Source organism: Paraburkholderia sp. EG286B (assembly GCF_040965655.1).
Classification (GTDB): domain Bacteria; phylum Pseudomonadota; class Gammaproteobacteria; order Burkholderiales; family Burkholderiaceae; genus Paraburkholderia.
The window spans coordinates 1-115,343 of the sequence record NZ_JBFRCF010000015.1 but is presented as its reverse complement, the minus strand read 5'-3'; the positions used below and the strand labels follow the sequence as shown (position 1 = coordinate 115,343).

Annotated in this window: 92 protein-coding genes and 1 pseudogene (1 of these 93 running past the window's edge); 48 read left to right on the top strand and 45 right to left on the bottom strand. The window is 66.1% G+C overall.

Translation table 11 applies throughout. From position 1 onward, the window contains the following. Positions 1-142, top strand: partial view of an MFS transporter gene (locus AB4Y42_RS29065; protein WP_368690274.1) — the 3' end only. Its footprint begins 1,043 nt before the window's first position; only the last 142 of its 1,185 coding nucleotides appear in the window; its start codon lies off the left edge, out of view; the stop codon is at positions 140-142. Between the two features lie 112 nt (positions 143-254). Further along, positions 255-1,412 carry an MFS transporter gene (locus tag AB4Y42_RS29060; protein ID WP_368690273.1) on the top strand — a complete coding sequence of 386 codons (1,158 nt, stop codon included), beginning with the start codon at positions 255-257 and terminating at the stop codon, positions 1,410-1,412. Positions 1,413-1,987: 575 nt separating this feature from the next. Here AB4Y42_RS29060 and fahA read toward each other — a convergent pair. After that, entirely contained in the window at positions 1,988-3,301 is a 1,314-nt protein-coding gene (gene fahA, locus AB4Y42_RS29055) for a fumarylacetoacetase (RefSeq protein ID WP_368696049.1), read from the bottom strand. Next, the gene (gene hmgA, locus AB4Y42_RS29050; RefSeq protein WP_368696048.1) at positions 3,298-4,647 is read right to left on the bottom strand and encodes a homogentisate 1,2-dioxygenase; all 1,350 of its coding nucleotides are present in this window, start codon (positions 4,645-4,647) and stop codon (positions 3,298-3,300) included. Before hmgA ends, fahA begins: the two co-directional genes overlap by 4 nt. 244 nt (positions 4,648-4,891) lie before the next feature. On the opposite strand from hmgA, the gene AB4Y42_RS29045 reads away from it, so the two are divergent. Further along, positions 4,892-5,719, top strand: coding sequence for an EAL domain-containing protein (locus tag AB4Y42_RS29045; RefSeq protein WP_342919268.1), 828 nt, complete (start codon positions 4,892-4,894; stop codon positions 5,717-5,719). A 42-nt stretch (positions 5,720-5,761) separates the two neighbouring features. Here the strand turns inward: AB4Y42_RS29045 and murB are convergent, their stop codons facing one another. Beyond that, positions 5,762-6,808: a UDP-N-acetylmuramate dehydrogenase gene (gene murB / locus AB4Y42_RS29040; protein ID WP_368696047.1), complete on the bottom strand. Its 1,047-nt coding sequence runs from the start codon at positions 6,806-6,808 to the stop codon at positions 5,762-5,764. Between the two features lie 278 nt (positions 6,809-7,086). Between murB and AB4Y42_RS29035 the strand changes: the two genes are divergently transcribed. Continuing rightward, the gene (locus AB4Y42_RS29035; RefSeq protein ID WP_028209548.1) at positions 7,087-7,572 is read left to right on the top strand and encodes a YajQ family cyclic di-GMP-binding protein; all 486 of its coding nucleotides are present in this window, start codon (positions 7,087-7,089) and stop codon (positions 7,570-7,572) included. 84 nt (positions 7,573-7,656) lie between these two features. Here the strand turns inward: AB4Y42_RS29035 and AB4Y42_RS29030 are convergent, their stop codons facing one another. The 8 genes from AB4Y42_RS29030 to queG all read right to left on the bottom strand — a co-directional run bounded on the left by AB4Y42_RS29030 (position 7,657) and on the right by queG (position 14,912). Continuing rightward, on the bottom strand, positions 7,657-8,145 hold the full coding sequence (locus AB4Y42_RS29030; protein WP_368696046.1) for an SRPBCC family protein: 489 nt from the start codon (positions 8,143-8,145) through the stop codon (positions 7,657-7,659). Next, complete coding sequence (locus AB4Y42_RS29025; protein ID WP_368616805.1) at positions 8,138-8,461, bottom strand: ArsR/SmtB family transcription factor; 324 nt, start codon at positions 8,459-8,461, stop codon at positions 8,138-8,140. The genes AB4Y42_RS29030 and AB4Y42_RS29025 overlap by 8 nt, the downstream gene beginning before the upstream one ends. Before the next feature lie 86 nt (positions 8,462-8,547). After that, positions 8,548-10,347, bottom strand: coding sequence for a methyl-accepting chemotaxis protein (locus tag AB4Y42_RS29020; RefSeq protein ID WP_368696045.1), 1,800 nt, complete (start codon positions 10,345-10,347; stop codon positions 8,548-8,550). 201 nt (positions 10,348-10,548) lie between these two features. After that, entirely contained in the window at positions 10,549-11,169 is a 621-nt protein-coding gene (plsY, locus tag AB4Y42_RS29015) for a glycerol-3-phosphate 1-O-acyltransferase PlsY (protein WP_368696126.1), read from the bottom strand. Positions 11,170-11,381: 212 nt separating this feature from the next. Then, positions 11,382-11,873 (bottom strand): Cys-tRNA(Pro) deacylase, encoded by a 492-nt coding sequence (gene ybaK, locus AB4Y42_RS29010; protein WP_368696044.1) that lies wholly within the window; start codon positions 11,871-11,873, stop codon positions 11,382-11,384. Positions 11,874-11,927: 54 nt separating this feature from the next. After that, positions 11,928-12,902, bottom strand: coding sequence for a site-specific tyrosine recombinase XerD (gene xerD, locus AB4Y42_RS29005; RefSeq protein WP_368696043.1), 975 nt, complete (start codon positions 12,900-12,902; stop codon positions 11,928-11,930). A 10-nt stretch (positions 12,903-12,912) separates the two neighbouring features. Next, complete coding sequence (locus AB4Y42_RS29000) at positions 12,913-13,398, bottom strand: methylated-DNA--[protein]-cysteine S-methyltransferase (protein ID WP_368696125.1); 486 nt, start codon at positions 13,396-13,398, stop codon at positions 12,913-12,915. 116 nt (positions 13,399-13,514) lie between these two features. Next, positions 13,515-14,912 (bottom strand): tRNA epoxyqueuosine(34) reductase QueG, encoded by a 1,398-nt coding sequence (gene queG, locus AB4Y42_RS28995; RefSeq protein WP_368696042.1) that lies wholly within the window; start codon positions 14,910-14,912, stop codon positions 13,515-13,517. Positions 14,913-14,929: 17 nt separating this feature from the next. On the opposite strand from queG, the gene tsaE reads away from it, so the two are divergent. Both tsaE and AB4Y42_RS28985 read left to right on the top strand, forming a co-directional pair. Then, a complete protein-coding gene (gene tsaE, locus AB4Y42_RS28990) occupies positions 14,930-15,520 on the top strand; it encodes a tRNA (adenosine(37)-N6)-threonylcarbamoyltransferase complex ATPase subunit type 1 TsaE (protein ID WP_368696041.1) in 591 nt (196 codons plus the stop codon). Next, on the top strand, positions 15,502-17,049 hold the full coding sequence (locus tag AB4Y42_RS28985; RefSeq protein ID WP_368696040.1) for an N-acetylmuramoyl-L-alanine amidase: 1,548 nt from the start codon (positions 15,502-15,504) through the stop codon (positions 17,047-17,049). The genes tsaE and AB4Y42_RS28985 overlap by 19 nt, the downstream gene beginning before the upstream one ends. A gap of 84 nt (positions 17,050-17,133) precedes the next feature. On the opposite strand, the gene AB4Y42_RS28980 is transcribed toward AB4Y42_RS28985, so the two are convergent. Then, the gene (locus AB4Y42_RS28980) at positions 17,134-18,042 is read right to left on the bottom strand and encodes an EamA family transporter (protein WP_368696039.1); all 909 of its coding nucleotides are present in this window, start codon (positions 18,040-18,042) and stop codon (positions 17,134-17,136) included. A gap of 210 nt (positions 18,043-18,252) precedes the next feature. Here AB4Y42_RS28980 and AB4Y42_RS28975 point away from each other — a divergent pair, with 210 nt between their 5' ends. Both AB4Y42_RS28975 and trxA read left to right on the top strand, forming a co-directional pair. Further along, a complete protein-coding gene (locus AB4Y42_RS28975) occupies positions 18,253-19,134 on the top strand; it encodes a pirin family protein (protein ID WP_342919278.1) in 882 nt (293 codons plus the stop codon). Positions 19,135-19,240: 106 nt separating this feature from the next. After that, complete coding sequence (gene trxA / locus AB4Y42_RS28970) at positions 19,241-20,089, top strand: thioredoxin (protein WP_368690260.1); 849 nt, start codon at positions 19,241-19,243, stop codon at positions 20,087-20,089. A 50-nt stretch (positions 20,090-20,139) separates the two neighbouring features. Here the strand turns inward: trxA and AB4Y42_RS28965 are convergent, their stop codons facing one another. Continuing rightward, complete coding sequence (locus AB4Y42_RS28965) at positions 20,140-21,678, bottom strand: mannose-1-phosphate guanylyltransferase/mannose-6-phosphate isomerase (RefSeq protein WP_368696038.1); 1,539 nt, start codon at positions 21,676-21,678, stop codon at positions 20,140-20,142. Between the two features lie 733 nt (positions 21,679-22,411). On the opposite strand from AB4Y42_RS28965, the gene AB4Y42_RS28960 reads away from it, so the two are divergent. Further along, a complete protein-coding gene (locus AB4Y42_RS28960; protein ID WP_368690258.1) occupies positions 22,412-23,146 on the top strand; it encodes a Crp/Fnr family transcriptional regulator in 735 nt (244 codons plus the stop codon). A 90-nt stretch (positions 23,147-23,236) separates the two neighbouring features. On the opposite strand, the gene tcdA is transcribed toward AB4Y42_RS28960, so the two are convergent. Beyond that, positions 23,237-24,109 carry a tRNA cyclic N6-threonylcarbamoyladenosine(37) synthase TcdA gene (gene tcdA, locus AB4Y42_RS28955; protein ID WP_368696037.1) on the bottom strand — a complete coding sequence of 291 codons (873 nt, stop codon included), beginning with the start codon at positions 24,107-24,109 and terminating at the stop codon, positions 23,237-23,239. Positions 24,110-24,276: 167 nt separating this feature from the next. Between tcdA and pdxH the strand changes: the two genes are divergently transcribed. The 3 genes from pdxH (at position 24,277) to AB4Y42_RS28940 (ending at position 27,856) form a co-directional block, all read left to right on the top strand. Beyond that, a complete protein-coding gene (pdxH, locus tag AB4Y42_RS28950; RefSeq protein WP_342919282.1) occupies positions 24,277-24,918 on the top strand; it encodes a pyridoxamine 5'-phosphate oxidase in 642 nt (213 codons plus the stop codon). 194 nt (positions 24,919-25,112) lie between these two features. After that, a complete protein-coding gene (locus AB4Y42_RS28945; RefSeq protein ID WP_368696036.1) occupies positions 25,113-26,327 on the top strand; it encodes a class I SAM-dependent methyltransferase in 1,215 nt (404 codons plus the stop codon). A gap of 119 nt (positions 26,328-26,446) precedes the next feature. Further along, a complete protein-coding gene (locus AB4Y42_RS28940; RefSeq protein ID WP_368696035.1) occupies positions 26,447-27,856 on the top strand; it encodes a DUF72 domain-containing protein in 1,410 nt (469 codons plus the stop codon). A gap of 81 nt (positions 27,857-27,937) precedes the next feature. Here AB4Y42_RS28940 and msrA read toward each other — a convergent pair whose 3' ends face one another. Continuing rightward, on the bottom strand, positions 27,938-28,486 hold the full coding sequence (gene msrA, locus AB4Y42_RS28935; RefSeq protein WP_368696034.1) for a peptide-methionine (S)-S-oxide reductase MsrA: 549 nt from the start codon (positions 28,484-28,486) through the stop codon (positions 27,938-27,940). A 180-nt stretch (positions 28,487-28,666) separates the two neighbouring features. On the opposite strand from msrA, the gene AB4Y42_RS28930 reads away from it, so the two are divergent. Beyond that, positions 28,667-29,179: a flavin reductase family protein gene (locus AB4Y42_RS28930; RefSeq protein WP_069267771.1), complete on the top strand. Its 513-nt coding sequence runs from the start codon at positions 28,667-28,669 to the stop codon at positions 29,177-29,179. Positions 29,180-29,210: 31 nt separating this feature from the next. On the opposite strand, the gene AB4Y42_RS28925 is transcribed toward AB4Y42_RS28930, so the two are convergent. Next, a complete protein-coding gene (locus tag AB4Y42_RS28925; protein WP_028202039.1) occupies positions 29,211-29,717 on the bottom strand; it encodes an Lrp/AsnC family transcriptional regulator in 507 nt (168 codons plus the stop codon). Between the two features lie 130 nt (positions 29,718-29,847). Here AB4Y42_RS28925 and kynB point away from each other — a divergent pair, with 130 nt between their 5' ends. From kynB to kynA, 3 genes are read left to right on the top strand one after another with little or no spacing between them, the layout of a single operon-like run. Beyond that, positions 29,848-30,492 (top strand): arylformamidase, encoded by a 645-nt coding sequence (gene kynB / locus AB4Y42_RS28920; RefSeq protein ID WP_368696033.1) that lies wholly within the window; start codon positions 29,848-29,850, stop codon positions 30,490-30,492. Between the two features lie 35 nt (positions 30,493-30,527). Further along, positions 30,528-31,778 carry a kynureninase gene (kynU, locus tag AB4Y42_RS28915; RefSeq protein ID WP_368696032.1) on the top strand — a complete coding sequence of 417 codons (1,251 nt, stop codon included), beginning with the start codon at positions 30,528-30,530 and terminating at the stop codon, positions 31,776-31,778. A gap of 10 nt (positions 31,779-31,788) precedes the next feature. Further along, on the top strand, positions 31,789-32,757 hold the full coding sequence (gene kynA / locus AB4Y42_RS28910; RefSeq protein ID WP_368690250.1) for a tryptophan 2,3-dioxygenase: 969 nt from the start codon (positions 31,789-31,791) through the stop codon (positions 32,755-32,757). Positions 32,758-32,833: 76 nt separating this feature from the next. Here the strand turns inward: kynA and purM are convergent, their stop codons facing one another. Further along, positions 32,834-33,907 carry a phosphoribosylformylglycinamidine cyclo-ligase gene (gene purM, locus AB4Y42_RS28905; protein ID WP_368690249.1) on the bottom strand — a complete coding sequence of 358 codons (1,074 nt, stop codon included), beginning with the start codon at positions 33,905-33,907 and terminating at the stop codon, positions 32,834-32,836. Positions 33,908-34,192: 285 nt separating this feature from the next. Here purM and hda point away from each other — a divergent pair. From hda to panB, 6 genes and pseudogenes are all read left to right on the top strand, one after another. Further along, positions 34,193-34,870, top strand: a pseudogene (gene hda / locus AB4Y42_RS28900) (DnaA regulatory inactivator Hda); the annotation flags it as partial. A gap of 662 nt (positions 34,871-35,532) precedes the next feature. Then, on the top strand, positions 35,533-36,219 hold the full coding sequence (locus tag AB4Y42_RS28895) for an HAD family hydrolase (RefSeq protein WP_368690248.1): 687 nt from the start codon (positions 35,533-35,535) through the stop codon (positions 36,217-36,219). Next, positions 36,216-37,850: a polynucleotide adenylyltransferase PcnB gene (gene pcnB, locus AB4Y42_RS28890; protein ID WP_368696031.1), complete on the top strand. Its 1,635-nt coding sequence runs from the start codon at positions 36,216-36,218 to the stop codon at positions 37,848-37,850. Before AB4Y42_RS28895 ends, pcnB begins: the two co-directional genes overlap by 4 nt. A gap of 72 nt (positions 37,851-37,922) precedes the next feature. Beyond that, the gene (folK, locus tag AB4Y42_RS28885; RefSeq protein ID WP_368690246.1) at positions 37,923-38,462 is read left to right on the top strand and encodes a 2-amino-4-hydroxy-6-hydroxymethyldihydropteridine diphosphokinase; all 540 of its coding nucleotides are present in this window, start codon (positions 37,923-37,925) and stop codon (positions 38,460-38,462) included. Continuing rightward, positions 38,459-39,151, top strand: a complete 693-nt coding sequence (locus AB4Y42_RS28880) for a deoxynucleoside kinase (RefSeq protein WP_368690245.1) — start codon at positions 38,459-38,461, stop codon at positions 39,149-39,151. Before folK ends, AB4Y42_RS28880 begins: the two co-directional genes overlap by 4 nt. Before the next feature lie 66 nt (positions 39,152-39,217). Then, entirely contained in the window at positions 39,218-40,033 is an 816-nt protein-coding gene (gene panB, locus AB4Y42_RS28875) for a 3-methyl-2-oxobutanoate hydroxymethyltransferase (protein WP_368696030.1), read from the top strand. Positions 40,034-40,117: 84 nt separating this feature from the next. On the opposite strand, the gene pabB is transcribed toward panB, so the two are convergent. The 7 genes from pabB to hrcA form a co-directional block, all read right to left on the bottom strand. Further along, entirely contained in the window at positions 40,118-42,025 is a 1,908-nt protein-coding gene (gene pabB, locus AB4Y42_RS28870; RefSeq protein ID WP_368696029.1) for an aminodeoxychorismate synthase component I, read from the bottom strand. Positions 42,026-42,080: 55 nt separating this feature from the next. Beyond that, entirely contained in the window at positions 42,081-43,214 is a 1,134-nt protein-coding gene (gene dnaJ, locus AB4Y42_RS28865) for a molecular chaperone DnaJ (protein WP_342919295.1), read from the bottom strand. Between the two features lie 294 nt (positions 43,215-43,508). After that, entirely contained in the window at positions 43,509-45,467 is a 1,959-nt protein-coding gene (gene dnaK / locus AB4Y42_RS28860; RefSeq protein ID WP_368696028.1) for a molecular chaperone DnaK, read from the bottom strand. Positions 45,468-45,717: 250 nt separating this feature from the next. Further along, positions 45,718-46,305 carry a nucleotide exchange factor GrpE gene (gene grpE / locus AB4Y42_RS28855; protein WP_342947694.1) on the bottom strand — a complete coding sequence of 196 codons (588 nt, stop codon included), beginning with the start codon at positions 46,303-46,305 and terminating at the stop codon, positions 45,718-45,720. Between the two features lie 547 nt (positions 46,306-46,852). Beyond that, a complete protein-coding gene (locus AB4Y42_RS28850; protein WP_368690241.1) occupies positions 46,853-47,260 on the bottom strand; it encodes an RNA-binding S4 domain-containing protein in 408 nt (135 codons plus the stop codon). Between the two features lie 47 nt (positions 47,261-47,307). After that, positions 47,308-48,375, bottom strand: a complete 1,068-nt coding sequence (gene hemH, locus AB4Y42_RS28845) for a ferrochelatase (RefSeq protein WP_368696027.1) — start codon at positions 48,373-48,375, stop codon at positions 47,308-47,310. Between the two features lie 197 nt (positions 48,376-48,572). Continuing rightward, positions 48,573-49,592: a heat-inducible transcriptional repressor HrcA gene (hrcA, locus tag AB4Y42_RS28840; protein WP_028202023.1), complete on the bottom strand. Its 1,020-nt coding sequence runs from the start codon at positions 49,590-49,592 to the stop codon at positions 48,573-48,575. 261 nt (positions 49,593-49,853) lie between these two features. Between hrcA and AB4Y42_RS28835 the strand changes: the two genes are divergently transcribed. Together AB4Y42_RS28835 and recN are read left to right on the top strand one after the other, a co-directional pair. Beyond that, entirely contained in the window at positions 49,854-50,765 is a 912-nt protein-coding gene (locus tag AB4Y42_RS28835) for an NAD kinase (RefSeq protein WP_028202022.1), read from the top strand. A gap of 96 nt (positions 50,766-50,861) precedes the next feature. Then, complete coding sequence (recN, locus tag AB4Y42_RS28830) at positions 50,862-52,541, top strand: DNA repair protein RecN (protein ID WP_368696026.1); 1,680 nt, start codon at positions 50,862-50,864, stop codon at positions 52,539-52,541. 55 nt (positions 52,542-52,596) lie between these two features. On the opposite strand, the gene glnE is transcribed toward recN, so the two are convergent. Continuing rightward, positions 52,597-55,416 carry a bifunctional [glutamate--ammonia ligase]-adenylyl-L-tyrosine phosphorylase/[glutamate--ammonia-ligase] adenylyltransferase gene (glnE, locus tag AB4Y42_RS28825; protein WP_368696025.1) on the bottom strand — a complete coding sequence of 940 codons (2,820 nt, stop codon included), beginning with the start codon at positions 55,414-55,416 and terminating at the stop codon, positions 52,597-52,599. A 325-nt stretch (positions 55,417-55,741) separates the two neighbouring features. Here glnE and AB4Y42_RS28820 point away from each other — a divergent pair, with 325 nt between their 5' ends. From AB4Y42_RS28820 to aroG, 4 genes are all read left to right on the top strand, one after another. Continuing rightward, the gene (locus AB4Y42_RS28820; RefSeq protein ID WP_368696024.1) at positions 55,742-60,217 is read left to right on the top strand and encodes a YhdP family protein; all 4,476 of its coding nucleotides are present in this window, start codon (positions 55,742-55,744) and stop codon (positions 60,215-60,217) included. 69 nt (positions 60,218-60,286) lie between these two features. Continuing rightward, positions 60,287-61,120: a carbon-nitrogen hydrolase family protein gene (locus AB4Y42_RS28815; RefSeq protein ID WP_368690371.1), complete on the top strand. Its 834-nt coding sequence runs from the start codon at positions 60,287-60,289 to the stop codon at positions 61,118-61,120. 149 nt (positions 61,121-61,269) lie between these two features. Beyond that, on the top strand, positions 61,270-62,736 hold the full coding sequence (gene tldD / locus AB4Y42_RS28810) for a metalloprotease TldD (RefSeq protein WP_368696023.1): 1,467 nt from the start codon (positions 61,270-61,272) through the stop codon (positions 62,734-62,736). 426 nt (positions 62,737-63,162) lie between these two features. After that, positions 63,163-64,236 carry a 3-deoxy-7-phosphoheptulonate synthase AroG gene (aroG, locus tag AB4Y42_RS28805; protein WP_368690235.1) on the top strand — a complete coding sequence of 358 codons (1,074 nt, stop codon included), beginning with the start codon at positions 63,163-63,165 and terminating at the stop codon, positions 64,234-64,236. A 57-nt stretch (positions 64,237-64,293) separates the two neighbouring features. Here the strand turns inward: aroG and AB4Y42_RS28800 are convergent, their stop codons facing one another. Continuing rightward, a complete protein-coding gene (locus AB4Y42_RS28800) occupies positions 64,294-65,229 on the bottom strand; it encodes a glycosyltransferase family 2 protein (protein WP_368690234.1) in 936 nt (311 codons plus the stop codon). A gap of 456 nt (positions 65,230-65,685) precedes the next feature. On the opposite strand from AB4Y42_RS28800, the gene AB4Y42_RS28795 reads away from it, so the two are divergent. Further along, positions 65,686-66,852, top strand: coding sequence for a glycosyltransferase (locus tag AB4Y42_RS28795; protein ID WP_368696022.1), 1,167 nt, complete (start codon positions 65,686-65,688; stop codon positions 66,850-66,852). Between the two features lie 54 nt (positions 66,853-66,906). On the opposite strand, the gene AB4Y42_RS28790 is transcribed toward AB4Y42_RS28795, so the two are convergent. Then, the gene (locus AB4Y42_RS28790) at positions 66,907-68,154 is read right to left on the bottom strand and encodes an oligosaccharide flippase family protein (protein WP_368690232.1); all 1,248 of its coding nucleotides are present in this window, start codon (positions 68,152-68,154) and stop codon (positions 66,907-66,909) included. 340 nt (positions 68,155-68,494) lie between these two features. On the opposite strand from AB4Y42_RS28790, the gene AB4Y42_RS28785 reads away from it, so the two are divergent. After that, on the top strand, positions 68,495-69,811 hold the full coding sequence (locus tag AB4Y42_RS28785) for a glycosyltransferase (protein WP_368696021.1): 1,317 nt from the start codon (positions 68,495-68,497) through the stop codon (positions 69,809-69,811). A 63-nt stretch (positions 69,812-69,874) separates the two neighbouring features. On the opposite strand, the gene AB4Y42_RS28780 is transcribed toward AB4Y42_RS28785, so the two are convergent. Beyond that, positions 69,875-71,038, bottom strand: coding sequence for an acyltransferase family protein (locus AB4Y42_RS28780; RefSeq protein ID WP_368696020.1), 1,164 nt, complete (start codon positions 71,036-71,038; stop codon positions 69,875-69,877). Between the two features lie 313 nt (positions 71,039-71,351). On the opposite strand from AB4Y42_RS28780, the gene AB4Y42_RS28775 reads away from it, so the two are divergent. The 3 genes from AB4Y42_RS28775 (at position 71,352) to AB4Y42_RS28765 (ending at position 75,400) form a co-directional block, all read left to right on the top strand. Beyond that, positions 71,352-72,749, top strand: coding sequence for a hypothetical protein (locus AB4Y42_RS28775; RefSeq protein ID WP_368690229.1), 1,398 nt, complete (start codon positions 71,352-71,354; stop codon positions 72,747-72,749). Further along, positions 72,746-73,975, top strand: coding sequence for a glycosyltransferase (locus AB4Y42_RS28770; RefSeq protein ID WP_368696019.1), 1,230 nt, complete (start codon positions 72,746-72,748; stop codon positions 73,973-73,975). Before AB4Y42_RS28775 ends, AB4Y42_RS28770 begins: the two co-directional genes overlap by 4 nt. 285 nt (positions 73,976-74,260) lie before the next feature. Next, a complete protein-coding gene (locus AB4Y42_RS28765; RefSeq protein WP_368696124.1) occupies positions 74,261-75,400 on the top strand; it encodes a polysaccharide biosynthesis/export family protein in 1,140 nt (379 codons plus the stop codon). A gap of 90 nt (positions 75,401-75,490) precedes the next feature. Here the strand turns inward: AB4Y42_RS28765 and AB4Y42_RS28760 are convergent, their stop codons facing one another. Next, on the bottom strand, positions 75,491-76,201 hold the full coding sequence (locus tag AB4Y42_RS28760; protein ID WP_368690226.1) for a putative colanic acid biosynthesis acetyltransferase: 711 nt from the start codon (positions 76,199-76,201) through the stop codon (positions 75,491-75,493). A 226-nt stretch (positions 76,202-76,427) separates the two neighbouring features. On the opposite strand from AB4Y42_RS28760, the gene AB4Y42_RS28755 reads away from it, so the two are divergent. Further along, the gene (locus AB4Y42_RS28755) at positions 76,428-77,096 is read left to right on the top strand and encodes a hypothetical protein (RefSeq protein ID WP_368690225.1); all 669 of its coding nucleotides are present in this window, start codon (positions 76,428-76,430) and stop codon (positions 77,094-77,096) included. Between the two features lie 58 nt (positions 77,097-77,154). On the opposite strand, the gene AB4Y42_RS28750 is transcribed toward AB4Y42_RS28755, so the two are convergent. From AB4Y42_RS28750 to AB4Y42_RS28720, 7 genes are all read right to left on the bottom strand, one after another. Beyond that, the gene (locus AB4Y42_RS28750; protein WP_368696018.1) at positions 77,155-78,549 is read right to left on the bottom strand and encodes a glycosyltransferase WbuB; all 1,395 of its coding nucleotides are present in this window, start codon (positions 78,547-78,549) and stop codon (positions 77,155-77,157) included. Between the two features lie 179 nt (positions 78,550-78,728). Next, positions 78,729-79,688, bottom strand: coding sequence for a GDP-L-fucose synthase family protein (locus AB4Y42_RS28745; RefSeq protein ID WP_368696017.1), 960 nt, complete (start codon positions 79,686-79,688; stop codon positions 78,729-78,731). A 4-nt stretch (positions 79,689-79,692) separates the two neighbouring features. Continuing rightward, positions 79,693-80,811, bottom strand: a complete 1,119-nt coding sequence (gene gmd / locus AB4Y42_RS28740; protein WP_368696123.1) for a GDP-mannose 4,6-dehydratase — start codon at positions 80,809-80,811, stop codon at positions 79,693-79,695. Between the two features lie 98 nt (positions 80,812-80,909). Beyond that, on the bottom strand, positions 80,910-83,141 hold the full coding sequence (locus AB4Y42_RS28735; protein ID WP_368696016.1) for a polysaccharide biosynthesis tyrosine autokinase: 2,232 nt from the start codon (positions 83,139-83,141) through the stop codon (positions 80,910-80,912). Between the two features lie 74 nt (positions 83,142-83,215). Further along, the gene (locus AB4Y42_RS28730) at positions 83,216-84,607 is read right to left on the bottom strand and encodes an undecaprenyl-phosphate glucose phosphotransferase (protein WP_368696015.1); all 1,392 of its coding nucleotides are present in this window, start codon (positions 84,605-84,607) and stop codon (positions 83,216-83,218) included. 42 nt (positions 84,608-84,649) lie between these two features. Then, on the bottom strand, positions 84,650-86,167 hold the full coding sequence (locus tag AB4Y42_RS28725; protein WP_368696122.1) for a mannose-1-phosphate guanylyltransferase/mannose-6-phosphate isomerase: 1,518 nt from the start codon (positions 86,165-86,167) through the stop codon (positions 84,650-84,652). Between the two features lie 108 nt (positions 86,168-86,275). Further along, positions 86,276-87,280, bottom strand: a complete 1,005-nt coding sequence (locus AB4Y42_RS28720; RefSeq protein WP_028202002.1) for a GlxA family transcriptional regulator — start codon at positions 87,278-87,280, stop codon at positions 86,276-86,278. 754 nt (positions 87,281-88,034) lie between these two features. Here AB4Y42_RS28720 and AB4Y42_RS28715 point away from each other — a divergent pair. From AB4Y42_RS28715 to AB4Y42_RS28705, 3 genes are all read left to right on the top strand, one after another. Next, a complete protein-coding gene (locus tag AB4Y42_RS28715) occupies positions 88,035-89,867 on the top strand; it encodes a hypothetical protein (RefSeq protein WP_368696121.1) in 1,833 nt (610 codons plus the stop codon). Positions 89,868-90,057: 190 nt separating this feature from the next. After that, the gene (locus AB4Y42_RS28710) at positions 90,058-90,510 is read left to right on the top strand and encodes a GDP-mannose mannosyl hydrolase (RefSeq protein WP_368696014.1); all 453 of its coding nucleotides are present in this window, start codon (positions 90,058-90,060) and stop codon (positions 90,508-90,510) included. A gap of 332 nt (positions 90,511-90,842) precedes the next feature. Then, a complete protein-coding gene (locus tag AB4Y42_RS28705; RefSeq protein ID WP_342919324.1) occupies positions 90,843-91,847 on the top strand; it encodes a helix-turn-helix domain-containing protein in 1,005 nt (334 codons plus the stop codon). A gap of 120 nt (positions 91,848-91,967) precedes the next feature. On the opposite strand, the gene hmpA is transcribed toward AB4Y42_RS28705, so the two are convergent. Next, positions 91,968-93,170, bottom strand: coding sequence for an NO-inducible flavohemoprotein (gene hmpA / locus AB4Y42_RS28700; RefSeq protein WP_368696013.1), 1,203 nt, complete (start codon positions 93,168-93,170; stop codon positions 91,968-91,970). A 265-nt stretch (positions 93,171-93,435) separates the two neighbouring features. Continuing rightward, positions 93,436-94,017, bottom strand: a complete 582-nt coding sequence (locus AB4Y42_RS28695; protein ID WP_368696012.1) for a cob(I)yrinic acid a,c-diamide adenosyltransferase — start codon at positions 94,015-94,017, stop codon at positions 93,436-93,438. Positions 94,018-94,211: 194 nt separating this feature from the next. Here AB4Y42_RS28695 and AB4Y42_RS28690 point away from each other — a divergent pair, with 194 nt between their 5' ends. The 6 genes from AB4Y42_RS28690 to proC all read left to right on the top strand — a co-directional run bounded on the left by AB4Y42_RS28690 (position 94,212) and on the right by proC (position 101,375). Beyond that, positions 94,212-95,627: an FAD-binding oxidoreductase gene (locus AB4Y42_RS28690; RefSeq protein WP_368690218.1), complete on the top strand. Its 1,416-nt coding sequence runs from the start codon at positions 94,212-94,214 to the stop codon at positions 95,625-95,627. Between the two features lie 48 nt (positions 95,628-95,675). Next, the gene (locus tag AB4Y42_RS28685; RefSeq protein WP_028201996.1) at positions 95,676-97,181 is read left to right on the top strand and encodes an FAD-linked oxidase C-terminal domain-containing protein; all 1,506 of its coding nucleotides are present in this window, start codon (positions 95,676-95,678) and stop codon (positions 97,179-97,181) included. Positions 97,182-97,322: 141 nt separating this feature from the next. Beyond that, a complete protein-coding gene (glcE, locus tag AB4Y42_RS28680) occupies positions 97,323-98,411 on the top strand; it encodes a glycolate oxidase subunit GlcE (protein WP_368690217.1) in 1,089 nt (362 codons plus the stop codon). Between the two features lie 18 nt (positions 98,412-98,429). After that, positions 98,430-99,659 (top strand): glycolate oxidase subunit GlcF, encoded by a 1,230-nt coding sequence (gene glcF, locus AB4Y42_RS28675; RefSeq protein WP_368696011.1) that lies wholly within the window; start codon positions 98,430-98,432, stop codon positions 99,657-99,659. Positions 99,660-99,838: 179 nt separating this feature from the next. Further along, the gene (locus tag AB4Y42_RS28670; RefSeq protein WP_368696010.1) at positions 99,839-100,537 is read left to right on the top strand and encodes a YggS family pyridoxal phosphate-dependent enzyme; all 699 of its coding nucleotides are present in this window, start codon (positions 99,839-99,841) and stop codon (positions 100,535-100,537) included. Positions 100,538-100,559: 22 nt separating this feature from the next. Further along, on the top strand, positions 100,560-101,375 hold the full coding sequence (gene proC / locus AB4Y42_RS28665) for a pyrroline-5-carboxylate reductase (RefSeq protein WP_368696009.1): 816 nt from the start codon (positions 100,560-100,562) through the stop codon (positions 101,373-101,375). Positions 101,376-101,448: 73 nt separating this feature from the next. Here proC and ubiA read toward each other — a convergent pair whose 3' ends face one another. From ubiA to recG, 6 genes are all read right to left on the bottom strand, one after another. Next, positions 101,449-102,312: a 4-hydroxybenzoate octaprenyltransferase gene (gene ubiA / locus AB4Y42_RS28660; RefSeq protein ID WP_368696008.1), complete on the bottom strand. Its 864-nt coding sequence runs from the start codon at positions 102,310-102,312 to the stop codon at positions 101,449-101,451. 159 nt (positions 102,313-102,471) lie between these two features. Then, positions 102,472-102,960, bottom strand: coding sequence for a Dps family protein (locus AB4Y42_RS28655; RefSeq protein ID WP_091993121.1), 489 nt, complete (start codon positions 102,958-102,960; stop codon positions 102,472-102,474). Positions 102,961-103,128: 168 nt separating this feature from the next. Next, positions 103,129-103,305, bottom strand: coding sequence for a hypothetical protein (locus tag AB4Y42_RS28650; RefSeq protein ID WP_368606757.1), 177 nt, complete (start codon positions 103,303-103,305; stop codon positions 103,129-103,131). 87 nt (positions 103,306-103,392) lie between these two features. Next, the gene (locus AB4Y42_RS28645) at positions 103,393-104,832 is read right to left on the bottom strand and encodes a catalase (protein WP_368696007.1); all 1,440 of its coding nucleotides are present in this window, start codon (positions 104,830-104,832) and stop codon (positions 103,393-103,395) included. Positions 104,833-105,229: 397 nt separating this feature from the next. Continuing rightward, on the bottom strand, positions 105,230-106,189 hold the full coding sequence (locus AB4Y42_RS28640) for a hydrogen peroxide-inducible genes activator (RefSeq protein ID WP_069268466.1): 960 nt from the start codon (positions 106,187-106,189) through the stop codon (positions 105,230-105,232). A gap of 162 nt (positions 106,190-106,351) precedes the next feature. Further along, the gene (recG, locus tag AB4Y42_RS28635; protein WP_368696006.1) at positions 106,352-108,643 is read right to left on the bottom strand and encodes an ATP-dependent DNA helicase RecG; all 2,292 of its coding nucleotides are present in this window, start codon (positions 108,641-108,643) and stop codon (positions 106,352-106,354) included. Positions 108,644-108,880: 237 nt separating this feature from the next. Between recG and queA the strand changes: the two genes are divergently transcribed. The 5 genes from queA to secF all read left to right on the top strand — a co-directional run bounded on the left by queA (position 108,881) and on the right by secF (position 115,170). Continuing rightward, positions 108,881-109,954, top strand: coding sequence for a tRNA preQ1(34) S-adenosylmethionine ribosyltransferase-isomerase QueA (queA, locus tag AB4Y42_RS28630; RefSeq protein ID WP_368690210.1), 1,074 nt, complete (start codon positions 108,881-108,883; stop codon positions 109,952-109,954). Positions 109,955-110,201: 247 nt separating this feature from the next. After that, positions 110,202-111,401, top strand: coding sequence for a tRNA guanosine(34) transglycosylase Tgt (gene tgt, locus AB4Y42_RS28625; RefSeq protein WP_368690209.1), 1,200 nt, complete (start codon positions 110,202-110,204; stop codon positions 111,399-111,401). A 248-nt stretch (positions 111,402-111,649) separates the two neighbouring features. Beyond that, positions 111,650-111,979, top strand: a complete 330-nt coding sequence (gene yajC / locus AB4Y42_RS28620; protein ID WP_042262488.1) for a preprotein translocase subunit YajC — start codon at positions 111,650-111,652, stop codon at positions 111,977-111,979. A gap of 167 nt (positions 111,980-112,146) precedes the next feature. Beyond that, positions 112,147-114,204 carry a protein translocase subunit SecD gene (secD, locus tag AB4Y42_RS28615; protein WP_368690208.1) on the top strand — a complete coding sequence of 686 codons (2,058 nt, stop codon included), beginning with the start codon at positions 112,147-112,149 and terminating at the stop codon, positions 114,202-114,204. Positions 114,205-114,219: 15 nt separating this feature from the next. Further along, on the top strand, positions 114,220-115,170 hold the full coding sequence (secF, locus tag AB4Y42_RS28610; RefSeq protein WP_069268461.1) for a protein translocase subunit SecF: 951 nt from the start codon (positions 114,220-114,222) through the stop codon (positions 115,168-115,170). A 50-nt stretch (positions 115,171-115,220) separates the two neighbouring features. Here the strand turns inward: secF and AB4Y42_RS28605 are convergent. Next, a partial coding sequence (locus tag AB4Y42_RS28605; protein ID WP_143329487.1) for a transposase occupies positions 115,221-115,343 on the bottom strand: 123 nt, incomplete at its 5' end.

The window sequence follows — 115,343 nt, the reverse complement described above, 5'->3', positions numbered from 1 at the left end:
CGCGGGCGCGCCGCTCACGGCGCTGCCGTGGGTGGGCGTGGTCACGGCTTTCGCAGCGCTCGCGCTCACGCTGGTTTCGGCGCAGATCGACCGGCGCGCGCGCCGTCGCGTAGCGGTTTCCGGGCCGACTTCCTGCGTTTGATGCTTTTCTCGCTGCGGGCATCATCGGGTACGTGTTGCACTGAGGCGCGCGCGCTCAACCTGAGGCACGCCTGCGCCACGATTTTCATGCGCACGTAGTAGCATCTCGGCCGATGAAAACCGTCCTCACCCGCGACTTTCTCGCGCTGATCCTGAGCGTTGCCGTGGTCGGTCTCGGCTCCGGCGCGACGCTTCCGCTCACCGCCCTCGCCCTCACCGATGCCGGCTACGGCACCGCCATCGTCGGCCTGCTCACCGCCGCTCAGGCGCTGGGGGGCCTCGCCGTCGTGCCGTTCACGGCATGGATCTCGACACGCTTCGGCTCGCGCGAGGTGATCGTCGGCTCGGTGCTGACCGTGGCCGTCGCGACTGCGCTGATGCAGGCAAGCGCCAACCTGTGGCTCTGGGCGCTCCTGCGCATGCTCTGCGGCGCGGCGCTCATGCTGCTCTTCACCATCGGCGAAGCCTGGGTCAACGAACTCGCCGACGACTCGAACCGCGGCCGCGTGGTGGGCATCTACGCGACCACGTTCACGCTGTTCCAGATGTCGGGCCCGGTACTCGTGAGCCAGATCGCGGGCTATACGGCGTGGCGCTTCGCGATCTGCGGCGCGATCTTTCTCATCGCCCTGCCGATGCTCGCGGCGATCCGCTCGAATCCGCAGCAAACCGACATGCACGAGCCGCACGGAAGCTGGCGCCACGTGATGCCGAAGATGCCCGCGCTCATCGTCGCCACCGGGTTTTTCGCGCTGTTCGATACGCTCGCGCTCTCGCTGTTGCCGCTCTTCGCGATGGGTCACGGCATCGACACCGAGGTGGCCGTGCTGTTCGCCTCGGTCGTGCTGCTCGGCGACACGACCATGCAATTCCCCATCGGCTGGCTCGCCGACCGGCTCGGCCGCGAGCGCGTGCATGCGCTCATGGGCGTGATCGTCGCGCTGCTGCTGCCGCTGTTGCCCTTCGTCGTCGCTACGCCGTGGCTGCGCTGGCCGCTCCTCTTCGTGCTGGGCGCGGCGGCGGGCTCCATTTATACGCTCGCCATCGTGGCCTGCGGCGAGCGTTTCGAGGGCGTCGCGCTGGTTTCCGCGAGCGCGCTCGTGAGCGCGGCGTGGAGTGCGGCGAGCTTCGGCGGCCCGATCGTCACCGGCGCGCTGATGGAGCATGCGGGCCGCGACGCGATGCTGTGGGTGCTGTTTGCGGGGGCGCTGGTGTTTCTCGGTGCGCTGCGGTGGGAGCGCTTGCGCGGGCTGGCGGGGGTGCGTGCATAAGCGGGTGGCTTACTTGTTATCGTATCGGTATGCCAGCGTTGCCCCTGTGCGGGGCGGCACCTACTTTTCTTTGCAGCGGCAAAGAAAAGTAGGCAAAAGAAAGCCGCTCAAACCGCTAATGCCTGCCACAGTTCACATCTCGACGTACACGGTGAATGGCTCCGGAGCGTCTGTCGCCCCGCACCACCCAAGTGAGTGACAAGGCGCTCATACTTCCGGCGGCGCTACGCGCGCCGAAGGGCATAACCCAACACCGTTGAGACGCGTGCACTATCGCGAAGCCTGAAATGCCTTTTGGTTTCCCATGCAGACCCAACCGCAGCGCGCGTAGCGAGCAGCGGGATGAATGACGGCCTTGTCACTAACCTGGGTGGTGCAAGGTGACAGACGCTCCGGAGCCATTCACCGTGTACGTCGAGATGTGAACTGTGGCAGGCGCTAGCGGTTTGAGCGGCTTTCTTTGCCTACTTTCTTTGCCGCCGCAAAGAAAGTAGGTGCCGCCCCGCACAGGGGCAACCCAGGCATACCGACGCGAAAACAAGGAAAGGCCAACGCCGCACGCAGCCCCAAAAAAATCACTTCAGCGCAGGCAAAATCTTGCCGACGCAGGCACCAAACCCCACACGATAACCATCGCCCTGGCACCAGCCCGCTAGCGTGAGTTCGTCGCCGTCTTCGATGAAGCCGCGCGTGCCGCCGCTCTTCAGTTCGAGCGGATTCTTCGCGTTCCATGTGAGTTCGAGCAGGCTGCCGAACGAGTCCGGCGTCGGGCCCGAGATGGTGCCCGAACCCATCAGGTCGCCCACACGCGTGTTGCACCCCGCCACGGTGTGATGCGCGAGCTGCTGCGCCATCGACCAGTACATGTGGCGGAAATTCGTGCGTGCGATGGTCGTCGCCTCGGCCGCGCCTTCGGGCTGCATCCGCACTTCGAGCGCAATGTCGAACGCGTGGTCGCCTTCGTGCCGCAGGTATTCGAGCGGCTGCGGCTCCTGCACCGGCTGCGCGACGCGGAACGGTTCCAGCGCGTCGAGCGTGACGATCCACGGCGAGATCGTGGAAGCGAAGGTCTTCGCGTTGAACGGACCGAGCGGCACGTACTCCCATTGCTGGATGTCGCGCGCGCTCCAGTCGTTGAGCAGCACCATGCCGAAGATGTGGTCCTCGGCGTCTTCGCACGCAATCGGCTCGCCGAGCGCGTTGCCGCGCCCGACGATGAAGCCCGTTTCCAGCTCGATATCGAGCTTACGGCACGCGCCGAACACCGGACGCTCCTGATCGGGCAGCTTCAACTGGCCGTTCGGGCGGCGCACCGGCGTGCCGCTCACCACCACCGATGACGCGCGGCCGTTATAGCCGATCGGCATCTCGGACCAGTTCGGCAGCAGCGCATTCTTCGGATCGCGAAACATCGAGCCGACGTTCGTCGCGTGTTCCTTCGACGAGTAGAAGTCCGTGTAGCCCGGAATCTGCACGGGCAAATGCAGCTTCGCATCGGCGAGCTTCACGAAGGCGCGCTGGCGCAACGCCGCGTCGTCGCGCAGCGTGGCCGTGTCGCGCGCGAGCAGCGACGAGAGCTGCACACGCACGCTGCGCCACGTCTCGCGGCCAAGGGCGATGAAGTCGTTCAGCGCGGTACGCGCAAAGACGTCTTGCTGCGCATTCGCAGGCAGATGCAGCAGCCCGGCTTCGTGCAGCACCGCCAGGTCGGCCACGAGGTCGCCGATCGCCACGCCCACGCGCGCCGTTGCGTTCTTGGCGTCGCTGAACACGCCGAACGGCAGGTTCTGGATCGGGAAATCGCACTGGGCGTCGTTCGCGCTCTCGACCCAGCTCTTGCGCCTCGCGTCGAGCGTCGCCTTGAGTTCGTCCGTCATGGTGCTGTTCATTGCTGCTCCGGATTGAAGTGTTTCGTGAGGCCTTGCCAGCACTCGTAGTAATGCGCCTGCAGCTGGCTCGTTTCGAGCGCATAACGCGTCGGGCGGATCAGCGTGCGGGTCTCGAACATGAAGGCCATCGTGTCGCCGACCTTATGCGGTTTCGTCGTGTCGGAGATCGATGCCTTCTCGAAGGTCTCGGCGTCGGGCCCGTGACCCGTCATGCAGTTGTGCAGGCTCGCGCCGCCCGGCACGAAGCCTTCGGCCTTGGCGTCGTACACGCCATGCACGAGCCCCATGAACTCGCTCGCCACGTTGCGGTGATACCAGGGCGGACGGAACGTGTTCTCGGCCGCGAGCCAGCGCGGCGGGAAAATCACGAAGTCGATCGAGTCGACGCCCGGCGTGTCCGTGGGCGCATGCAGCACGAGGAAGATCGAAGGATCGGGGTGGTCGTAGCTGATCGAGCCGATGGTGTTGAAGCGGCGCAGGTCGTACTTGTAGGGCGCGTAGTTGCCGTGCCATGCCACCACGTCGAGCGGCGAGTGGCCGATGTCGGCGCGCCAGAGCTGGCCGTTGAGCTTGGTGACGAGTTCGAACTCGCCTTCGCGGTCTTCATACGCGGCAACGGGCGTGAGGAAGTCGCGCGGATTCGCGAGGCCGTTCGAGCCGATCACGCCGAGATCCGGCAGACGCAGGAGCGCGCCGAAGTTCTCGCAGATATAGCCGCGGGCTTCGCCATCGGGCAGATCCACCGTGAAGCGCACCCCGCGCGGGATGACGACGATCTCGAACGGCTCGACGTCGAGCCGGCCCATCTCCGTACGGATCGCGAGACGCCCTTGCTGCGGGACGATCAGCAGTTCGCCGTCGGTGTTGTAGAAAAAGCGATCCATCATCGGCCGGTTCGCCGCGTACAGGTGGATCGCGCAGCCGCTCATCGAGGCCGCCGAGCCGTTGCCCGACATCGTCACCCAGCCGTCGATGAAATCGGTCGGCTCCGCAGGCATGGGCAGCGCGTCCCAGCGCAGCTGGTTGGGCGGCGTGGGCGGCACATCGCCGAAATCGGCGACGAGGCGCGGCGCGCCGTTCACATCGAGACGCGAGGCGACCGGCGCAAACGGCTGATGCACGGCGCCCGGGCGGATCCGGTAGAACCACGTGCGGCGGTTGTGCGAGCGCGGCGCGGTGAATGCGGTGCCCGAGAGCTGCTCGGCGTACAGCCCATAGGCGCAGCGCTGCGGCGAGTTCTGGCCCGCGGGCAGCGCGCCCGCCAGCGCCTCGGTCGCGAACTCGTTGGCAAAGCCGCTCATGTAGCCGTGCTGGACTTCGGTTGGGTGCCGCAAAGGTGCGTTCATTGCTGTCTCTCCACGTTCTCGGGTCATGACATGACGTCACGCGATTTACGGATGGTAAAACCAATTACGATTAGTGAAATTAGGCGTATACCCTGGCGAGCGGCCGGTCGCCTCCAGAACTGGCGCGAATGGTCGATAACGTTATGACCAAACAGTCCATCCGGCGCGGCTGCGGGCTGCTACCATCGGGTCATGCGACCCCGTGTGGGGCTCGCACTTTTCATCCGCTTCCCGCTACATCACCATGATCGCTCCCACCATTCCCGAGCTCGTTGCCCGCGCCGCCGACCATCCGTTTCTCGGCGAGCACCTGGCGATGGGCACTGGCGCGCACGCCAAAGAGGCCGTGGCGCGGCGGCGCGGCGTGGAGCTTTTGAGCGCCTACGAGCCGATTTACGACATCAGCGTGCACAGCGGGGCGCAGTCGCTCACCGCCGATCTCGCAATGGCCTCGCGTTTTGGCGACGAACTCGGCTACCAGGCGGTCACGCTGCGCGAGCAGGACGGCCAGCTCGCGCCCTGCGACGCGTTCAGCGACACGCTCGACGATCCCGACCTCGTCGCGGTCGATCGCATGGTGCGCGCGCTGCACGCCATCAATTTTCTGGGTGGCCAGCAGCACGGGCTACTCTTCCTGCGCGTGCACGAGCGGCTCCTGAAGAGCGTGAAGTACGACCATGGACGGCATTTCTCGAACGTGCTGGTGTCGTTCGGGCTCAATCCCGGACGCATCGTGATCGAGCTGCCGGCGGCGGCGGTCGCGCACCGCACATTCCTCGGCTATCTCACGAAGAGCTATCAGCGGTACGGGTTCAAGGTGGCGGGCAATCTGCCCAATGCCGGGCAGATTCTTTCGGTGTCGGACGTACCTCGGCCCGACTTCGTGAAGATGGATGCGGCGTCCGCGCTGCGCGATTCGATGGTGAAGCCGCTCGTGAGCTATGCGGCGCGGCTGCGCATTCCGCTGATTTTCAACCGCGTGACCGATGCGGCCCAGTTCGAGCAGTTGCAGCAGTACGACGTGCGGTTCGTGCAGGGGCCGGTGTTCGCGGCCCAGGACAAGGTGATTTGACGATGTGATGCAAGCGAGGCGCCGGGCGGCGCCTGAGCGGCCTTAGAGGCTGACGGGTTCCTGCTCCAGCTCCACGCCGAAGCGCGCTTGGACGTCACGCTGGATCGCCTGGGCGAGTTCGAGAATGTCCGCGCCGGTCGCCCCGCCGCGATTGACGAGCACGAGCGCCTGACGCTCATGCACTGCCGCCGCGCGCAGCGCACGGCCCTTCCAGCCGCACCGGTCGATCATCCAGCCCGCCGCGAGCTTCACGCGCCCGTCACCCTGGTGGTACGACACGATCTGCGGCTCGCGCACGACGAGCGTATCGAACTGCTGCGCGTCGATCACGGGATTCTTGAAGAAGCTGCCCGCATTGCCGAGTTCGAGCGGGTCGGGCAGCTTCGCGCGCCGCACCGCGACCACGGCGTCGAACACGGCGCGCGCATGCGGCGCGTCGCCGGCGTTGTGTTGCGCCAGCTCGCGCGCGAGGTCGGCATAGCCCGCGTTGGCTTGCCAGACCTTCGGCAGACGGAACGTGACCGAGGTAATGACGAAGCGATCGCGCCCTTCGCGCTTGAAGAAGCTGTCGCGATAGCCGAAGCGGCAGGCGGCTGCATCGAACTCCACGGCTTTGCCGGTCGCCATCTCGATAGCCCGCACCGCCACGCAGCGCTCGGCCATCTCGAGCCCGTAGGCGCCGATGTTCTGAATGGGCGCCGCGCCCACTGTGCCCGGAATCAGCGCCAGATTCTCGAGACCCGGCATGCCCGCTGCGAGCGTCCACGACACAAAATCGTGCCAGTTCTCGCCCGCAGCCGCTTCCACGTACCAGGCGTGGCCGTCTTCATACGCAACGCGCTTGCCGGTCAGCGCCATCAGCAGCACGAGGCCGTCGAAGTCGCGCGTGAGCACGACGTTGCTGCCGCCACCCAGCACGAGCGTGCGCAAGCCCTGGGCGCGCGGATCGCGCACCGCGGCGACGAGATCGGCCTCGCTTTCGACCCGGCACGCGTAGCGCGCGCGCACGTCGAAGCCGAACGTGTTGTGCGCGCGCAGCGCAAAGCCGGCAGCGAACCACGTAGTGACGGGCGTTTGGGTGACGGACATCGAGGAAGAACGGAACATGGACAGCAGACGAAAAATCGCCGGAAAGGCCGCCGGCGGGCACCTGCGCACCGTGGACTCGCCTCCGGGCGGCGGCAAGCCGCCTTGGGCAAACGCAACGGCGCCGGTAGAATGGCGTCGGTCCGTGATTATAGCGAGTGCGCGAACCGCTGCCTGAAAATGCGTCAGTGGACTGCGAAATACGGCTGCGACCCGCGGGCACCTGGCTTGCATAGCTTTTGCACCGCCGTTTGCGCACCTCGTACTTTTGGGAGAAAGCAATGCCATCGTTTGACGTCGTCAGCGAAGCCAACATGATCGAAGTAAAGAACGCAGTGGAGCAATCCAACAAGGAGATCTCCACACGCTTCGACTTCAAGGGCTCGGATTCGCGCGTCGAGCAGAAAGAGCGCGAGCTGACCGCGTTCGCCGACGACGACTTCAAGCTCGGCCAGGTGAAGGACGTGCTCGTGTCGAAAATGGCCAAGCGCAATGTGGACGTGCGCTTCCTCGACTACGGCAAGATCGAGAAGATCGGCGGCGACAAGGTCAAGCAGGTCATCACCGTGAAGAAGGGTGTGTCGGGCGACCTCGCGAAGAAGATCGTGAGGCTCGTGAAGGACAGCAAGATCAAGGTCCAGGCGAGCATCCAGGGCGACGCCGTGCGAGTGACGGGCGCCAAGCGCGACGACCTGCAAAGCGTGATCGCCATGCTGCGCAAGGACGTGACCGACACGCCGCTCGACTTCAACAACTTCCGCGATTAACGCGGCAAGTCCAGCGTATTGCGGGGCGGCTCAGGCCGCCCCGTTTCGTTTCACACGTCCCCGCGCGCGCTCGCTTTCTCGCGCTCAGTCCGCCGTCACCACGAGCGGCATGAGCACCTCGCCGGTTTCCAGCAGTGTCTTGAGATTCGAGAGGATGCGCGGCCAGCCGCCCGACACCTTCTCGATGAAGATCGATCCCGGCCGCGCCATGTGGTGCGTAATCGTGAGCTTGACCGCGTGCTCCACGGGTTCGATGTCGATCGTGCAGAGCGAATCGCCCTCCGCATGAAGTTCGGCCAGGAACATGTTGCGCCAGCGCAGCACGAGCCGGCGCGGGGGATCGGCTTCGACCACCGCGCCCGAGTCGGCGATCCGGCCGTCGGCGAAGCGCAGCGACCAGGGCGAGCCCGTTTGCCAGTCGCATTCGTGATGCATGCCGAACCAGTAGCGCTCGGTGAACTCGCGGCTCGTGAGCGCCGTCCACAACGCTTCCGGCGTGGTGCGGATGAACGTGACGTAGACGAACGTCGAATTGCCGGGGGCGCTGCCTTGCGTGTGCTTGTCGCTACTCATGGCTGTCTCCTTCGAGTGATCGCTTGAGGTCGACGAGCGCGCCCACGCGCTCGTGCTCGAACTTGCCGATCCAGCGCGCGGCAATCTCGCCGATGGGCACCGGATTGATGAAATGGCGCTTCTCGCGCCCATGCCGCTGCGTCGCGACGAGATTCGCCTCTTCCAGCACCGTGAGATGCTTCGTGACCGCCTGGCGCGAGATGGCCAGCCCCTCGCATAAATCGGTCAGCGTCTGACCGTTTTTCGCATGGAGGCGGTCGAGCAGTTGACGGCGGCTCGCGTCCGCCAGCGCGCGGAATACGGCGTCGTCGTTCATGCATTGATTATGCAACCATATGGTTGCATGTCAAGGTGAAAAAACGGCGCCGCAGCGCCGTCCCATCACTTCAGCGTTAGTCCGTCTCAATCGAGCCTGAACTGGCCGACCGCATCCGCGAGATTGGCCGCCTGGCCGCGCAGCGCCGCCGCGGCAGCCGTCGACTGCTCGACGAGCGCCGCATTCTGCTGAACCATCTCGTCGAGCTGGCTGACCGCCCGGTTCACCTCCTGGATGCCGCGCGTCTGCTCACCGGCGGCATTAGTGACTTCGGAGATGATGGTCGTCACGTTCGCGACATTCGACACGATCTCATCCATCGTCGAGCCCGCGCGGCGCACGAGCTGCGAGCCCGACGTCACGCTGGATACGGTCGACTCGATCAGCGCCTTGATTTCGCGCGCGGCCTGCGCGCTGCGCTGGGCGAGGCTGCGCACCTCGCCCGCCACCACCGCGAAGCCGCGGCCCTGCTCCCCCGCGCGCGCCGCTTCCACGGCCGCGTTCAACGCGAGAATGTTGGTCTGGAACGCGATGCCGTCGATCACGCCGATGATGTCCGCGATCTTCACGGACGCCTTCTCGATGTCGCCCATCGTGTGCACGACGTCGCCGATCACCGAGCCGCCGCGCGAGGCCGCCTGCGAAGCCGTGGCCGCCGTCACGTCGGCCTGCTGCGCCGCGTTCGCCGACTGCGCGACCGTCGCCGTGATCTCCTCCATCGAGGCCGCCGTCTCTTCGAGGCTCGCCGCCGCCGATTCGGTGCGACCCGAAAGGTCGACGTTGCCCGCCGCGATCTCATCGCTCGCGGTACGCACCGATTCGCTCGCGTCGCGGATGTGGCGCATCACGTCGCGCAGCTTGTCCATGAACGCGTTGAACGAGCGCGCGATCTGCGCGACTTCGTCGTTGCCCACGGCGGGCAGGCGCTTCGTCAGATCACCCTCGCCGGTGCTGATCGCGTCCATCGCGTCGCGCACGCGCGAGAGGCGCTGGAACGACACGGCCGTCGCGGCGGCCACGATCGCCGCGGCCGCCACCGCGATCACCACGAGCGCAATGAGCGACGCCGTGAGCAGCGAGCGCATCGCCGCCGTCGCATCGGCGCGGTCGAAAGCGACCACCACGCGCCAGTCGGTGCCCGGAATCGTTTGCGCACGCATGAGCTTGACGTCGCCCTTCACGTCCACCTTCAACGGCTCGCTCGCCGCGAACAGCGCGTTGAGGCGATCGCCGGCCAGCTCGGGCGCGAGTTCCGCGACGGGTTTGAGCGTGAGCTGCGCGTCGGGGTGCGCGACGATCGCCCCGCTCGCGTCGACGAGCATGCCGAAGCTCGCCGGCGTGGGGTGAATCGAGCGGACGTTGGCGATCACGCTGTCCATCGCCACGTCGCCGGAGATCACGCCCTTCACGGCGCCGTCGCGAATCACCGGCTCCGCGAACGCCACCACGAGCTTGCCCGTGCCCACGTCCACATAGGGCGGCGTGACGACCGCCTTGCCCGCCGCGACGGCCTGCTTGTACCAAGGGCGCCCGGTCGGGTCGTAGTCGGGCGGGATGCCGGTGGCGTCGGAGAACTTCGCCGTGCGGTCGGCATAACCCACGTAGACGTTCGTGAAGCCGCCCGCTGCCGCGATCTGCTTGAGCGCCGGCACGGGATCCGGCCCGAGCACGGCGTCCTGGAGCGAGTCGATCATCCGTACATGCGCCGCGACCCAGTCGCCAATGCCTTGGGCGTGGCTCTCTTCGAGCGCCGTGAGCGTGCTGTCGATCGAATCCTTGTTGTGCGAGTTGGCGACGAAATAATTGAGCGCCGTATTCGCGGCAAGCGCGCTCACGACGATGACGACGCATAGCGCGACGATGCGCGCGCGGATGGTGGAAAACATGGGGGGAATGCCGTGTGGAATAGAAGGAGGGAAGCCGTCAAACCTGGTCTGGAACTATCAGGGATTACGGCACGCCACACGGCGTTCTTGAGGGCGCACCCATAGAAGATGTGCCATGAATCGCTTACTTACCGGAAGATGACAGACGATAAGCGAAATTGTCAGACTATTCGAATGCAGTGGCGAAGCCCTTTTTGCGGCCTACTTGCCCGCGTCGGCCGCCTTCTTCTCGCCGATGCGGCTTTCCTTGCCCGCGATGAGCTTGGAGATGTTCGCGCGATGGCGCCAGAACAGCAGCACGCTCATGGCGAGGATGGCGAGCGCGACGACGCGCGGGCCGAACATGAACACGTAGTAGAGCGGCGCAAACACGGCGGCCGCCAGCGCCGCGAGCGACGAGTAGCGTGTGAAGAACGCGACGATGAGCCAGGTGGCGAGCGTGGCGACACCGAGAATCGGATTCACGGCAAGGAGGACGCCGGCCGCGGTCGCGACGCCCTTGCCGCCCTTGAAGCGGAAGAACACCGGATACAGGTGACCGAGGAACACGGCGATCGCGGCTAGCGCGACCGCGGCGTCGCCCAGACCGTAAAGCGGGCCGAAATGCGCGACGAGCCAGACTGCGAGCCAGCCCTTGAACGCGTCGCCGATCAGCGTGAGGATCGCGGCCTTCTTGTTGCCGCTGCGCAGCACATTGGTCGCGCCGGGATTGCCGGAGCCGTAGGAGCGCGGATCGTCGAGGCCCATGAAGGCGCTCACGATCACGGCGAACGAAACCGAGCCGATCAGATAGGCGAGAACGGCGACGAACAGGTTGTACATGCACGAAACCCGGAGGAAGTGGAACGATGCGCGCCGGGCGCTGGCGATGGCGATCGCCGCCCGGCAACGCGCGACGGCGCTCATTCTACCGAAGCGCGGGCGCGCCCTGCCCGCGCAGTCGGCACAAGCACGCACGAACCAGGGTAAATCAGGGAAGCAACGGGAACGGGCGGGACGCTTCGCTCAGCCGGGGGTCGCGCCTTGTTTGACCGTTACTCGACGCTCGCGCACTGCACCGGCTTCGCCTTCAGGAGCGTCGTGAGCACCGCGGGGGCGAGGCTCACGAGATAGCCGCGCCGGCCGCCGTTGAGCCAGATCTCGTCGAGTTCGAGTATGGTCGATTCGACGTACACGGGCATGGCTTTCTTCGTGCCGAAGGGCGACGTGCCGCCCACCAGGTACCCCGAATGACGGTTCGCGACTTCGGGCTTGCAAGGCTCGATGCGCTTCGCGCCGATCTGCCGCGCGAGATTTTTCGTCGACACCTTGCGGTCGCCATGCATGAGGACGATGAGCGGCTTGGCGTGCTCGTCCTCCATCACGAGCGTCTTGACGACGCGATGCTCGTCCACACCGAGCTGGCGCGCGGACTCTTCCGTGCCGCCATGCTCGACGTACTCGTAGGGATGCTCGCCGAATGCGACGCCCGCGCGGCGCAGCATCTGCGTGGCGGGCGTTTCGGACACGTGTTTCGTTTTGCTCATCGGCGCATTGTAATCGCACGGTCCGCAACGACCGCGCCAGACGCGTTCGCCAGGTCACCCGCGCGGATGGTGCTTCTCGTGCAACAGACGCAGCCGCTCGCGGGCCACGTGCGTATAGATCTGCGTGGTGGAAATGTCGCTATGGCCGAGCAGAAGCTGCACGACCCGTAGGTCCGCGCCGTGATTGAGCAGGTGCGTGGCGAACGCGTGGCGCATCGTATGCGGCGAGAGCGGCGCATGCACGCCGGCCGCCGCCGCGTGGCGCTTGATGATGTGCCAGAACTGCTGGCGCGTCATGCCTTCGGCGCGCGCGGTCACGAACAGCGCGTCGGCCGTGCGTGCGCCGAGCAGCGCCGGGCGCGACTCGCGCAGGTAGCGCTCGATCCACGCGTGCGCCTCCTCGCCGAACGGAATGAGCCGCTCTTTCGAGCCCTTGCCGAGCACCCGCACGACACCTTCGTTCAGGCCCACCTCGACGGTCTTGAGCGTGACGAGTTCGGTCACGCGCAGGCCGCTCGCGTACATCAGTTCCAGCATCGTGCGATCGCGCAGGCCGAGCGGCGTCTCGACATCGGGCGCGCCCAGCAGCGCCTCGACCTGCGCCTCGCTCAAGGTGGACGGAAAACGCGGCGCCTGCTTCGCCGAGCGGATGCGCACGGTCGGGTCCGAATGCACGCGCTGCTCGCGCAGCGCCCAGCCGTAATAGCGGCGAAACACCGAAAGGCGCCGGTTCGCCGAGGTGGATTTATCGTCCTTGCGGCGCGCGCTGTAGGCGAGCAAATCGTCTTCGTGGGTCGTGTCGAGTGCATTGGAGCGCTCGCACGCGAGCCATTGCGCAAAGAGGCGCAAATCGCGCCGGTAGGCGTCGAGCGTGTTGCGCGAGAGGCCATGCTCGAGCCACATGGCGTCGCAGAACGTGTCGATGGCGGTCAGGCTCGACGCCAGCGCTTCGGCCGCGGCGGGGTCGAGCGCCTGCTGCGCCTCGTCGGCGGCTTCGTTTGCGGCAAGCGGCGGCGGATTCGTCGTCATCGTCATCGTGTCAGCGCAGTTGAAATCGGTTCGACGTGCATTCGTGGGCGAGCAGCCAGCGCTTCACGTCGCGAAAGAAACCTTCGCCGCCGTGATGCGCGAAGCCGCCGAGGCCGCTCGCCGACACCACGCGATGACACGGAATCACGAGCGGAAAGGGATTGTCGCCGCACGCCTGGCCCACGGCGCGCGGGCTGACGCCGCCGATGCGCTTCGCGAGTTCGCCGTAGGTGAGGACTTCGCCCGCCTCGATTGCGCAGATGCCGTCCCACACGCGCCGCTGGAATTCGGTGCCGAGCGGTGCGAGCGGCAGGTCGAAGCCGGCGTCGGCGTCCTCGAAATACTGACCGATCTGCTCAGCCGCGCGCGCGGCGAGTTCGCAATCCGGCTCGACGCTCGCCGTCTGTCCCGGCAGATAGACGATCTCGCGCAGCGCGGGCCCGACGGTGCGGATGCCGACCTTGCCGAACGGCGCCTCGATCACTGCGTTGAACATCGTCGACTCCCTGGTGCGCGAACGTTGCACGCCATGGTGCCGCGTTGTGCGCGCGATTTCCAGCGCGCCGTCGTTCAGTTTCAGGTCCATGCCAGCCTCTACCGTGTTCATCCGCATCAAGCCGCTTCGAGCGCCCACAGCACGTGCTCGCGCACGACCGCCGACTCGTCGTGCTCGCGCTCGCGCAACGCCTGCACGATCGCGGCGCGCGCGGCGTCGCGAGCGCTATCCGCGCCTTCATGCGTGGCGCGCAGTGCATTGCCCATCGCCACCGCGATATTGCGCGACCAGCTCTCGTAGCCGATGCGCCGTATCGCGCTGCCCTGCATGCGCTCGTCGAACTGCGCCGCGCTCCAGCCGAACAGGTCGACGAGACTCGCGCGATCGAGCCCGTGACGCACGTCGAAATCCGCGACGGGCGCGGCCTTCGCGAACTTGTTCCAGGGGCACACGAGCTGGCAGTCGTCGCAGCCATACACACGATTGCCGATCAGCTCGCGCAGTTCCAGGGGAATACTGCCCTTGAGTTCGATCGTGAGATAGGAGATGCAGCGGCGCGCATCCACGCGATACGGTCCGGTGATCGCCCCCGTCGGGCACGCGTCGATGCAGCGCGTGCAACTGCCGCAATGCGCGCCCGGCGTTTCGGGCGCGGCGCTGGCCGGCTCGTCGGCGTCGGTGGGCAGCGGCACGTCCACGTAGATCTCGCCGAGAAAGAAGAGCGAGCCCGCGTCGCGTTGCAGGAGCAGCGTGTGCTTGCCGCGCCAGCCCACGCCGGCCTTCTGCGCAAGCTCGACTTCGAGCACCGGCGCGGAGTCGGTGAACACGCGAAAACCGAACTGGCCGATCTCGGCCTCGATACGCTCGGCAAGCTGCTGCAGCCGCGCGCGCAAGACCTTGTGATAGTCGCGGCCGCGCGCGTAAATCGACACGACGGCGGCATGCGGGTCGGCGAGACGCGCGTGCTCGCGCAGACGCCAGTCGGCGTGAACGCTCTCGTGGGCAACGTCCGTGCCAACGTCGGTGCCAGCGCTCTCACCGCGATCTGGGCTGCCTTGCGAAGCACTTTCGTGCGTCTTTCCCGCTGCATTCGGCGCGAGCGTATCGATGGGCAAATAGGCCATGCGTGCGGTAATCACGCGTCGCGTGCCGGCCACAAGCTCGGCGGGCCGCGCGCGTTTCATCCCATGTTTGGCCATATAATCCATCTCGCCGTGGCAGCCCGCTTCGAGCCACGCGGCGAGGCCCGCCTCGGCATGGGAAAGGTCGGTGTCACTGATACCGATCGCACCGAACCCCAGCTCGCGCCCCCACGTCCGGATGCGCGCCGCGAGCGCGGCGAGCGCCGCCTCATCGAGCCGCGTGGCCTGCTCGACGGACGGCGCAGACGAATCGCGCGGCGCGTTAGCTCGAGCCTGCGCTCGAGCACCCGCATGTGCGGACGTTGGGTCGAGCGCCTCCGAAGACGCGCGCGCATCCTGCGCGGGGTTGGAAGGGGAATGCGTGGGGTTCATTACGTCATTTTACGAGAATGCCCGACACGCCCGGTCACGACCACGCGCCGCTTTCGCTTGATCCATCCGCCGCCGTTCTCCTCGAGCGCCGTTTCGATCTCGCAGACGCCGACGCCACCGACGCCTTCGGCGCACGCTTTGCGCACGCGCTCGACTCGCTGCGCGCAAATGTTGCACAAAAGAGCGCGCAGCATCACGATGCCCCGCCCTTTCACGGCCTGCATGTGCAGTTGCACGGCGACCTCGGCGCGGGCAAGACCTCGCTCGTGCGCGCCACGTTGCGCGCGCTCGGCCACACGGGCCGCGTGCGCAGCCCCACCTACACGCTCGTCGAACCGTACACGGTTACAACGCCCTGTGGGGAACTCCAGCTTTATCACTTCGATCTGTACCGTTTCAGCGATCCGGCCGAATGGGCCGACTCGGGCTTTCGCGAATATTTCGCGCAAGATGCGGTGTGCCTCGTCGAATGGCCGCAACGCGCGGGCGGCCTGCTTGGCATACCCGATCTCGTGTTCTCGCTGGAGCCGGATGCAAGCGGCGAAGGCCGCGTGCTCACCGCCTACGCATACAGCGCATCAGGAAAGGCATGTCTAGAAAGATGTTAATCAAACCGTTCCGCTCGATCGAATCGGCCGCCACCGCCACGCACAACTGGCGTCGCCGGCAGATTCTGAAGGCGGGCGCCTCCACGCTCGTGCTCGGTCTTGCCGTGCCGCGCCTCGCGTGGGCCACTTCGGTCGTCGGCGTGCGGGTGTGGCCCGCGCGCGACTACACCCGCGTCACGATCGAATCGGACCAGCCGCTGCAGAACACGCAGCAATTGCTGCAGGGCCCCGATCGTCTCGTCGTCGATCTCACCGGACTCGATCTCGACGACGCGCTCAAGAACCTCGTCTCCAAGATCACGCCGAACGATCCGCAAATCCAGGCCGTGCGCGTGGGCCAGTACCAGCCGCACGTGGTGCGCATGGTGTTCGACCTCAAGGGCGGTGTGAAGCCCCAGGTGTTCACGCTTGCCCCTATCGGCTCGTACAAGTACCGGCTCGTGTTCGACCTCTATCCGGCGGTTGCGCCCGACCCGCTCATGGACCTGCTCGCGCAAACCGAGCACAAACAGCAGCAACTCGACGCGCACGAAGCGATGAAGGACAGCGCGCCGCCCTCCACGCCACCGACGCTTGCCGGTCCCAACACGCCGCCCGCGCACGACAACAGCGACGCGTTCTTCGAACGCTACGCGCAGAACGACGCGGGCGCCGCGCCGGGCACGCCGCGTCCGGCGCCCCCCGTGGTTGCGCCGCGTGCGCCGAAGCCTGCCGCGCCGAAGCCGCCCGTCGTCGCCCAGCGCAACAACGACGACGACAGCGCCAGCGCCGACGACAACTATGGCTTCACCACGCCGAAGTCCACCAGGGGCGGCACCACGCGCCTGCTGACGGTCGCGATCGATCCCGGCCACGGCGGCGAGGACCCGGGCGCGATCGGCAGCGCGGGCACCTACGAGAAGCACGTCGCGCTCGACATCGCGAAGAAGCTGCGCGCGAAGATCGACGCCCAGCCCAACATGCGCGCGATGATGACGCGCGACGCCGACTTCTTCGTGCCGCTGAACGTGCGCGTGCAGAAGGCGCGCCGCGTGGGCGCGGACCTGTTCGTCTCGATTCACGCCGATGCGTTCACCACGCCCGAAGCGCGCGGCTCGTCGGTGTTCGCGCTGTCGGAGCACGGCGCGACCAGCGCCGCGGCGCGCTGGATGGCGAACAAGGAGAACTCGTCGGACCAGATCGGCGGCATCAGCGTGCAGACGGCCGACGCCGCCGTGAACCGCGCGCTCTTCGACATGTCGACGACGGCGCAGATCCGCGACTCGCTGCGTTACGGCGGCTTCGTGCTCAACGAGGTCGGCGAGATCAACAAGCTGCACAAGGGCTCGGTCGAGCAGGCGGGCTTTGCGGTGCTCAAGGCACCCGACATTCCGTCGATCCTCGTGGAGACGGCCTTCATCAGCAATCCCGAGGAAGAGACCCGGCTCAACGACGATGCCTATCGCGAGAAGATGGCCAACGCGATTCTCAAGGGCATCAAGCGCTATTTCGCGGCCAATCCGCCGCTTGCGAAGAGCCGCATGACCTGAGCGCCACGTAAGGCATCCAGCGCCTTCAGGACCGCCGCGCAAGCCTTCGGGCTCGCGCGGCGTTTTGCATTCGGAGCAGGATAATTACGAGCGCACGGCCCCGAGGCGCTGCTTGACCCAGCCCCCGAACACGTTGACGGCGAGGCCGCCCATCACGAGCACGGCGCCGCCGATCTCGGCCGCGCTCAACTGTTCGCCGAGCAGCAGCGACGCCGAGGCGAGCCCGACGATCGGCACGAGCAGCGAGAACGGTGCCACCTGGCTGGCGGGATACTTCGAGAGCAGGCGGCTCCAGAGGCTATAGCCGATGAGCGTCGCCACGAACGCGAGATAGACGATCGCGCCCACCGACGTCATGCCGATGCCCGAGAGCGCGGCCACGATGCGCTGCGGGCCTTCCATCCAGTACGAGAGCGCGAGAAACGGCAACGGCGGCACGAGGCTCGCCCACACCACGAGGCCGACGAGATCCACCTTGCCCACCTTCTTCGTGACGATATTGCCGAGCGCCCACATGCAGGCCGCGCACAGCGTGAGCACGAAACCGGCGATGGTCATGCCTTGCGGATTGTTACCCGCAGCACCGCCCATCGACTGCACGCCGATCAGCGCGAGACCGCCCGCGGCGATCAGCAGGCCGATGACGTTCTGCGCGTGAAAGCGCTCACGCAGAAACACCGCCGCAAAGCCGAGCGTGAAGAACGCCTGCGCCTGCAGCACGACCGAAGCGAGGCCCGCGGGCATGCCCACGTACATGGCCGTGAAGAGGAACGCGAACTGGCCGAGCGAGATGGTCGCGCCGTAGGCCAGCAGCCAGCGCAGCGGCAATTGCGGGCGCTTCACGAACAGCACCGCGGGAAACGCCGCCAGCATGAAGCGCAGCGCGCCGAGCAGGAGCGGCGGCACGCCATGCAGCCCCACCTTGATCACGACGAAATTCACGCCCCACGCGAGCACCACCACCAGCGCGAGCAACAAGTCCTTCGGCGACATCCCCTTTCTCCCCTTTTTGCGTCATACCTGTTTTTCGAAGCGGCGATCTTACCGCCTCGCGCCGCGGCGCGCCGTGCCGCCCACGCCGGCCGTTGCCTTGGCCGCACGCCGGGAAAGCCGGCGTTAGAATGAGCGCCAGCCTCGCGCACGGCGTGCCCGCGCGCCGGTTTCGACGATAACCCGCGCCGTACGACTCATCCAGGAAGCATCATGTCCTCATCGATCAAAGCGGTTCTCAAGCCTCATCAACGCGACATCGGCAATCTCTATGTGCGGCGCGTGCTGCCCGCGCTCGCCGCCCGCCTCGTCGGCCCGTTCATCTTCTTCGACCACATGGGCCCCGCCACGCTCGCGCCGGGCTCGGGCGTGGACGTGCGTCCGCACCCGCATATCGGGCTCGCGACGGTCACCTATCTCTTCGACGGCGCGCTGATGCATCGCGACAGCATCGGTTCCAGCCAGAAGATCGTGCCCGGCGACGTGAACTGGATGACGGCCGGGCGCGGCATCGTCCACTCCGAGCGCACGCCCGACGAGGACCGCGCCACCGGCCTCACCATGCACGGCATCCAGACCTGGGTGGCGCTGCCGCTCGACCACGAGGATGCGGAGCCGTCGTTCTTCCATCACGCCGCCGCCACGCTGCCCGAAATCGAGCGCAACGGCGTCACGATGCGCGTGATCGCGGGCACGGCGTTCGGCGCCACCTCGCCGGTCGAGACCTTTTCCGGCACGCTCTACGTCGCCGCAGATTTTGCGCCGGGCAGCGCGTTCGCGCTCGACGCGGAGCACGAAGAGCGCGGCGTCTATCTCGTGGAAGGCGACCTCGCGATCGATGGCACGCCGCTCGAACAGCACACCATGGCCGTGCTGGTGCCGGGCGAAACCGCCACGCTCTCGAGCACGAACGGGGCACGCGTGATGCTGCTCGGCGGGGAAAAGCTCGAAGGCGAGCGCTTCATCGAATGGAACTTCGTGGCCAGCTCGCGCGAGAAGATCGAAGCCGCGAAGGAGGCCTGGACGCGCCAGGAAATGGGGCATGTTCCCGGCGAAACGGAATGGATTCCGCTGCCGGAAAAGAAGCCGCGCTAAAGGCTCACTAACGGCTCACCACCGGCTCGCCGCTTTCGGAGGATGATTGAAACATGGGCGTTTCGTCCCCAACTAGCGACATAACGGTTATCTCAACGAGGACGCAATGGACACCACTCTCGCCACTTTCGAAAAAGACGTGATCGAAGCGTCGGCGCTCGCGCCGGTGCTGGTCGACTTCTGGGCGCCCTGGTGCGGCCCTTGCAAGAGCCTCGGCCCGATGCTCGAAAAGCTCGAGGCCGACTACGCGGGCAAATGGAAGCTCGTGAAGGTGAACGTCGACGAGAACCAGGAGCTCGCCGCGCACTTCGGCGTGCGCAGCATTCCGCACGTCGTGGCGTTCGCGGACCGCCAGGCGGTCGATCAGTTCGTGGGCGTGCTGCCCGAAGGCCAGCTGCGCCAGTTCCTCGACGGCCTGATCCCCGACGGCGCCGACGCCGCGCGCCAGGCCGCGCAGGAAGCGCTGGCCGAAGGCCGCCGCGACGAAGCCTATGAGGCGCTGCAGGCCGCGCTCGCGTTCGATCCGGGCAACGACGAAGTGCGCATGGACCTGATCGAGATGCTGCTCGCCGACAACCGCGCCGACGACGCGCAGAAGGAAGTCGAGCTGCTCTCGCCGAAGACCACGCAGGGCATCGATGCGCGCTTCAACGCGCTCAAGACCCGCCTCGACGCGCTCGACGCCGCCGCCGACCTGCCGCCCACCGACGCGCTCGAAGCCCAGGTCGCCGCCAACCCAGGCGACCTCGAAGCGCGCTTCGATCTGGCGAACGCACTGATCGCGCGGCGCAAGTACGCGGGCGCGCTCGAGCATCTGCTGGAGATCGTGAAACGCGACCGCGCCTTCCGCGACGATGTGGGCCGCAAGACCATGCTTTCCGTGTTCGATCTCGCGGCGCATCAGCCGCAGCTCGTGAGCGAGTGGCGGCGCAAGCTCAGTGCAACGCTGAACTGATATCGAACGGCCGAGGACGCCGCGTGCGTCCTCGCCGTGCGTTCAGTCAGCTACGCCTGCTGAACCCGACCGTACTGGTCGTCGAAGCGCACAATGTCGTCTTCACCGAGATAACAGCCCGACTGCACCTCGATGATCTCGAGCGCCGTCTTGCCCGGATTCTCGAGCCGGTGCGTCATGCCAAGCGGGATATAGGTCGATTCGTTTTCGGAAAGCAGGAGCACCTCGTCGCCACGCGTGACGCGCGCCGTGCCGCGCACCACGGTCCAGTGCTCCGCGCGATGGTGATGCATCTGCAACGAAAGCCGGCCACCCGGCTTTACGACGATGCGCTTGACCTGAAAGCGCTCGCCCTGATCGACCGAGTCGTACCAGCCCCACGGGCGCTCCACGCGCCGGTGCTGCCGTGCCACCTCACTGTGCTGCGCCTTGAGCCTCGTGACCACCGCCTTGACGTCTTGAACGCGCTCCTTCGCGACGACGAGCACGGCGTCCGCAGTCTCCACCACCACCATGCCCCGCACGCCCACGCAGGCAACGAGCCGGCCGTCCGAATGCACGAAGGTATCCGTCGCATCCTCGAACAGCACGCGCCCGCGCGCGACGTTGCCCTTCTCGTCCTTCGCCGAGACCTGCCACAGGGCATCCCAAGCCCCGACGTCCGACCAGCCCGAACGAAGCGGTACGACCACACCCGCGAGCCGCGCGTTCACGCCGACCGACTCCATCACCGCGTAGTCGATCGAATCGGACGGACAGGCGGCGAGCGCATCGCGGTTCAAGTGGACGGTGCCGTCAGCGTCGACGGCGGCATTTTCGAAGGCCGCCGCGCACTGCGCCGCGATGAGCGGCCGGCTGTGCGCGATCGCCGAGAGCCAGACTGATGCGCGCACAACGAAAATCCCGCTGTTCCAAAGATAGTTCCCCGAAGCAACATAGCTTGCAGCGCGCTCGGCATCGGGCTTCTCCACAAAATGCTCGATGCTGCGCGCGCCGCTGCGGCCAAGCGGCAAACCCGCGCCGATGTAGCCGTAGCCCGTTTCGGCACGCTGCGGCGGCACGCCAAGTGTGACGATGGCGCCGCGCGCCGCGTGCGCCACGGCTTCTTCGAGCGCGGCAGCAAACGCGGCGCCGTCGGCGATCAGATGGTCCGCGGGCATGGCAACGAGCACCGGATCGCCATCGCCGATTGCGGCAAGCGCCACCGCCGTCAGCGCGGGCGCCGTGTTGCGCGCGAGCGGTTCAAGCACGAAGCGAGCGGCCATGCCGCTGCGGCCAAGACGGTCGGCGGTCAGATGGCGCAAGTCCTCGCTGCTCACGACGAATGGCGCAGCCTTGCGAACCGCTCGGTGCGCTTCTGGCAGCGAGGCGCCGGCATGCTGAAACACGCCGTCGAGGCGCCGTACAGTCGCCTCGAGCAGCGACTCGCCATCGAGCAGATCGATCAGCTGCTTGGGACAGTGTTCGCGCGAAAGCGGCCATAGCCGCGTGCCGGAACCGCCCGCCAGCACAACGGGCTGAACGACGAGTTCGGCGTCACCTTCGCTGATCGCGGCTATCAGGCCGGCAGATGTCACATCGTTGTTCATTCGCGTCACTCCCCCCGAAGTCATGCACCGAGTCTCGTTATTGATTGGCGTACGGGTGACATTTGAACAATACGTATCGCGCGAATCTGTACGCGCAGCCACATTGAACGCACGGCGCGCCAGGAAATTTGTCCTTGCGGCGCAGGCCTCGTCATCGCGCGGTCATCGTTATGTGCGGCAGCGCACGAAGCGCGAAGTTGGCCGCGCAAGGTGATGTTTCACATCCGAACGTTTTTGCGACAGTGTCGGCAGCCCCCCAACAGAAGCGAATCAAAACCGCAGCGCACCAAAGGCAGGCGCACAACGCGTTCAAGGCGATGGCCCGACGATGTTTCAGCGAGGACTCATTTCCGCGCATCCGTCTGATGAGCGAAAGTAGCTATATAAATCAAGGCGTTGGCGGCATCAAACTCTAGCGACTTCGCAAACGGCGCCGCGCTGGCGCTGTACAAAACTGAAACAATAATGCGCCTTTGCGTCGCCCCGGAAACAGCTCGCGCAGTGCCGAGCCGCAAGCGTTCTCGCTTTTGCGGCTGCTGGCACAGCCCCTGCTAAGTAGAGTTCGCCACACAAGCGTAAATGCCGACAAACGAGATCGCAAAACGCTAATGGGGCTTATGGGGCCGGCGCAACGAACGTATAGCCGAACGGGTAACGGCGACAACAAAAAATTCGGCAGCCGGAAGCAGAAAAAACAGGAGGCGGCATACGCCGCTTTACGCGAGGACCGATCATGTTGACCCTTCAATCCGATCTGCACGGCAATCATCTGCTGGGCGCACTTCCGTCAACCGAGTGGCAGGCGTTGGCGCCGCATCTCGAACTCGTTCAACTGCGCACTGAACAGCTGCTCTGCGATTGCGGCCAGCGTATTCATCACGTGTACTTTCCGACGACCGCCGTCATCTCGATGCTCACGACAATGGAAGACGGCAGTTCCGTCGAAATTGCCGCCGTGGGCCGGGAAGGCATGACGGGCGTACCTGTGCTGACCGGTGGCGAAACGATGCCGAACCGTGTGCAGGTGCAAAGTTCGGGCTTCGCGTACCGCATCAGCGCACAGGCGCTCAAACAGCAGTTTGCGCGCTCGGACCTCCTGCGTCGCGTTACGCTGCTTTACATGCACGCACTGCTCACGCAGATCGCGCAGACGGCCGCCTGCAACCGCCACCACTCGCTGAGCAAGCAGCTGTGCCGGTGGCTGCTGATTGAAGTGGACCGCGTCGACTCCAACGATCTGAGCGTGACGCAGCAACTGATCGCCGACATGCTCGGCGTGCGCCGCGAAGGCGTCACGGAAGCCGCTGGCAAGCTGCACGACGAAGGTCTGATCCATCACAGCCGCGGCAAGATCCGCGTACTCGACCGCAAGCGCCTCGAAGCGCGCGCATGCGAGTGCTACGGTCTCGTGCGCCGCGAGTTCGATCGCCTGCTGCCGCGCCTGCACGAAGCGGAAGCGGTCGAATAAGGCGACCGACGCACGGTTCGCTCGATTTCCAGCGCGATACGAAAGCGTGCCTTTTTCAGGCACGCTTTCTTGCGTTCGCAGCGCTCGGCGTCAACGCCCGCTGGCTTGATGCGCCAACGCGCGCAGCACATACGAAGCCGCCGCGAAACCAAAGCTCGCCGTCACGCACACGCTCGAACCAAAGCCCGCGCAGTTCAGCCCCACCGGACCGTGATGCCCCGGCGACGTGGTGACATGCTCGGCCTCGGCGTCGATATCGCACACAGCCGCCTCGGGATAGATCAGCGGCTCGTCCGAATACACCGCGCTCACCTTGAATTTGGCCTTCGGCCCGCGCGGAAAGCCGTGCTGCTTGCGCAACTGGCCGCGCACCTTGGAGAGCAGCGGGTCCTGGATCGTGAGCGCGAGGTCGTCGATGTGAATCCGCGTAGGGTCGAGCTGCCCGCCCGCGCCACCCACCGTGATGAGCGGCACGCGATGCTCCACGCACCAGGCGATCAGCGCGGTCTTGGTGCGCACGCTGTCGATGGCGTCGATCACGTAGTCGAAGCCGCCGCCCAGCAACGCATCGAAGTTCGACGGCTCGACGAAATCCTCGACGAGGTGCACATCGCAGGCCGGGTCGATGAGCTTGATGCGCTCGGCCATGGCCTCGACCTTGGGCTTGCCGTAGTTGCCGTCGAGCGCGTGGATCTGGCGGTTGGTGTTGCTCTCGGCCACGTTGTCGAGGTCGATCAGCGTGAGCTTGCCGATCGCGCTGCGCGCGAGCGCCTCGGCGGCCCACGAGCCCACGCCGCCAATGCCGATCACGGCGACGTGGGCGCGCTCGAACGCGTCGAGCGCGGGTGCGCCATAAAGCCGCGCGATTCCGCCGAATCGGCGGGCGCGGTCGGCAACATCGTCGGCAGGGCTCGGGGTAAGATCGACGGAGCCGGCGGCAGGGGAAATCGGGGTACTGGACATGACGGTAGGCAATCGTAAGCGGACCGGTCGCATACTGCCGTCGCGGTCCTCACAAGACCCGTATTTTGCCTGAACGCGCCGAACGAGGCCGGGCGCCCCAAGTCGGGCGCCCCAAGTTTGCCCGCCGGTTCGATATACTAGTCCGCATTGAAGCGTCTGCCTAAAAGATGACCTCCCTCGCCGATCTCCGCAAGACCTACTCGCTCGGCTCGCTCGACGCCGCCGACGTCGATCCCGATCCGATCCGCCAGTTCCAGACCTGGTTCGCCCAGGCGCTCGACGCGAAGCTGCCCGAGCCCAACGCCATGACGGTCGCCACGGTCGACGCACAAGGCCGCCCCGCCGCGCGCATCCTGCTCATCAAGGGCGTGGACGAGCGCGGCTTCGTCTTCTTCACGAACTACGAGAGCCGCAAGGGCCGCGAGCTGAGCGCGAATCCGCATGCGGCGCTGCTCTTTCACTGGATCGAGCTGGAGCGTCAGGTCCGCATCGAGGGCAAGGTCGAACTCACGAGCGCCGAGGAAAGCGACGCCTACTTCAACTCGCGCCCGCTCGGCTCGCGCATTGGCGCGTGGGCCTCGGAGCAAAGCACGGTGATCGCGAACCGCGAGACGCTCGAAGCCCGCGAGCGCGAAATCGCAGCGCAGTATGGCGAAACGCCGCCGCGCCCGCCGCACTGGGGCGGCTACCGGCTCGTGCCGGAGGCCATCGAGTTCTGGCAGGGCCGCCCGTCGCGCCTGCACGACCGTATCCGCTACACGCGTGAGAGCGCGAATGCGGCCTGGCGCATCGAGCGTCTCGCGCCCTGAGCGCATGCGCGCGGCGTAACGCATGTTCCGCACTTACCGCACTTGCGCCGCGCCCAGCGGGTTTTCGTCTCACCGCTTTCGTTGTCTGTCGTTGAGTACCTCGCTGTTGCCGTAACGCTGTTGCCAAAAAACCTGCATCGCAATTCGCTTTTGTCATTGGGCTTCAATCGTTCATCTGACACGGAGAGAAACGCATGTTCTGGGAGAAAAAACTCGCACAGTGGGCAGAAGAAGTGCGCAGCAAGGCCGACTTGCCCGCCCGCCTCGTGCTCTGGAGCGGCCAGCAATACGACTTCGGCCACTTCGCCGCGCCTCGGGTCACGCTCAAGGTCAACAGCGCGTCGGCGCTGCCGCTCCTGCTCACGCCGAGCCTCGACAATCTCGGCGAGGCCTACGTGAAGGGCAAGATCGACATCGAAGGCAAGCTCGCCGACATCATCAACATCAGCTATTCGCTCGCGCGCAACACCGTCACGAGCGCCAGCAAGCTCGCGCGCGCGCGCCGCTATTTCACGCATTCGATGTCCACGGACAGGCAGGCCATCCAGTACCACTACGACGTCTCGAACGAGTTCTACAAGCTCTGGCTCGACGAGAACATGGTCTACTCGTGCGCGTACTTCGAAAACGGCGACGAAGACCTCGCTACCGCCCAGCTCAAGAAAATCGACCATATCCTCACCAAGATCCAGGTGACGGAAGGTCATAAGCTGCTCGATATCGGCTGCGGATGGGGCGCGCTCGTGCTGCGCGCGGCGCAGAAGTTCGGCGCGCGCTGCGTGGGCGTGACGCTCTCGCAGAACCAGTTCGATCTCGCCACGGCGCGTGTGAAGGCGGCGGGCCTCGAAGACCGCATCGAAATCCGCCTGCAGGACTATCGCGACATACAAGGCCAGTTCGACCGCATCACGAGCGTGGGGATGTTCGAGCACGTCGGGCGCAAGAATCTGCCAGGCTATTTCCGCAAGGTCCACGACCTGCTCGCCGACGACGGCGTCGCCATGAACCACGGCATCACCTCGTCGGACGCCGAATCGGGCGAAACGGCGCTGGGCGGCGGCGAGTTCATCGACCGCTACGTGTTCCCCGACGGCGAGTTGCCGCACATCGGCCTCGCGCTCCAGGCGGCGCAGCACGGCGGCCTCGAAGCGGTTGACGTGGAAAGCCTGCGCCGTCACTATGCGCACACGCTCGATTTGTGGGCGGAGAATTTCGAGGCGCGTGCCGAGGAAGCGAAACGGCTCGTCGACGACGAGAAGTTCCGCATCTGGCGCGTTTATCTGGCGGGTTGCGCGTACGCGTTCGAGCACGACGACGTGTCGATCTTCCAGATCGTCTGCCGCAAGGCCGGCCGCAGCGCGACAACGCTGCCGTGGTCGCGCCGGTATATGTACGAGAAGCCGCTCTGACGCAGGCGGCGGCGCGGTTCGCCGCGCCGCCAGCGAGTCGACTGTTTGCGCAGTTGCGCCCGGCCCAGGCGGCTTCGCCCCACGACCGCCATCACGACGCCACTGCGCGACGCCACTGCATGAACGAACGCGACGACGGCCACGACCTGTTTGGAGACAGCACACGCGGGCCTGCCAACGACTCCGGCCCGGATGCGGCCCACCCCGCCGCGCACCAGTCCACCCGACCGGCTGCGCGCCGCAACGCGCCGAAAACCGAAGCCCGCGTCGAGCCGCAGCCTGATTTGTTCGGCTTCGCGGCGCCGGCGAGCACACCTGCGACGAAGCCCGCCACCCAGCGCCCTGTCCGCGCCAAGCGCGACGACGACACGGAAATCGAAGCGCGCGAAGACGGCGAGCCGCGCGCAAAACCGCCAAAACCCGCGCCCAACCCCGGCGCCCCGAAGCGCCGCGGCCGCGGCGTGCTGCCCGCCGTAGCCACGCAAGACACGCTCGACGTCGCCGCGGCGCTGCCCTCGGGCGTGCGCCTTGGCACCTCGTCGTGGTCGTTTCCGGGCTGGCGCGGCATCGTCTACGGCGAGGACTACAGCCAGTCGAAGCTCGCCCGCGACGGCCTCTCGGCCTACGGCGCGCATCCGCTGCTGCGCTCGGTGAGCATCGACCGCTCGTTCTACGCGCCGCTCACCGTCACCGATTACCTGCGCTACGCGCAGCAGGTGCCGGACCACTTCCGCTTCATCGTGAAGGCGCCGGCGCTCGTCACCGACGCCAGTGTGCGCGGCGAGCGTGGCGAGCCCGTTTCCGCGAACCCGTGCTTTCTCAACGCGGAGCTGGCCGCGCGCGAATTCGTCGAGCCGTGCCTTGCGGGCCTCGGCAGCAAGGCCGGCGCGCTCGTGTTCCAGTTCCCGCCGCTGCCTGATCAGCTGCTGGCCGACCCGGCGGCATTCGTCGAGCGGCTGACCGCCTTCCTCGCCGCGCTGCCGCCGCTGCCCCAACCGCCCGAGCCCGCCGCGGCCGGCGACGGCCCCTGCTACGCCGTCGAGATCCGCGACGCGATCCTGCTCACGCCGCGCTTCGTACGCACGCTGCGCGCCGCAGGCGTGCGCTACTGCGTCGGCCTGCACGCGCGCATGCCGGACCCGCTGCGCCAGGCCGCCGCGCTCGCACTGATGGACGGCGAAGCGCCGGCCGGCCCGCTGATCGTGCGCTGGAGCCTGCATAGCGGCTTCAAGTACGAGCAGGCGAAGGCGCGCTACGAGCCGTTCGACAAGCTGGTGGACGAAGACCCGCATACGCGCGTCACGCTCGCGGAACTGGCCGCGCGCTACGCGATGGCGGGCCAGCCTGTGCTGATCACGACAAACAACAAGGCGGAGGGATCGGCGCCGCTCACCTGCGCGAAGCTCGCGCGGGCAATTGCGGACGAGATGGAGCGCTTGCGCGGGGAAATGGCGCTGGACGCCGCGTGCGACGCGACGCCGGACGAAACGCCGCCCGGCGCGCAAGCAGAAGAGGAAAAGGAAGACTGAGGCGCGAAACGGCATCGAAACCGGGCATCGAAACCGGGTACCGAAACCCGACATCGAAACCGCCCGCGCGCCTCCTGGCGCTTATTCGGCCTTGAGCCGGTGCGCGAACTTCTGGCGGAACTTCGCGACCTTCGGCGCCACCACGAACGAGCAATAGCCCTGGTTCGGGTGCTGTGCGAAGTAGTTCTGGTGATACGCCTCGGCGGGGAAGTAGTTGCCGTCGAGCGGCAGCACCTGGGTGACGATCTTGCCGTCGTACACGCCTTCTGCGGCCAGCTCGCGAATCGCCTGCTCGGCCATCTCCCGCTGCGCCTCGGAGTGCGTGAAGATCGCCGAGCGGTACTGCGTGCCCACGTCGTTCCCCTGACGGTTCAGCTGCGTGGGATCGTGAATCGCGAAGAAGATGTCGAGAATCTCGCGATACGTGATCTTCGCGGGATCGAACTCCACCTTCACGACCTCGGCGTGGCCGGTGTCGCCGTCGCAGACCTGCTCGTAGCTCGGGTTCGCCACGTGGCCGCCCGCGTAGCCCGACTCCACCGCGTTCACACCCTCCACGCGCAGGTACACCGCCTCCAGGCACCAGAAGCATCCGCCGCCCAGGGTGGCCGTTTCGACTGTCTGACTCATGCTGTTCGCTCCTTTGATCGTGACTGCGGACGCCATCGCGGACCTCACTGCGCGGTGCCCTGCGCGACCCGCCATCCGCCGCTTCCGCTAAAATTGTGACAATTCGCCGATTTTCCACATGACGTTGATCCCGATTTCCGCTCCCGCCGCCGTGCGCGCGGCCCGTGAAGGCCTGCACCGATGACCCGCCGCGCCAGCCCGCCCAACTTCGACGACGGCGCATTCCGCCGCGCGCTTGGCCAGTTCGCCACCGGCGTGACCGTGATCACGACGCGCGCGCCCGACGGCACGCTCATCGGCATCACGGCCAGCTCGTTCAACTCGGTCTCGCTCAATCCGCCGCTCGTGCTGTGGAGCCTCGCCACGCGCTCGGCGTCCATGCCCGTGTTCCGCTCGAACAGCCATTATGTGATCAATGTGCTCGCCGCGTCGCAGCTCGACCTGTGCAAGCGCTTTGCGACCGTGAAGGGCGACCGTTTCGAAGGCGTCTCGCACGCGGCCGGCGACACCGGCATGCCCGTGCTGGACGGCGCGATCGCGTGGTTCGAGTGCCACAACCGCAGCCGCTACGACGAAGGCGACCACGTGATTTTCGTCGGGGAAGTGGAACGCTGCGGCGTGCGCGAGGACGGCACCGACGCTTCGCCGCTCGTCTTCCACGGCGGCGCGTTCCACCAGCTCCAGTCGCTCTGACACGGCGGGGCGCTCGCCCCGTCGTCCTCGTTTATGCCGGCGCGCTCTTCGGCTCGCGCTGCGCGATCAGGTCCACCGGCACGCCCACTTCCACCTTGAGCGTCGTGAGCACGATGTTCGAGCGGATGTCCATCACGCCCGGCGCCTTGTACAGCTTGTTGAGCACGAAGTCCGAGTAGTGCTTGAGGTTGTGCGCGAGCACGCGCAGCAGGTAGTGCGTCTCGCCCGTCACGACGTACGCCCCCACCACCTCCGGCCAGTCGCGCAGCGCCGTGACGAAGCGCTCGTGCCAGCTCTCCTGGTCGTTGCGCATCGACACCTGCACGAACGCCTCCATCTCGAAGCCGAGAATCTCCCGGTTCAAGCTCGCGCGGTAGCGCTCGACCACCCCCTGCTCCTCGAGCAGCCGCAAACGGCGCAGGCACGCCGATGGCGAAAGCGAAATACGCTCCGCCAGATCGAGATTGCTGATCCGCCCCTCGTTCTGCAGCACGGCGAGAATACGGCAATCGGTAGCATCAAGCGAGATTGCGTTCATATTTGGTCTCCATTCCCGTCTTAAGACAAATTATGTGCCAACAACCGAAGTTTGCGGCGTTTTTTTCGCAAGCACATTTCGCGCAGGGTTGCCTATCATTCGAAGCATCAGGAGACGAGACAACTTTGAGATGAGACAGATCAAAGACATTTCCCCGCCGATTCACCCCGCAACGCCCGTCTGGCCCGGCGATACGCCCGTTGGCGTCGAGCGCGTGTGGCGCATGGAGGCGGGCTCGCCGGTCAACGTCGCGCGCGTGACGCTGTCGCCGCACACCGGCGCGCACACCGACGCCCCGCTGCACTACGACGCCCAAGGCGCGCCGATCGGCGAGGTGCCGCTCGACACGTATATCGGCGCGTGCCGCGTGATTCATTGCGTGGGCGCCGCGCCGCTCGTGCTGCCCGAACACGTGGAAGGCGCGTTGCCCGGCATCCCGCCGCGCGTGCTGCTGCGCACCTACGCGCACGCGCCGCTGGACCGCTGGGACAGCAAGTTTTGCGCCGTCGCGCCGGCAACGATCGATCTGCTCGCCGCGCACGGCGTGCGTCTCATCGGCATCGACACGCCCTCGCTCGACCCGCAGGAATCGAAGACGATGGACGCGCATCACCGCATCCGCGCCCATGGCATGGCGATCCTCGAAGGCATCGTGCTCGACGACGTAGCGCCCGGCGACTACGAACTCATCGCCCTGCCGCTGAAGTTCGCGACGCTCGATGCGAGCCCAGTGCGCGCCGTGCTGCGCGAGTTGCCGCCTGCCGCCGCCAACTGAATCCCCTCAAATTAGCCAAACAACGATACGTAGACATGAACGACCGCAACGAAGCCCTGGCAGCCGATCGCGCCGATCCGCTCGCCGCCCTGCGCGAGCAATTCACGCTCGCGGCCGGCACCATCTATCTCGACGGCAACTCGCTCGGCGTGCCGCCCTCGGCCTCGGCTGCGCGCGCGCAGGCCGTGATCGGCGGCGAATGGGGCGAAGGCCTGATCCGCAGCTGGAACACGGCGGGCTGGTTCGCCATGCCCAAGCGGCTCGGCAACAAGCTCGCGAAGCTGATCGGCGTGGCCGACGACGAAGTCGTCGTCACCGACACCATCTCGATCAATCTCTTCAAGGCGCTCTCCGCCGCACTGCGCGTACAGAACGCCCGCGATCCGAAGCGCCGCGTGATCGTCTCGGAGCGCTCGAACTTCCCGAGCGACCTGTACATCGCGCAAGGCCTCATCGAGCAGCTCGACCGCGGCTACGAGCTGCGCCTCGTCGACGATCCTTCGGAGCTGCGCGCCGCGATCCGCGAAGACGTGGCTGTGGCGATGATCACGCATGTGAACTACCGCACCGGTGAGATGCACGACATGCGCGCGCTCACCGAGCATATTCACGCGCAGGGCGCGCTCGCGCTGTGGGATCTCGCGCATTCGGCGGGCGCCGTGCCGGTCGACCTGAACGGCGCGAACGCCGACTACGCCGTGGGCTGCACGTACAAGTACCTGAATGGCGGCCCCGGTTCGCCCGGCTTCGTGTGGGTGCCCAAGCGCCATCAGGATGCGTTCTCGCAGCCGCTCTCGGGCTGGTGGGGCCATAAGTCGCCGTTCGAGATGAACCCTGTCTATCGTCCGGACAACGGCATCGGCCGCTATCTGTGCGGCACGCAGCCGATCGTCTCGATGGCGCTCGTCGAATGCGGTCTCGACGTGTTCCTGCAAACCGACATGCAGGCGATCCGCCGCAAGTCGCTCGCGCTCACCGATCTCTTCATCGAACTGGTCGAGACGCGCTGCAAGGAATACGGCCTCACGCTCGTCACGCCGCGCGCTCATGCAGAGCGCGGCTCGCACGTGAGCTTCGAGCATCCGCACGGCTATGAGGTGATGCAGGCGTTGATCGCGCGCGGCGTGATCGGCGACTATCGCGAACCACGCGTGCTGCGCTTCGGCTTCACGCCGCTGTATCTGCGCTACGTCGACGTGTGGGACGCCGTGGAGACGCTGCGCGACGTGCTCGCCACCAAGTCCTGGCGCAAGCCCGAATTCGCCGAGCGCGGCGCGGTGACCTGAGGAGCGGCAGATGAACGATCACATGCAAGTCCCGGGCATGCCCGACGCGGGTGAAACCGCGAGTGAGACCCAAGGCGCCGCACGTGGCGGCTGCCCGTTCGGACACGGCGCCGCCGCGCCCGCTCCCGCTGCCCAAGCGCCTGAGGCACAAGGCGAAGGCGAAGGCTGGCACGACGCGCAGCTCGACTTCTCGAAGTCGATGAGCTACGGCGACTACCTCGCGCTCGACGCCGTGCTGGGCGCGCAGCATCCGCTCTCGCCCGACCACAACGAGATGCTGTTCATCGTGCAGCATCAAACGAGCGAGCTGTGGATGAAGCTCGCGCTCTACGAATTGCGCGCGGCGCTCGCCAACGTACACCGCGACGCGCTGCCGCCCGCGTTCAAGCAGCTCGCGCGCGTCTCGCGCATCATGGAGCAGCTCGTGCAGGCGTGGAGCGTCCTCTCGACGCTCACGCCCTCCGAATACACGGCCATGCGGCCGTATCTGGGCGCGTCGTCGGGCTTCCAGTCGTATCAATACCGGCAGATCGAGTTCCTGCTCGGCAACAAGAACGTGCAGATGCTCAAGCCGCACGAGCATCGCGGCGAGATTTTCGAGCAGGTGAAAGCGACGCTCGAAGCGCCCTCGTTCTACGACGAAGTGATTCGCCTGCTCGCGCGGCGCGGCTTTGCGATCGCACCCGAGCGCCTGAACCGCGACTGGACCCTGCCGACCGAACACGACGCGACGGTCGAGGCGGCGTGGCTGGAGGTGTACCGCAATCCTTCGGAGTACTGGGATTTGTACGAGATGGCCGAAGAGCTCGTCGATCTCGAAGATGCGTTCCGTCAATGGCGTTTCCGCCACGTGACGACGGTCGAGCGCATCATCGGCTTCAAGCAGGGCACGGGCGGCACGAGCGGCGCGCCGTATCTGCGCAAGATGCTCGATGTCGTGCTGTTTCCCGAGCTGTGGCACGTGCGCACGGTGCTGTAACGCCAGTCGCGGCGCCCAAAAGCAAAAATGCCCGCCAATCGATGGCGGGCATTTTTTGCGCGAGAACGCGTGAGGCTTAGACCACCACGGTCTGCGCTTCGCCTTCCTTGCTTGCGCGCACCACGCCGATCTTCCACACCTGCTCGCCCGCGGCGGCCAGCAGCGACGCAGCGGCGTCGGCTTGATCCGCCGCCACGACCACGGCCATGCCGATGCCGCAGTTGAACACGCGGTGCATTTCCGCATCGGCCACGCCGCCGTGCTTTTGCAGCCACGTGAAGAGCGGCGGCAGCGGCCATGCCGCGTGGTTCAGTTCGGCCGTGAGGCCTTCGCGCAGCACGCGCGGAATGTTCTCGACGAGGCCGCCGCCGGTGATGTGCGCCATGCCCTTCACCGTGATGGTTTCCATCAGCTTGAGCAGCGGCTTCACGTAGATGCGCGTGGGCGCCATCAGCGCGTCGGCGAGCGAACGGCCGTCGAAGTCGGCGGCGAGGTCCGGCTGCGCGCGCTCGATGATCTTGCGCACGAGCGAAAAGCCGTTCGAGTGGATGCCGCTCGAGGCGAGACCGAGCACCACGTCGCCCGCGGCGATCGTGCTGCCGTCGATGATCTTGCTCTTTTCGACCGCGCCCACCGCGAAGCCGGCGAGATCGTATTCACCGTCGGGGTACATGCCCGGCATTTCGGCCGTTTCACCGCCGATCAGGGCGCAGCCCGACAGCTCGCAGCCTTGCGCGATGCCCTTCACGACCGTGGCCGCCGTATCGACGTCGAGCTTGCCGCAGGCGAAGTAGTCGAGGAAGAACAGCGGCTCGGCGCCCTGCACGAGGATGTCGTTCACGCTCATCGCGACGAGATCCTGGCCGACCGTGTCGTGTTTGTTCAGATGAAACGCGAGGCGCAGCTTGGTGCCCACGCCGTCGGTGCCCGAGACGAGCACGGGCTCCTTGTACTTCTTCGGCACTTCGAAAAGCGCGCCGAATCCGCCGATGCCGCCCATCACGCCTTCGCGCAGGGTCTTCTTCGCAAACGGCTTGATGCGATCGACGAGCGCGTCGCCCGCGACCATGTCGACGCCAGCGTCGGCGTAGGAGAGGCCTTGGTCCTGCGACTGTGCCTGATTAGCGGGGCCGGATTTCGGTTGATTCATGGGGAAGCGCCAGAAGGTCGGTAAAATGCGATTTTAACCGATTGACGGCGCCCCGCCGCCGCGGGTGGAGCGAGATTTGGAACGCGCCTCGCTTGGCGCCCCCACAACCGGAAACCGAGTTTTGCCGCACAACACACCGTATTACGCACCGTACCAGCGTCGGGCCGTTATCTGGACCGGGATCGCGCTCGCCCTCGGCATCGTGCTGCAGCGGCCGCGGCCCAGTGATCTCAGCAGATCTCACGAGAGCACGCTTTACTAGAACCGATTCCGTCCAGACACACCGTGCAGCGACAGTTAACGCTCGATCTCGGCACCCCGCCGCCATCGACCTTCGACAACTTCCATATCGGCGCCAACGCCGAGCTGGTCGCGCGCCTGCGCGGTCTGGACGCGGCGCTCATGGCGGGCCCGATCGCCGATCGCACGTTCTATGTCTGGGGCGAGCCCGGCAACGGGCGCAGCCACCTGCTGCACGCACTCGCCGACGAAGCGCCGGCGGGCCACGTACGCTATCTGGGGCCGCAAAGCGCGCTGGCGGCGTTCACGTTCGATCCGCGCGTGACGATCTACGCGGTGGACGACTGCGATTCGCTCTCGGGCGCGCAGCAGATCGCGCTCTTCAACCTGTTCAACGAGGTGCGCTCGTACCCCGCCTGCGCGCTCGTCGCGACGGGCAACGCGCCGCCCATGGGTCTCGCCGTGCGCGAGGACCTGCGCACGCGCCTCGGCTGGGGCCTCGTGTTCCACCTCGCGCCGCTCTCCGACGAAGGCAAGGCGGCCATCCTCAAGCTCGCGGCGCGCGAGCGCGGCATTGCGCTCGCCGACGACGTGCCCGCCTACCTGCTCACGCATTTCCGGCGCGACATGCCGAGCCTGATGGGCCTGCTCGACGCGCTCGACCGCTTCTCGCTCGAACAGAAGCGCGCGGTGACGCTGCCGCTGTTGCGCGCGATGCTCGCGAATGGCGTGGGCGATCTGGTGAGCGTCGCGAGCGCATTGCCGACGGACGACGAACTCGCCGCCGAAGAGCCGGCAGAATCGGACGACACGAGCGACGCGCACGAAGATGAGGCCAGCGCCAACGCGGCGACCCAAACGCCATCCGCTGAAGGCGACGAGCCGCCCGCACCGCCGACGCTCTTCTCCAGCGAGCCGGAAGCCCCCGCCGCCGGGACCGACGACGCCCAGCCCTACGAGGCGCCGAAGGCACCGGCCTTGCAGGCGCGCCCGCCGGCGAGCGTGCCCTTCGACAAGCCGACCGACAACGTCGAAGGCGAATTGGGGGCCAAATATCGTCACGTCGTCCACAAGGAGCTGGGCACCGAACTCAAGGGCGAAGTCGAAGCCGACGTCAGCAACGAGATGAGCGGCGAGCTGCGCGGCGATCTCGATCCGGCGGCCGGCACCGCCGCACCGGAGCCGCAGACAGGCGAGACGCCCGAACAGCCACCGTCAACGCCCGATACGCCGGATACCTCGGATACGCCGCAATCGCAAGAGAACAAGGCGCCCGCCCAGAACGACGTGCCTGCAGGCCCCGAATCCCCCGCGGACCCCGCCGCGCCGACGCCGCCCGCCGGCGGCGGCAACGGCGTCTCCCGCTTCAAGTAAAATGAGCGCCCATGGCTAACCTTGCACTTTTTGATCTCGATCACACCCTGATCCCCACCGACAGCGACCACGAATGGGGCCGCTTCATGGTGAAGCTCGGCATTGTCGACGGCGAGCGCTTCGCGGAGCAAAACGACCGCTTCTACGCCGACTACAAGGCCGGCAAGCTCGACATCCATGCGTACCTCGTCGCCATGCTCACGCCGCTCGCGAAATATTCGCGCGCGCAACTCAAGGAGTGGCACGACCAGTACATGCACGAGGTGATCAAGCCGACCATCCTGCCGAGCGCGGTCGAGCTCGTGAAAAAGCACAAGGAAGCGGGCGACCTCTGCTGCGTGGTCACGGCGACCAACGAATTCATCACGGCGCCCATCGCCGAGGCGTTCGGCGTGGACAAGCTGATCGCGTGCGAGGTCGAAACCGTGGACGGCCATCCGGCCTCGGCCTTCACCGGCCGCCCGACGGGCACGCCGAGTTACCGCGAAGGCAAGATCGTGCGCGTCGAGCAATGGCTCGCCTCGCTCGGCAAGCGCTTTTCGGACTTCGAGCACAGCTACTTCTACAGCGACTCGCACAACGACATTCCGCTGCTCGAAAAAGTCACCGACCCGATCGCCACCAACCCCGACGACACCCTGCGCGCTCACGCGCAACAAGCGGGCTGGCGCATTCTCGATTTGTTCCAAGCCCAGTGATCAAGAAACTCATCCGCAAGCTGTTCGGCCAGGACGACGCCGAAGCGGCGCAAGACACCGAAGCCCCCGCCGCCGATCCGGACACGGCCTCGCAGGAAGGCGCGGCCGCCGTTGCCGGCAGCACCCGCGCGCGCCGCAAGCCGGCCAGCGCGCAGAAGGCCTCGATGCCGCGCGCCGGCAAGGGCGCGCCCGACCCGGCTACGCCCGTCATCCTGTCCGCCGACGTCCACGGCATCAATCCCGCGCTGATCTCGCGCAACGCCGTACGCGTGACCGAAGGCCTGCAGCAGGCGGGCTTCCGCGCGTTCATCGTGGGCGGCGCGGTGCGCGACCTGCTGCTCGGCGTCGCGCCCAAGGACTTCGACGTCGCCACCGACGCCACGCCCGACCAGGTGCAGAAGCTGTTCCGCCGCGCGCGCATCATCGGCCGGCGCTTCCAGATCGTGCACGTGCAGTTCGGCCAGGAAATCATCGAGGTCTCGACGTTCCGCGCGCTCGTGGATGCGCCGCCTGCCGACGCCGAAGCACCCGCTCCGGCGCCCGCGAAGCGCATGCGCCGCGACGAACTCGACCGCAAGACGCACCACGTGGATGCGAGCGGCCGCGTGCTGCGCGACAACGTCTGGGGCGAGCAGCACGAAGACGCCACGCGCCGCGACTTCACGATCAACGCGATGTACTACGATCCGGCCACGCAAACCGTGCTGGATTACCACAACGGCATGGCCGACATGCGCGCGCGCCTGCTGCGCATGATCGGCGACCCGGCCACGCGTTATCGCGAAGACCCGGTGCGCATGCTGCGCGTGGTGCGTTTCGCGGCGAAGCTCGGCTTCGAGATCGAGGAGCACACGCGCGACCCCATCGTGAAGCTCGCGGACCTCATCAACAACGTACCGGCCGCGCGTCTTTTCGACGAAATGCTCAAGCTGCTGCTCTCGGGCCACGCGCTCGAGTGCCTCAAGTGGTTGCGCAAGGAAGGACTGCATCACGGGCTGCTGCCGCTGCTCGACGTCGTGCTCGAACAGCCGCAAGGCGAGCGCTTCATCACGCTCGCGCTGTCGAACACCGACGCGCGCGTGCGCGCAGGCAAACCCGTGTCGCCGGGCTTCCTGTTCGCCACGCTGCTGTGGCACGACGTGCAGCAACGCTGGCAGCAATACACGGCCGAAGGCGAATTGCCCGTGCCGGCGCTGCATCGCGCGATGGACGACGTGATCGACGCGCAAACGGAAAAATTGGCGATTCACCGTCGTTTTTCGTCGGATATGCGCGAGATCTGGGGCCTGCAGCTGCGCCTCGAAAAACGTGGCCGCGGCGCGATCAAGCTGCTGGAACACCAAAGATTTAGAGCGGGGTATGATTTCCTCCTGCTGCGCTGCGAATCGGGCGAGCTGGACGCCGAAGTCGGCCAATGGTGGACGGACTTCATTTCCGGCGACAACGCCGAGCGCGAGACGCTTCTCGCGCAGGGCGGCAAGGAACGCTCGCCGCGCAAACGCCGCCGCCGCGGCGGCGCGAAGAGCCGCAGAACGGGCGAAGGTGCTGTATCGGAAGCCGGCGCAGCCGGTGACGTGCATGAAGCCAGCAGTGCGGACTATGACGGCCACGCCGGTCCGCACGAGGACTGACGCCGTGCGGCGTCGCGGCTTGCCGCGGCGCACAGGCGTCGAACCGCAACACAAGTCGCAGGAAGTGAAGCCATGACGGTTGCCTGGCTGGGAATTGGCGCGAATCTGGGGGATGCGCGCCAGACTCTCAAAGACGCGGTGGTGTGCCTCGCACAACAGCACACCCTCACCGTCGTCGCCAAATCGAGTCTGTACCGCACCGCGCCCATCGACGCGGGCGGCGACGACTATTACAACTGCGTCGTGAAGATCGAGACGAGTCTCGACGTTCACGCGCTGCTCGCCCTGTGCCAGCGCGTGGAGCATCACTTCGGCCGGGAGCGTCCCTTTCGCAACGCGCCGCGCACGCTCGACATCGACATCCTGCTTTACGGCGACGCCATCATCGACGAAACCGACCTCGTCGTGCCGCATCCGCGCATGACGGGCCGCGCGTTCGCGCTCGTGCCGCTCGTCGAGATCGATCCCGAACTCGTGATTCCGGGCAACGGGCCCGCCAGCGCCTTCCTCGCCGCCGTGGCCGACCAGCGCATCGAGAAGGTCAAGCCGTTGTGCCAGTGCATGGGCACGCCCCCCGCGCCGGACACGCCGCCCTCCGGCAACTGCCGATGAGCACGACACCCCTGCCCGTCGTCAGCGCGCGCGCCACGCGGCCAGCCGCGCTCCAGTACATCGTGATCGAAGGGCCGATCGGCGCGGGCAAGACCACGCTCGCGACGCGTCTGGCCGAACGCTGGTCGATGCAGACGCTGTTCGAATCGAACGCCGAGAATCCGTTTCTCGAGCGCGTGTATCGCGACAGCGCGCCCTCGTCGCATGCGCTCGCCGCGCAGTTGCATATCGCCTTGCAGCGCGAGCAGCTTTCGCGCGACGTGGCCGCGCGCCGCGAAGCGGGCGTGCCGCTCGTGACGAATTTCCTTGCCGAGCGCAACGATCTGTTCGCACGCCTCACACTCGCGGAAGACGAACTGCCGCTCTACCGCGCGCTCGCCTCGCGCATCACGTCATCCGCGCCCGCGCCCGACCTCGTCGTCTATCTGCAGGCGAGCCCGGAGGCGCTGTACGCGCGCATCCAGAAGCGGGCGTTGCCGCGCGAGCTGGCTATTTCGAGCGCATTCCTGCGTGCGCTCTGCGACAGCTACAACGATTTTTTCTATCATTACGATCATGCGCCGGTGCTCACCGTCGGCGCGGAGCATCTGGATCTGCCAGGTTCCGATGCGGACCTCGCGCTCGTCGCCGAACGTATCGAGACGATGCGCGGCCGCAAGGAATCCTTCGTCAAGGGCACGTCGCTATAACCGCCTCAACGGCGCGATCGAGCGGCGCAGCCCCTCCCCGTTTTCCCTTTCCCAACGGATTTCCCCATGACTTACCTGCAGGAAACGAGCCGCAGCGCGGTCACCGTGCCCAAACTCCAGGCCATGCGCGACGCAGGCGAGCGCATCGCCATGCTGACGTGCTATGACGCGAGCTTCTCGGCGCTGTGCGACCGCGCGGGCGTCGATACGGTGCTGATCGGCGACTCGCTCGGCAACGTGCTCCAGGGGCACACCACGACGCTGCCCGTCACCATCGACGACATCGCCTATCACACGGCCTGCGTGGCGCGTGCGCAAACCAGGGCGCTGATCATCGCCGACCTGCCGTTCGGCAGCTTCGGCACGCCCGAAGACGCGTTTTCGAACTCGGTGAAGCTCATGCGCGCCGGTGCGCAGATGGTGAAGATCGAGGGCGGCGAATGGCTCGCGCCCACGGTGAAGATGCTGGTGGAGCGCGCCGTGCCCGTGTGCGCGCACATCGGCCTCACGCCGCAGTCGGTGCACGCTTTCGGCGGCTTCAAGGTGCAGGGCAAGAGCGATGCGGCCGCCACGCAGATGATTCGCGACGGCTTGGCGCTGCAGGAGGCAGGCGCGCAGCTCGTGGTGATCGAGGCCGTGCCCGCGGCGCTCGGCGCGGAAGTCACGAAGCAGTTGCGCATTCCGACCATCGGCATTGGCGCGGGCGTGGACTGCTCGGGCCAGGTGCTCGTGCTGCACGACATGCTCGGCATTTTCCCCGGCAAGCGGCCCCGCTTCGTGAAGGACTTCATGACGGGCCAGCCCGATATCGAATCGGCCGTGCGCGCGTATGTGCAGGCCGTGAAGGAAGGCACGTTCCCGGGGCCCGAGCACGTGTTCTGATCCGGCGGCTTTGCTTCGCAGAATGAAAAAAGCGCGCTCCGTCTGGGGCGCGCTTTGTTTTTGTGGTGCGCTACGGCCGTGATCTCATCGAATCAAGCGCGCCGGCACTGCACCGCGCAGCGCGTTCGTGAGCATCAGGGCTTCGGCGTCAAGCACGTCGTCGCGCGTGAGCACACGCTCCTGTGCATCGAACGCTTCTTCGTCGAGCAGCACGCCGCGCATCACGCCCGGCAGCACGCCGGAGGCGAGCGGCGGCGTGAACCACTTGCCGTCGAGCTTCACGAACACGTTCGAGCGGCCGCCTTCGGTCAGCTCGCCGCGCTCGTTGAAGAACAGCATGTCGAAGCCGCCCTGGGCTTCGGCCTCGCGCCAGGCGCGATCGAATTCGGCGCGGCGCGTGGTCTTGCGCAACAACAGCGCGTCGGCGGATTCGACCGGCGCAAAGCCGTGATCCGGCGCGAGCAGCACGCCCACGGTGTCGTGCGCGAGCGCAGCAAGCGGCGCGCTGGTGAGCGTCGCTGTTCCGCTCTTGCCGAGCGCGAGGCGCACCCGGTGCGGCGCGTTCTCGTCTGCAAACGTGGCGCAGGTTTCGTCGATGCGCGTTCGCAACGCTTGAACGTTGCACGGGAAACCGAGCCACGCCGCACTCGCCGCGAGCCGCGCGAGGTGACGTTCCACGTGACGCACGCCGTCAGCGCGCGTCGCGTACATCGTTTCGAAGCATTCGATGCCCGGGTCGGCGTCGGTCAGAAAGCGGGCTTTCAAGCGGCACTCCTCGTATTCGTCGGCGGCCACGCTGTCGAGCACGATGCCCGCACCGACGCCCATTTCGCCGCGCCGCGCGGCGCCCGTGCCCTTCGAGGGCGCATCGAGCGTCAACGTGCGGATCACGACCGAGAGACAAAAGTCGCCGCAAGCCTCGCCTGCCGAGGGCGCTTCGAGCCACCCTATCGTGCCGGTGTAAAGCCCGCGCGGCGCATGTTCGAGCGCTTCGATCAGCTCCATCGTGCGGTGCTTGGGCGCGCCCGTGATCGAGCCGCACGGAAAGAGCGCGCGCATGGCGGCGGCGAATGTCGTGCCTTCACGCAGCGTCGCCTCCACGGTCGAGGTCATCTGCCAGACGGAAGCGTAGGGCTCCACGCTGAAGAGCGCCGGGACGCGCACCGAGCCGGTCTGCGCGACGCGCGAGAGGTCGTTGCGCAGCAAGTCGACGATCATCACGTTTTCGGCGCGGTTCTTCGGATCGTTGGCGAGAAAACGCGCGGCGGCGGCGTCCTGCTCCGCATCGGTGCTGCGCGCGGCCGTGCCCTTCATCGGTTTCGCGCGCAACGTTTCGCCGTGCTTCTCCACGAACAGCTCCGGCGAGCACGAGAGCACCCAGCGGTCGCCCGGCAGCGCGATCAGCGCACCGTAACGCACGCGCTGACGCTCGCGCAAACGCCTGTAGAGCGCGAGCGGCGAACCGTATGCCTCGAAGCCGAGCCGGTAGGTGTAGTTGATCTGATACGAGTCGCCCGCGCGCAAGGCGTCCTGCACGGCGGCGATGTCCTGCTCGAAGCGCTCGCGATCGACACCGATCGTCACGCCCGCCACGCCGGCTGGCCCGGGCGCTTCACCGCCCTCCTGCGCCGCGAGCCACGCATCGGTTTGCTCGCGCGAGAGCCTTTCGCAGCGTTCGAACAATAAAAAACGCAGCGCGGCTTGGCCGTGCTGCGTTTCGATGGATGCGCTCGTGTCACGCTTTGCGAATTCGAGCGTGCGCCCGAACTCGTAGTCGCCGATCACGAGGGCGTGAAGTCCCTTGCCCAGTTCGGCATTCGCTTGCGCGCACACCGCGTCGAGGTCCGCCGCACGCTCGCATGCAAGCTCGCGCACGAACCCCGTATAAAGGCGGCTCGAACGGCTAACCGCCGTCGAGTCGCCGTCGTCGAGCAGCGCGAAAGTTGCAACACTCGTCGCATCTCCCGCCGCGCCGCCAGAATTGACTGCCATTACGCTAACTACCTGCAATTGACCTGCCGCTGCATGGTGACGCCGGAAAAGCGCATCAGTCGAAGAAGCTCTTCACGCGGTCGAACCAGCTCTTGCTTTGCGGGCTGTGGCGCGAACCGCCTTCCACGAGCGACTTCTCGAACTGCTGCAGCATCTCGCGCTGGTGATCGGTGAGCTTGACCGGCGTTTCCACCTGGACGTGCACATACAGATCGCCGGCGATGCTCGAACGCAGGCCCTTGATGCCCTTGCCGCGCAGACGGAACGTCTTGCCCGACTGCGTGCCTTCGGGCACCGTGAACGATGCGCGGCCCGCGAGCGTCGGCACTTCGATCTCGCCGCCGAGCGCCGCCGTGGTGAACGGAATCGGCATCTGGCAGTGCAGGTCGTCGCCGTCGCGCTCGAACACCGCGTGCTGCTTGATGTGGATCTCGACGTACAGATCGCCCGACGGCCCGCCGTTGATGCCAGGCTCGCCGTTGCCGGCCGAGCGGATGCGCATGCCGTCGTCGATGCCCGCCGGAATCTTCACTTCGAGCGTCTTGGTTTCCTTCACCTTGCCTGCGCCGTGGCAGTTCGTGCAGGGTTCGGGAATGTACGAGCCCGTGCCGTGGCACTTCGGGCAGGTCTGCTGGATGCTGAAGAAGCCCTGCGACATGCGCACCGAACCCGAACCGTGGCAGGTCGGACAGGTTTCGGGCTTCGTACCGGGCTTCGCGCCCGAGCCGTGACAGACTTCACAACCGCTCCAGCCCGGCACGCGGATTTGCGTCTCGTAGCCGTGCGCCGCCTGCTCCAGCGTGATTTCCATGCTGTAGCGCAGGTCCGCGCCGCGATACACCTGCGGACCGCCGCGCTGGCCGCCACGGCCGCCCGCGGCCTGGCCGAAGATATCGCCGAAGATGTCGCCGAAAGCGTCCGCGAAACCGCCGAAGCCCTGCGCACCCGCGCCGCCCATGTTCGGATCGACGCCGGCGTGGCCGTACTGGTCGTAAGCGGCGCGCTTTTGCGAGTCCGACAGCATTTCGTAGGCCTCTTTGGCCTCCTTGAAATGCTCTTCCGCATCCTTGTTGTCCGGATTGCGGTCGGGGTGGTACTTCATCGCGAGCTTGCGATACGCCTTCTTGATTTCGTCGTCGCCCGCGTTCTTCGCGACGCCCAGAACCTCGTAGTAATCCCGTTTCGCCATATCGGTTCAACGCCGGCCTCGCGCTTCACGGCGCGCGCCGGCTCCTCTTGAATGCTGGATCTCGTGACCCGTTTGCCGTTCCCCTGAACATCCGCACAGGCGCTTCTCACGCCGCGGCGGCCCCTGAAAGAGAACGGCCTCCATAAAACAAATGTGCCCGGAGAGCCGGTTGGCTCGCCAGGCGCTGCAATGCTGACACGCATCGTAACCGATGCGGCCGCTTTCGTAGCCGCTTTCATCGGATCACGACCGTTCGCTGATCAGGCAGAACGGTCATGACCGCCACGAATCGGCTTAGTCCTTCTTGACTTCCTTGAACTCGGCGTCGACCACGTCGTCGGCGTCGTTCTGCGCGCCTTGCTCGGCAGCACCGGCACCTGCGGCACCCGCGCCGGCGGCACCGGCCGCGCCTGCCTGCTGCGCCTGCATGTCGGCGTACATCTTTTCGCCGAGCTTCTGCGACGCTGCCGACAGCGCCTCGACCTTCGCCTCGATCGTCGCCTTGTCGGCCGACGAGCTCTTCAGCGTTTCTTCGAGGTCCTTCAGTGCGGCTTCGATCTTTTCCTTTTCGCTGGCTTCGATCTTGTCGCCGTACTCGGCCACGGCCTTCTTCGTGCTGTGAACCAGTGCGTCGCCCTGGTTGCGCGCGTCGGCCAGCTCACGCAGACGGTGATCTTCTTCCGCGTTCGCTTCGGCGTCCTTCACCATCTTCTCGATCTCGGCTTCCGACAGACCCGAGTTCGCCTTGATGGTGATCTTGTTTTCCTTGCCGGTGGCCTTGTCCTTCGCGCCCACGTGCAGAATGCCGTTCGCGTCGATGTCGAAGGTCACTTCGATCTGCGGCACGCCGCGCGGTGCGGGCGGAATGCCTTCGAGGTTGAACTCGCCCAGCAGCTTGTTGCCCGCTGCCATTTCGCGTTCGCCCTGGAACACCTTGATCGTCACGGCCGACTGGCTGTCGTCCGCCGTCGAGTAGACCTGTGCGTGCTTGGTCGGGATCGTGGTGTTCTTGTTGATCATCTTCGTCATCACGCCGCCGAGCGTCTCGATACCGAGCGACAGCGGGGTCACGTCGAGGAGCAGCACGTCCTTGCGGTCGCCCGACAGAACCTGGCCCTGGATCGCGGCGCCAACGGCCACGGCTTCGTCCGGGTTCACGTCACGGCGCGGGTCCTTGCCGAAGAACTCCTTGACCTTCTCCTGCACCTTCGGCATACGCGTCTGGCCGCCGACGAGAATCACGTCGTCGATGTCGCCAACCTTCACGCCTGCGTCCTTGATCGCCACGCGGCACGGCTCGATGGTGCGCTCGATCAGTTCCTCGACCAGCGCTTCCAGCTTGGCGCGCGTGAACTTGAGGTTCAGGTGCTTCGGACCCGACGCGTCCGCCGTGATGTACGGCAGGTTGATGTCGGTCTGCTGGCCCGACGACAGTTCGATCTTGGCCTTTTCAGCGGCTTCCTTCAGGCGCTGCAGCGCGAGCACGTCCTTCGAGAGGTCGACGCCCTGCTCTTTCTTGAACTCGCCGATGATGTAATCGATGATGCGCTGGTCGAAGTCTTCGCCGCCGAGGAACGTGTCGCCGTTGGTCGAGAGCACTTCGAACTGCATTTCGCCGTCGACATCCGCGATTTCGATGATCGAGATGTCGAACGTGCCGCCGCCCAGGTCGAACACGGCGATCTTGCGGTCGCCCTTTTCGGCCTTGTCCAGACCGAACGCGAGTGCGGCTGCCGTCGGCTCGTTGATGATGCGCTTGACTTCCAGGCCGGCGATGCGGCCGGCGTCCTTGGTAGCCTGACGCTGGCTGTCGTTGAAGTACGCGGGAACCGTGATCACGGCTTCGGTGACCGGCTCGCCGAGGTAGTCTTCAGCGGTCTTCTTCATCTTGCGCAGCACTTCGGCCGAAACCTGCGAAGGCGCGAGCTTCGAGCCATGCGCTTCGACCCAGGCGTCGCCGTTGTCGTGCTTGACGATCTTGTAGGGCATCAGGCCGATGTCCTTCTGCACTTCCTTCTCTTCGAAGCGGCGGCCGATCAGGCGCTTGACTGCGTACAGCGTGTTCTTCGGGTTGGTGACCGACTGGCGCTTGGCCGGTGCGCCGACCAGCACTTCGTTGTCGTCCATGTAGGCGATGATCGACGGCGTCGTACGGGCGCCTTCCGAGTTCTCGATCACCTTGACCTGATTGCCTTCCATCAGCGCCACGCACGAGTTGGTGGTGCCGAGGTCGATACCAATGATTTTGCCCATTTTTGTCAAATCTCCAGAATTTGGTCGCTGTGCGGACGCCGCTTTCGCGCTGCGCAGGTAACTGCATGCTCGAGCCGCGTTTTCCCTTGTGCGCGGCTGGCGTCCACTTCAATACGGAACTGCTGCCCAAATAAGTGCCGTTACGGCGATTTCAAGGGGTTTGGGCTATGCGTTCCATCATTTTTTTCAATCGCGGGGCCCTTTGGGTACCGTTGGGTGCCTTCAGGCCGCCGCACTGCTTACGTTTTCCTTACTTCGGTGCCGAAACGGTCACGAGCGCCGGACGCAGCACGCGGTCGGCGATCACATAGCCCTTTTGCAGCACGCTGACCACCGTGTTCGCGTCCTGCTCGGACGGCACCATCGAGATAGCTTGATGACGGTGCGGGTCGAACTTCTCGCCCACGGGGTTGATGGCAAGGACCTTGCCCTTCTCCAGCGCGCCGGTGAGCTGCTTGAGCGTGAGCTCGACGCCTTCGTTGACCTTGGCGAGGTCGTCCGAGTTATGGGCGAGTGCGGCTTCGAGGCTGTCCATCACCGGCAGCAGATGCTCGGCGAAGTTTTCGATCGCGAACTTGTGCGCCTTGGCGACGTCTTCCTGCGCGCGGCGGCGCACGTTCTCGGTCTCGGCCTTGGCGCGGACGAAGGCGTCCTGCAATTCGGCGACCTTCGCCTGGGCTTCGGCCAGTGCGGCCTCGGCAAGCGCCGCAGCGTTCTGGTCCACGCCGCCTTGGGCTGCCTGCTCGGCCGCTTCAGCCGCCTGGGGCTGGGCTGCCTGCGACGCCTCGTCCGCGGGCGTGGGGTTCTGGCTCGTCGGGTTCTCTTGCGTGTTTTCCATGTCGCTGAACGTTGAATAGTGAAAAAGGGAACAAAGCTGCGGGCGTCTTTACGCGACCCGCTCTATTGCGCCGACCGTCGTTGCGCCGACGCGACAGAGGCTTCGTACATTGCGACTGCACATGGGTGCCGGATCGCCTGTTTCAAGGGGCTATCGCGGCTTTTTTATGCAGACATCCAAGCCGCGAAATCGCCCGTAACAATCATTACTGCAGCGCCGCAAAAATGAAATTGAGTAAGGGACATCCCTGACCTACACTCAGGAACAGGTGCTGCTCATGGCGCGTTTACCCTGAGCCTGGCACCGCACCGAATGGGCCCACGGTCAGCACATTTTTTAGCGGCATCGCCGCGCATAAAAACGCTAACCGGGCCTTGAAACTGGCTGTTTTGCTGCGATCCCAAGGGGAGTACCGTGAAACTGACCTTTGCCATATCGGTGGTCGCGCTGGTACTCATCGCCGGGACTACGACCATCTGCATGTCGGGCGCCGTGAACGAAAACACGACGGAATACGGGGGTGTGCACGCGACGATGGAAGCGCTCTTCAACCCTCACGCGAAAATTTGTCGATAGTGCGGCGGTCGCGCTTGGTCGGCCTGCCCTGCAACACGGCAGCCGGTTCGCGAAAGAGCCGGCGCCGGTCCTGCTCCGCCGCGCGCCTCTCGCGCCCGGCTTCGGTTTCCGCATAAAGCGTCTGCGCGATGCTGGCGGGGCCGCGCATCTCGCAAATCCCCAGCACCTGCACTTCCCAGACCACGTGATCGATCTCGATTTCGACGAGGTCGCCCACGCGCACGTCCTTCGACGCCTTCACGGCGTCGCCGCCGATGCGCACGCGCCCCTTGGCCACGGCGTCGGAGGCGAGCGAGCGCGTCTTGAAGAAGCGCGCCGCCCATAACCATTTGTCGATGCGCAGGCGCGCGCCAGGTTCGGTCGAAATCTTGTAGTTCATCAGAAGCTTTCCGGATGCGCTGCTCAGTTCACGCTCGACTCGCCCGGTCAGGCCACCGCGCCTGCCGGCGCCGCGGCCTGGACGGGCCAGCCCTGCAGGTGCTGCGCAACAATCTCGCCTAGCGCCGCGATCCACGCCGGCGAGGCATTCAGGCACGCAATGCGGTGAAACTCCTTGCCGCCGCCGTGCAGGAATTCGTCGCGCACTTCCATGCCGATTTCCTCGATGGTTTCCAGGCAGTCCGCCGTGAAACCGGGGCAGAACACGTCCGCCCGCCGCACGCCGCCGGCGCCCAATTCCCGCAGCGTGGGCGCCGTGTACGGCTGGAGCCATTGCGCCCGCCCAAAGCGCGACTGGAAAGTCACCCGGCATTCGACCGGCGTCAGCTCCAGCGCGTGCATGAGGAGCGCGGCCGTTTGCTGGCACTGGTCGTGGTACGGGTCGCCCAGATCGAGCGTGCGGCTCGGCACGCCGTGAAAACTCAGCACGAGCCGGTCGCCCGCCGCGAAATTGGGTTTGCCGTGCGCGTGCCAGTACTGGTGCACCTGCGCCGCGAGCGCCGCGATATACGCCGGATGGTCGTGATAGCCGCGCACCGTGCGGATTTCCGGCTGATTGCGCATGCGGCGCAGCGCGACGAAGGCCGCATCGAACGCCGTGGCCGTGGTCGACGCCGAGTACTGCGGGTACATCGGCATGAGCAGGATGCGTTCCGCGCCCGCCAGCTTGAGCTGGTTCAGCATCGCCGGGATGTCGGGCGTGCCGTAGCGCATCGCGTAATCGACGAGGACCGTGTAGTCGTTGATCTGCAGCAGATGGCGCAGGCCGTCGGCTTGTTTCTGCGTGTGCACGCGTAGCGGCGAGCCTTCGGGCGTCCAGACCGCCGCGTACTTCTTCGCCGAAGAACGGCCGCGAAACGGCAGGATCAGCGCGCGCAGGATGACCTGCCAGATCGGCGCCGGAATCTCGACCACGCGCGGATCGGAAAGAAACTGCGCGAGATAGCGGCGCACGGCGCGCGGGGTGGGCGCGTCCGGTGTGCCCAGGTTGATGAGCAGCACGGCGACGCGATGCGCCGCGGCGGACTGCGAAGGCCGCTCCAGGTCGAAACGCATAGGCGATCAGTGGCGCCGCGCGAATGCGCAGCAACGGTTGCATGAAACAAGCATTATAGCGGGCGGTCCTGGCGGGCCAAACCGCAGCCGCGACGCAGCGACTCGCCGCACGTTGGCCATTCGGCCGATGGCGCGCGCCGCGCCTTTCGGGGATGATCGTCGGAAAGGCGCGGGGTGCCCGATGCCCGCTGCGGCGCTCAGTTCTGGCTCAGCGTGAGCGAGAGCAGGCGCGCGGTGATGTCGACGATCGGAATCACCCTGTTGTAAGCCATGCGCGTCGGCCCGATCACGCCGAGGGTGCCGACGATCTTGCCGTTCACCTCGTAGGGAGCCGTCACCACGCTCATTTCCTCGATCGGCACGAGTTGCGACTCGCCGCCAATGAAAATCTGCACGCCCTGCGCGTGGCTCGAGACGTCGAGCAGCTGCAGGAGACTGGTTTTCTGGTCGAACACGTCGAAGAGCTTGCGCAGGCGCGCCATGTCCGAGGAAAGGTCGGCCACTTCGAGCAGGTTGCGCTCGCCGGAAATGAGCAGGGTATCGCCGCTTTCGGGCTCTTCGGTGCTCGCGGTCACGGCCGCGTGCATGAGCGTGGTCATGTCGCCGCGCAGCGCGTCGATTTCCTCGCGCAGGCGGCGGCGCACCTCGTCGAACGACAGGCCCGCGAAGTGCGCGTTGATGTAATTGGAGGCTTCGATGAGCTCGGAAGGCGTGAAGTCGCGCTGCGTCGCCATGATGCGGTTCTGCACGTCGCCTTCGGGCGTCACGATGATGAGCAGGATGCGCTTGTCGGACAGGCGCATGAACTCGATCTGCTTGAACACGTGGCTGCGCCGGGGCGTCAGCACCACGCCGGCGAACTGCGAGAGGTTCGACAGCACGCTGGCGGCCGCCGCCACCACCTTCTGCGGTTCGCCGGGGCGCAGCGTGGTCTTCACCGCGCGCGTGAGCGCGTCGTCGTCGGAGCTGGGCTCGACGGTGAGCATGGTGTCGACGAACAGGCGATAGCCGCGCGGCGTGGGCACACGCCCGGCCGAGGTATGCGGGCTGGACACGAGACCCAGCTCCTCGAGGTCCGACATGACGTTGCGGATCGTCGCCGGACTCAGTTCCAGGCCGGAATAGCGCGACAGCGTGCGCGAGCCGACCGGCTGACCTTCGGCGATGTAGCGCTCGATCAGCGTCTTGAGGAGGGTTTGTGCGCGGGGATCTAGCATGACTCAAAATTTTAGCCTAATGGCGCTTTGGCCGCGAGTACGCCGCCATGCCGGGCCCGGCGGGCAGGCCCGTAGCGCGGGGCGGCCCGGTTTCGACCGCCGTCGCCGGGCGGATTGCACCGCACATCGCCCAGTACCTGGCGCGTTGTCATCGCCGTGTCACCGGCTTCGGGCTGGAGAGCGCGGCGCGCAAGGCCTGGCGGGCCGCACCCGGCGTGGCGCCAGGTTCTTTTCGTGACCTGACTATGGTGTAATGCCGGCATGCAGATCCAGAAGATCCAGAGCCAGTTCAAGACGGTTGCGCTCGTTGGGCGCAGCAATACGCCAGGCATTGCCGAGCCGCTGACGGCGCTCGCCCAGACCATTTCGAAGCGCGGCTTCGAGGTCGTGTTCGAAGCGCAGACCGCAGAGGAAATCGGCGCGCAAGGCTATCCCGCGCTGCAGCCGGCCGAAATCGGCGCGCGCGCGGACGTGGCCGTGGTGCTCGGCGGCGACGGCACGATGCTCGGCATCGGCCGCCAGCTCGCGCCCTACCGCACGCCGCTCATCGGCATCAACCACGGGCGGCTCGGCTTCATCACCGACATCGCGTTCTCCGAGATGCAGGAAGTCGTGCCGCAACTGCTCGCGGGCTCGTTCGAGCGCGAGGAGCGCTCGCTGCTGGAGTCGCGCATCACGCGCGACGGCGACCCGATCTACCACGCGCTCGCCTTCAACGACGTGGTCGTGAACCGTAGCGGCTTTTCGGGCATGGCCGAACTGCGCGTGAACGTGGATGGCCGCTTCATGTACAACCAGCGCTCCGACGGCTTGATCGTCGCGACGCCCACGGGCTCGACCGCCTACGCGCTCTCGTCGCAGGGACCGATCCTGCATCCGCAGCTGCAAGGCATCGTGCTCGTGCCGATCGCGCCGCACGCGCTCTCGAACCGCCCGATCGTGCTGCCCGACGACTGCAAGGTGAGCATCCAGATCGTGGCGGGCCGCGACGTCAACGTGAACTTCGACATGCAGTCGTTCACGGCGCTGGAGCTGAACGACGTGATCGAGGTGCGCCGCTCGCGCCACACCGTGCCCTTCCTGCACCCGGTCGGCTACAGCTACTACCGCACGCTGCGCAAGAAGCTGCACTGGAACGAGCACCCTTCGCTGCAGGGCGATCCGGAGGACTAACCCCGCGTCTTCGCGTGAAGCGCGCGCGGCCGTTGCCATGCAGCCAGCAGTCCCACGGTAATCAAAGCCAACCCAGAAAAAGCAGAACCAGACGCCATGCTTCGCCATCTCTCGATTCGCGACTTCGTGATCGTCGCCGCGCTCGACCTCGAATTCGACAGCGGCTTCACTGTGTTTTCCGGCGAAACGGGTGCGGGCAAGTCGATCCTGATCGACGCCCTCGCCCTCACGCTCGGCACACGCGCCGACGCGAGCGTGGTGCGCACGGGCGAGGCCCGCGCCGACATCACCGCCGAGTTCGATGTGCCCGCGCATGCCGCGCTTTGGCTCGACGAACAGGCGCTCACGAACGGCGACGGCGAGCACACGGTCATGATGCGCCGCGTGGTGGACAGCGGCGGGCGCTCGCGTGCCTTCATCAACGGCACGCCGGCCACGCTCGCGCAACTGCGCGAGCTGGGCGAAATGCTCGTCGACATCCACGGCCAGCATGCGCACCAGCTACTCATGCGCCCCGACGCGCAGCGCGAACTGTTCGACACGCACGCCGGCCTCACGGATCTCGCCGCCACCGTCACGCGCGCGTGGCGCGAGGCGCGCGACGCGCGTCTCGCCCTGCAAAGCGCCATGTCGCGCGACCGGGAGCTGCAGCTCGAGCGCGAGCGCCTCGCGTGGCAGCTCGCCGAGCTCGACAAGCTCGCGCCGCAGCCGGGCGAATGGGAAGAAGTGAACGCGGAGCACGTGCGGCTTTCGAACTCGGCCAACCTGATCGAAGGCGTGCAAGGCGCGCTCGCGGCGTTATCCGAATCCGACGAGGCGATGCTCTCGCAGCTGAACTCGATCGTCTCGAAGCTGCGCTCTCTCGCCGAGGTCGACGCCGAGCTGAACGACGCGCTCGCCGCGCTCGAACCGGCCGCGATCCAGATCCAGGAAGCGGCGTACTCGCTCTCGCACTACGCGCAGCGTCTCGATCTCGATCCGCAACATCTCGCGCAGGTCGAACGGCGCCTCGACGCGCTGCATTCGACGGCGCGCAAGTTCCGCCTGCCGGCCGAGACGCTGCCCGAAGAACACGCGTCGCGCCGCCAGCAGCTCGCGGCGCTCGACGCCGCGTCCGATCTCGACGGCCTGCGCGCCGCCGGGCAGAGGGCGCAGGACGCCTATCTCGCGCAGGCGCGCCAGCTCTCGAAGGCGCGCGCCAAGGCGGCGAAGGCGCTCGGCGCGGCGGTCACGCAAGGCATGCAGGAACTGTCGATGGCGGGCGGCAGCTTCGAAGTCGCGCTCGTGGCGCTCGGCAGCAGCTCGACCGGCGAGCCGATCGGCGGCGCGCACGGTCTGGAACAGATCGAATTCCGGGTGGCGGGCCATGCCGGCGTGCCGCTGCGTCCGCTCGCGAAGATCGCCTCGGGCGGCGAGCTCGCGCGTATCAGCCTCGCGCTCGCCGTGATCGCGAGCGCGGCGAGCCCCACGCCCACCCTGATCTTCGACGAAGTCGACACGGGCATTGGCGGCGGCGTGGCCGAAGTAGTGGGGCGTTTGCTGCACCAGCTCGGGCACGCGCGCCAGGTGCTGTGCGTCACGCACTTGCCGCAGGTCGCGGCGCGCGGCGATCACCACTTCCAGGTCGCGAAATCCGGCGACGGCAACGGCGGCACGGTCTCGGCCGTCACCCCGCTCGACAAGGGCGGCCGGGTGGAAGAAGTCGCGCGCATGCTGGGCGGGCTGGAGATTACCGCGACGACCAGGCGGCATGCGAAGGAGATGCTGGCCGCTTGAGCGGGACTGCGCCTCACGTGTGAGGCGCGCCCGCCATCGACGCGTAGCGCACGCGCTACGCCTGCCCCCGCTCCCCGAACACGCGCTTCCACAACGCCAGTACGGCCTCACGCTCGCGCTCCACACGCGCCGGATCGACACGCGCCTTCTCCATGCCGTCGAGCCGCAACTGGTGCTGCAGCTTGCGATACAGCCGGTACGCCGAGCCTATCGTCTCGGCCTCCTCCTCGCTCATGAGCCCGAAACGCGACACCTCGCGCAGCAGCGCGATATTGCCCGTGTTGCGGATCAGCTCGGGGTCCTGCGCCGCGTGCAGCAGCACCCAGTACTGGACGAGAAACTCGATGTCCACCATGCCGCCGCGGTCGTGCTTCAGGTCGAAGAGTTCGGTGCGGTTCGGGTGGCCGTCTTCCACGCGCTGGCGCATCGCCACGATCTCGCTGGCGAGCGGCGCGGCGTCGCGCGGCGTGGTCAGCACCTGCACGCGGATCGCCTCGAAGGCGCTGCCGATGGCCGCGTCCCCGGCCGAGAAGCGCGCGCGCGTGAGCGCCTGGTGTTCCCAGACCCATGCCGTGTTCGCCGCGTCCCCTTCGCGCAACTGGTAGCGGCGGAACGCGTCGAGGTCGGTCACGAGCAGGCCCGACTCGCCGTTCGGCCGCAGGCGCAGATCGACGTCGAACAGCGTGCCCGCGCCGGTGGCCGTGGTGAGCCACGTGATGAGGCGGCGCGCGAAGGTCGCGTAGATCTCCGAGGCGCGCTCGTCCTCGTCTTCGTACAGGAAGATGATGTCGAGGTCCGACGCGTAGCCCAGTTCCTTGCCGCCCAGCTTGCCGTAAGCGATCGCCGCGAAGCGCGGCACCTCGCGATGGCGTTTGGCGAACTGCTTCCAGACGGTCTCGATGGTCACGTCGAGCACGGCGTCGGCAAGCTCGGAGAGCCGGTCGCTCACGTGCTCCACCGAGAGCCGCCCCGCCAGGTCGTTGAGCAGGATGCGGAACACTTCGGCCTGGTGCGCGTGGCGCAGCAGGTCCATCTGCTGTTCGACGTCGGCGGCGGCCGCGAGCCGTGCGCGCAGCAGGCGCGAGAACTCGGGCCAGTCGAACGGCGACGCGACCGCCTCGTCGTCGAGCAGTTCGTCGAGCAGTTGCGGATGGCGGATCAGATAGCCCGCCGCCCAGCGCGAGCCGCCCAGCACCTTGAGCACACGGCTGAGCGCATCCGGATATTCGCAGAGCAGCGCGAGATATGCGCCGCGCCGGATCACGGCTTCGAGCAGGTCGAACATGCGCGCGAGCGTGTCGCCGCGGCGCTCGCGCGGCTCGAGCGTACGCGCGGCTTCGAGCGCGCGCTGCGCGACGCTGTCGAAGCGCTCGCGGCTCTTCTCGGGCAACCCCGCGTACCGCGACGACTGCCAGAGCCCGCGCAGGCGCGCGAGCAGCGGCGCGGGATCGTCGATGCCCAGTTCCGCGAGACGTTCGAGCAACGAGTCTTCGGCGCCCTCTTCCATCAGCGCACCGCTCCAGACCCATGCCGCCGCGCCGTCTTCGGACGCGCCGCAGCCGCCCTCGCCGCCCATCTTGTCGGAGAAGATCTGCACGAACTGGCGCTCGACGTTGTCGCGGTGGCCATCGAGCGTCGTCATCAGCGCGGCGTAATCGGCGAAGCCCATCGACTTCGCGAGCGCCGCGCGCTCTTCGGCGTCGACGGGCATGGCGTGCGTTTGCGCATCGTCGCGATACTGCAGGCGATGCTCGAGGTCGCGCAGGAAGTTGTAGGCGCGCGTGAGCTCGCCGCACACCTCCGGCGCGATCAGTCCGCGCGCGGCGGCGTAGCCGAGCACGGCCAGTGTGGGGCGTACGCGAAAACCCGCATCCTGGCCGCCACGGATGAGCTGGAACACCTGGGCGCTGAACTCGATCTCGCGTATCCCGCCGCGCCCGAGCTTGATGTCGTCGGCTTTGTCGGGGCGCATCATCGCGCGCCGCTGCGCTTCCTGGCGAATCTGCACGTGCAGCGAGCGAATCGCGCTGATCACGCCGAAGTCCAGATAACGCCGGTAGACGAAGGGCTTCACGAGCGAATCGAGCTGACGTGCCAGACGCAGCGCGCTGTCGCTCTCGTCCTCGGAAACGAGCCGCCCCTTGATCCACGCATAGCGCTCCCACTCGCGGCCCTGCACGTAGAAGTACTCTTCGAGCATGCCGAGGCTGCACACGAGCGGCCCGGAGTCGCCGTTCGGGCGCAGGCGCATGTCCACGCGGAACACGAAGCCATCGGCCGTCACATCACTCAGCGCAGCGATCAGGCGCTTGCCCACGCGCGTGAAGTAGTCCTGGGTGGCGATGGGCGAGCGCTGGCCGCCCGTGGTTTCGCCGTCGTCCTCGTAGACGAAGATCAGGTCGATGTCGGACGAAACGTTCAGCTCGCGGCCGCCCAGCTTGCCCATGCCCACCACGCCGAGCGTGAGGCGCTCGCCGCCCGGGCCGCGCGGCTCGCCGAAGAGCGTCTCGAGGTCGGCACTCACGCACGCGAGCGCGCGCTGGATCGTGACTTCGGCGAGATCGGTCATGCTGCCGGTCACTTCTGCGACGTCGGCCACGCCGCCGAGATCGCGCTCCATCACCGCGCAGATCACTTCCACGCGCAGCTGGCGCAGGACCGTCTTCAGTTGCTCGTCGTTGAGCGGCGCGCCAGGTGCGGCGTTTGCTGCCGTGAGCAGTTGCTCACTCAACGCGTCGAGCCGCGCGACGATGCGTTCGCGCGAGAGCGGCGCGGCGGCCAGCGCCTCGACCTGCGCCGCGAGGCCAGGGCGCGCGGCGTAAGCACGTGCTGCATAGCGGGAGTAGCTGGAACTCAGAAGAGGGATGTCAGTCATGAAGTGCTGCTTGCCGGGAAGGCCCGCTGTTCGACGTTGTTACGTTGCGCGCGCCTGGGTTGATGACGTTGCCAGTGTGACGATGACGATGCCGATACCGATGGCTCGACTGCGAGGGTTCGCCCTGTGCCACGCACACACCGCCCGCCTGGTCTCGCGGCCCGCCTCGCCGATGCATCGGGCATAGCCGCCACTGCAGTGCAAAAAATCATGCGTGTCTCGCGCCGCGCGGCCATCCCGGCTTCCCCGGATGGGCCTTCTGACGGCCCTCTGTGATACATTTCGTCGTTAGAACGCAACGCTACCATACCCCACCCGCCGCAGCATGTCCGAGCGAAACGATCACGCCGGCCTACCCCAATCTGGACATGCCAGCCAGGCTACCGAGCCAGGGGGTCCGCACCATCATCACCCGGTTCTGCGCCACACACTGCGCGTGCTGGCGATCATCGCGCTCGTCCTGTATTTCATCGTCTCGGTCCTGCTGCTCGGGCTGCGCTACGTCGTGCTGCCGTACGTGGACAACTTGCGTCCGCGCATCGAGCAGCTCGTCTCCTCGAAGATTCACGCCGAGTTCCGCATCGGCAAGCTCGCGCCGCACTGGTCGGGCTTCCAGCCCGGCATCGACGTCACTGATCTGACGATTCGCGACCGCCACGGCAACATCGCGCTCGACGTGCCGCACGCCACGGCCTCGGTGTCGTGGCGCTCGGTCGTGCTGCTCGAACCGCTGCTCTCGAGCATCGTGGTCGAGCAGCCCGACGTGCACATCGCGCGCGAGGACGACGGCACGCTCACCGTGGCGGGCGTGCCGGTGCCCACCGCACACACGGGCAACGCCACCTTCACGACGTGGCTCATGCGCCAGCAGGCCGTCGTGCTGCGCGGCGGCACGCTGCGCTGGCACGACGCCACGCGCGACGTGCCCGACCTCGCGCTCTCGCACATCCGCCTCGCGATCCTCAACGACGGCTACGATCACCGCGTCGCGCTCCAGGCGCCGGCCGAGGGCACCGTGCTGCACGGCCCGCTCGACTTCCGCGCGCACTTCACGCACGCGCGCTACGCGCAGGCCGGCAAGCCGATCAGCTGGACGGGCGACACCTATCTCTCGACCGGCCCCGTCGATCTGCCCACGCTCGCGCGCTACATCAACTTTCCGATCGCCACCTACGCGGGGCGCATCGACAACGCGATCTGGGCGCACTTCTCGAACGGGCGCATCCTTGAGGCGAGCGGCGCGCTGGAAGGCGCAAACGTTTCGTTGCGCACGCGGCCCACGCAGCCGCTGCTCGACATGCCGGTCGCGAGCTTCCACTGGAGTCTCGGCATCCAGCCCGGCGACTACGCGCTCAAGCTGCGCGACTTCCATGCCGAACTGGGCCAGCCGCCGCTCGACGACGGCACGCCGCTCACGCGCTCGCTCGCGCTCACGACGCTCGACGCGCGCTTTCGCCAGCCAACACTCCAGCACGGTCAGCTCATGAGCGTGCGCGGCGACCGCATCGATCTCGGCATCCTCGCCGAGTTCATGCGCGCGCTGCCGTTGCCCGGTCGCGTGCAGGGCGCGCTCGTGCGCTTCGATCCGCGCGGGCTGGTGGCGAACTACGATCTCTCGCTCGAGCGCGCGAAGCCCGAGTCGGGCGAAGCGGCTGCCGAGCAGCGCTCCACCAGCGTCGAGCCGGTCACCCACTATCGCTTCAAGGGCGACCTGCAGGGCATCAGCATGAATGCACAGGAGCCGGGGCCGGGCCTCACGCCGCGCGGCCACCCGCGCGCGGGCCTGCCGGGGGTCGAGAACCTCTGGGGGCACATCGACGCCGACGAGTCGCACGGCAACATCGACCTCGACACGAACAGCGTCGCCATCACGCTACCCGGCGTGTTCGACAATCCGCGCCTCACGTTCGACCGGCTCTACGGCGCGGCCAAATGGACCGTGGCCGCCGAGCGCGAGCCCGGCAACCGGCTGAAGGCGTTCACCGTCGATGTCGCGAACCTGGGCATCGAGAACGCCGACGCGCGCGCGAAGATGACCGCGCACTACACCAACCCCGGCAAGGGACGCGGCGCGCTCGACCTCGTCGCGCATTTCGACGAGGCCAAGGTCAAGGCCATCCCGCGCTACCTGCCCACCGCCATCAGCGAGAAGACGCGCATCTATCTCGGCCACGGCCTGCAGGCGGGCCTGTCGAAGGGCGCGACGATCGAGATCCACGGCGACCTGACCAAATTCCCCTACTCGCGCGACCCCGACGCGGGCCAGTTCCGCATCGTCGCGCCGTTCACGGGCGGGCGCTTCGACCCGTCGCCGTTCCCGCCGCGCAAGATGCGCAACGGCGCGCCGAACGTCTGGCCGGCGTTCGACGGCATCGACGGCATGTTCAAGCTGCACGAGAACAAGCTGCGCTTCGACGTCGATCGCGGCCACTATCGCAACTTCGTGCTGCGCAACGTCAGCGGGCGCATCGAGGAACTGGGCGTCAAGGGTTCCGACATCGTGATCGAGGGGAGCGGGCGCGGGCCGCTCGCGGACCTGCTCGACTACGCGGACAACAGCTCGATCGGCTACATCTCGAAGCACGCCACCGCGAAGGTGCGCGCACAAGGGCAGTCCACGCTCGCGCTCAAGCTCACGATCCCGCGCCATCCGATGCCGAAGGTGCAGCTCGCGGGCGCCATCGGCTTCGAGAACAACACGCTCACCGCGAAGAACGTGCCGCCCGTCTCGAACCTCACCGGACAGGTGCGCTTCACGAACCACAGCGCCAATGTCGACCGGCTCACGGCGCGCTTTCTCGGTGGCGATCTGCGCGCCAGCGGCGGCATGCGCGACGACGGGCACTACAAGGTGGACGTGGCCGGCGACGTCGCGGTCGATGCGGCGCGCGGGCTGAACCTGCATGGCATGGCGGCGGCGGCGCTCGGGCGCCTGTCGGGCGCGGCGCCCTATTCGCTTTCGGTGGCCGGCCAGCGCGGGCGTCTGCCCGACGTGAAGGCCAATGCCGATCTCACCGGCCTCGCGCTCGACCTGCCCGCGCCGTTCGGCAAGGCGGCCGGCACGCCGATGCCGCTGAACTTCGAATTGCAGCCGGGCACCGGCACGCCCGCCGAACCCGCTGTCGGCGCCGATGCCAGGGCCGACGACGCCGCCTTCGAACACGCAGAACTCACGCTCGGACCGCTTGCCGCGCGCTACGTGATGCGCCGCCATCCGGGTCACGTACCGGAAGTCGTGCGCGGCGCGATCGGCATGAACCGCCCGGCCGATCTGCCCTCGGAAGGCGTGGCCGCCGCCGTCGACCTGCCCACCTTCGACGCCGACGCCTGGCGCGCCGTGGTGCAGCAGCTGCGTGGCACCGCAGCGGCCGAGGCCCAGGGCCCGACGTCTGCGAGCGCGGCGAGCGGCGCCCGGGCGGCGGCTCCCCCGCCGCGAACCGCCGCAGAAAGAGCGGCCGAGCGGATGGCTCAAAAACAAAACGCGGCTGCGGGCGCAGCCTCCGAAGCGGCCGTGGCCAACGCCGCGCCTGCCGCGCCGCAAAGCCCGGCATCGGCAACCGCAGCCACCACGGCGGCCGCGCCGAGCGCCGCCTCGTCACCGCTCGCACCCAACGGCGCGGTCAGCCAGTTCCTGCCGTCACGCTTCGCGGTCCACGTCGGCATGCTCACGCTGCTCAAGCGCCACTGGGAGAACGTCGTGCTCGGCGCGTCGCGAACCGGCGAGCGCGGCAACGAATGGCAGGCCAACGTCGCCTCCAACCAGGTCTCGGGCCACGTCTCGTGGAAGCCGGGCGCCGTGCCGGGCGCGCCCGGCACGCTCGAGGCGCGGCTCGCGCGTCTCACCGTGCCCGCCGCCACCGAAAACGACCTGCTCGGCCAGGCGATGTCGCAGCCCGCGCAGAACATGCCGTCGATCGACCTCGTCGTGAACCAGCTGATCGTGCGCGACCGCGATCTCGGCCGCCTCCAGGTGAACGCGCACAACTTCGACGACAACGGCGTGCCGGTCTGGCAGCTCGACCAGCTCGACATCAGCAACCCGGACGCGCACCTCACCGCCACGGAAAACTGGCGCGCGGTGGGCGACACGGCAGCCGGCGACGACTCGGCCGCCGCCGGCATGCACACGCCGCGCCGCACGGCGCTCGACTTCCATCTCGACATCAAGGACGCCGGTGCGCTGCTCCAACGCGCCGGCCGGCCGCATGTGCTCAAGAACGGCTCGGGCACGCTCTCGGGCAACCTGGCATGGCAAGGCGGCCCCACGCGCATCGACTTCCCGTCGCTCAACGGCAACCTCACGCTCGACCTGCGGCACGGCCAGATCCTCAAGGTCGATCCGGGCATGGCGAGGCTGCTCGGCGTGCTGAGCCTGCAAAGCCTCGCGCGCTTCCTGACGACGGACTTCCGCGACATCATCGGCGAAGGCCTGCCCTTCACGAGCGCGACGGCCACCGCGCAGATCCAGAACGGCATTGGCAGCACCAACGATTTCAAGCTCGTCACCGCCCCCGGGCGCGCGACGATGACGGGCAGCGTCGACCTCGCGCACGAAACCCAGGACCTGCGCGTGCACGTGGTGCCGACGGTCAGCGCGGGCGCGGGCGTGGTCGCAGCGGCCATCATCAATCCGCTCTTCGGCCTCGGCGCGCTGATCGGCGACGTCGTGCTCTCGCAAACGCTCGAGCACGCGTTCGCGATGGACTTCGCGATCACGGGCCCGTGGGCCAAACCGCACGTCGAGCGGCTGCATGGCGATCAGGGTAAGATGGACGCGCAGGCGCCGGCCGCAGTGCACTGAATTACGCATGGATGCGCCGCGCCATGGGCACGCGGTATGCGCGCCATGCACCCCGAACCCATTCAAGATCTGCCGATGAGCGCTCCCTCCCTCGACCCGTTTCGCGTCGCCGCGCTGCAGATGGTCAGCACGCCCGATCGCGAGCGCAATCTCGCCGAAGCGGACCAGTTGATCGCCGAGGCTGCCGCCGCGGGCGCGCGCCTCGTGTTGCTGCCCGAATATTTCTGCTTCATGGGTCACAAGGACAGCGACAAGCTGGCGATCCGCGAGCCCCACGGCGACGGCCCCATTCAGCGTTTTCTCGCCGATGCGGCGAGGCGCCATGACGTGTGGGTGATCGGCGGCACCTTGCCGCTGAATGCGCCCGAAGAAACGCGCGTGCTCAATACCACGCTCGTGTTCGATCCGAGCGGCGAGGAACGCGCGCGCTACGACAAGATCCACCTCTTCAATTTCGAAAAAGGCGCCGAATCGTTCGACGAAGCGCGCACGATCCGGCCCGGCGCCGAGGTGCGCACGTTCGAGGCGCCGTTTGGCCGGGTCGGCCTGTCGGTCTGCTACGATCTGCGCTTTCCCGAGCTGTACCGGCGCATGGGAGACTGCGCACTGATGGTCGTGCCTTCAGCGTTCACTTACACCACCGGCCGCGCCCACTGGCAGATCCTGCTACGCGCCCGCGCGATCGAGAACCAGTGCTACGTGCTCGCCGCGGCGCAAGGCGGCACGCATGAGAACGGCCGCCGCACATGGGGCCACAGCATGCTGATCGACCCGTGGGGCGAGATCGTCGACGTGCGCGACGAAGGCGCGGGTGTGGTGGCCGGCGACATCGACCTCGAACGCATCGCTAGCGTGCGCGCGAGCCTGCCGGCGTGGCGGCACCGCGTGCTCGACTGCGCATAATGCACGTCAAGCATGCAACACACGCGACGACTGGCCCCGCGAATGAACCCCATCGAATTCCACGCGAGTTCTCCGTTTAAGGCGCTTGATTACGCAGCACCGCGCCCGAATCTTCATTGACAGACTTTATCGTTGATCCCACAGAGCGCATGAACATCATCGAACCCGGCATCCGCAATCTGGCGACCGCGAAGGACCTGCTCCTCACGCCCTACGGCCTCGACGAGGCAGTGCTCACGCGCACGCTCGGCGAGATCTTCACGCATCGCATCGACTACGCCGACCTCTACTTCCAGACCACGCGCAGCGAGGCCTGGAGCCTCGAGGAAGGCATCGTCAAGTCGGGCAGCTTCAGCATCGACCAGGGCGTCGGCGTGCGCGCCGTGTCCGGCGAGCGCACCGCTTTCGCCTACTCCGACGACCTCTCGCCCGAAGCGATCCGCCAGGCCGCCATCGCCACGCGCTCGATCGCCAAGGCCGGCGGCGGCAAGCAGAAGATCCAGGTGGCGAAGTCGCTCACGGGCATTGCGGGCCGCGATCTGTACCTGCCGTCCGACCCGTTGAGCTCGCTCGACGCCACCGAAAAAGTGAAGCTGCTCGAGCGCATCGAGGAGATGGCGCGCGGGCGCGATCCGCGCATCACGCAAGTCATGGCCGCGCTCGCGGGCGAGTATGACGTGGTGCTCGTTGCCCGCAGCGACGGCGCGCTCGCCGCCGATATCCGCCCGCTCGTGCGCGTGTCGGTCACGGTGATCGCCGAGCAGAACGGCCGCCGCGAGATCGGCAACGGCGGCGGCGGCGGCCGCTACGACTATGGCTATTTCACCGACGACATCCTGTCGAAATACGTGGACGACGCCGTGCACGCTGCGCTCGTGAACCTCGAAGCGCGCCCGGCACCCGCCGGCGCGATGACCGTCGTGCTCGGCCCGGGCTGGCCCGGCGTGCTGCTGCACGAGGCGATCGGCCACGGCCTCGAAGGCGACTTCAACCGCAAGGGCTCGTCGGCGTTCGCCGGGCGCATCGGCGAGCGGGTGGCCGCGAAGGGCGTGACCGTGGTCGACGACGGCACGCTGCCCAATCGCCGCGGCTCGCTCAATATCGACGACGAAGGCAACCCCACGCAGTGCACGACGCTGATCGAAGACGGCATTCTCAAGGGCTACATTCAGGATTCGCTCAACGCGCGTCTCATGAAGATGCCGGTGACGGGCAACGCGCGCCGCGAGTCGTACGCCGCACTGCCCATGCCGCGCATGACCAACACGTACATGCTCAACGGCGACAAGGACCCGCAGGAAATCATCGGCTCGGTGAAGAACGGTCTGTATGCCGTGAACTTCGGCGGCGGCCAGGTGGACATCACGAACGGCAAGTTCGTGTTCTCCGCCTCCGAAGCCTACATGATCGAAAACGGCAAGATCACCTACCCCGTGAAGGGCGCGACGCTCATTGGCAGCGGCCCGGAATCGCTCAAGTACGTGAGCATGATCGGCAACGACATGCGCCTCGACTCGGGCGTGGGCGTGTGCGGCAAGGAGGGCCAGAGCGTGCCGGTGGGCGTGGGTCAGCCGACGCTGCGCATCGACCGCATGACGGTGGGCGGCACGGTTTAAGCACCGTTGTCCGCGCGGACCCCATGCACGGCGATGCGGAAATTCCGCATCGCCGTGCGGATTTTCTGCGCATGAATCATTTTTTGCGCAGATACTCCGCTTTTTTACCGCACCCCGCTTGCCAGTCACGAGAAGGCCGGGTTATAAAGGCAATGACCCTTTCGACGTAACGAACGTTCAGACAAGACCGCCATGTTCGCCACGAAGTTTTATTTTTTCTTCTTTTGGTATCTCAGACCGCTGGCGGATCGAGAGGGTTGATAGTACGCGCAGGACCCCGAACACACGAGAAACCGCCAGCCAAGCCTGGCGGTTTTTTTTCGCCCCGCAGTTTCGACAACAGTTACGAGCCGCACCTTCATCTAACCGAATTTGAAGCACCGTCCGAACGACGCACGCTACGCACAGGATCAGGAGAAAACGACCATGCCCCCGCACAACACCGACGATGTCCGCATTCGCGAACTCAAGGAACTCACGCCGCCCGCTCACCTGATCCGCGAATTCCCCTGCTCAGAAGCGGCCTCCACGCTGATCTTCGAATCGCGCCGCGCCATGCACCGCATCCTGCACGGCATGGACGACCGCCTGATCGTCATCGTCGGGCCGTGCTCGATTCACGATACGAAGGCCGCGGTCGACTACGCGAAGAAGCTCGTCGAAGAGCGCAAGCGCTTCAAGAACGAGCTCGAGATCGTGATGCGCGTGTACTTCGAGAAGCCGCGCACGACGGTGGGCTGGAAGGGCCTCATCAACGACCCGTACCTCGACAACAGCTTCAAGATCAACGACGGTCTGCGCACCGCGCGCGAATTGCTCGTCTCGATCAACGAGCTGGGCCTGCCTGCCGGCACCGAATACCTCGACATGATCAGCCCGCAGTACATCGCCGACCTGATCTCGTGGGGCGCGATCGGTGCGCGCACAACGGAATCGCAGGTGCACCGCGAGCTGGCGTCGGGATTGTCGTGCCCGGTCGGCTTCAAGAACGGCACGGACGGCAACGTGAAGATCGCCGTAGACGCGATCAAGGCCGCCTCGCAGCCGCACCATTTCCTCTCGGTGACGAAGGGCGGCCACTCGGCCATCGTCTCGACCGCAGGCAATGAGGACTGCCATGTGATTCTGCGCGGCGGCAAGACGCCGAACTACGACGCGGATAGCGTGAACGCCGCATGCAGCGATATCGGCAAGGCGGGTCTCGCCGCGCGACTCATGATCGACGCGAGCCACGCAAACAGCTCGAAGAAGCACGAGAACCAGATTCCGGTGTGCGCCGACATCGGCCGCCAGGTGGCGGGGGGCGACGAGCGCATCGTCGGCGTGATGGTGGAGTCGCACCTCGTGGCGGGCCGCCAGGACCTGAAGGAAGGCTGCGAGCTGACCTATGGCCAGAGCATCACCGATGCGTGCATCGGCTGGGACGAAAGCGTGGGCGTGCTCGAAGGGCTCGCGCAAGCGGTCAAGCAGCGTCGCATTGCGCGCGGTTCGGGCAACTGAGCGCAGTCGGTCTTGACGCGCGCGGCGCGGTCAGCTGAAGCCGCGCCGCGCCTGAATTCACAGCCGCTCGGCGCGCTCGGGCCGCACCGCGCCGATGCATAGATCGGCAATCCCGATCACGTTGCCGATGAGCCTGCCGCGCCGGTCGAGATGCGCCTCGGGGCGCACCGACTTCACGCAGTTCATGCTGAGCGCGCGCAGGATGTTGCTGGTCGCCTCCTTGCGCGACATCACGCCCTTGTTGCACAGGTACATCGCGTTGACCACCTGCGAATAACCGAAACGCCGGCCCGATACGCGCCCGCCTCGCAGTCCGAGGTGGACCCCCAGCAGGTAGTCGCAGTACACGACTCCGCCACGGCGCGCGAGGCGCCGCGAGAAGTCCTTGTCCTCCAGCCAGCCGTACAGCACGAGACGCTCGTCGAAGCGCAGGTCGGCGATGGCCTGCGCGCGGCACGCCATGTTGCAGCCATACAGCTCCACGCAGGGCCGCAGCGGCGGACGCCGCATCACTTCGGCTTGCGCACCGTCCACGAGCGCAATGGCTTCTTCCCATGCGATCGGCTGCGTATTCGCGCCGTCGCGCAGCGTGCGGCCCGAAAAGCCCACGAGATTCGCATCGCGCTCGAACAGCTCCACGCACAGCTCGATCCAGTGACACTCGGGCGCGAAGTCGTCGTCGAGGAAAATCACGACGTCGATGTCCGGCGCAAGCGCGTCGAGCGCGCGATTGCGCTGCACGCTCGAACCCGCCGTGCCGATGATTTCGTTCACGCGCAGACCGTTGGCATCGTAAGGTCCGATGTCGTCTGCGCTGCTGCCAGAAAGGATGATCTGATCCGGCCGCACCGTTTGCCGCGCGAGCAGACGCACGACCCACGCGGTGGCGGTTGGCCGCCCCTTGGTCGCGATCACCGCCGCGACGCGCATGCGCGCCTTCGCGCCGTTCGGGGCCATGGAAGACGCGAGATCATCGGTAGCGAGCGTTGTCATCGGTTTCTCCGCATTCCGGTGGTCGTTTCGACTCGAATCGAGGTTAGCACGAGGCCCTCGCACCGCCAGTCGGGCCGGATTCAAGTTGTCCGAAACGATCTATTCAACGACTGATTCCAACTGTTTGTGAACGAGCGCGCATTCGCGGCGCAGTGCGCGCACTGCGCGGTTTCTGTGCGGTGGCCGTATTGGCCGCGTCCCGGCGAACCTTTTACCGCTTCTTTTTTCCGTTAATTAAATCCGAATTTATTGCACTTTCTGTGCGCATTTATTGATTACGCATCACCCATAGCGCAGCACCCCCCGGTAAATTCGTCCAATAGCAATTTTCGGATTCCTCTTTTGATAAGACTCGCCTACAACTGCTAAAAGAGATTCGCGCAAATATGACCGACTAACTCACCCAACCGGAAAGATCCTCTCAACATGACTGCGTCGACACGTCGGAGCCAGCCAGTGGAACACGAGATGCTCGCTTCCGGGACAACGGTTTGCGAAAGCGAATCCGGCGCGCGGCTCCAACGCCCGGTGGTCTTCTACGTGCAGCCATTGATCGCGCGCTATCGCATCGAAGTCATCGAGTCGCTCAACCGTCTTTTCTCCGTCAAGGTGTTCGCGTGCTCCGAGGGCGTGGAGGCCAACGGCTTTTCGCGCGAGAAGCCCGCGTGCGACGAATTCGTCGAAACGCATATCGCCAGTTTCGCGGGCCTGCCCTCGCGGCGTATCCGCATGCAAAGCCGTGTGCTGAGCCGCATCGTTTTCGAACGTCCCGATGCAGTCCTGATCTTTGCAGACGTCCGCTATCTGTCGCTGTGGCTCGCGCTTCTCGCCGGTCGCGTGATGCGTGTGCCCGTGCTGATTCACGGCCAGGGGCTCTACCGGCACCAGAGCGCGGGGCTCGTGCGCACCGTCTGCTACCGGCTCGCAGTCGCGCTCGCCATACGCTACGTCTGCTATACCGAGGCTTCGCGGCGCTCGCTCGCCGCCATCGGTTGCCCGCTCGCGAAGCTCGTCGTCGCGAACAACGCCCTCACGGTCTCGTGCGGCGTGGAGCCCGCCACCAAGACGGGCGCCGAGAGCGGCGTCCTCTTCATCGGCAGGCTGCGCGAAGGGTCGGAGATCGAACCGCTCATCGACGTGGTCGGCCAGCTTCACGCCGAAGGCAACGACATCACGCTCCACGTGATCGGCGACGGCGAGCACGGCGAGCGCCTGAAGCGCAAGTACAGCGATCGCAGCTACGTGGTCTGGTATGGCGCGGTGTTCGACGACGACGCCATCGCGACCATCAGCCGGCGCTGCCGCGTGGGCTGCTATCCGGGCTCGGCGGGCTTGAGCGTCGTGCACATGTTCGCATTGAGCCTGCCGCCCATCGTGCACGACCGGCTGCCGCTGCACATGGGCCCGGAGCCGGGCTACGTCGAGGACGGCCGCAGCGGCTTTTTCTTCGCGCGCGACGGCGGCACAGAAGCGCTGGCCGCCACGTTGCGCCGCATCTGGTCCATACCGCCCGACGAAATGCGCGCGGCCGCGGCCGCCGCGCACGCGGTGTACTGCCAGCTCAACACGCCTACGCTCGGACATCAGCTCGCCGAGATCGTCGAAGCGGCGCTGCGCGCCTGAATGCCCCCTTGAGTCTTCGCTGCAATCCCCGCTTGAATCCCATCGCGCTCCGGTTTATTTCTGCCGCGACACGCGATACAACATCCATGCCGCGCACGAAGACAGCCCGAAGGTCATCGACCATGCCACGCCCGTCACACCCCACATGTGCAACGAAGGCGGCACGGCCAGGACAAGCGCCACGACCTGGAGCAGCGACGCCACCGTGACGGCGCGCGCGTCGCCAACCGCGCGCAGATACGAGGCGAGCACCGAGTTCAGTGCGCTGATCGCCATGTTGATGACGAAGATGCGAAAGAGCGGCACGGCCGACAGCCACGCGGCGCCGAGCACGAGTGAAAAGAGCGGCTCGGCGGCGAAGCGCAGTACGATCACCACGCATGCCAGCCCCGCCACGGCGACCATGAGATAGAGCCGGAACAGCCGCGCGGCCGATTGCGGCCCGCCACGATGATGCGCGGCGAAGGTCGGAAACAGATACTGCGAGAGGGCGAGCGCGGCGTCGGCGAGCAGCATTTGCGCGAGCTTCGAGGACATCTGCCAGGCGCCCAACTGCGTCGGCCCGAGCAGCTTGCCGACCACCACCTTGTCGAACTGGTTGGTGATCAGAATGATCACGCTGCTCGCCCAGATCCAGCGGCTGAAGCCCACGTAATGGCCGATGCCCGACCAGCGCAGCCGGATCGGCGGACGCGGCGACAGCGCGATCCACGTGACGACGCTCTTGAAGGCCTCGCCGATCATCATGCCGAGCAGGAGCGAATACGGACCCGCCCCCGCGAGTGCGAGCCCGATGCCGAAGGCGCAGTCGAGACACGCGGACGAGATTTCGATCGCCGCAATATGCTGGAAGTGGCGCTCGCGCTGCGTGATGAAATACGCGGGCGAGGCGAGCCCGCGCAGGAGCGGCAGCAGCGCGGCGAGTTGCACGAGGCCGATCGCGCCGCCCAGGTGGAACTGCGCGTCCATGAGCGGCGCGCTCGCGACAAGCAGCAGACCGATCAGCAGGCCCCGCGTGGCGAGCGTGGTCCAGACGGCGCCGGCTTCTGCGCGCGTCGGCGGCGACTGGCCCTGTATGACGGCTTGCGCGAGCCCGGTATCGGAGAGCGCTTCGGCGATCGCGACTGCGAGCAGCGCGACGCTCGCGAGACCGATTGCGGACGGCCCGAGAATGCGCCCGATCACGAGGAACTTGACGGCCACGAGGCCGCGCACGACGACCTGCTGCAGCAACACCCAGGTCGCCGCGCCGGGACCGAAGCCGGCCTTGATCGGTATGGCTGGCAGCCGCATCACGCGCAAAATGCCTCTCCTGTTGTCGATCTCTGAGTCGGAGCTTTCGCCCCTTTTCACAGTTCCCTTCAAGCATGTTTGGGAACGCGTTTTCATCACCCGCTCTGGACCTTACCGCGCAGCGGCATCCATGGCGCGCCATCTACCAGGTGGAATCAGACGGGGACGCTGCGCGGGGCGATTGCCCTATAGCGGGCTTACATAGGCCTTCCACGCGGCGCCGATTCGTGAATTTTCAAGCGATCGGCATATCCCCAGGCTTTTTCGGCCACCCTGCCCCGCAATCTGGCGCATGCCGCTTGCGCACCACTGCTATTTTGTTCGTAATAATGCTCATCGGGCCTCCCGCATGGAAAACGTGTCGATCGCCAGATATCGCAATGCCGCTCCTAACAGCCAGGACTCCGCCGCACTGTGCGACGTCGAGGCCGACACGCTCGTGATGTCCGAGCCTCCAGGCGCGCGCGCATCGGCCGGCGGCGACTGGATCGCCATCATCGAGCCGAACTTCACGGGCCACCGCTGGCGCTACGTCGAGTGGATCGCCCAGGCGTGCGTGGAAGCCGGGCACCGCTGCCTCGTCATCACCGATACCGGGTACGCGGACCATCCGCTCGCGCAGCGCATCGTGCGCGAAGCGCGGCCCGATCTGCACCTCGTGCTGCTCGACCTGCACACCGTTCCGCCCGGCCCGCATTTCGTCGCGAGTGTGTACATGCGCTTTCGCAACTTCTATGCGCGCGCGTTGCGTCAGGTGAGCAAAACGATGCACGTGCGGCTCGTCATCGCGCCCTACGCCGACTACTTCTTCTACACGCTCGCGGGGTTCGACTCGCCATTCGGCGAGACGCCCTGGATCGCGATCGTCATGGGTATGACGTTTCATCAGGCGCGCATCGGCTTGCGCACGCCGCGACGGCGCTTCGTCGATCTGGCCAAGTCGGCGCTGTTTCGCCGCGCCATGCGCTCGCGCGGGCTGCGCCAACTCTTCACGATCGACCCGACGCTGCCCGAGTGGTTCGCGACCACGAAGCCCCGGCGCGCAGCACCGCTCAGCTATCTGGCCGACCCGTTTCCCGAAATCGAAGGCATGGACCCCGTGTTCGCGCGCGAGCAACTGAAGCTCGACGCGCATACGCACTATCTGCTCGTGTACGGCGCGATCGGCGAACGCAAGGGCATTCGCGAACTGATGCTCGCGCTCGAGCACAAGCCCGACGCGCCGTGCCTCGTGATCGCGGGCCAGCAGGACGACGAAACGCGCGCGTTCATCGATGCCCACGCGCCGAAACTCGCGAGCGCGCCGGTGATCTTCAACCAGTTCATCTCCGACGAGATGGAGCGCGAACTCTTTTCCGCCTGCGACGCCGTGTGGCTCGGCTACAAGCAGCACTACGGCATGAGCGGCGTACTGGTGCAGGCGTACCGCTTCCGCAAGCCCGTGGTGGCCAGCGCCGATGGCCTGATCGGCTGGTATTGCCGCGACGGCGCGCTCGGCCCCCTGCTCGACGACCTCGAGCCCGCCACGATCGCGCACGCGCTCGATGTGCTCGCCGAGCGTTGGCGCGCGGGCGCGACGAACGCCGTTCAGCCCACGGGCGAACACCTCCTTTCGTGCAACACGCTCGAACAGTTCAAGCGCACGCTGCAGGCCGCGATGGCATGAGCGCTCGCGAAAGCGTCGTCAAATATTGAGCAACCCGAAAGAGCTCGATCTCGTCACACAGGGTCACGCAACGCCTTCGACCTTGTTGTCAGCGGCACCCGTGTTGGGACGCTCGGCAGGAACGGCTCCGCGCATGTCGGGGAACATCGCGTCGCGCAGGCGCAGGAACGGGAACTCGACGGCGCGCGTAGTGAGATAGCCCAGCACCGAAGCGATGAAGAACTGCGCGACGATCACGACGGGCCAGGCGGCAAGCGGCGGCACACCGAGCGCGCTTGCCTTATGGATCAGATAGTCGCCGGGCGCGAGCGCGAGCGAATGCCAGAGGTAGATCCCGTACGAGTAGACGCCCAGCCACGCGAGCCCGCGATACACCCACGTCGTGCGCAATCTGCCCGAATGTTCGAGCACGAGCATGATGAGCGCGCAAAAGCCGAGGGCCTGGATCGTGTAGCCGACGCTCTCGTCCAGCGCGACGTCGGGCGTGGCGAAGATGAGCCAGGCGAGCAGCAGCCCCACCACGCCGAACAGCCAGCGCTTCTTCGCGACGAGCATGCTCCAGAGTTCGGGCTTCATCCAGTAGACGGTCGCGAGGATGACGCCGATGAGCAGGCTGTCCATGCGGTACTGCGTGTAGTTGAACGCCCCGACGAGGTCGCCGTGCGATACCGCGATGCAACGCGCGCTCAGGACGACCACGCAGAGGCTGGCCATCACGGCGATCAGCGCATTCGCGCGCAGCCGCAAGTGCGCGAGCAGGATCAGGAGCGCGGGCAGGAACAGATAGAAGTGCTCTTCGACAGCGAGGCTCCACGTTTGCGCGATGGAGGTGCCGAAGTAATTCTGCATGTGCGTGAGGTTCTGCCAGAGGAACGTATCGGGGCGATGGCGGCCGGCGAGCAGGTGAAAGAAAATCAGCGCGTAGTACGCGGGCCAGATCTTGAAGATCCGCCGCACGATGAAGCGGCGCGCGCCGATGCGGCCTGTTTGCGAATATTGGCGCAGCAGCAGCCCGCCCACCAGGAAGCCGCTTAGTGTGAAGAATAAATTCACGCCTTCATGGCCGAAGCTTTTCAGCGGGTACTCGAGCACGTTCACCCAGGGATGGCCCGTGCGCACCGTGTGGAAGTGATAGCCCATCACGACGAAGATCGCGATGCCACGCACGAAGTCGAGCTCGACGGAACGTCCTTTCATCGGCGGTCCCACTCCGTGTAGCAGCTTCATGACCTTTCCCTCGCTACGTCCATGCCGGATTCTTACGCAAGGCAGACGATGAAAAACTTACTCCTGCCGGTCCCATCATGGACACAGGCGCCGTGCCGCGTGCGCCAAGTTCCCGCCCTTCTCGGCCAGGTGTGTGGGCGAAACCACACGCCGAATCAGAATTTTTTTCCTGCCGCCACAACCCTGCCGCTTCCCGCCACGCGCATGCGCAAGCCGCTTGCGGCGTTTTATATTGAGTCGAGCCAACGCGTGCGGCGCGCATGTATTTTGCGCAACGTATGCGACCCTATGCACCGCACCGGGAGAAACGCCGATGCGAAACAAACATGCTGCACTCTGGCTCTGGGTGTGCCTCGTGCCTCTCGCTTTCGACTACAAGGCACCGGACTCCCAGTTCGGACACAGCGCGCAATGGCTGGCCGTGATTCCGGCCCTGGCAGGCGCGCTCATTCTCGCGATGATCGGCCCGCGCTTCGCGCGGCCGACGCGGCTGCGCTCGTTCGTGACGGGCGCGATCGTGGCGAGCCTCGTCGGCAGTCTCATTGCGCAAATGCTGCAGCACAACCCGGTCGGCCAGTACCTGCGCGTGATCCTGCCGTTCCTGCTGTTCGCGCTCGGCTACTGGGCCATGTGCCGCCCGTGGCACATCATTCGCGTTTTGCAGATGCAGCGCGCGCTCTATTACGCGATGGTGCTGGGCCTCGTGTTCACGTTCTTCTTCGGCTTGCTGGCCGTCGGCGGGCCGCTCGCCGACATTCGTTTTCGCATCGTCTCGCCGACCATGCTCGCGCTGCAGGCCATGCTGTTGAACCAGTTCATCGTCGCCCGCCGCTTCAACATGACGATGGTACTCGTGTTCCTCGCCACGCTCGTCGTCGAATTGCTGAGCGTCACGCGTAGCCTGCTGATTGCGACCGTTCTGCTCGCCATGTTCGCGGCGTGGCTCGCCTCGCCGTCGCTCAGCCATCTGATCAAATCGTTTTTCCGCACGGGCATCGCGCTTTCGTTCGTGGTCGCGCTGGGCGTGGGAACGGCGTGGCTCTTCCCGTCCATCACCGAACACTGGACGCAGCGCGTGACGGCCGCGCAGAATGCGGAGTCAGACCGCGATCCGACCACGGTCACGCGTATTGCGGAGATGCGCGACCAGTACGACCAGGTCACCGAATCGGTGGAATCGGTCCTGTTCGGCAAGGGTTATGGCCACCTCTACCGCTACTCGCCCATTTACTTCCAGTACGTAAACCAGACCTTCAGCAAGGACGATTACTTCAACACCAGCGACTGGGTGGCGGGCCACAACTTCTGGGTCTACCAGCTCTACGCCGAAGGCATCGTGTTCGGAGGCTGCATGCCGGTTGCGGTGATCGTCGCGCTCATCGTCGCGGGCCGCGCATTCAGACGCTGGCGCCGCATCGCGCCGCGTCACCCGATGCTCATGCCGCTCAGCATGGCGCTGCTCGTGCTCGCCGCGCTGCCGGGCGCGTCGATCGGCGGCAATCCGCTCGGCACACGTTTCTCGGGCCTCGTGTACGGCCTCGCGCTCGGGCTGATCGTCGCGCTGTATTCGCAGCTTCATTACCGCATCGACCTGCAACGCAAGCGCCAGCGCCTGCACCCGTCCTACGGGCGCGAGCCCGCCTTCCGACCCACGGCGCCCGCGGCGGCGCCGGTGCCGCTCAACACGTATGCGACTCCGGAGCCCCGATGAAAATCCTGCACCTCGTTTCCACGGTCGACCCCCGTTCGGGCGGCCCGATTGAGGGCGTTCGCCAGAGCGGTCTCGCGATGACGGCGCTCGATCACCAGATCGAAGTGGCGTCGCTCGACCCGATCGACGCGCCTTACGTGCGCGAATTTCCGCTCCCGCTGCACGCACTGGGCCCAGGCCGCGGGCACTACGGATACTGCCCCGGCTACGTGTCGTGGCTGCGCGCGAACGCGACGCGCTTCGACGCGGCGATCGTGCACGGGCTCTGGCAATACCACGGCTTCGGCGCGTGGCGCGCGCTGCGCCATGCCGAGCTGCCGTATTACGTTTACACGCACGGCATGCTCGATCCGTGGTTCAAGGCCACCTATCCGGTCAAGCATCTGAAGAAGTGGGCGTACTGGCCGTGGGCCGATTTCCGCGTGCTGCGCGACGCCTCCGCCGTGATCTTCACGACCGACGAAGAACGCCTGCTCGCACGCGAATCGTTCTGGCTGTACCGCGCCAATGAGCGCGTCGTGCCGTTCGGCACCAATGCGCCCAACGAGGACCCGGACACGTTGCGCGAAGCCTTCCTGCAGGAGTCGCCGCATTTGCGCAACAAGCGCATTGTGCTGTTTCTCGGGCGTCTGCACCCGAAAAAAGGTTGCGACGTGCTGGTTCACGCGTTCGCCGACCATGCGCGCGAAACGCCGGATGCGCATCTGCTGATTGCGGGGCCCGACAAGGGCAACTGGCAACCCGCGCTGCAGGCGATCGCGCAGTCGCACGGCATTACGCACCGCATCAGCTGGCCGGGCATGCTGCAGGGCAACCTGAAGTGGGGCGCGTTTTTTGCTAGCGACGTGTTCGTGCTGCCGTCGCACCAGGAGAACTTCGGCGTTTCCGTGGCGGAGGCGCTGGCGTGCGGGCTGCCTGCACTGGTCTCGGACAAGGTGGGCGTCTGGCGCGAGATCGACGAGGACGGCGCGGGGTTCGTTGCGCCCGACACGGTCGCCGGCACGCAGCGCAACTTCGCCTCATGGCGGGCACTCGACGAGCGCGCGCGCGACGCGATGCGTGCTCAGGCGCGGCGCACGTTCGACGCGCGGTTTGCGATGGACGGCATGGTGCGCTCGCTGCTCGGCTTGTTGCAGGAACATCCTTTGCACGCTGGCGCGCGATTTCACCGAGGGCGCCCGCTGAACGCCATGGCGCAGGGCGAGCCCGCGGAGCAGGCTGAATAAGCGAAGAAAGGCGGCAGCAGATTCAGATAGCGGAAATGGTAGGGATTGGCAGGGGTGACGAAGCAACGCAGCTGAAGCGTCATAACGAGTCGAACGATGAGCCCGCGTTGCACTTTCGTGGCGATGTGCGAATCCTGTTAGTAAGGGGGCAACACTATGTTAAACAGCAAACCTGATTGTTCGGGCGGCGCAGCCGTCGACGCAACCGCGACGCAGCTTGTGACGCAGCCCGCGCGCAATTTGCGCAGATTATCGGTGGGCCGCGCACGGGCGGCCCTGGCGGCGATGGCGACCATGGTGACGGCAGCGGCCCTGCTTGCGGGCTGTGGGCTCTCGCCTGGGATGCAGGCGCCGTCGAGCGTCACGCAGGCAAAGGCCGCGACCGGCGCCGCGCGCACGGGCAACGGGGATCAACCGCCACCGGGCGCGCTCATCGAGATCAACAACGAGCTGGTCGCGAAGGAAGCTGCGTCGAAACCGACGACTGTTCCGGCGAACGTCGAGACGCTGTTCGGTACGCCGAAGCCGTACGCGCTCGGGCCCGGCGACGTGCTGAGCATCGTCGTGTGGGATCACCCCGAGATGAACCTGCCGACGAACGGCGGCGGCGGCGGTGGCAACGGGCAGCAGGACCAGAGCGCGAGCCAGGTACAGTCGGGCTATACCGTCGACTCGTCCGGCGCGATCCAGGTGGCCTATGTGGGTCCGATCCACGTGGCGGGGCTCACCGAGATGCAAGCCCGCGACCTGGTGGCGAAGAAGCTCGCCTACTACCTGAACAAACCACAGGTCACGCTGCGCATCGAGTCGTACCGCAGCCGGCGCGTGTACGTGGACGGCGAAGTGCGCACGCCCGGGCTCATGGTGCTCAACGACATGACGATGTCGCTGCCCGAGGCGATCAACCGCGCGGGCGGCTTCACGGCGAACGGCGACCGCTCGCGGGTTAGCGTGACGCGCGGCGACAAGACGACCTTGGTGAACATTCCCGACATGATCAAGAAGGGCGTGAACCCGGACAAGATCCTGCTGCAGAACGGCGACCTCGTGCGCGTGTATTCGGCGAACGAAAGCCGCGTGTTCGTGCTGGGCGAAGTCGGACACCCGGGGCCCTTGCCGTTCGATAACGGCCATCTCTCGCTGAACGACGCGCTTGGCAACGCAGGCGGCGTCAGCCAGGGTTCGGGCGACGCCTCGCAGGTCTACGTGGTGCGTGGGCAGAAGGAGGGACACCGTCAGGTCTTCCACCTCGACGCGTCGTCGCCGGAAGCCATGGCCACGGCCGACGAGTTCGAGTTGCAGCCGAACGACGTCGTGTTCGTCGATGCGTCGGCGCTCGTGAAGTGGAGCCGCGTCATCAACCTGATCCTGCCGAGTACGCAGGCGGCCGCGGCGGGCCGGGCGGTGGGTTACGGCGGGTACTAGCCGGTGGGGTTCGTATGAGTATGAGCAGGCCTGCGGGCCTGCTCATGCGTTGAATGAATCTGCCTGAAACGAGCCAGCTTCGCACCGCCCTTATGCCTGGGGCTCCTTGGGCGGCTGGCCTTCCTCGAAACGCCAGCGGATAAAGCGGCACGGATTGCCGCCATACACGCCGCCGGCTTCCAGCGAGCGATGCACGACCGAGAGCGGCGTGACGACTGCCGAGCGCCCGATCGTCACGCCCATCTGCACCACGCATTTGGACGAGACCCACGCGCCGTCCTCGATCACGATCGGCGCGACGTGCAGGTCCATGTTCGTGCGCATGTCGTGCGAGCCGGCGCTGAGAAACGCCCCCTGCGAAAGGCAGACGTTCGAGCCGATGCGGATGGGCGCCTGGTTGTAGATCCAGACGTCCACGCCGATCCAGCAGTTGTCGCCCATTTCCAGATTCCACGGCGCCTTCACGCGCATGGGATGGACGAGGCGGCAGCCCTGCCCGACCTTCGCGCCGAACAGGCGCAGCAGGCCCACGCGCAGCGCGGAGAGCGGCAGCAGACGATTGTCGAGCACGCAGGCCTCGACCAGATACCACGCGGCCTGCACGAGCTTGCCCCGGCGCGCGACGAAGTTGCCTTTTCCAGCACGACTCAAATCGATCACGCGGATTTCCGCAGCGCGTGCGTCGTTTGCGGCTTGTGGCGGCACGACGCCTGCGGGCGGCGCTTCGCCCGCTCCCTCCCTGCGCCCAGCCGCGCCGACGTTCCCTTTGCGGGTCCCTAAACCTTCGACCGCTTCCGTCATGAACGCTCCTTGCCCATCCGGGTCGGTTCCTGTTGGCTTCCTGCGGTTGCAAGCCTGGCGGCCCGCATAACGGGACGCATCAAGCCACGCTGTCATTATCGGGCGGCCACCGCAGCGCCTCGCACGCGTGGCCGACACGGCAGGGGTTTTGGCGCAGCGGCGCGACGCGCGGTAGGCAACATGAAGGCTTGACGCCGCATCGTTCGCGGCGCGCGGGATCAATGCCATGTCCAGTTTTTCTCATCATCGATTTGCGCCTTATGTACTCGCCGCCGCGCTGCAGGCCGCGTGCGCCGCGTGGCCGTGCGCGGTGTTTGCGCAGAGCGCCACGTACGGCGCCGCCACCGGTGGCTCCCCCGCTGCCGCGAGTGACCAGAGTCGCCAAAGCAGCGGCCAGGGCGACACCCCCGCCAACGCCGTGCAGCGCCAGCAACAAGATGAACAGCGTCTGCTCGGCGGTCCGGGCACCTCGGACAACCCGTACAGCGTGACCCCGTACAGCAGCAACGGCGCGTCGCCAGACGACGCGCGAGACGCGCTCACGAACGAAAAGCACATGCATGTCGTGACGCCGGGGGATTACGCCGCGAGCGCGGTGAGCGCCAACGGTGGCAGGGGTGACAGAAGCAGCGCTTCGAGCGCAGGCGGTAGGGGCGCCGCGAATCACAGCAGGATCGGCGCGAACGGCATGTCGCGCGCCGGCAATGCGGTGGCGAGGAGCACCGGTGGGGGCGGGGGCGGAGGCGGCGGTGCGAAGGGAAGCCGCTCGACGGCCGGCTATGATTACGGCGCCAGCCAAACCTCGCCAACTGCGCAGGTCTACGGCAATCCGTATGGCAGCCCGTACGGGTCGCCGGACCAGTCCAACTCCGAACTCTACAAGTCGCCCTGGTAAGCTGCGCTAGCGGTCCGGGACAGCCCAAGGCCACCGTCGCGGCCCTGGGCGCTGCCACTCATACATCGGACTGCTCGACCTCGGGCAACGTCGATCCGCCTTTACCCGCCTGACGCGCAGATTGATTCTGACCCGCGGATTGACCCACGCCTTGCTGCGCCGAAGCAGCGCCACCTGCCGCGGTTTGCGGCTCGACCTGCGTCTGGCCCGCCGGCCCGGCAACCTCACCCGCTAGCCCGGCAAGCCTCGCTTCGAGCACGTCGAAGATCGCCTGCGGTGACAGCATGCGCTTCGCGTAGCGCCGCGCGGCACGGCCAAGCGCGGCGCGGCGCGCGGGGTCGCCGGCCAGATCGACGATCGCCGCAGCGAGCGCTGCGTCATCCTCGGGCGGCACCACGATTCCGTGGTTCGAGACCACGTCGAAGAGACTCGTGCCGGGCCGCGCCATGGCGACCACCGCACGGCCGCTCGCGAGCATGCCGGTGAGCTTAGAGGGCATCACGAGGTCGGCAGCGTCGGCGCGCTGCGGCAGCACGTGGATATCGGCCACGTTCAGCAGTTCGTTGAGCATCGAAGACGGCTGCAGCGGCAGCACGTGACAGTTCGAGAGCGGCTCGCAACGCGCGATCAGCTCGCGCCTGGCCGCGCCGTCACCGCAGAACACGAAGCTGATATCGGGCCGCGCGGCGAGCGCCGTTGCGACATCCGCGAGAATCTCGATGCCCTGCTTCGCCCCCATGTTCCCCGAGTAGAGCACGACAGTGTTGTCCTGCGGGATGCCCAGGCGCCGCCGGAACGCGCTCGGATACGGCAGCGGGAAGATTGCCTCGGTGTCGACCCAGTTCGGCAGGCACACGGCGCGGGAGGCATCGACGCCCTTGTCGATGGCGCGCTCGACCATGCGCGCCGAAATCGACGAGACGACGTCGAAACGCCGCAGCAGCCAGCGTTCGCCGGCAAGGGCCGCGCGCCCGAGACGCGACTCCTGGCCGCCGCGCAGCAGCCCAAGGTCGAATGCCGCATCGATTTCGAAGTCCTGAATATGCAGCCAGCTGCGCGCGCCGACGGCCCGCGCGAGCAGGAGCGCGCCGGGCGCGCAGAACAGCGTCGGCACGATCTGCATGACGGCCTCAGGCCGCCACGCCGCGAGCCGCGCGAGAAGCGGCAGCGACGAGAGCGCGAAGCTCGCCAGATGGACGATGCGCTTGAGCCCGCCCTGCTGGGTCGGCACCCACAGCGGCGCACGCCAGACGCCTACGCCGCGCAACGTTTCGCGTTGGTAACGCCCCGCGCGATAGCCTTCATGCACGCGCCATTGCGGGTAATAAGGCGGCGCGCAGATCACGCGCACCTCGTGGCCGTGCGCCGCGAGCAGCTCCGCCATTTCGGCTGTGTATTTGCCGACGCCTGTGACTTCGGGCGCGTAATTCAGTCCGTAAATCAGGATTCTCATTGCGTCGCTTCCGTCCCTGAACTGCTGTGTGCCGCCTTTAATCGTCTCGCGCGCCGAGCGAAAAAAAGCGGGCGTCGTGCATCCGGTCCGCGCACGACGCCCACCACCAACCAGACGCCTCTTCCCTTTCGTCCTTTTGAGCCGATCGTTTCGAACGCCATCGGTCCCGTCAGGCCACGTCAAACCCGCATGCCCGCCTCGTACGCCGGCGCGGCCTGGGTTTGCAGAAAATCGTCGTAGGTGCGGGCGAGCCCCTCCTGGAGGCCGATGTGCGCGTGCCAGCCCAGATCGCCCAGGCGCGACACGTCGAGCAGCTTGCGCGGCGTGCCGTCGGGCTTGGTCGAATCGAATACCAGTTCGCCTTCGAAGCCCACCACGTCGCACACGCGCTGCGCGAGGTCGCGAATCGACAGGTCCTCGCCGACGCCGACGTTGTACACGCCGTCGCCGGTCTCGTGCTCGAGCACGAAAATCGTCGCATCGGCGAGATCGTCGACGTGCAGAAACTCGCGGCGCGGCATGCCCGAACCCCAGACGGTCAGCGTGCGCTGGCCTTTGCTGCGCGCCTCGTGCGCCTTGCGGATCAGCGCGGGCAGCACATGGCTGCTGCCGAGGTCGTAGTTGTCGTTGGGGCCGTACAGGTTGGTCGGCATGAGCGAGACGAAATGCGTGCCGTACTGTCGGTTGTACGCTTCGCAGAGCTTCAGGCCCGCGATCTTCGCGATCGCGTAGGCCTCGTTGGTCGGCTCGAGCGGCGAGGTGAGCAGATAGGTTTCGCGGATCGGCTGCGGGCATTCACGCGGATAAATGCACGACGAGCCGAAGAACACGAGGCGCTGCACGCCCGCGTTGTAGGAGGCCCGGATCACGTTGGTCTCGATCGCCAGGTTGTCCCAGGCGAACTGTGCGGGTTGCGTCGAATTCGCGAGGATGCCGCCCACGCGCGCGGCCGCGAGCAGCACCGCGTCGATGTGCTCGCCGTCGAAGAAGCTGTTGACCGCGGCCTGGTCGGTGAGGTCCAGTTCGGCATGTGTGCGCATGACGAGATTCCAGTAGCCATTCGCCTGCAGCGCGCGCACGAGTGCCGAGCCCACCATGCCCCGGTGGCCGGCCACGAAGATTCGGGAGTTCTTGTCCATGCGTTCACTCGTGATGTTCGAGGGCCCTGAAACCGGCCAGCGTGACGAGCGCGTCGCGCCGGGCAGCCTGATAGTCGGCTCGCACCATTTCCTTGACTAGCGCCTGGAACGAGGTAACCGGCTTCCAGCCCAGCTTCTCCTGGGCCTTTGAGGCGTCGCCGAGCAGCGTTTCGACCTCAGTCGGACGGAAGTATCGGGGATCCACACGCACTATCACGTCGCCCGGTTCAAGGCGCATGTCGCGCGATTCCACATGGTCGACAATGCCGACTTCGTCCACACCGCTGCCCTCGAAACGCACGGTGATGCCCAGCTCCTCAGCCGCCGCACGCACGAAGTCGCGCACGCTGTACTGAACACCCGTTGCGATCACGAAGTCTTCAGGCTGCTCCTGCTGGAGCATGCGCCACTGCATGTCGACGTAGTCGCGCGCGTGGCCCCAGTCGCGCATGGCAGAGAGGTTGCCGAGATACAGCATCTTCTGCAGGCCGACCGCGATGCGTGCGATAGCGCGCGTGATCTTGCGCGTCACGAACGTCTCGCCGCGCTGCGGCGACTCGTGATTGAAGAGGATGCCGTTACACGCATAGATGCCGTGCGCCTCGCGATAATTGACCGTCGTCCAGTACGCAAACAACTTCGCCACCGCATAGGGACTGCGCGGATAGAACGGCGTGGTTTCGCGCTGGGGCACTTCCTGCACGAGCCCGTAGAGCTCGGAGGTCGACGCCTGATAAAAGCGCGTTTTCTGCGTGAGGCCGAGAATGCGGATGGCCTCCAGAATGCGCAGCGTGCCGAGGCCATCCGCGTTCGCGGTGTACTCGGGCTCCTCGAACGACACCGCCACATGGCTTTGCGCGGCGAGGTTGTAGATTTCATCGGGTGCAACGCGCTGGATCACGCGCAACAAGGCCGTGGAATCGGTCAGCTCGCCGTGATGCAGCTGGATGCCGGGTTCCGGGTCGTGCACGTCGCGATACAGGTGATCGATGCGGTCCGTGTTGAAGAGCGACGAGCGCCGCTTGATGCCGTGCACTTCGTAGCCTTTGTTCAATAGCAGTTCTGCCAGATACGAACCGTCCTGACCGGTGATACCGGTGATCAACGCAACCTTGCGAGCCATCGCCATCGTTCTCTCCTCGCGTGAGCGAAATGGGATTCGGTGGTTCCACTATCCGCGGCGGCCCCCAAGCCGGCCGCGGATCTGCTGCCAACCTGCTACTACCCTGCAATGCTTTCGTAACCGTAGTAACCGCCGCGATATCCACCGCCGATGAACGCGCCGGTCTTCGGCACGTCGGTGAGCAGCACGCCACGCAGATTCACGCCGCCAATGCGCAGGCGCTTGACCGTTTCCTCGAGCTCCGAAATCGGGTGGCAGCCGTGGCGGATCGCGAGCAGCGTCGTGCCTGCGTAACGTCCGATCACGGTCGAGTCGGTCACCGCGAGCACCGGCGGCGTATCGACGATCACGAGGTCGTACCGCGCCCCCAGTTCTTCGAGCAGCGACTCGAAGCGCGGGCTCATCAGCAGCTCGGACGGATGCGAATGCAGCGAGCCCTTGGCCAGCACGTCGAGTCCAGGCAGCACCTCGTGCTGGATCGCCTGGTCCAGATCGGCGCCGAGCAGCACGTCGGAGAGACCCGGCTGGTGCTTGATGCCGAAGTGCGAGTGCACATCGCCGCGCCGCATGTCGCCGTCGACGATCAACACGCGCTTGTTCACCGAGGCGACCAGCGCGGAGAGATTGACCGACAGGAACGATTTGCCGATGTCGGGCCGCGAGCCCGTGAGCATCACGATGTTGTTGCGCGCGTCGTTGAGTGTGAGCTGCAGCGAGGTGCGCAGGCTGCGCACGCCTTCCACTGCGACGTCCTGCGGATTCTGCTGCGCGAGCACGTGCAGTCCGCGCCGGCGCGACGACACGTGATGCTGCAGACGCAGCTGCTGCGGGCTGCGCGGCACCACGGCGAAGACCGGCACGCCGAGCGCGGCTTCGAGCTCGTCTGGACGCTCCACACCGCCGTACAGCGACTTGCGCACGAACGCGACGAGCACGCCCAGCACGAGCCCCGCGCCGATCGCGAGCGCGATCACGAGCAGCTTCTTCGGACGCACGGGATCATCCGGCGCTTCGGCGAAATCGACCACGCGCACGTCGCCCACCTGGCCCGCACGCGCCACGCGCAGTTGCTGCGCGCTGTTCAGCAGGCTCGTGTACAGCTCCGTGCTCACATGCACGTCACGCAACAGGCGCACGGCCGACTGCTCCGTGTCCGGCAGTTGCGCCACGTTACGCGTGAGCTGCGACTGCGCCGCTTGCAGCGTGCCGATCTGTGCGTCGAGCGCCTGAACGGCCGGGTGATGCTCGGTGAAACGCTGCGCGAGTTCCGCGCGTTGCTGCCGCAGGTCTTCGAGACGGATCTTGTTGTCGCTCACCTGCTGGAGCAGCAGCCGGCTTTCTTCGCCGAGATCGACGGTGCCGTGTTCGTTACGGAACTTGTTGTACTTCTGCTCGGCCGCGTCGACCTGCGAGCGCAGTTGCGGCAGCTGGTCGTCGAGGAACGCGAGCATGTGTTCCGCTTCCGCCGAACGGCTTGCGATGTCCTGCTTGATGAACTCGTGCGCCACGTTGTTGAGAATCGCGGCCGTCGTCTTGCTGTTGTGGCCTTCGAGGCTCGCGCGGATCACGCCGGACTGCAGCCCGACTTCCTGGATCTGCAGCGAATTCTCCAGCCGGTCGACGGTGGTGAGCGTCGAGGCGCGCGTGAGCAGGAAAGGCGTTCCCGGCGGCCCGCTCAAACTGTCGACGTGCAGCGCGATCGGCCCGACCGACGTGTTGGCGCTCACGTCCTCGCCGACGCGGCCCTGCAGGAGCGGAATGCCGTCGGGGTCGCGCAGCGTGAAGGTGCCGGGCTCGTCGCCGGCGACGATCGTGAAGTCGCGCTCGTACATCGCTTCGGGCGTATCGAAGCGCGACACCTTGATGTCGCCGCCGCCCCAAGCGTAGCCGGACGGCCGCAGGAACCCGGGCAGGTGCTGCGCCCAGGGCGCGCTCAGGATGCCCGAGAGCATGCCGCCGATCACGGGCATTTCGCGCGGCCGCGCCGAAATGTCGAGGTGCAGCTTGCGCACCGTTTCCTCGGTCACGTTGCGCGACTTCAGCATTTCGATCACGCCGTTCGCGGTCGACTTCTCGTCGAACATGCCCGTGAGCGGCGGCAGGCTGCTGTCCTTCTTGCTGGCGTCGCCCTTGTCGACGAGGTGGAACAGCACGTCGGCCCGATAGGTCGGCGTCGCGAGGAACGCATAGGCTGTGCCCAGCAGCGTGACGGCAAGCGTCACGATCGCGATGGCGCGCCAGTTCGCCACCATCGTCTGCAGGTAGTCGCCAAGGTATCGCTCGTCGGCGCCTGCTGCGCCATAGTAAGCGCCGTCATAATTCATCGCCATCTTGCTTCTCCCGAAACCTGGTGTTGCTTGCTGGTGATGCTTGCTCGAATGCTCGCTCGAATGCGCCGCAGCGCTCAATACGCGTTACGACCAACCAGACCGTGAATGATCGTGGCCGCGATGATGCGCATGTCGAGCCAGAACGACCAATGGCCGAGGTAATACAGATCGTGCGCTACGCGCATTTCCATCTTTTCGAGGCGATCGGTCTCGCCGCGAAATCCGTTGACCTGCGCCCACCCGGTAATGCCGGGCTTGATGCGATAGCGGTGGATGTAGCCCTTCACCACGCTCTGATAAAGATCGTCGTGCTCGAGCGCATGCGGGCGGGGTCCGACTACCGACATGTCGCCGCGCAGCACGTTGTAGAACTGCGGCAATTCATCGAGGCTCGTGCGGCGCAGGAACGCGCCGAGACGCGTCACGCGCGGGTCGTGGCGCGTCGCCTGGCTCACCGTGCCGGGCGCCTCCTTGTGCTCGCGCATCGTACGGAACTTGTAGATCGTGAACACGCGGCCGTCTGCGCCCTTGCGGCGCTGCCTGAACAGCACCGGCCCCGGCGAGGAAACCTTCACCGCAATCGCAATGCCGATGAGCAGCGGCATGAGGCTCACGAGCGCGAGCGTTGCGAACACGCGGTCGAACAGCGCCTTCTTGAGTTGCGCGCTCGCGGGCAGCGGCGAGGCGACGAGGTTGATCGCGGGTACGCCGAGCAGCTCGATCACCGTACTGGTGTCGAACAGCGCCAGCGAGCGCACGTCCGGAATGAAGCGGATGTTCACGAGGTCGTTGCGAAACTCGCTCACGAGCCGCACAACGGTGCGTTCCTCGGCAAGCGAAAGCGCGAGCCACAACTCGTGCACGTCGTGTTCGCGGATGTGCTGCGCGAACGACTCGATCGTATCGCACACCGGCGCGTCTTTCTCGGACACGGGCCGTGCCGATTGCGGCATGGTGTTGTAGAGCGCGCTCGCGCGAAAACCAGAGCCTGGCTCCGCATCGATGCGCCGCACAATCTCGTCGCACTGCGAAGCGGAACCCGCAATGGCGACCTGATGAAGGTTCATGCCTGCGCGCCGCATGTGCGCAAGCACACCGTGCGCGAAAACTCGCCACGTAATGAGCAAGCCGCCTGCAACGGCCGTCCAGTAAGCGAACCACAGACGCGAAACGACATCGACGTGGTGCATCGTCGAGTACATCGAGATGAGCGCGCAGCCCTGCACCACGAGCCAGGCGAGCGACACCTGGCCCGCAAGCAGCGCCTTGGAGCGGCCGCGCCACGACTGGTAAAGCTCGAACGCCGGAAAGATCACGAGCGCGAAGGCCGCTGAAAGCAGCACGAAGGCTTCGTTCACGCCGCGCGGCACGATATCTTCGAAGCGGATCTCCGAAGCCACGCTGGCGCCGATCATTACGGCAGATACGTCGAGCACTCTCGCCATCAGATTTTGTAGCTCGCGCATGCTTTCTCCCTTTTTTTCTCCCTGCAGGCCGTGCCGCTGCCCTCAACCGCAGCGGCCGTACGTATCGTCGAGACGAACGATGTCGTCCTCTCCCAGATACGCTCCCGACTGCACCTCGATGATTTCGAGCGGCACCTTGCCCGGATTTTCCAGCCGGTGACGCACACCGAGCGGAATGTAAGTGGACTCGTTTTCCGTCATAAGAAAGGATTCCTCACCACGAGTGACGAGTGCAGTGCCGCGCACAACCGTCCAGTGCTCGGCGCGATGGTGATGCAGTTGTAACGAGAGCCGTGCGCCCGGCGTGACGACAATGCGCTTGACCTGAAAGCGCTCGCCCGAATCGATCGAATCGTAAAAGCCCCACGGACGTTGCACCTTGCGATGCGAAGCCGCCTCGGGTGCGCGTTCCGCCTTGATGCGCGCAACGAGCCCCTTCACGTCCTGCACTTTCGAGCGGTCGGCGACGAGCACCGCATCGGCGGTTTCGACCACCACGAGGTTCGATGTACCCACGCAAGCCACGAGCCTGCCATCGGAATGCGCGTAGGTCGCCACCGCGCCTTCGAACACCACACGCCCGCGTCCGACGTTGCCGTCTTCGTCCTTTTCCATCGCGGCCCACACGGCGTCCCACGAGCCGAGGTCGGACCAGCCCGCGTCGAGCGCGACCACCACGCCCTCGGGCGTCCAGCCGTTGCTGCCCGATAGCCGCTCCATGACCGCGTAATCGATCGAGTCGGACGGGGCGCGCTTGAAGGCGTCCGCCGCCGGCCGGAACACGGGGCCGTCTTGCTGGCCATCGACGAACGCGGCAAGGCACGCTGCATGCATGTCGGGCTGCAATGCGCGCAGCGAATCGAGCCAGACGCTCGCACGCATCACGAAGATGCCGCTGTTCCACCAGTAGCCGCCCTGCGTGACGTACTGCGTCGCGAGTTCGGGCGCGGGCTTTTCGACGAAGCCGTCGATGCGGTGCGCGCCGTCGGCAATCGCTTCGCCAACGCGGATGTAACCAAACCCCGTTTCAGGCGAACGCGGCGGCACGCCCAGCGTGACGATCGCGCCGCGCTGCGCATGGCGCGCTGCGCATTCGAGCGCGCGTTGCAGGGCGTCCAGGTCGGTGATCGCATGGTCCGACGGCATCACGATGAGAATCGCGTCGTCGCCGTTCGCGCACGCAAGCGCCGCGCCGAGTGTGAGCGCCGGCGCCGTGTCGCGCCGCGCCGGCTCGACCACGAGCCGCGCGTCCATGCCGCACGCACGCAACTGATCGACGATCACGAAGCGGTGTTCTTCACCACATACGACGATTGGCGAACTCGCGACCTCCCACTCTGACGAAAAGCCGTCGAGGCGGTGCACGGTGGCCTGCAGCAGCGTATCGCTGCCCACCACACCAATTAGCTGCTTAGGGAATTGTTCGCGCGACATCGGCCACAAACGCGTACCGGAACCGCCAGCCAGCACCACAGGCACGATGCGCGTGCAAGGCGTAGCGCCTTCGGGCGCTGTACCTGGCTCGCTTTCCGCACGGGGCTGACTTTGTCCTTCATGAATCGATGACCTTTCATTCATCTTCGGACTCCTTCATATCGGGCAGGATCACCTCGGCTCGCCAATAGCGACCCCCGTTTGTAACGAAGTGCGACCGTTGTTACCGCGGCGTTACGAGACAGCTACGCCGGCCTCGCGGCGGCTTTGCTCGCGGTATTCGGTGGGCGAAATCATCATGCGCTTGCGAAAGATCTTGGCGAGGCGATCGCCATTGCCCATGCCGGTGCGGCGCGCGATCTTGTCGACCGGCAATTCCGAATCGGTGAGCAGGCTGCAGGTAATCGCGAGCCGCGCATGCAGTAAGTAATCAGATGGCGTGATACCCATCTCCAGCTTGAAGCGGCGCAGAAAGTTACGCTCGCTCATCGCGGCGACCTGTGCTGCGTCCGCTATCGAAATGGCCCGCTGACAGTTTTCCTGCAGCCAGCGCGCCGCTGCACGCACTTTGTCAGCCGGCGCACTGCCAAGCGCATCGCCGAGGAACGGCAGCAGGTTGCCGCCCGAATCGGGCATGAGCCGCTCGGTCACAGCGCGCGCAACATCCACGCCCAGGTCCCGCTTGACGAGCGTGAGCGCGCTCTTCATCGACTCGAGCCGGTCGCCGGCGTCGCCGCCCGCTTCCTCGCGTCCCGTTTGCATCGCATACGAGCCGAACTCGTGCTGCGTGCGCTGGCCGCACAGACTCGCTGCTTCGAGCAGTGAACGGCCTTCACCAATCGGACGAATGGTGCCGGTATTCGCGTGCACGCGGCGCAGCCACGCGACGAGACGCTCGTCGTTGGCGGCCGCGAAGGCGCCCTTTCCACCCGCCACGAACAGCGCGTCGAAACCGACGTAGTGGCGCGCATCGAGTCCATCTGTCCAGACCCGTACCGACGAGGAGCACGTCACGTTGCCGCCATCGGCCGAAAGGATGCTTACATCGTAAGGTGAACTGCGAGCGGTGTCCGTCGAGAGTTCGTTCGCTACATGAAACACTTCAGCCACAATACCGGCGCCGAGGAGCGAACAACCATCGAACAGCAGAATTGCGATATGACGCACCTCTCGACTGATGCCCGCGGTCACTAGATGCGGGCGGCTGAACGACGGCAAATCCAGACTTGCGTACGCCATGCTTTTCCCCTAAACAATCCCCCGTATCAAGCGAAAAGTCCCGGTAATAGCATTTCGATAGCATTCCATGTGCAGTGCATCATAGGCAGAGAAAAATTCCGCCAACGACGACTGACCGAAACTGGCGAGACATTGGCGCATTTAGTCCGGTCGAGGACCGATTAGAAGGTATGGCGCCAAGCTAAATGACAAAAAAGCAAACCGCGTGAAAGGCAATTGGTTCGATTACATCGAATCGGCAAAAGTGCCGGATAACCGTTACAGACAGGTATATTCGCCTTTGTTACTACCAAATCGTTTGACGCCTTCCGATCGATGCGTGCGCATGGGATGGAAGCGAAACGGCTAATTAAAAACGGCAAGTCGATTCGTCTGATTAAATGATGTTTAAGAAGCTTTGCGCTCCGATTTCGAGCATGCGAGGGGCATTTTAAACCCGTTAAATCCTGTTTGCGCCGCACAATAAAAAAATTCACAAAAAGCCGCTTTATATGATCGGGCTCCGCGAGCACTGCACAACTCGCGCGCGGCGCTTCCAGGAGAAATTGCGCGAAAAGCCTGGAGGCTGGCGTCAAATGACTGGCTCGAACAACTAGGCTTACCCTTTCATGCTGTGAGGAACCTGCCAATGACATTGCGCCCAGCCCTTGCATCTGTACTTGTAAACCCTCCTCCCGCGCGCGGCTCACGCGCTTTTTCATGGGTGCCGGCCGCAACGCTCGCGCTGGGCGTCCTCGGCGTGTTGCTCCCGGTGATGAGTTGCCGCGCCGCCGACGCGCCCGTTTGCAGGAGCGCCGCCGGGCGCGCGGCGACAGACGCAGGCGACGACGCCATCTCCGCCGATACGCCCGGCAGCGACGGGACACGCCTGTTTCCCCGCGGCAAGAGCGTGCGGATCGACGTGACCACGCGCGCGACGCGCGACGACAAGGTGCAATGGCAGATCACGGATACCTGGAGCCGTCCGCAGGCAAGCGGCAACTTCACGGTGGCAGCCGGCCCGCGCGTCACGTCGCTCACCTGCACGCTGCCGCAGGCGGGCTACTTCGCGTTTTCGGCGTCGCTGGCTTCGCAGCCGTCTACGGGTTTGCCCCAGCGCGGCACCCGGCCGGCCGGCATCACCACGTTCGGCGTGCTGCCCGATATGGGTACAGCACTTCCCGCACCCACCTTCGCGCGCCAGGACCTGCACCGCTTCGGTGGACAAGGCTCAGCATATATCGCGCCCGGGCAGCACTGCTGCGGCGGCGACGGCCTGCGTCCGCTTTACACCGACCTCGGTCTGGTGTGGGCCAACGACAAGCGGGGCTGGTACGTCATGGAGCCCAAAGGTCCGAATACGTTCGACGCTGCCGCCTCCCAGCTCGAGCTCCAGTTCAAGCCCGGCGACATCATGCGCTTGATCACGCTCGACGGCTTTCCCGGGTGGGCGAGTGCGAACGGCGAGGAGACCCACAGCTACGTGCCTTCGTCATTGGGCCAGTTGCGCGAATACATGTCGCGTGTAGGCGCGGAGTCCGCACGCATCCGTGCGCGCGTGTTCCCGCACCAGGCGCACAACTACTATCAGGTCACGTGGGAGCCAGACAAGGACGGCGGGCTGCCGTGGAAAGACACCGACGCGCATTTCGTCGATCTCTACAAGACCGTCTACGAGGGCATCCATGCCACCGACCCGTCGGCGATCGTGATGGGTCCGACCTATGCAGGCGTGCAGGGCAACACGGAGTGGCTCAAGAAGTTCGCACCGCTTGGCATTGCTAAGTATCTCGATGGCGTGACGATCCACGGCTACTACGATTTCGGTACCAGCCCTTCGCATCCGCCGGAGCGTCTGTACGGCGCACCCGAAAAAGGCACGCTTTCGCTGCCCGAAGCCATGCGCGAGCTGCGCACGACGATGCGCGACGTGCTCAAACCGGGCGCCCCGCTCTTCGTGACCGAAACAGGTATTAGTTACGACATCGGTACGAATTACGCAGCCAACTATCCCGACGCACAAACGCTCTACGCGCAGGGCGCGGTCGTCGCGCGCGCACATCTGATCCTGCTCGGCGAAGGCGCGGACACCACGTTCGTCTTCTATGGCGCGGACATGCCGGAGACGACGCCGGGCTACGGCGTGTTCTTCGAACTCGAGCATCCGAAGGGCATGTACGGCGCGTCGAACATCAGCCCGAAGCCGGCCGCGCTCGCGGTCGCGACCATGACGCGGCTGATCGACGGTACGTATTCACTCGGGCCGCTGCGCGGCACGCCCGCGGGCGTCTACGCTTACGCGTTCGCGCGTCCGGGCGGCGGCAAGGTGATCACGGCGTTGTGGAGCCATGACAACGCGCGCTGGAGCGCGAAGACCGGGTTCGACGCGACGCGCGCGACGAACTACACGCTTCAGGTGGACGCGCGCGGGCGCGCGGGGAAGGTGAGCGTGTTCGACATGATGGGCAACCCGACCACCATGACTTACAACGATGGCATCCTCCCGCTGCGTCTGACCGAATCACCCGTGTATGTCGTGTCGGACAACGCCGAGGTCGCCAGATCGAATGCTGTCACCCCCGCGGGCTACGTCGCGCCGAAGCCTTGAGCGCAAGCGCCTGGGCTCGCATCTTGGCCCACGATAGCGAGACTTAGGCGGCTCTGGACAGTGCAACGCGATTTTGAGCCGCCTAGACTGCTGATGAACGTGCCGCGTGCCTCGCACGCGCCGTGTGCGCAGCGACTGCGCTTCGGACCACATAATCGAAACGACCGTCACCCCGCGGATATGCTCGTCCATGCTGTCACCTACAGAATTCCTGGAGGTGGTGCGGCTCGCACCGCTCGTCGCGATGGACCTGATCGTCGCCGACGCCGACGGCCGCGTGCTTGTGGGTCAGCGGCGCAACCGCCCTGCACGCGGCACCTGGTTCGTTCCGGGTGGACGCATTCGCAAGGACGAACGGCTAGACGCTGCGTTCACCCGCATCGTCGAAACAGAACTCGGCATTGCGAGCATGCAGCGCTCTGCGGCGCGCTTCGTCGGCGTGTACGAACATCACTATCCCGACAACTTCGCGGCGGAGAACGGCATCGGCACGCACTATGTGGTGCTTGCCTATGCGTTCATGCTGGACAGCACGGTGCCCGTCGGGCGCTTCGACCAGCATAGCCAGTACGCGTGGCTCTGGCCCGAAGAGCTACTCACGCGTGACGACGTGCACAACAATACGAAACAATATTTCTGCTGAAGACGCCCGACTAACAGGCAAACGCGCGTCTCGCGCGCCTCATGCATTGTCCGTATGGCTTTCATTAAGCTCACGCCACACGCGCCCAGGCGTCCCGCCGCACCCGGGATCAACGCCCGATCAACGCCGAGCCGCCTTGCCCAGCATACCGAGCCATTCTGCCAACTTCTCGCCATTTTCAGACTGCGGCGTGCGCCAGCACCCCACCGGCCTATCATGAATCCCGAGAGCGTGATGTGACCGCATGTAACAGCCCCACACAGCCGGATCAGGGCACGCGGCGCAAAAACGCAACGTACTCCTGCGAATCCTTTCTGCGCGAGGAACCGGCCATGTACATCGATAGGGTGGTCTGCCGGCAAGCCGCTTTCCAGCCGCGCGGCGCTCATTTGAAGTTCGGACACGTGGCCAAACGCATAGGCATCCTGGTTTTCGAGGGCTTCCCGCTCGGGGATGTGACCTTGCTCGCCGATGTGTTCCGTCTCGCGAACGATGCCTGCGCCGACACGCTTCCTGCCTATTCCATCGTCATGCTTTCCGAGCCTGGCGGCAACGTGGCCAGCGGCTGCGGCCTGCGGATATGGTCCGAGAGCCTGCATGGCCCGCTGCGCAGCGGCTTCGACACACTATTCATCGCCGGCGGCCCCGGTGCGATGGAGGCGCGCGACAACGCGCGGCTCATCACGCGGCTGCAGATGCTCGCACCGAAAGTGCGCATCATTCGCGCACTCGGCGAGGGACGCGCCGTACTCGCCGCCGCCGATGTGCCCTTCCTGCGCACGGGCGGCAATACGGCAAACTCGGCGCAGCGGCTACGCCGGGCGCTGGAAGCGCGCAACGCCGGCGCTTCGGTCGTGACGCCTTCCGAGGCGCTCGTCGCCGCGCTCAAGGTGGTCAAGCGCAATCACGGCGTGGCCTTGGCGCAGCGCGTATCCGAGGACTCGATGCCGGGCTCGTGGGAGCGGCTCGGCCCCATGCTCGACGATGGCGAGTCGGACAGCGCGAACGGCAAGATCAGCTCGGCCGCTCACTGGCTGCGCGAGAACTACCATCAGCCGATCTCGGTTGCCGACGCTGCGCGCGTCGCGCAGATGAGCATGCGAAACTTCCTGCGCCACTTCAAGACGCAAACGGGCCTCACGCCTTCCGAATATCTGCTGCGCACCCGGCTCGATGCCAGTTGCCTTCTGCTCGCGCAAACGAATCTTCCCATCGACGAGATCGCGCAGCGCTGCGGCGTGCCACGCGGCGAGCGTCTCGCGCGGATCTTCCGGCGCAGGCTCTCGATTTCGCCATCGGGGTATCGCGCCGTGAACCGGCGGGCTTCGGGCGAGTAATGCCGGTCGCAATTCGATACATGTTTTACCGTTGCATACGCAAAACGCCGCGCTTTCGCGCGGCGTTTTTTTCATTCGGCGTACTCAGCGTGTAATTTCAGCGTGCCGGGTATGCAACGGTTACAGCATGCCGGAGCCGAAGATCTCCGTGTGGATGCGCGAAGCATCGACGCCGCGGGCAATCAGCGCCTCGCGCTGTTCGCGCATGAACGCCACGGGGCCGCACAGGTAGTAGTCGGCGTCGGGCAGCAGCACATCCGCTTCGATGCGGCCGATATCGATGCGTCCTTCGAAGTCGTAGTCCACGCCCTGGCGGTCGTTTGTACCGACTTCTTCGTAGAACACCGCACGCTTGACGTTCGGGTACTCGGACACCGCGTGACGCAGAAAGTCGCGGAATGCGTGCACCTTCGCGTTACGGCATGCGTGCACGAAAGTCACCTTGCGCTCGCTGCGCTCGGCAATCAGCGTGGAGAGCATCGACTTCATCGGCGTGATGCCCACGCCGCCGCTCATCAGCACGACCGGCGAGGTCTTCTTGCGATCGAGCGTGAACTCGCCCATCGGCGCGCTCACGTGCACCACCGCGCCTTCTTCCACCCCGTCATGCATGATGTTCGACACGTGGCCCGGCTGCGCTTCGCCGCGGCCAGCCTCGCGCTTCACCGAAATGCGCAGCCACTTGCCGTGGGGCGCGTCCGAGAGGCTGTACTGACGCGGCTGGTCCACGCCGAGCTTGTCGACGAAGCGCGTCACGCTCACGTACTGGCCCGGCTCGAAGCCGCCCACGGACGCACCGTCGGCCGGCGCGAGATAGAACGAGGTGATCTCATCGCTTTCGACTTGCTTGCGCATGACCTTGAACGGACGGAAGCCGCTCCACGAAGCGCTTTCGTACAGCTTCGCCTCGGTGCCGATCATGATGTTCGCGAGCTGCTCGTAAGCCACGGCCCAGGCGTCGAGCGTGGGCTGGTCCACGGCGTCGCCGAGCACGTCGACGACCGCGCCGAGCAGGTGGCGGCCGACGATCGGATAGTGCTCCGGACGGATGTTCAGGCTCGCGTGCTTGTGCGCGATGTGCGTGACCGCGCCGCCGAGCGCGCCCAGATTGTCGATGTTCGCCGCGTAGGCGTACACCGCGCGGGCGAGCGTTTCGGGCTGGCTGCCGCTTTGCTGATGCGTCTGGTTGAAGATGTTCTTGAGCTCGGGGTGCGCGGCGAACATCCGCTTGTAGAAATGCTTGGTGATCGTGGCGCCGTGCTCGGCGAAAACGGGCGCAGTGGCCTTCACGCGGGCCATCTGGTCGGCAGTGAGCGCAGTCATTTACGGCTTCTCCGTGGTAAAGATGCACACAAGATACATCTTTAATGCGACAGCCCGACCCAGGCATTTTGTCGCACCCCAGCAATTTCCCGATTGCGCCGGCCGTGAACGCGCGGCGGATGCCCTTGGAGCGCGCTTCGGCGGGGCTTTTGCGGTGCGGGAAACAGTCTCTTTCGGACGATGACGGTGCGGTTGGACGCCAGACACCCACCTTGGACCGCACATCGGCCGGACGGGGCGACACGCGCTCGCGCCTTTTTATGCCTTACGCGCCCTCGCCCTTGCCCGCGCCCCGATCGTGCCGCCAGAGCACGTCGCTACCGCCCGCCGCCCGGTTGAGCACGCGCGCGAGCACGAACAGCAGGTCGGAGAGCCGGTTCACGTAGCGGCGCGGCGTATCGGCGAGCGGCGGGCCCGCGTTCGCCGAGGCGCCCAGTGCGACGACCGCGCGCTCGGCGCGCCGACACACGGTGCGGCACACGTGCGCGAGCGCTGCCGCTCGCGAGCCGCCCGGGAGGATGAATTCCTTGAGCGGCGGCAGCGTGGCGTTGTAGTGCTCGAGCCAGCCATCGAGCCGCGCGAGATGTGCGTCGGTCACGAGCGTGTGGCCCGGCATGCACAGCTCGCCGCCGAGATCGAACAGGTCGTGCTGGATTGCGACGAGCGCCTCGCGCACGTCGTCGGGGAGCGATTCGCACAGCAACACGCCGATCTGCGAATTCAGTTCGTCGACGTCGCCGATCGCGGCGATGCGCGCGTCGTCCTTGCGCACGCGGCTGCCGTCGCCGAGTCCGGTCGAGCCGTCGTCGCCGGTGCGCGTTGCAATCTTGCTCAGGCGATTGCCCATGTCGTGCTCTCCGAAGCTGTAAATTCGCGCAGGTCGCGCATCACCCGCGCCCGGCGCCGTGTCCGGCGCCCATGCCTGCCGGCCCCATTATAGGTTTCGTGCACCGCAGCATAAGGAGCGCGACTTTGCGGCACGGACGTTCAGCGTAAAATGGTCCGAGCCAGAAGTCATTCCCATACGAAGGAGACACCCGCGTGAATCACCCCGCGCCGCCGGCACTCGCACGCCGCCCGTTCCCCACCGAACTCCTCGATCAACTGCGCGGCGCGTTCGGCGAACGCGTCTCCACCTCCGAAGCCGTACGCGCCCATCACGGCCGCGACGAATCGCCCTTCGATCCGCAACTGCCCGACGCCGTGGTGTTCGCGCAGAGCACGGAGGATATCCAGACCATCGTCAAGCTGTGCGCCCGTCATGGCGTGCCGATCATTCCCTACGGCAACGGCTCGTCGCTCGAAGGTCACTTGCTGGCCGTGCAGGGCGGCGTGTCGATCGACCTCTCGCAGATGAACCGCGTGCTCTCGATCAATGCCGAAGATCTCACCGTGACCGTCGAGCCCGGCATCTCGCGCAAGCAGCTCAATGAAGCGCTGCGCGACACGGGCCTGTTCTTCCCGATCGACCCGGGCGCCGATGCGAGCATCGGCGGCATGGCGGCCACGCGCGCCTCGGGCACCAACGCCGTGCGCTACGGCACGATGCGCGAGAACGTGCTCGGCCTGACCGCCGTGCTCGCCGACGGCCGCGTAGTCAAGACCGGCACGCGCGCACGCAAGTCGTCGGCGGGCTACGACCTCACGCGCCTGTTCGTCGGCTCGGAGGGCACGCTCGGCGTGATCACCGAAATCACGGTGCGGCTCTATCCGCAGCCCGAGGCCGTCTCGGCGGCGGTGTGCGCGTTCCCTTCGATGGCGGAGGCCGTGCGCACGGTGATCGAGACGATCCAGATCGGTGTGCCGATCGCGCGCGTGGAATTCATCGACTCGCTCGCGGTGCGCGCGATCAACAAGCATTCGAACCTCTCGCTGCGCGAAAAGCACACGCTCTTCTTCGAGTTTCACGGCACCGAGGCGGGCGTCGCGGAACAGGCGCAGCTCGTGCAGGAGCTTGCCGCGCAGCATGGCGGCGAAGGCTTCGAGTGGGCCACGCGCCCCGAGGACCGCAGCCGCCTGTGGAACGCGCGCCACAACGCCTACTTCGCGATGCTGCAGCTCAAGCCCGGCTGCCGCGCCGTGACGACCGACGTGTGCGTGCCGATCTCGCGCCTCGCCGAATGCGTGATCGAGACGGAAACCGATCTCAAGGCCTCGCCACTGCCCTGCCCGATCGTCGGCCACGTGGGCGACGGCAACTTCCACGTGGCGATCCTGATCGACCCGGACAAGCCCGAGGAAATCGACGAGGCGGAGCGCCTGAATCACCGCATCGTGCAGCGTGCGATCGCGATGGACGGCACCTGCACGGGCGAACACGGTGTGGGCTTGCACAAGATGGATTTCCTCGTCGAAGAGCACGGCGCGGACACCATCGACACGATGCGCGCGATCAAACACGCACTCGATCCGCACAACCTGATGAATCCGGGCAAGATCTTCAGCTGGGCGGTGTAACCGACAAGCGCTGAGAAGCGCACTCAAGCGCAACAGACGGGAGGAGACATGAACGCACCCGAGGCGAACTTGCCCGAGCTGAGCCCGGAAGCGCTCGCGCAACGCCAGCGCGAGGTAGTCCAGGCGTTGATGGCCGTGCTGCCGGCGCATTGCCTGCTGCATCGCGAGGAGGACACCGTCGCCTACGAGTGCGACGGCCTTGCCGCCTACCGGCGGCTGCCGCTCGCCGTGGCGCTGCCGGAAACCGAGTCGCAGGTGCAACGCATCGTGCAGATCTGCCGACGCCTCGACGTGCCGGTCGTGCCGCGCGGCGCGGGCACCGGCCTCTCGGGCGGCGCCATGCCGATCCGGCACGGCATCGTGCTTTCGCTCGCGCGCTTCAAGCGCATTCTCGAAGTCGATCCGTACGCGCGCACGGCCACCGTGCAGCCGGGCGTGCGCAATCTGGCCGTTTCCGAAGCGGCGGCGCCCTTCGGCCTTTACTACGCGCCCGACCCTTCGTCGCAGATCGCCTGCACGATAGGCGGCAACGTTTCGGAGAACTCGGGCGGCGTCCATTGCCTCAAGTACGGCCTCACGGTGCACAACGTGCTGCGCGTGCGCGCCGTGACGATGGACGGCGAGATTGTCGAGTTTGGCTCGCTCGCGCCCGATGCACCGGGCCTCGACCTGCTCGCGGTGATGATCGGCAGCGAAGGCATGTTCGCGATCGTGACCGAAGTGACCGTCAAGCTGATTCCGCGCCCGCAAACCGCGCAAGTCATCATGGCGAGCTTCGACGACGTCGTGAAAGGCGGCGACGCCGTGGCGGGCATCATCGCCTCGGGCATCATTCCCGCGGGCCTCGAAATGATGGACAAGCCGGCCACGCGCGCCGTGGAAGAGTTCGTGAACGCGGGCTACGACCTCGACGCCGCCGCCATCCTGCTGTGCGAAGCCGACGGCACGCCCGAGGAAGTCGCCGACGAGATCGCGCGCACGACCACGGTGCTGCGCGAGCATGGCGCCACGCGCATCCAGATCTCGCGCACCGAGGAAGAACGCCTGCGCTTCTGGTCGGGCCGCAAGAATGCATTTCCGGCCGCGGGCCGCATCTCGCCCGACTACTACTGCATGGACGGCACCGTGCCGCGCCGCGCGATCGGGCCGCTGCTCGCGCGCATCCACGAGATGGAAAAGCAGTATGGACTGCGCTGCATCAACGTCTTCCATGCCGGCGACGGCAACATGCACCCGCTCATTCTCTTCAACGGCAACGACCTCGACGAATGGCACCGCGCCGAGGCTTTCGGCTCTGACATTCTCGAGACATGCGTCGAACTGGGTGGCACCGTGACGGGCGAGCACGGTGTGGGCATCGAGAAGATCAATTCGATGTGCGTGCAATTCTCGCCGCAGGAGCGCGACGCGTTTCATGCGGTAAAACACGCGTTCGACCCGGCCAGGCTGCTCAACCCCGACAAGGGCATTCCCACGCGGGCGCGCTGCGCCGAGTACGGGCGCATGCACGTGCGCGGGAATCTGCTGCCGCACCCCGAGTTGCCACGCTTCTGACAGACGCGCAAACGCGCACCCGGCACCGCGCCGTCTATGCATATCGCGTGACCCGAATGAGGGTCCGCTCCGGGTTGTCAGGCGAGGTTCGCTCAGTACAATCGAACGAACCTTATAACGAACGAGCGCGACCATCACGACATGGAAGAGGACGACATCGTCTCGGACTGGTCCGAACGCATCCGGGCGGCGAGCGCCGATGGGCGGGCGCTGCGCATTCGCGGCGGGGGCACCAAGGACTGGTACGGCCAGTCGCTCGAAGGCGAGATTCTCGACACGCGCGCGCACCGCGGCATCATCGCGTACGACCCGGCCGAACTGGTGATCACGGCGCGTGCCGGCACACCGCTTGCGGAAATCGAAACGGCGCTCGCGGCCCACGGCCAGATGCTCGCATTCGAGCCGCCGCACTTCGGCGCCCAGGCCACCCTGGGCGGCTGCATTGCCGCAGGCATTGCGGGGCCGCGGCGGGCGAGCGCGGGCGCACCGCGCGACTTCGTGCTCGGCGCGGTGCTCATGAACGGCCACGGCGAGGTGCTGCATTTCGGCGGCCAGGTCGTGAAGAACGTGGCGGGCTACGACGTTTCGCGGCTCATGGCGGGCTCGCTCGGCACGCTCGGCCTGCTGCTGGAGCTTTCGGTGAAGGTACTGCCGGCGCCACAAGCGGAAACCACGCTCAAATTCGACATGAACGGCACCGACGCCGTGCGCAAGCTCAACGAATGGGGCGGCCGCCCGCTGCCGATGACGGCGAGCGCCTGGCGCAACGGCACGCTCGCGGTACGCCTCGCGGGCGCGGAAGCCGCGGTGAAGACAGCTCGCGCGAGCCTGGGCGGCGAAGTGGTGGACGCCGTGGAGGCCGAACGCTTCTGGGCGGGCCTGCGCGAGCAGACCGATCCGTTCTTTGCGTCGATCGCGCCCAACGCTGCACTGTGGCGTCTCGCGCTGCCCTCGATCGCGGAGCCCCTGCAACTGCCGGGCGCGCAACTCATGGAATGGGGCGGCGCGCAGCGCTGGTGGATCACGGAAACCGATGCGCAAACGGTGCGGATCAGCGCGAAGCAAGCCGGCGGTCACGCCACGATGTTCCGCACCGGGCGCGACTACGACCGCAGCGCAGGCGTCTTCACGCCTTTGCCCGCGCCGCTCATGAGGATCCATCGCGGCCTGAAGGCCGCCTTCGACCCGGCCCGCATCTTCAATCGCGGCCGGCTGTATTCCGACTTCTGACGACACCCACACGCGGCGATGCAGACGAACCTCGCGGACTTCATACGCAACACCCCCGACGGCGACGAAGCCGACGCGATCCTGCGCAAGTGCGTGCATTGCGGCTTCTGCACCGCGACCTGCCCGACCTATCAGTTGCTCGGCGACGAGCTGGACGGCCCGCGCGGGCGCATCTATCTCATGAAGCAGATGGTGGAAGGCGCGCCGGTCACGAAGAGCACGCTCACGCACCTCGACCGCTGCCTCACGTGCCGCAGTTGCGAGACCACCTGCCCCTCCGGCGTGCAGTATGGGCGCCTCGTGGAAGTGGGCCGCAAGCATGCCGAACAGATGGTGAAGCGGCCGCTGCGCCAGCGCATCATGCGCCGCCTGCTCGCGGGCCTGCTGCCGCGCCGCGCCCTCTTCACGCCGGCCATGCGCCTCGGCCAGCAGGTGCGGCCGCTTTTGCCCAAGCGCCTGCGCGACAAGGTGCCCGTACGCCAGCGCTCGCTCGCGTGGCCCACGGCGAAGCACGCGCGCAAGATGCTGATGCTGCAAGGCTGTGTGCAGCCCTCGATGATGCCCAACATCAACATCGCGACCGCGCGCGTGCTGGACGCGCTGGGCATCGAAACGATCGTCGCGCCGCAATCGGGCTGCTGCGGCGCGATCCGCCTGCATATGGGCTACGCCGACGATGCGCTCGACGACGTGCGCGCGAACATCGACGCCTGGTGGCCCTACATCGAGCAGGGCGCGGAAGCGATCGTGATGAACGCCTCGGGCTGCGGCGCGACGGTGAAGGAATACGCGCACCTGCTGCGCGACGATCCGGCCTATGTGGAGAAAGCGCGCCGCGTGGTCGAGCTCACCCGCGATCTCTCGGAGCTGCTGCCCGCCTTCGAGGAACAGCTCGTGGCCGCGACGAGGCGGCGCAGCATCAAGACGGTAGCCTGGCATCCGCCCTGCACACTTCAGCATGGCCAGCAGTTGCGCGGCGGCGTGGAGAGGCTGCTCACGGCGCTCGGACTCGACGTGCGACTGCCCGCCGACAGCCATCTCTGCTGCGGCTCCGCGGGCACGTATTCGATCATGCAGCCGCGCCTTTCCTACACGCTGCGCAACCAGAAAGTGGACCGGCTGCAGGCGCTGGAGCCGCAATTGATCGTCTCGGCCAACATAGGTTGCATCACGCACCTGCAAAGCGGCACGGCGATTCCGGTCACGCACTGGATTGAGCTGGTCGAACATATGCTGGTGACGAATTGAACCGATCGGGAACGGAACCAGCGTAACGAGACGCACGGCGCGCCAACAGTCGGCCATTCGGTATAGCCTTGCTGGCCAGTGTTTCGCGCCGTGCGCAGTCCGTATAATGGCCGTCGTTCTGTTCGTTTTGGATCCAAAAAGGCGGCGTGCGCCCTTTCATGCGCCGGCCCTCAAGCCCGATGACCGATCTCTCCCACAATCTCGAAGCTGTCCGCGAGCGCATCGCCGCCGCCGCCCGCAACGCCGGCCGCGACCCGCAAAGCGTGGAGCTGCTCGCGGTTTCGAAAACCTTTCCTGCGCAGGACGTGCGCGCCGCTCACGCTGCGGGCCAGCGCGCGTTCGGCGAGAACTACGTGCAGGAATCGGTGGACAAGATCGAAGCGCTCGCCGACTTGCGCGCGAGCATCGAATGGCATTTCATCGGGCCGCTCCAATCGAACAAGACACGCCCCGTAGCCGAGCGTTTCGACTGGGTCCATTCGGTCGATCGTCTGAAGATTGCCGAACGCCTTTCGGCGCAGCGTCCCGCCGGCATGGCGCCGCTCAACGTCTGCCTGCAGGTCAACGTGAGCGGCGAGGCCAGCAAGAGCGGCGTCACCCCGCAAGAAGCGCAGCAGGTCGCGCGCCAGATCGCCGCCCTGCCCAACCTGCGCCTGCGCGGGCTCATGTCGATTCCCGAGCCGGAAACCTCGCTCGAGGCGCAACGCGCGCCGCACCGCCAGCTGCGCGAGCTGTTCGAAGCGCTATGCGCAGAAGGCCTCGCGCTCGACACGCTCTCCATGGGCATGTCGGCCGACCTCGAAGCCGCGGTGCTCGAAGGCGCGACGATCGTGCGTGTCGGCACCGCGATTTTCGGCGCGCGCGACTACTCTCACTGATTCACTGAACGATTCCATCACCATGAAAATTGCCTTCATCGGCGGCGGCAACATGGCCGCCGCACTCATCGGCGGCCTGATCCGCAAGGGCGTTCCCGCCGACAACCTCTACGCGATCGATCCGAACGAGGACGCCCGCAAGCGCAGCGCCGAGCAGTTCGGCGTGCGCACCGGCGCGGCGGCGGACGCCGCGCTCGCTTCGTACGACGCGGTCCTGATCGCCGTGAAGCCGCAAATCGCCAAGGCCGTGGCCGAGGGCATCGCCCCGCACCTGGGCGCCCATCAGGTCGTCATCAGCATCATGGCCGGTATCCGCATCGACGATCTCTCGCGCTGGCTGAACGGCCACGCGCGCGTCGTGCGCACGATGCCGAACACGCCCGCGCTGATCGGCATGGGCGCAACCGGCCTCGTCGCGAGCAGCGGCGTGGACGCCGCGGGCCGCCAGCTCGCCTCGGATGTGCTCGGCGCAGTCGGCCAGACGGTCTGGTTCGACGACGAAGCGAAGATCGACGCGGTCACGGGCATCTCGGGCAGCGGCCCGGCCTACGTGTTCTACTTCATCGAAGCGCTCGAAGAAGCGGCGCGCCAGCTCGGCATGGACGAGCAGCAAGGCCGCGCGCTCGCCATCGCCACGTTCACGGGTGCGGCGCAGCTTGCACTTCAATCGGACGAGCCGCCCGCCGTGCTGCGCGAGCGCGTGACCTCCAAGGGCGGCACGACCGCCGCCGCGCTGGCGTCGTTCGACGCTTCGGGCGTGAAGGCCGCCATCGTCAAGGGCGCGCTCGCGGCCGATGCGCGCGCGAAGGAAATGGGCGAGGAATTCGGCAAGCAGTAAGCGCACCGCCGTCAAGATAGAAAAAGCGCCGGGCGTGTCGTGCACCCGGCGCTTTTTTTTCGTCGATCTGGCCTCAGAGTCCCGCGATGGCGTAATGAGCCGCGATCCCGACGAACAGCGCGCCGCCCAGCCAGTTGTTGTGGCGGAACGCGGCGAAGCACGGCATGCGTTCGCGGTTCTTGATGAGCGTGTAGTGGTAAATGGCGCAGCCCACGGCGGCCGCCCAGCCGAGCCAGTAGAGCCAGCCGAAGCCCAGCGTCACGCCCACCCACACGTAAATGCCGAGCGTGGCCGCATAGCAGAGCATGATCGCGAGCACGTCGAAGCGGCCGAACGTGAGCGCCGAGGTGCGAATGCCGATCTTGATGTCGTCGTCGCGATCGACCATCGCGTATTCGGTGTCGTAGGCCACCGACCAGAACACGTTCGCGGCCAGCATGATCCACGCGAGCGCCGGCACGTGATCCTGCACGGCAGCGAATGCCATGGGGATGCCGAAGCCGAACGCGATGCCCAGATACGCCTGCGGAATCGCGAAAAAGCGCTTGGTGAACGGATACGACGCCGCCACGAACAGCGCCACGACCGAAAGCTGCTTCGTCAGCGCATTGAGCGGCAGGATCAGCAGGAACGACACGAGCGCGAGGCCCGCGGCAATCGCCACCGCTTCCCAGGCACGGATGCGGCCCGACGTGATGGGGCGCTCCGCGGTGCGCTTCACGTGGCGGTCGAAATCGCGGTCGGCGTAGTCGTTGATCGCGCAGCCCGCCGAGCGCATCAGCACGGTGCCGAGCGTGAATATGATCAGCAGCGAGAGGGGCGGATGGCCGTCCGAGGCGATCCACAGCGCGTTGAGCGTCGGCCACAGCAGCAGCAGGCTGCCGATCGGCTTGTCCATGCGGACGAGCCGCAAATAGAGCGGGAGTCGGGCGAACATGATCGGGGCGGGAAAAGCGATGCCGCTATTGTAGGCCAGGGCGGCACGCCGACGCCGCGAGCCGCACCCGCGCAAAAACAAAGGCCCGCCGGACATCCGGCGGGCCTTTCATCGTGCTGATCGTGCTTCAGGTGCAGCGCCCCGGGCGCCGCATCGGCATCAGGCCAGCAGCGAGCGCAGCATCCACGCGGTCTTTTCGTGCGTCTGCATGCGTTGCGTGAGCAGGTCGGCGGTCGGTTCGTCGTTGGCCGCTTCCGTCGCCGGGAAGATCGCGCGCGCGGTGCGCACCACGGCTTCCTGGCCTTCCACCAGCTGGCGGATCATGTCTTCAGCGGCCGGCACCCCGTCCGCTTCGGGAATCGACGAGAGCTTCGCGAATTCCTTGTAGCTGCCCGGCGCATGCACGCCCAGCGCACGAATACGCTCGGCGATGGCGTCGACAGCCAGCGCGAGTTCGTTGTACTGCCCTTCGAACATCAGGTGGAGCGTGTTGAACATCGGCCCCGTGACGTTCCAGTGAAAGTTGTGCGTCTTCAGATACAGCGTGTAGGTGTCCGCGAGCAGGCGCGAGAGACCCTCCGCGATCTTCTTGCGATCCTTGTCGCTGATGCCGATATTCACGTGCTGTACGGTTGCTTTTTTGGCCATGACGACTCCTTGTGTAGCAGTGAGACTACGCGTGCTTGACGATCCGGTTGTGCCCGCCTGCGCCTTAAAAAACTGGCGCGCGAACACTCGATCGGTCGTCAGTGTAGCCTGGAAAGTTCAGAAAGCCCGCTCATCCGACCCTACTGTCCAGCAACGTACCCGGCTCGTTCAGTGCCCTGCCAGGTGCGCGAAGGCCTGCGTGGCGATCGCCACGAAGCCGCTCGCCACGATCGCAAAGCCCACCATCCGGCGCACGATCTGCGTGCCTTGCGCACGCGTGCGCGCCATCGCGGCCGCATTTCCCGGTCCCATGGTCTTGAGGGTCATCGTCATCGTTCGGGTCATGGTCGTGCTCCTGTGGTAATTCCTCGAAGTCCTGCTTCAGGCGCGGCTCGCTGTCTGAACGTGTGACAACAAACCGCGCCCGCGTCCTTACTTCGCCAGCTTCGCGATCGCGTCGATCACGCCTTGCGCATACGCCGGATCGGCGCGGCGGAAGTGCTCGATCTGACGCTCCACGATCTCCGCCGGCACGCCGTCGATGTGTCGCGCGATGTTCGCGAAGAGCCGCTCGCGCTGGCCCGCATCGAACAACCGGAACAGCGCGCCCGGCTGGCTGTAGTAGTCGTCGTCTTCGCGGTGATCGTAGTGATCGACCGCACCGGCCGCGAGCGGCGGCTCACCGGCCTGCGGACGCTGCGCGAAGTCGCCGAAACGGCTTGGTTCGTAGTTCACGTTGCCGCCCAGGTTGCCGTCGGTGCGCATTGCGCCGTCGCGATGGAACGAGTGGAACGGGCAGCGCGGCGCGTTCACCGGAATCTGGTGATGGTTCACGCCGAGGCGATAGCGCTGCGTGTCGCCATACGAGAACAAACGCCCCTGCAACAAGCGATCCGGCGAGAAGCCGATGCCCGGCACCACGTTCGCCGGCGTGAAGGCGGCCTGCTCGACATCGGCGAAATAGTTCTGCGGATTGCGGTTCAGCTCGATCGTGCCGACGTCGATCAGCGGATAGTCCTTGTGCGGCCAGATCTTCGTGATGTCGAACGGGTTGTACGGCACCTTCGCGGCATCGGCCTCGGGCATCACCTGAATGCGGAAATGCCACTTCGGGAAATTGCCCTTCTCGATCTCATTGAAGAGATCGCGCTGCGCCGATTCGCGGTCCTGAGCAATCACCTGCGCGGCTTCGGCATCGCTGTAGTTCTCCACACCCTGCGCCGACTTGAAGTGGAACTTCACGTAGAAACGCTCGTTGTTCGCGTTGATGAACGAGAACGTGTGCGAGCCGAAACCGTGCTGCTGGCGATAGTTCTTCGGAATGCCGCGATCGCTCATGAGGATCGTCACCTGATGCAGCGACTCCGGATGACGCGACCAGAAGTCCCACGCGGCCACGTTGCTGCGCATGTTGGTGCGCGGATCGCGCTTTTGCGTGTGGATGAAGTCCGGGAACTTGAGCGGATCGCGAATGAAGAACACCGGCGTGTTGTTGCCGACGATGTCCCAGTTGCCCTCTTCCGTGTAGAACTTGATCGAGAAGCCGCGCACGTCGCGCTCGGCATCGGCCGCACCGCGCTCGCCCGCCACGGTCGAAAAGCGGATGAAGAGCGGTGTTTCCTTGCCGACTTCGCCGAACACCTTTGCCTTCGTGTAGCGCGAGATGTCGTGCGTGACCTTGAGCGTGCCGAACGCGCCCGAGCCCTTCGCGTGCACGCGGCGCTCGGGAATCACTTCGCGGTCGAAGTGCGCGAGCTTTTCGAGAAGCCACACGTCCTGGAGCATCACCGGGCCGCGCGGACCGGCGGTGAGCGAGTTCTGGTTATCGACGACAGGTGCGCCGGCTGCCGAGGTGAGAGTACGGTCGGTCATGCTGGATTCCTTCCTTGCTTGCGTGTGTTTTCTGGAATTCGGTGAAATCTGCCGTGCGATGGTGAGATGGCGCGAGGCCGTCAGGCGGACAGCGCGCGGTCGACGAGCAGCGAGAACCACACGGTGCGAAGGCCAGAATGGGCGCGTGCCGAGGTGCTGGGGGTGTTCGGGGTCGTGGTTTGCATCGCTTCCTCCAGGGGTTTTCCGGTTGGGATCGGGTAGAGGAAACTTTAGCAACGACTATCGAAATATGTAATTTGATTTATTCAATCTATCGAATAGACGCTGATTATTGGGGTCGCAAGAAACGTAAGGCTGGAGAATGGCGGCGCGGGCGAATGACGCGCCGGAGGGGAAAACGCGCCGCGCAGCCCGAAAGCGCACGGCGCGATAGACGTCAGGCAGCCTCGGCAGGCGCCTCGATCTTCTTCACGCCGGGCAGCTCGCAGGCGTGAATGGCGTCGACGATCGCCTCGATCGCCGGCATGCGCGTGAAGCTCTTGCGCCACGCGAGCACCACGCGGCGGTCCGGCACGGGTTCGTCAAACGGCACATAGGAAAGCAGCCCGGAATCCACGCCGCCCGCGTGCGGCTTCACCTCGGTTACCGACATACGCGGCAGCACGGTAATGCCCACGCCGCTCGCGACCATATGACGAATGGTCTCCAGCGACGAGCCTTCGAACGTCTTCTGGATGCCGTCGGCGTTCTGCGAGAAGCGCATCAGTTCGGGGCACACGCCCAGCACGTGGTCGCGGAAGCAATGACCGCTGCCGAGCAGCAGCATGGTTTCCTGCTTGAGGTCGTCCGGGTCGATCTTCGGGCGCTGCTCCCACGCATGGCCCGAAGGCAGCGCCACGACGAACGGTTCGTCGTACAGCGGCCGCAGCGTGAGGCCGGTTTCGGGGAACGGCAGCGCCATGATCGCCACGTCGATCTCGCCCTGCTTGAGCAGCTCGATGAGCTTGAGCGTGTAGTTCTCCTGCAGCATGAGCGGCATTTGCGGCACGCGCTTGATCATCTGCTTGACGAGCGTGGGCAGCAGGTAGGGCCCGATGGTATAGATCACGCCGAGGCGCAGCGGCCCGACGAGCGGGTCCTTGCCCTGCTTGGCGATTTCCTTGATCGCGAGCGTCTGTTCGAGCACGCGCTGCGCTTGCGTGACGATCTGCTCGCCGATGGGCGTCACGCTCACCTCGCTGGTGCCGCGCTCGAAGATCTGCACGTTCAGTTCGTCTTCGAGCTTCTTGATGGCGACCGAAAGGGTCGGCTGGCTCACGAAGCAGGCTTCCGCAGCCCGTCCGAAGTGGCGCTCTCGAGCTACCGCGACAATGTATTTCAATTCAGTGAGCGTCATTCGGGGACCAATCAAAAAAGGTGAATCAATAGCTTGTAGTTATACACCTATGGCGGTGATTCGCCAATAATCAACACCCCTATGCGGGGCGTGATCAGCGCAAAAGGGTCAGACGGCGTAGGCGCGCGCAGGTTCCGCGTAATGGACTCGCAGTTGGACTATTTAGGCTTTCAGGTACTGCTCGCGGGCGCCGAGCCAGCGGTTCAAATGCTGCGTGACGACGAGCGGAAACTCGTGCAGCAGCCGATCGGCCGCGCCGCGCGCAGGCTCGATGAGCCATGCGTCGGTCTCGAGGTTCGCGAAACGCAGCATCGCCGCGCCAGATTGACGCGCGCCCAGGAATTCGCCGGGGCCGCGAATTTCGAGGTCCTTGCGCGCGATCTCGAAGCCGTCGGTGGTCTCGCGCATGGTTTGCAGGCGTGCGCGCCCCGTGAGCGACAACGGCCCGGTATACAGCAGCACGCACACCGAAGCGGCGCTGCCCCGCCCCACGCGCCCGCGCAACTGGTGCAATTGCGCGAGGCCGAAGCGCTCGGCGTGCTCGATCACCATCAGCGAGGCGTTGGGCACGTCCACGCCCACTTCGATGACCGTCGTCGCTACGAGCAGCTGCACCTCGTTGCGTGAGAACGCATCCATGACGGCGGCCTTGTCCGTGGAAGCGAGGCGGCCGTGCACGAGGCCGACGGTGAGCTCCGGCAGCGCGGCCACGAGCGTTTCGTAAGTCTCGACGGCCGTTTGCAGCTGCAACGTCTCGCTTTCCTCGATCAGCGGACATACCCAGTACACCTGACGACCCGTGAGCGCCGCCGCGCGCACGCGCGCAATCACTTCCTCGCGGCGCGCGTCGGCAACGAGCTTCGTAAGGATCGGCGTGCGGCCGGGCGGCAGCTCGTCGATGGTGGAGACGTCGAGATCCGCGTAGTAGGTCATGGCGAGCGTGCGCGGGATCGGCGTGGCCGACATCATCAGCTGATGCGGCTGGAACTCGCGCTTCGTTTCATCGGGAGACTTCGCGTTCTGCGCCTTGGCGCGCAGCGCGAGCCGCTGCTCGACGCCGAAGCGATGCTGCTCGTCGACGATCACGAGGCCGAGCCGCGCGAATTCCACGGCCTCCTGAATGATCGCGTGCGTGCCGATCACGAGCTGCGCCGTGCCGAGCGCCGCGGCTTCGAGCGCCGCGCGCTTTTCCTTCGCCTTGAGGCTGCCCGCGAGCCACGCCACCTGCACGCCGAGCGGCTCGAGCCAGCCGCGCAGCTTGCGCGCGTGCTGTTCCGCGAGGATTTCGGTGGGCGCCATGAGCGCGGCCTGGTAGCCGGCGTCGATGGCCTGCGCCGCCGCGAGCGCCGCGACCACGGTCTTGCCGCTGCCCACGTCGCCTTGCAGCAGACGCTGCATGGGATGCGGCTGTTCGAGATCGTGCGCGATTTCCGCCACCACGCGCTCCTGCGCGCCGGTGAGCGTGAACGGCAGCGCGCCGCGCAGACGCGCGAGCAGCGTCCCGTCGCTCTTGCGCCCCGCGACATGGCGCGCCATCGCGGGCGCGGCGCGCGTGCGGCGCTCTTCGTGCGCGCGCTTGAGCGACAGTTGCTGCGCGAGCAGTTCCTCGAACTTGATGCGCGTCCACGCGGGATGCGTGCCGTCGATCAGCTCGTGTTCGTCGGCGTTCACGGGCGGGTGGTGGAGCGTCTTCACGGCGTCCATCAAGGGCGGCAGATTCAGCGGCTCCATGAACTCGTGCGCGACCGTATCGGGCAGCAATTCGGGCAGATGCGCACGCGAAAGCGCGTTGTCGATCGCCTTGCGCAGATACGCCTGGCTCACGCCCGCCGTGGACGGATACACGGGCGTGAGCGCCTGCGGCAGCGGCGCGTCGCCCTCCACGACCTTCACCGCCGGATGCACCATCTCCATGCCGAAGAAGCCGCCGCGCACGTCGCCGCGCACGCGCAGGCGCTTGCCGATCGCCATCTGCGCGACCTGCGAGCCGTAGAAGTTCAGGAAGCGTAGATGAAGCTGGTCGCCGTTGTGATCCTCCAGCTTCACGACGAGCTGGCGGCGCGGGCGGTAGGCGATCTCGTTGCCGAACACCACGCCTTCGGTTTGCGCGATGCCGCCCGGCAGCAGTTCGCCGATGGGCGTGAGCGTGGTTTCGTCCTCGTAGCGCATCGGCAGATGCAACACGAGATCGATGTCGCTGCGCAGACCGAGTTTGGCGAGGCGGTCGGCAGTCTTGGTGAGCTTGGGCTTGTCTTTGGCCGCGGCTTTTTCCACGGCTTTTTCTGCGGCCGGGTCCGCGGACTTCTTCGCGGCGCGTTTGCGCGCGGGCGGTGCGGCCCCTTGCGTCGCGTCCGCTTGCCGCTTGCGCTCGCCGTCCTCGGGCGTGCGTGCGTCGTCGGACGCCTCGCTCGCGGACTCGGCTTCGGACATCAATCGGCTAACGGATGGGGGCATGGGCAGCTTCGCAAGTACAATATCGGCTTTCCGGCAAGGCGCGGCGCGAGCAGCGCGACGGCCTCGGCCATCGGGCACGGCGCGCGCATCGCTATCGCGCACGTCCCGCAATCATAGCCTTTCGTCACGCACGATCGGCCATTGCAGCCGCTTTTTGGGGCGCAACCGCTTGACGGTTCGGCTCCGCAAAGCCGCCGCGCGCCGGGCCTCCGGCGCATTTCCGTTACTTCAGGCCGCATGTTCAAGCTTTCCGATTTCGATTTCGACCTCCCCGAGGAACTGATCGCGCAGACCGCCCTGCCCGAGCGCAGCGCGAGCCGTCTGCTGGAGGTCGATAACACGACGCAGTTGCCAGGCCAACCCGCGCGTCTGACCGACCGCCGCTTTTCCGACCTGCCCGCGTGCATCGCGCCGGGCGACTTGCTCGTCTTCAACGATACCAAGGTGCTGAAGGCGCGTTTCTTCGGCCAGAAGGCCAGCGGCGGCAAGATCGAGGTGCTCGTGGAGCGCCTGACCGGCGCGCGCACGGCGCTCGCGCAGATCCGCGCGAGCAAGAGCCCGGGCCCCGGCACGGTGCTGCGCCTCGCCGATGCGTTCGACGTGACGGTGGGCGAGCGCGTCGATCAGTTCTACACGCTGCACTTTCCCGACGACTGCCTCACGCTGATCGAGCAGCACGGCCGTCTGCCGCTGCCGCCCTACATCACGCACGACGCCGACGCGAGCGACGAAACGCGCTATCAAACGGTATTCGCGCAGAATCCGGGCGCGGTGGCCGCGCCCACGGCGGGCCTGCACTTCGACGACGCCCTGCTCGCGCAACTCGACGCGCAAGGCGTCGAGCGCGCCACGCTCACGCTGCACGTGGGCGCGGGCACATTCCAGCCGGTGCGCGTGGAGAACATCGCCGAGCACAAGATGCATAGCGAGTGGTACGACCTGCCGCAATCGCTCGTCGACAAGATCGCGGCTGCGCGTGCGCGCGGCGGCCGTGTGATCGCGGTGGGCACGACCTCGATGCGCGCGCTCGAAGCCGCTGCGCGCGACGCCGACCGCGCAGGCCGCGCGCTCGCGGCAACGCAGGCGGAAACCGATATCTTCATCACGCCTGGCTACCAGTTCCGTGTGGTGGACCGACTCGTGACGAACTTCCACCTGCCGAAGTCCACGCTGCTGATGCTCGTCTCGGCGTTCGCAGGCATCGAAACGATACGCGCGGCGTACCGTCACGCGATTGCCGAACGCTATCGCTTCTTCAGTTACGGCGACGCAATGCTGCTGACTCGAACCGACGACGCGCTCAGCAAGTAACACGCACATTTCCCAAGCCGTCGCGCGACATGAAAAACGCGCGGCGGCGTTTCATCATCTGCGCCGGACTTGCGATCCGGAGTTGGCGCTTTAGCGCTTACTCCGGTCCCATGCAAAGCACGCGATCCGGAGTTGGCGCTTTAGCGCTTACTCCGGTCCCATGCAAAGCACGCGATCCGGAGTTGGCGCTTTAGCGCATACTCCGGTCCCATGCAAAGCACTTTCCGGTAGCACAGGAGTCAACCGCATGACCGACGGTCATCAAAGCAACGCACGCGCCGAACACGGCACGTATCTGGGCGAACGCCCGCAAAACGGCCTCAAATTCGAACTGCTCGGCACCGACGGCCTCGCCCGCCGCGGGCGCGTCACGCTCAATCATGGCGCGGTCGAAACGCCGATCTTCATGCCCGTGGGCACCTACGGCACCGTGAAGGCCACGCAGCCGCGCGAGCTCGAAGAGATGAAGGCGCAGATCATCCTCGGCAACACCTTTCACCTCTGGCTGCGTCCGGGCCTGGAGACGATCGAGGCGCACGGCGGCCTGCATCGCTTCATGGGCTGGAACCGGCCGATCCTCACGGATTCGGGCGGCTTCCAGGTGTTCTCGCTCGGCGACCTGCGCAAGATCTCGGAAGACGGCGTGCGCTTCGCCTCACCCGTGAACGGCGACAAGCTGTTCCTCTCGCCCGAAGTGTCGATGCAGATCCAGAAGGTGCTGAATTCCGACATCGTCATGCAGTTCGACGAGTGCACGCCCTACGCGACCAACGGCGTGCCCACCACGCACAAGGAAGCCGCGGATTCGATGCGCATGTCGATGCGCTGGGCGCAGCGCTCGATCGACGAGTTCAACCGTCTCGGCAACCCGAATGCACTCTTCGGCATCGTGCAGGGCGGCATGTTCGAGGACCTGCGCGACGAATCGCTCGCCGGCCTCTCGCAGATGCCGTTCCACGGCTACGCGATCGGCGGCCTTTCGGTGGGCGAACCGAAGGAAGACATGATGCGCGTGCTCGAACACATCGCGCCGAAGCTGCCCGCCGACAAACCGCATTACCTGATGGGCGTCGGCACGCCGGAAGACCTGGTGGCGGGCGTGGCCTCGGGCGTCGACATGTTCGACTGCGTGATGCCCACGCGCAATGCGCGCAACGGCTGGATCTTCACGCGCTTCGGCGACATCAAGATCCGCAACGCCGTGCACCGCAACTCGCTGCGCCCGCTCGACGAACAATGCGGCTGCTATACCTGCCGCCACTTCACGCGCGGCTACCTGCACCACCTGCACCGCGTGGGCGAGATCCTCGGCGCGCAGCTCAACACGATCCACAATCTGCACTACTACCTGGAGCTGATGAGTGAGATGCGCGCGGCGATCGAGACGAAGACGTTCGCGGCGTTCCGCCAGCGCTTCGCCGAACAGCGCGCACGCGGCGTGGATTGAGAGGGCGTCTCACGACGGCGCGTCACGTGCCGGCCGCGAAACATTACAATTAACTTTCGAGACAATGACGCGGGCAAGGCATGCGGTCCGCCCGAGCCGCCCCGGTTTTCACGCGTACACATGTCGCGTCGGGGCGGGATCCGGGATAAGCACTTGATCGCAAAGCCAATTTTGCGTCATCGTCGCGATGAATGCCGGTGGTAGAATAACCGGCTCGCTTTTTGATCGTAAAAAACGGAGAGACCAACGTGTCGTTCATTTCCAATGCCTTCGCGCAAGGCAGTGCAGCAGGTGGTGCCGAATCGAGCCTCATGAGCTTCCTGCCGCTCATTCTGATGTTCGCCGTGCTGTACTTCATCATGATCCGTCCGCAGATGAAGCGTCAGAAGGAACATCGCAACATGCTCGCGGCCATGGCCAAGGGCGACGAAGTGATCACGAGCGGCGGCATCGTCGGCAAGGTGACCAAGGTCAGCGAAGCCTACGTCGGCGTCGAAATCGCGGATGGCACGGAAATCACCGTGCAGAAGTCGTCGGTCTCGACCATCCTGCCGAAGGGCACGATCAAGTCGCTGTAAAGCTTCACGGTTTCCCCGAGGCCGTTGCCTCCGAAAGAACGGCCTCGCGCATCCGGCCCGCCCTCGCAGCCACTGACCAGCAAACGTCAATGCAGGTACGCCCCGAAGGCAACGCCGGACGCGCACGCAGCGCTTAAGGCCATTCCCCTCCCCCGTTGGGTCAACCAATGAACCGTTATCCCCTCTGGAAATATGTCGTGATGCTGGTGGCGCTCGTCATCGGCTTCGTGTACACATTGCCCAATTTCTTCGGCGAAGCGCCCGCGGTCCAGGTGTCGAGCGGTAAAGCCACCGTCAAGCTCGACTCGGGCACGCTCGCCCAGGTCGAAGCCGCGGTCGCCGCGAACAATATCCGCGCGACCGACGTGACGTTCGACAACTCGACGCTGAACGCGAACATCCGCGTGCGCGTCGCCGACACGGACACGCAGCTGCGCCTGAAAGACGCGCTGAACAAGGCGCTGAACGCCGACCTGAACGACCCGCAGTACATCGTCGCCCTGAACCTGCAGAGCGCCTCGCCGCGCTGGCTCACGTCGCTGCACGCGCTGCCGATGTACCTCGGCCTCGACCTGCGCGGCGGCGTGCACTTCCTGCTCCAGGTCGACATGAACGGCGCGCTCAACAAGAAGCTCGACTCCGACGCTTCGGACGTGCGCACGCTCCTGCGCGACAAGAACATCCGCGACGGCGGCGTGAACCGCGTCAACCAGTCGGTGGTCGTCAATTTCGCCGACGCCGATACGGCCGAGCAGGCGCGCAAGGTCCTCGCGGGCTCGGGCGGCATCACCGAACTGCAGTGGTCCTCGCAGAACAACCCCGAAGGCGGCGTGCAGCTCGTCGGCACGTTCACGCCGGCCGTGAAGACGGCGGTTCAGCAAGCCGCGCTCAAGCAGAACATCCAGACGCTGCACAACCGCGTGAACGAACTCGGCGTGGCCGAGCCCGTGATCCAGCAGCAAGGCGACGACCGTATCGTGGTCGAACTGCCGGGCGTGCAGGACACCGCCAAGGCGAAGGACATCATCGGCCGCACGGCGACGCTCGAAGCACGCCTCGCCGACCCGATGGGCCTGCATCCGGACGTGAACGCGCCGGTGCCGCCGGGCGACGAGCTGTTCACGCAAGGCAACGCCGCGCCGGTGCTGCTGCGCAAGCAGGTGATCTTCACCGGCGACCGCATCATCGACGCCTCGGCGGGCTTCGACGAGCATCAGCGTCCGTCGGTCAACATCCGCCTCGACTCGGCGGGCGGCCGCGCGGTGCGCGCCGTCTCGCGCGACAACATCGGCAAGCCGATGGCGATGGTGCTGTTCGAAAAGGGCAAGGGCGAAGTGCTGACGGTGGCGACCATCCAGTCGGAACTGGGCGACCGCTTCCAGATCACGGGCCAGCCCACGCCGCAGGCCGCCGCCGACCTCGCGCTGCTGCTGCGCGCAGGCTCGCTCGCCGCGCCGATGGACATCATCGAGGAACGCACGGTTGGCCCGAGCCTTGGCGCGGACAACATCCGCAAGGGCTTCGACTCGGTGATCTACGGCTTCGCCGCCATCGCCGTATTCATGATCGCCTACTACATGCTGTTCGGCGCGATCTCGATGATCGGCCTGTCGGTGAACCTGCTGCTGCTCGTGGCCGTGCTCTCCATGCTACAGGCCACGCTCACGCTGCCGGGTATCGCGGCTATTGCGCTGGCGCTCGGTATGGCGATCGACGCGAACGTGCTGATCAACGAGCGCGTGCGCGAAGAACTGCGCAACGGCGCGCCGCCGCAGCTGGCCATCCAGAACGGCTACGCACACGCCTGGGCGACGATTCTCGACTCGAACGTGACCACGCTCATCGCCGGTCTCGCGCTGCTCGCGTTCGGTTCGGGCCCGGTGCGCGGCTTCGCGATCGTGCACTGTATCGGCATTCTCACGTCGATGTTCTCGGCCGTGTTCTTCTCGCGCGGTCTCGTGAACCTCTGGTACGGCGGCAAAAAGAAGCTCAAGTCGCTCGCGGTGGGTCAGGTGTGGCGTCCGGAGCCGGATGAAGGCACGCCCGCGCTCGCCGGCGCCGATGCCGGCACCGACACGGGCCGCGCCGTCGCAGCGACGGCCACGAAGCGTGAGCCGGCCAGGGCCGGCGCCAAAGGCGCCGCGCGCGCCAAGCCGGTCGTGCGCCGCCGCGATGCCCAGGGCGGCACCGGCGGCTCCGGCAACAATACCGGCTCGTCCCGCTGATACGGAGTCAAGACCATGGAATTTTTCCGCATCCGCAAAGACATCCCGTTCATGAAGCACGCGTTGATCTTCAACGCGATCTCGCTCCTGACCTTCATCGCGGCGGTGTTCTTCCTCTTCCACCGCGGCCTGCACCTGTCGATCGAATTCACGGGCGGCACGGTCATCGAAGTGCAGTATCCGCAGGCGGTGCCGCTCGAGCCGTTGCGCGACTCGCTCACCAAGATCGGCTACGGCGACGCCCAGGTGCAGAACTTCGGCACCTCGCGCGACGTGCTGATCCGCCTGCCGCTCAAGCAGGGCCTGAGCTCCGCGCAGCAGAGCGACCAGGTGATGTCCACGCTCAAGGCCGCTGAACCGCAGGTGCAGCTGCAGCGCGTGGAGTTCGTCGGCCCGCAGGTGGGCAAGGAGCTCGCCACCGATGGCCTGCTCGCGCTCGCCTGCGTGGTGGCGGGCATCGTCATCTACCTGTCGTTCCGCTTCGAATGGAAGTACGCCGTGGCCGGCGTGATCGCGAACTTGCACGACGTCGTGATCATTCTGGGCTTCTTCGCGTTCTTCCAGTGGGAGTTCTCGCTCTCGGTGCTCGCGGCGGTGCTCGCCGTGCTCGGCTACTCGGTGAACGAATCGGTCGTTATCTTCGACCGGATTCGCGAGACCTTCCGGCGCGAGCGCAAGATGAGCGTGACCGAAGTCATCAACCACGCCATCACCAGCACGATGTCGCGAACCATCATCACCCACGGCTGTACGCAGATGATGGTGCTCTCGATGTTCTTTTTCGGCGGCCCGACGCTGCACTACTTCGCACTGGCGCTGACGGTGGGTATTCTCTTCGGCATCTACTCGTCGGTGTTCGTCGCGGCGGCGCTCGCGATGTGGCTCGGCGTGAAGCGCGAAGACCTCATCAAGGACAAGAAGGAAAAGTTCGATCCGAACGATCCGAACGCGGGCGCGCAGGTCTAAGCGGCGCACCAGCAAAAAAGCCGGTTCTTGCGAACCGGCTTTTTTTTGGTTCATCGAGGATTACCGGGGAACGCGGCGCGGATCTTGAGGAAGAAGTACTCCTCGTCGCGGTACCCGTAGGCTCTGCGCTTGATGACCTTGATGGTGTTGTTGATCCCTTCGACGACGCTGGT

What these genes read in the sequence shown, in the direction of transcription:
- AB4Y42_RS29060 (WP_368690273.1), top strand. Translation starts at nt 255, where the DNA reads ATGAAAACCGTCCTCACCCGCGACTTTCTCGCGCTGATCCTGAGCGTT.
- fahA (WP_368696049.1), bottom strand. Translation starts at nt 3,301, where the DNA reads ATGAACAGCACCATGACGGACGAACTCAAGGCGACGCTCGACGCGAGG.
- hmgA (WP_368696048.1), bottom strand. Translation starts at nt 4,647, where the DNA reads ATGAACGCACCTTTGCGGCACCCAACCGAAGTCCAGCACGGCTACATG.
- AB4Y42_RS29045 (WP_342919268.1), top strand. Translation starts at nt 4,892, where the DNA reads ATGATCGCTCCCACCATTCCCGAGCTCGTTGCCCGCGCCGCCGACCAT.
- murB (WP_368696047.1), bottom strand. Translation starts at nt 6,808, where the DNA reads ATGTCCGTCACCCAAACGCCCGTCACTACGTGGTTCGCTGCCGGCTTT.
- AB4Y42_RS29035 (WP_028209548.1), top strand. Translation starts at nt 7,087, where the DNA reads ATGCCATCGTTTGACGTCGTCAGCGAAGCCAACATGATCGAAGTAAAG.
- AB4Y42_RS29030 (WP_368696046.1), bottom strand. Translation starts at nt 8,145, where the DNA reads ATGAGTAGCGACAAGCACACGCAAGGCAGCGCCCCCGGCAATTCGACG.
- AB4Y42_RS29025 (WP_368616805.1), bottom strand. Translation starts at nt 8,461, where the DNA reads ATGAACGACGACGCCGTATTCCGCGCGCTGGCGGACGCGAGCCGCCGT.
- AB4Y42_RS29020 (WP_368696045.1), bottom strand. Translation starts at nt 10,347, where the DNA reads ATGTTTTCCACCATCCGCGCGCGCATCGTCGCGCTATGCGTCGTCATC.
- plsY (WP_368696126.1), bottom strand. Translation starts at nt 11,169, where the DNA reads ATGTACAACCTGTTCGTCGCCGTTCTCGCCTATCTGATCGGCTCGGTT.
- ybaK (WP_368696044.1), bottom strand. Translation starts at nt 11,873, where the DNA reads ATGAGCAAAACGAAACACGTGTCCGAAACGCCCGCCACGCAGATGCTG.
- xerD (WP_368696043.1), bottom strand. Translation starts at nt 12,902, where the DNA reads ATGACGACGAATCCGCCGCCGCTTGCCGCAAACGAAGCCGCCGACGAG.
- AB4Y42_RS29000 (WP_368696125.1), bottom strand. Translation starts at nt 13,398, where the DNA reads ATGTTCAACGCAGTGATCGAGGCGCCGTTCGGCAAGGTCGGCATCCGC.
- queG (WP_368696042.1), bottom strand. Translation starts at nt 14,912, where the DNA reads ATGAACCCCACGCATTCCCCTTCCAACCCCGCGCAGGATGCGCGCGCG.
- tsaE (WP_368696041.1), top strand. Translation starts at nt 14,930, where the DNA reads ATGCCCGACACGCCCGGTCACGACCACGCGCCGCTTTCGCTTGATCCA.
- AB4Y42_RS28985 (WP_368696040.1), top strand. Translation starts at nt 15,502, where the DNA reads ATGTCTAGAAAGATGTTAATCAAACCGTTCCGCTCGATCGAATCGGCC.
- AB4Y42_RS28980 (WP_368696039.1), bottom strand. Translation starts at nt 18,042, where the DNA reads ATGTCGCCGAAGGACTTGTTGCTCGCGCTGGTGGTGGTGCTCGCGTGG.
- AB4Y42_RS28975 (WP_342919278.1), top strand. Translation starts at nt 18,253, where the DNA reads ATGTCCTCATCGATCAAAGCGGTTCTCAAGCCTCATCAACGCGACATC.
- trxA (WP_368690260.1), top strand. Translation starts at nt 19,241, where the DNA reads ATGGACACCACTCTCGCCACTTTCGAAAAAGACGTGATCGAAGCGTCG.
- AB4Y42_RS28965 (WP_368696038.1), bottom strand. Translation starts at nt 21,678, where the DNA reads ATGAACAACGATGTGACATCTGCCGGCCTGATAGCCGCGATCAGCGAA.
- AB4Y42_RS28960 (WP_368690258.1), top strand. Translation starts at nt 22,412, where the DNA reads ATGTTGACCCTTCAATCCGATCTGCACGGCAATCATCTGCTGGGCGCA.
- tcdA (WP_368696037.1), bottom strand. Translation starts at nt 24,109, where the DNA reads ATGTCCAGTACCCCGATTTCCCCTGCCGCCGGCTCCGTCGATCTTACC.
- pdxH (WP_342919282.1), top strand. Translation starts at nt 24,277, where the DNA reads ATGACCTCCCTCGCCGATCTCCGCAAGACCTACTCGCTCGGCTCGCTC.
- AB4Y42_RS28945 (WP_368696036.1), top strand. Translation starts at nt 25,113, where the DNA reads ATGTTCTGGGAGAAAAAACTCGCACAGTGGGCAGAAGAAGTGCGCAGC.
- AB4Y42_RS28940 (WP_368696035.1), top strand. Translation starts at nt 26,447, where the DNA reads ATGAACGAACGCGACGACGGCCACGACCTGTTTGGAGACAGCACACGC.
- msrA (WP_368696034.1), bottom strand. Translation starts at nt 28,486, where the DNA reads ATGAGTCAGACAGTCGAAACGGCCACCCTGGGCGGCGGATGCTTCTGG.
- AB4Y42_RS28930 (WP_069267771.1), top strand. Translation starts at nt 28,667, where the DNA reads ATGACCCGCCGCGCCAGCCCGCCCAACTTCGACGACGGCGCATTCCGC.
- AB4Y42_RS28925 (WP_028202039.1), bottom strand. Translation starts at nt 29,717, where the DNA reads ATGAACGCAATCTCGCTTGATGCTACCGATTGCCGTATTCTCGCCGTG.
- kynB (WP_368696033.1), top strand. Translation starts at nt 29,848, where the DNA reads ATGAGACAGATCAAAGACATTTCCCCGCCGATTCACCCCGCAACGCCC.
- kynU (WP_368696032.1), top strand. Translation starts at nt 30,528, where the DNA reads ATGAACGACCGCAACGAAGCCCTGGCAGCCGATCGCGCCGATCCGCTC.
- kynA (WP_368690250.1), top strand. Translation starts at nt 31,789, where the DNA reads ATGAACGATCACATGCAAGTCCCGGGCATGCCCGACGCGGGTGAAACC.
- purM (WP_368690249.1), bottom strand. Translation starts at nt 33,907, where the DNA reads ATGAATCAACCGAAATCCGGCCCCGCTAATCAGGCACAGTCGCAGGAC.
- AB4Y42_RS28895 (WP_368690248.1), top strand. Translation starts at nt 35,533, where the DNA reads ATGGCTAACCTTGCACTTTTTGATCTCGATCACACCCTGATCCCCACC.
- folK (WP_368690246.1), top strand. Translation starts at nt 37,923, where the DNA reads ATGACGGTTGCCTGGCTGGGAATTGGCGCGAATCTGGGGGATGCGCGC.
- AB4Y42_RS28880 (WP_368690245.1), top strand. Translation starts at nt 38,459, where the DNA reads ATGAGCACGACACCCCTGCCCGTCGTCAGCGCGCGCGCCACGCGGCCA.
- panB (WP_368696030.1), top strand. Translation starts at nt 39,218, where the DNA reads ATGACTTACCTGCAGGAAACGAGCCGCAGCGCGGTCACCGTGCCCAAA.
- pabB (WP_368696029.1), bottom strand. Translation starts at nt 42,025, where the DNA reads ATGGCAGTCAATTCTGGCGGCGCGGCGGGAGATGCGACGAGTGTTGCA.
- dnaJ (WP_342919295.1), bottom strand. Translation starts at nt 43,214, where the DNA reads ATGGCGAAACGGGATTACTACGAGGTTCTGGGCGTCGCGAAGAACGCG.
- dnaK (WP_368696028.1), bottom strand. Translation starts at nt 45,467, where the DNA reads ATGGGCAAAATCATTGGTATCGACCTCGGCACCACCAACTCGTGCGTG.
- grpE (WP_342947694.1), bottom strand. Translation starts at nt 46,305, where the DNA reads ATGGAAAACACGCAAGAGAACCCGACGAGCCAGAACCCCACGCCCGCG.
- AB4Y42_RS28850 (WP_368690241.1), bottom strand. Translation starts at nt 47,260, where the DNA reads ATGAACTACAAGATTTCGACCGAACCTGGCGCGCGCCTGCGCATCGAC.
- hemH (WP_368696027.1), bottom strand. Translation starts at nt 48,375, where the DNA reads ATGCGTTTCGACCTGGAGCGGCCTTCGCAGTCCGCCGCGGCGCATCGC.
- hrcA (WP_028202023.1), bottom strand. Translation starts at nt 49,592, where the DNA reads ATGCTAGATCCCCGCGCACAAACCCTCCTCAAGACGCTGATCGAGCGC.
- AB4Y42_RS28835 (WP_028202022.1), top strand. Translation starts at nt 49,854, where the DNA reads ATGCAGATCCAGAAGATCCAGAGCCAGTTCAAGACGGTTGCGCTCGTT.
- recN (WP_368696026.1), top strand. Translation starts at nt 50,862, where the DNA reads ATGCTTCGCCATCTCTCGATTCGCGACTTCGTGATCGTCGCCGCGCTC.
- glnE (WP_368696025.1), bottom strand. Translation starts at nt 55,416, where the DNA reads ATGACTGACATCCCTCTTCTGAGTTCCAGCTACTCCCGCTATGCAGCA.
- AB4Y42_RS28820 (WP_368696024.1), top strand. Translation starts at nt 55,742, where the DNA reads ATGTCCGAGCGAAACGATCACGCCGGCCTACCCCAATCTGGACATGCC.
- tldD (WP_368696023.1), top strand. Translation starts at nt 61,270, where the DNA reads ATGAACATCATCGAACCCGGCATCCGCAATCTGGCGACCGCGAAGGAC.
- aroG (WP_368690235.1), top strand. Translation starts at nt 63,163, where the DNA reads ATGCCCCCGCACAACACCGACGATGTCCGCATTCGCGAACTCAAGGAA.
- AB4Y42_RS28800 (WP_368690234.1), bottom strand. Translation starts at nt 65,229, where the DNA reads ATGACAACGCTCGCTACCGATGATCTCGCGTCTTCCATGGCCCCGAAC.
- AB4Y42_RS28785 (WP_368696021.1), top strand. Translation starts at nt 68,495, where the DNA reads ATGGAAAACGTGTCGATCGCCAGATATCGCAATGCCGCTCCTAACAGC.
- AB4Y42_RS28780 (WP_368696020.1), bottom strand. Translation starts at nt 71,038, where the DNA reads ATGAAGCTGCTACACGGAGTGGGACCGCCGATGAAAGGACGTTCCGTC.
- AB4Y42_RS28775 (WP_368690229.1), top strand. Translation starts at nt 71,352, where the DNA reads ATGCGAAACAAACATGCTGCACTCTGGCTCTGGGTGTGCCTCGTGCCT.
- AB4Y42_RS28770 (WP_368696019.1), top strand. Translation starts at nt 72,746, where the DNA reads ATGAAAATCCTGCACCTCGTTTCCACGGTCGACCCCCGTTCGGGCGGC.
- AB4Y42_RS28765 (WP_368696124.1), top strand. Translation starts at nt 74,261, where the DNA reads ATGGCGACCATGGTGACGGCAGCGGCCCTGCTTGCGGGCTGTGGGCTC.
- AB4Y42_RS28760 (WP_368690226.1), bottom strand. Translation starts at nt 76,201, where the DNA reads ATGACGGAAGCGGTCGAAGGTTTAGGGACCCGCAAAGGGAACGTCGGC.
- AB4Y42_RS28755 (WP_368690225.1), top strand. Translation starts at nt 76,428, where the DNA reads ATGTCCAGTTTTTCTCATCATCGATTTGCGCCTTATGTACTCGCCGCC.
- AB4Y42_RS28750 (WP_368696018.1), bottom strand. Translation starts at nt 78,549, where the DNA reads ATGAGAATCCTGATTTACGGACTGAATTACGCGCCCGAAGTCACAGGC.
- AB4Y42_RS28745 (WP_368696017.1), bottom strand. Translation starts at nt 79,688, where the DNA reads ATGGACAAGAACTCCCGAATCTTCGTGGCCGGCCACCGGGGCATGGTG.
- gmd (WP_368696123.1), bottom strand. Translation starts at nt 80,811, where the DNA reads ATGGCTCGCAAGGTTGCGTTGATCACCGGTATCACCGGTCAGGACGGT.
- AB4Y42_RS28735 (WP_368696016.1), bottom strand. Translation starts at nt 83,141, where the DNA reads ATGGCGATGAATTATGACGGCGCTTACTATGGCGCAGCAGGCGCCGAC.
- AB4Y42_RS28730 (WP_368696015.1), bottom strand. Translation starts at nt 84,607, where the DNA reads ATGCGCGAGCTACAAAATCTGATGGCGAGAGTGCTCGACGTATCTGCC.
- AB4Y42_RS28720 (WP_028202002.1), bottom strand. Translation starts at nt 87,280, where the DNA reads ATGGCGTACGCAAGTCTGGATTTGCCGTCGTTCAGCCGCCCGCATCTA.
- AB4Y42_RS28715 (WP_368696121.1), top strand. Translation starts at nt 88,035, where the DNA reads ATGAGTTGCCGCGCCGCCGACGCGCCCGTTTGCAGGAGCGCCGCCGGG.
- AB4Y42_RS28710 (WP_368696014.1), top strand. Translation starts at nt 90,058, where the DNA reads ATGCTGTCACCTACAGAATTCCTGGAGGTGGTGCGGCTCGCACCGCTC.
- AB4Y42_RS28705 (WP_342919324.1), top strand. Translation starts at nt 90,843, where the DNA reads ATGTACATCGATAGGGTGGTCTGCCGGCAAGCCGCTTTCCAGCCGCGC.
- hmpA (WP_368696013.1), bottom strand. Translation starts at nt 93,170, where the DNA reads ATGACTGCGCTCACTGCCGACCAGATGGCCCGCGTGAAGGCCACTGCG.
- AB4Y42_RS28695 (WP_368696012.1), bottom strand. Translation starts at nt 94,017, where the DNA reads ATGGGCAATCGCCTGAGCAAGATTGCAACGCGCACCGGCGACGACGGC.
- AB4Y42_RS28685 (WP_028201996.1), top strand. Translation starts at nt 95,676, where the DNA reads ATGAACGCACCCGAGGCGAACTTGCCCGAGCTGAGCCCGGAAGCGCTC.
- glcE (WP_368690217.1), top strand. Translation starts at nt 97,323, where the DNA reads ATGGAAGAGGACGACATCGTCTCGGACTGGTCCGAACGCATCCGGGCG.
- glcF (WP_368696011.1), top strand. Translation starts at nt 98,430, where the DNA reads ATGCAGACGAACCTCGCGGACTTCATACGCAACACCCCCGACGGCGAC.
- AB4Y42_RS28670 (WP_368696010.1), top strand. Translation starts at nt 99,839, where the DNA reads ATGACCGATCTCTCCCACAATCTCGAAGCTGTCCGCGAGCGCATCGCC.
- proC (WP_368696009.1), top strand. Translation starts at nt 100,560, where the DNA reads ATGAAAATTGCCTTCATCGGCGGCGGCAACATGGCCGCCGCACTCATC.
- ubiA (WP_368696008.1), bottom strand. Translation starts at nt 102,312, where the DNA reads ATGTTCGCCCGACTCCCGCTCTATTTGCGGCTCGTCCGCATGGACAAG.
- AB4Y42_RS28655 (WP_091993121.1), bottom strand. Translation starts at nt 102,960, where the DNA reads ATGGCCAAAAAAGCAACCGTACAGCACGTGAATATCGGCATCAGCGAC.
- AB4Y42_RS28650 (WP_368606757.1), bottom strand. Translation starts at nt 103,305, where the DNA reads ATGACCCGAACGATGACGATGACCCTCAAGACCATGGGACCGGGAAAT.
- AB4Y42_RS28645 (WP_368696007.1), bottom strand. Translation starts at nt 104,832, where the DNA reads ATGACCGACCGTACTCTCACCTCGGCAGCCGGCGCACCTGTCGTCGAT.
- AB4Y42_RS28640 (WP_069268466.1), bottom strand. Translation starts at nt 106,189, where the DNA reads ATGACGCTCACTGAATTGAAATACATTGTCGCGGTAGCTCGAGAGCGC.
- recG (WP_368696006.1), bottom strand. Translation starts at nt 108,643, where the DNA reads ATGCCCCCATCCGTTAGCCGATTGATGTCCGAAGCCGAGTCCGCGAGC.
- queA (WP_368690210.1), top strand. Translation starts at nt 108,881, where the DNA reads ATGTTCAAGCTTTCCGATTTCGATTTCGACCTCCCCGAGGAACTGATC.
- tgt (WP_368690209.1), top strand. Translation starts at nt 110,202, where the DNA reads ATGACCGACGGTCATCAAAGCAACGCACGCGCCGAACACGGCACGTAT.
- secD (WP_368690208.1), top strand. Translation starts at nt 112,147, where the DNA reads ATGAACCGTTATCCCCTCTGGAAATATGTCGTGATGCTGGTGGCGCTC.
- secF (WP_069268461.1), top strand. Translation starts at nt 114,220, where the DNA reads ATGGAATTTTTCCGCATCCGCAAAGACATCCCGTTCATGAAGCACGCG.